The sequence below is a fragment of the Phenylobacterium sp. genome (assembly GCF_030680185.1).
In the GTDB taxonomy this organism is placed as follows: Bacteria; Pseudomonadota; Alphaproteobacteria; order Caulobacterales; family Caulobacteraceae; genus Phenylobacterium.
Map to the genome: position 1 here is coordinate 1 of NZ_JAUXVZ010000004.1, position 98936 is coordinate 98936.

The window sequence follows — 98936 nt, forward strand, 5'->3', positions numbered from 1 at the left end:
GTGCGCCATGCGGTGAAGGCCCAGGCCATCGGCTGCGACGCGGTCAGCGTCGACGGCTTTGAATGCGGCGGCCATCCGGGCGAGGACGACGTGCCGAACTTCATCCTCCTGCCCCGGGCGGCCGAGGAGCTGGAGATCCCGTTCCTGGCCTCGGGCGGCATGGCCGATGGGCGATCCCTGGCCGCGGCGCTGTGCCTCGGCGCCGACGGGATCAATATGGGCACCCGCTTTATCGCCACCCAGGAAGCGCCGGTGCATCCCAATGTGAAGCAGGCCCTGGTGGACGCCAGCGAGCTCGACACCCGGCTGATCATGCGGCCCCTGCGCAACACCGAGCGGGTGCTGGTGAACGCCGGTGTGGAGCGCCTGCTGGCCAAAGAAAAGGAGATGGGCGCCGCCATCACCTTCGCCGACATCGCCCCGGAAGTGGCCGGCGTCTATCCGGCCATCATGCGCGACGGGAATATGGACGCCGGCGGCTGGTCCTGTGGCATGGTCGCGGGCCTGATCCACGACATCCCGACGGTGAAGGACCTGGTCGACAAGATCATGGCCGACGCCGAGGCCATCCTGCGCAAGCGCGTCGGCCAGTTCGAGCTGGCCTAATAAGCGTCCGGCGGCGGCGCGGGCGTCCGGGCCTCCCTGGCCAGCGACCGCGCCGCCGCCCCCACCCCCACCATGCGCCTAGCCCTGATCCTCGGCCAGGGTGTGGGCGACGATGGCGATGGCGTGGCCATGGCCCATGCCGTGCTCGGTCTTTAGCAGGGCGACCAGCTCCATGTGTTTGGCGGGATAGTTCTGGCGCACCAGGGCCTGCCATTCGGCGATCGGGCGGCCATAGGTCTTCTCGATGGAGGGAAAGTAGGACGCGGGTCCCTTGATCGGCTTGTCGGTCATGGCAGGGTCCTTCCGATGATCTTGCGGGCCTTGGCTATGCCCAAGGACGACCGTGGCGGCCTGCGCCCGACAACCGAAGGACACCGTCATGAGCCTGGACGCCAACAAGCAGACGGCGTGCGACTTCTACGACCTGATGTTCAACCAATGTCGGCCCCGCGAGGCGGTCGAGCTCTATGTCGGCGATCGCTACATCCAGCACAATCCGGTGGTCGCCGACGGCAAGGCGGGCTTCATCGCCTATTTCGAGCAGATGGCGGCGGAGTATCCCGGAAAGCAGGTCCATATCATCCGGGTGCTGGCCGAAGGCGACTTCGTCGTGCTGCATACCCGCCAGGAATGGCCGGGCGACCGCGACTGGGCCGGGATGGACATCTTCCGCTTCGAAGACGGCAAGATCGTCGAGCACTGGGACGTGCTCCAGCGCACGCCCGCCGAGGCGGCGAACGGCAACTCGATGTTCTGATCTTCGGCCAAAGGAGGCATGATGCCCGGCAACCGGACATTCAGCCGCCCAGCGAGCGCCCCATGACCGAGCACCGCATCTACAAGACCAGCTTCGCCAGCGTCTATCCGCTCTATGTGACCAAGGCCGAGCGCAAGGGCCGCCGCAAGGCCGAGGTCGATCAGATCATCCTCTGGCTCACCGGCTACAGCCCCGAGGGGCTCGCGGCCCGGCTGGCGGATCAGTCGGACTTCCGAACCTTCTTCGCCGAGGCCCCGGCGCTCAACCCGGCCCGGGACGGCATCAAGGGGGTGATCTGCGGCGTGCGCGTCGAGGAGATCGAAGATCCGCTGATGCGGGAGATCCGCTATCTGGACAAGCTCATCGACGAACTGGCCCGGGGCAAGGCCATGGCCAAGATCCTGCGGGGCTGAACCTCATGCTGACCGGATCATGCCACTGCGGCCAGAGCCATTGGACCCTGGAAGGGGACCCGGGCTCGATCACCGCCTGCAACTGCTCGCTATGCCGCCGCTATGGGACCCTCTGGGCCTATGACTACGAGAATGAGCGCATCGCCGTTCAGGGGCCGACCTCGTCCTACCGCCGCGCCACCAAGGACGACCCGTCCCTGGAGGTGCTGTTCTGTCCGACCTGCGCCTGCGTGCTGGCCTGGCGGGGTCTGCGCCCGCGGCCGGATGGCCGGCGGCGGATGGCGGTCAATCTGAGGCTGGCGCCGCCTGACGGGGTGGCGGACCTGCCCATCGACCATTTCGACGGCCTCGACACGTTCAAGGACCTGCCCTCCACCGGCCGCTGCGTCCGCGACCTCTGGGCCTGACGGCGGCGAAATGTTCTCTATTTGTGCTTGATGCACAGCTCAGCTTCGGTAGCATCGCGCCTCAACGCGCCTTGGCGCTAAACAGGCGGAGACCGCGCCATGAGGGCGGCTTGGATCGGGGTGCAGGGCGCCTCGCAGGAAGAGGTTCTGGGGGCGCTTGGGCTGGAGCCCGTACCCGATGCGCCGAGCGACTACATGTTTTCTGGCGACTTCGCCTGTCGGACATTTCCCGGGGGCTGGTTCGTCGTGACGAGCATACAGGGACTGGACTTGGCCGATGACCTCGCCACGGCCGCCGCTGTCACCGATCAGATGGCGGTCGGATGCGAGATGTCCACCATCGTCATGTATTCCGAGGCCCACGGATACCAGGGCGGCCAGCTCCAGTGGTCAGTGACGCACGATCCCGACGACGAGGCCCGCCCCCTGGCGGTGGAGGGATCGCCGCCGGCCATCCTCGCGGATCTCGAGGCCAAGGCGCTTAAGGCGCAGGCGGGCGAGGACGACGTCGATTACGTCTTCGAGGTCCCCATGCAGCTCGTCCGCCACTATACGGGCTTCGTCTATGACGATGAGGAGGCGCCGCTCGACTGGGTGCTCCTGCGCGCCGCAGCCGTGCAGCCTGCGCGGCCTGCGCGGCGCGAACGGCCCGCGAAACGCGAACGGCCTAATTCTGCCCTGTGGCGTTATCTGCTGCTCGCGATCTTAGCCGTCACCCTGCTCAGTTGGCTCTTGCAGACGCTGACTTAGCGACCCGTCTCACTTGCCCTCGGCGTCGACGACGATGGTCACCGTCTTGCCCCGGGACAGGGGCTCCCATCCGGCCCCGATGGCCGAGGCGATGGCCCGGGCCACCAGCTCGGTCCCGATCTGCGAGGGCTGGAGCTGGGGGGCGCCGTACTTGGGCTGGCGCCCGGGGGGAAACTCCACCACAGCCTCGCGCTGGCCCTCCTGGTGGCGGACGGCGATGGCCATGCCGCGCCATCCGGCCGTATCGCTGGACCACTGGGGCTGGCGCTGAATGCGCCAGACATAGGCCTCCCCGTCGACCACGATCGCAAATTCGGGGTTCTGCTTGTTGCGCGCCATGGGAGGCCCTTAGCCCGGCGAGGGCGTCCAAGCCAAGCCGCCACGTCCGATCGCGGTCGGCCTGTGCGCGCCTAATCCTCCAGCACCTTGGGCGGCCGGCGGGGCTCGGTCTTGACCCGGCGGTTGATCCAGCGGTCGAAGGGCGTCGCCCGATGGCCCCTGGCGTGGCGCAGATAGAGACGCGCCTCCTCGGAGGTGGGCCTGTCGGGAAGCCGTGGAAACAAGCGCATGAGTCGCTTCAAGCCCGTCCCCATGACCGACCTCTATCCTGTCCCGACCCTACGCCGAGCCTTCGCCATTTGCGCCATCCCGCGCCATGGCCGTCAAGGCGCGGCGCACGCCTCGCCCAAGGCGTGGGCATCGTCGCTCAAGTCGAGTCGTCACCCCCACGCGCCACTTGCAGGTAACACATGTCACCTAGGCTTTATCCGCACCGGGACTGTGATTCGCGGCGCTGGTGGGGTGTGACGTGTCCAAATCCGACGGGGGCCTGGCCCCGGAACGCATCCTGGAGCTGTCGGCGCGACTGTCCAAGGTGGCCGGCTCCAGCATCGGCGAGATCGCCTCGATCAACCGCGAAGCCAAGATGCTGGCGATCAACGCCATGATCACCGCCGCCCGCGCCGGCGAGGCCGGCAAGGCGTTCGCCGTCGTGGCCGAGGAGTTCAAGCGGATCTCGGCCGAGATCGACGAGGTCACCCACGCCCTGCAGAGCGAGGTTCACGCCGATCTGAACGAACTGAGCGATATCGGCGCGGCGATCCTCTCGCATCTGCGCGGCCAGCGCCTGGCGGACCTGGCGCTCAACGCCATCGAGATCATCGACCGCAACCTCTATGAGCGCACCTGCGACGTTCGCTGGTGGGCGACGGATTCCGCCGTCGTCGAGTGCGTCGCCAACGCGTCCGACGCCGCGGCCCAGTACGCCTCCGAGCGGCTGAAGGTCATCCTCGACGCCTATACCGTCTATCTCGATCTCTGGATCTGCGACGACCAGGGCCGCGTGATCGCCACCGGCCGGCCCGACCGCTATCCTGGCGTGCGCGGCGCCTCGGTGGCGTCCGCCTCGTGGTTTTCCCAAGCCAAGCGCACCGCCTCGGGCAATGACTTCGTCGCCTGTGATGTGGCCAAGGCGCCCCTGCTGAATGACGCCCCCGTGGCCACCTACGCCGCGGCCATCCGCGCCAATGGCGACGCCAACGGCAGGGTGCTGGGTGTGCTCGGCATCCATTTCGACTGGCGGCCCCAGGCCCATGCGGTGGTCGATGGGGTGCGTCTGACCGAGGAGGAACGCGCCCGTTCCCGCGTCCTGCTGCTGGACCATGCCGGCCGCGTGCTGGCCGCCTCCGATCGCCGCGGGGAGCTGGAAGAGACCTTCGCGCTGCCAGGCGATGCGGCGGGGATGGGCAGCTACGCCGCCGCCCAGGCCACCGTCGGCTACGCGCTCACCCCTGGCTACGAGACCTATCGCGGTCTCGGATGGTACGGCTGCATCGTCCAGGCCGAGCCGCAGCCCGCCGCCTCGGGCGCGGCCAAGGCCGCCTGAGATCAGCTTCGCAATCCCGCCATCAGCACGCTGATCAGCCGCCGCGCGCTGGCCTCCCAGTCGGGCTGGTCGTAGCCGAAGCTCATGCCGATGACGGCGCGATAGAGGTCCTGAGACCCGATGTCGGCGCGCACGGCGCGAGCATCGATGGCGGCCTCCAGCAGGCGGTTCATGGCCTCGGTCACCACCGCCCCGCCGCTGGCATAGGCCTCGGCGCCCTCGCCGGCTGAGGCCTGAAGGGCCGGGGCGATCACCCGCTTGGTGGCCATATAGTCCACCAGCAGATGCAGCCAGGCCTCCAGGGCTTCGCCGGCCGGGCGCTGCGCCAGCAGGCTCTCGGCCGAGGCCGCCAGCTGCTCCACCTCCCGCCGGTAGACTGCCGCCAGCAGGGCCTCGCGGCTGGGAAAGTGGCGATAGAGGGTGCCGATGCCCACGCCGGCGGCGCGCGCAATGTCCTCCAGGGGCATCTCGGCGCCGCTGGCGGCGAAGGCGGCCTTGGCCGCCGCCAGCAGCTGCTCGCGGTTGCGCTGGCTGTCGGCGCGGAGCTTCCGCGGCTTTTCCGGCGGCTCGCTCAATGGGGTCCCCTTGAAAACGGAGGAAGCCTCCGCATATTACCGGAGGTCGCCTCCGCTTAATATGGGCAGGCGGCCCCTGAACACGATCCCTCTCTAGCGGAGAATACGTCCATGAGCGGACAATTTGGAGCTGCCTCCACCACCGACGAGGTCCTGGCCAGCCTCGACCTGTCGGGCCAGCGGGTGCTGGTCACCGGCGCCTCGGCGGGCCTGGGCGTGGAGACCGCCCGCGCCCTGGCCGCCCGCGGCGCCCATGTGGTCGGCGCGGTACGAGACCTGGCCAAGGCCGAGCGCGCCACCGCGGAGGTTCGCACCCAGACGGCGAACGGCGGGGGCCTGGAGCTGGTGGAACTCGACCTCGCCAGCCTGGCCAGCGTACGGGCCTGCGCCGAAGCCCTGCTGGCCAAGGGCGAGACCTTCGACGTCATCATCGCCAACGCCGGCGTCATGGCCGCCCCCTTTGGTCACACGACCGATGGGTTCGAAACCCAGTTCGGGACCAATCACCTCGGCCACTTCGTGCTGATCAACCGGCTGGCGCCCTTGCTGAAGGCGGGCTCCCGGGTGGTGGCGCTCTCCTCGGCCGGCCACCGGTTCGCCAATGTCGATCTGGACGATCCGAACTTCGAGACCACGGAATACACCCCGTTTGGCGCCTATGGCCGCTCGAAGACGGCCAACGCCCTGTTCGCGGTGGAGTTCGACCGCCGCCACCGTGAGCGCGGGGTCCGCGCCACCGCCGTGCATCCCGGCGGCATCCAGACCGAGCTCTCGCGCCATATGAGCCAGGCCGATCTCGACGCCCTGATCGCCCAGTTGGAAGCGGCGGGTCCGGCGGGCTTCCAGATGAAGACCATCCCGCAGGGGGCGGCCACCTCGGTCTGGGCGGGCTTCGTCGCCCCAGCCGACGCCGTCGGCGGCCGCTATTGCGAGGACTGCCATGTGGCGCCGGTGAAGGAGGGTGACGTCTCCGTCCGCGACGGGGTTCGTCCCTATGCCATCGATCCCGCCAACGCCGCGGCCCTCTGGGCCAAGAGCGAGGAGATGGTCGGCGAGACCTTCTGACTTCTGTCGGCGGCGGTCCCGGGGTCCGCCGCCGGCTTCAGATCAAGCGATGGGGCGATCCCGGCGGGCCCGCCGCCGGCTTCAGATCAAGGCGATCGGGATAGCGAGCGTGATATTGATCAGCCCGGCCAGTAACAGACCCCGGAGCGCCAGGTAGCCCGCCGCACCCCAGCTGATCGCCAGTTTCTCCCGATACCAGGCCGTCTGGGCGGCCAGAAACCAGGCCAGCGCCATGACCATGGCGGTGACCGCCACCGGATGGGCGCCATGCGCGCGCTGGAGGAAGACGCCGGCGAGCGAGATCACGCCCGCTAGGGGCGCGGTCAGGTAGCACTGGGCGTAGAACGGCGCGCGGACGCTCTCACGACTCAGACGCTCCCCCCGGCGTCGGACCAGACTGACCGCGGCGGTCATGGGGATGAGACTGAACATCAGCGAGCGGAAGAGCACCAGGTTCTGAGGCGAGGCGGTGATCGTGTGCAACAGGGTGCTTTCGCTCGCGGGGAGCTGCTGGTGAAGCGCGACCCCCACCATATTTGTCAGCACGAGGGTCGCCAGCAGCACCAGGGGCGGGCTGATGGCGTCGTCATACCGCGCCTCGCCGTCCTGGCTTTGCTCGGCGTCGGAATAGTTCATGGTGCGCACCGGATGGCGCATGATCCGCCAAAGGGTGAGCGGGTAGAAGATCAGCCAGCTGACCGCCTCGAAGACAAAGTCCTCGAAGCTGCGCAGGATCTTGAGGAAGTCCACGGCCCGCGCCCGCGCCGGCCGCGGCTCAGTTCCGCGCCACGGTCAGGCGATAAGGGGCGGTTTCCCCGCGCCGGGCGCTCGCCCGCGGCTGGAACGGCGTCAGCACATAGGTCATGTCGCGCGGGGCGGTGAGGCTGGCCGCCTCGCCCTCGACCTCGCCGCGGAACAGGGCCGCGCCACTGTGATCGGCGGCGTCGCTGACGTTGAAATAGATGTTGCTGCTCGACGACTCCAGCTTGGCCGTCAGGGTCTGACCGGCCGCCACCGGCACGGCGTAGATCGGCGCCACGGCGCCGTCGGCCACCCCCTCCACCGTCATCTCGCCCACGGTGTCGAAGGTCAGGGTCTCGAGCCGGTCGCCCTCGTCCGTGACGAACTGTTCGGCGTTGGCCACGTCGACGGCCGGCAGCGTCGGGACGGGGGGCGTGGTCTCCGGTGCGGCGGCGGGCGCGGGCGGCGCCTCGGCGGCCGGCGGCTCGGCCCTGTCACGCTCGCGGTCCGAGCACCCAGCCAGCAGAGCCAGCGCCCCTGCGCCAATCGCCAGCCGGCGGACAATCGCGGAACTCGTCATGCCCGATCTCCCATGTTCAGAGGCCACTCAAGTCAGCATATGGCCCAGGCCGCGCCTTGGGGACTCGAAATCTCGGCCTATGGCGCCAAGCTCAGCGTGGCCAGGTCTCCGGGTCCATGGCCAGGACCTCGCCGGCGAAGTGCAGGCCGCCGCAGACCAGGACGTGGGGCGGTGGGCCGTCCAGCGCCAGGGCCGCCGCCAGGGCGGCGGTGACGTCCGCAGCCGTCTGCGCCTCCAGACCCGCGGCGCGCGCAGCCGCGGCGATCTCCTCGGCCGGGGCGGCGTTGGGGGAATCGAAGCTGGTGGCGACGACGCGGGGGGCGAGGTCTGCGAAGGGGGCGAAGAAGCCCTGCGCGTCCTTGCGGGCGAACATGGCGCTGACCAGCACCACCGGCCGCGGATCCCGGGCGGTCAGGCGCGCCACGGCCTGGGCCAGCGCCGCGCCGGCGTGGGGATTGTGGCCGCCGTCCAGCCAGAGATCGGCCCCGCGTTCCTGCGCCATCCTGCCAAGCGTCCCCTCCCGCAGGCGCTGGAAACGGGCGGGCCAGACCGTGGCGGCCAGACCCCGGGCCATGGCGTCCTCTTCGATGCGGGGATCATTCAGGGCCAGCAGGGCGGCGACCGCCAGGCCGGCATTGGCGAACTGGTGGGGGCCAAACAGGGCCGGCGGCGGCAGATCCAGCAGCCGCTCGGGCGTCTGCACCAGCAGGCGGCCGCCCGCCTCCCAGGCGTCGAAGTCCCGCCCCATCAGGGTGAGCGGGGCCGAAAGACTCCGGGCCTCGGCCTCGATGGCGGCCAGGGCCTCGTCCATCTGGCGGGCGACCACCACCGGCCGCCCGGCCTTGATGATCCCGGCCTTCTCCCAGGCGATCTTGGACAGCTCCGGCCCCAGCATCTCCAGATGGTCGTAGTCCACCGGCGTGATGACGCTGAGCGCCGGGGCTTCAAAGACGTTGGTGGCGTCGAACCGACCGCCCAGGCCCACCTCGATCAGGCAGAGATCGGCCGGCGTCTGGGCGAAGGCCTGCAGGGCCAGCACCGTGGTGATCTCGAAAAAGCTGATCGGCTCGCCGGCGTTGGCCGTCTCGATCTCGACGATCAGGGCTTCCAGCCGGTCATCGCCGATCAGTTCGCCGGCCACCCGGATGCGCTCGGCGAAGCGGACCAGATGCGGCGAGGTGAGGGCGTGGACCGACAAGCCAGCGGCCTCGGCCATGGCGCGCATATAGGCCACCGTCGAGCCCTTGCCGTTGGTGCCGGCCACATGGATCACAGGCGGAAGGCGACGTTCGGGGTGATCCAGGGCCGCCAGCAGGCGCTCGACCCGGCCGGTGGTCAGGTCAATCAGGCTGGGATGATTGGCGCGCAGGCGGGCGATGACCGCATCGGACGCCCGGATCGGATCATACATGGGCGAGCGCTCGCGCGGCGGGGCCTTGGGGGAGGATAGCTTTGGCGGGAGTCAGGCGGCTGTTGAGCGGGCGCGTCCCATCATCAGGGTGGTGAGGATCGAAGACAGCATGGCCGGCAGATCCGGGCGGCTGACCACCCGGTCGACCATGCCCCGCTCGGCCAGGAATTCCGAGCGCTGGAAGCCCGGCGGCAGGATCTCGCGAATGGTCTGCTCGATCACGCGGCGCCCGGAAAAGGCGATCATCGCATTGGGCTCGGCCAGGTGCACATCGCCCAGCATGGCGTAGGAGGCCGTCACCCCGCCCGAAGTGGGGTCGGTCAGCACGACGATATAGGGCAGGCCCGCGGCGCGTAGCTCGTTCACCGCCAGAGTGGTGCGGGCCATCTGCATCAGGGACAGCGTCCCCTCCTGCATCCGCGCCCCGCCCGAGGCGGTGAAGATCACGAACGGGCATTGCCGGGCGATGGCCTCATGGGCGGCCTTGATGAAGGTCTCGCCGGCCGCCATGCCCAGGGACCCGCCCATGAAGGCGAAGTCCTGCACGACGACGACCGTCTCCAGGCCGCCGATCCTGCCGACGCCGATGGCCATGGCGTCCTGCTCGCCGGTGGCCTTGCGGGCCGCCTTCAGGCGCTCGCCATAGGGCCGGTCGTCGGGGAATTTCAGCGGGTCTTCGACCACCTGCGGGGTGGAGATCTTTTCGAACACGCCATCATCGAAGGTGATGGTCAGCCGGTCCTTGGCGCCGATGCGCATATGGTGGCCCGAGGGGGTCACCCACAGGGCGGCCTCCAGGTCCGGGCGATAGATCATCTCGCCGCTGTCGGGGCATTTGACCCACAGGTTCTCCGGCGTCTCGCGCTTGACGAAGGCGTTGCGGATGCCGGGCGCAATCCGCGACAGCCAGCCGCCCTGGGTCCCCTGGGGACGGGCCGGCGGGCGGGCGGGTTTTTCGGTCTTCGGGTCTGCCATGTTTTCGATCTAGGCGGGGAGGGAGGTTCTGGCCCGGCGCACAGCCTCGGCCAGGGCTCGGACTTTGGAAAGAACCCGCTCGGTCACGTCTTCGTTCATCGCCAACGCGTCGGCCACCTCGTCCACCAGGGCCGAGCCGACCACCGCAGCGTCGGCCACCTGGGCGATGGCGCCAGCGCGCTCCGGCGTGCGGATGCCGAATCCCACAGCCACCGGCAGGCCCGAGGCGGCGCGGATGCGGGCCACGGCGGGGCGCACGGCCTCGGCGTCGGCCTCCTTGGCGCCGGTCACCCCGGTCACCGAGACGTAATAGACAAAGCCCGAGGTCCGCCGCAGCACCACCGGCAGACGCTTATCGTCGGTGGTCGGCGTGGCCAGGCGGATCAGGGAGATATCGGCCGCGTCCAGGGCGTCGGCCAGGGGATCGGCCTCCTCCGGCGGGCAGTCGACGATGATCAGGCCGTCGATCCCGGCCTTGGCGGCGGCCTGGGCGAAGGCTTCGAAGCCCCAGGTCACCAGCGGGTTCAGATAGCCCATCATGATCAGCGGCGTGGTGTCGTCGCCCTGGCGGAACTCGGCGGCCAGATCGAGCACGCCCTTCAGGGTCATGCCATCCTTCAGGGCGCGCTGGGCGGCCTTCTGGATCGGCGGCCCCTCGGCCATGGGGTCGGAGAAGGGAAAGCCCAGCTCGATCAGATCGGCGCCGGCGGCGGGCAGGCCCTGCAGGATCTTCAGCGCCGTGGCGCGGTCGGGATCGCCGGCCATCACATAGGCGACGAAGGCGGCCCGATCCTGGGCCTTCAGGGCGGCGAACCGCGCCTCGATACGGGATTTCGTCAAATCGTGCGTCCCAGGTGGTCGGCCACTGTGGCCACGTCCTTGTCGCCGCGGCCCGACAGATTCATCACCACAATCCCGCCCTTGCCGACCTTGCGGGCGATGTCGGGCAGGCGGGCGATGGCATGCGAGGATTCCAGGGCCGGGATGATGCCCTCGAGCTCGGCGCAGAGCTTGAAGGCGTCCAGGGCCTCGATATCGGTGGCGGTCAGATACTGCGCCCGGCCCACATCGTGCAGCCAGGAATGCTCGGGCCCGATGCCGGGATAGTCGAGGCCGGCCGAGATGGAGTGGGCCTCGGTGATCTGGCCTTCGGCGTCCTGCAGCAGGTAGGTCTTGTTGCCATGCAGAACGCCGGGACGGCCGCCATTGATGGCCGCGGCGTGGCGATCTGTGCCCATGCCGTCGCCGGCCGCCTCGACCCCGATGATCCGCACCTGCTCGTCGTTCAGGAAGGGGTGGAAGGTGCCGATGGCGTTGGAGCCGCCGCCGACGCAGGCGACCACGGCGTCGGGCAGGCGGCCTTCGGCCTCCAGGATCTGCTCGCGGATCTCGCGGCCCATGATCGCCTGGAAGTCGCGGACCATCATCGGATAGGGGTGCGGACCGGCCGCCGAGCCGATCAGGTAATAGGTGTCCTCCACGTTCGTGACCCAGTCGCGCAGGGCCTCGTTCATGGCGTCCTTCAGCGTCGAGGCGCCGCTGGTCACCGGGGTGACCTCGGCGCCCAGCAGGTTCATGCGGAACACATTGGGCTTCTGCCGCTCCACATCGACGGCGCCCATATAGACCACGCACGGCAGGCCGAACCGGGCGCAGACGGTGGCCGTGGCCACCCCATGCTGGCCCGCGCCGGTCTCGGCGATGATCCGGGTCTTGCCCATCTTCCGGGCCAGCAGGATCTGGCCGATGCAGTTGTTGATCTTGTGCGCGCCGGTGTGGTTCAGGTCCTCGCGCTTGAAATAGATCTTCGCGCCGCCGAAATGCTCGGTCAGGCGCTCGGCGAAATAGAGCGGCGAGGGGCGGCCCACATAGTGGGTCAGCAGGTCGGCCATCTCGGCCTGGAATTCCGCGTCCTCGCGGGTCGCCAGATAGGCGGCCTCCAGGTCCAGGACCAGCGGCATCAGCGTCTCGGCCACATAGCGACCGCCGAACTGGCCGAAGCGCCCCTGGGCGTCCGGATAGGCGGCGAAGTCGTTGGGCGTGGCGGGCGGGGTGGGGGCGTTCACAGGTCGGCGCGTCCTTGCAAAATGCTCGTCATGCGCGGCGCACGGCGTCCAGGAACGCCGTGATCAAGGCCGGGTCCTTTAGTCCGGGACCGCGTTCCACGCCAGAAGAAACGTCCACCGCCGGCGCGCCGGAGAGCGCGATGGCCTCGGCCACATTCCACGGATCGAGGCCGCCGGCGAGGAACCAGGGCCGGGCGAAACGGCGGCCGATCATCAGGCTCCAGTCGAAACGCGCGCCGGTTCCACCGGGGAGCACGGCGTCCTGCGGCGGCTTGGCGTCGAACATCAGGTGGTCGGCCGCGCCCTCATAGCGGACGGCGACGTCCAGGTCGGACGAGGTGGAGATCGACATGGCCTTGATGGTCCTGGCGCCGGTGCGCACGCCTACGGCCCGCACCCGTTCGGCGGGCTCCTTGCCGTGCAGCTGGATGAGGTCGGGATTGAGCCCCGCCTCGATCCGGTCGAGCAGGGCGTCGGAGGGATCGACGGTCACCGCCACGATCTGGGCCCGGCCCCGCGCCGGCTCGGCCAGGCGGGCGGCGTCGTGCAGATCGATGTTGCGCGGGCTTTTGTCGAAGAAGACGAAGCCCAGATAGGCCGCCCCGCCGTCCAGGGCGGCGCTGATCGCCTGCGGCGTCGACAGGCCGCAGATCTTGGTCGCGATACGGGGAGGGCTCATGGTCCCGTGGATTAGGGGATGGCGGGGCCTTAGGGCAAGCGGCCTTGCGCCTCAGGCCTTGGGCGGGGCGCCGTCCTGGAGGCCGTTCTGGACCTTGAGCTGGTCGCGGATCTCCATCAGCAGCGTCTCGGTGGCGCTCGGGGCCGGCTTGGCCTCGGGGGGCTGTTCGGCATCCTTACGGCGCATGGCGTTGACCAGCTTGACCAGCATGAAGACGGCCCAGGCGACGATCACGAACTGGATGAGCGTATTGATGAAGGCGCCATACATGATGGCCACCTGCTCCACCGCCTCGGTGGTGGGGTCTTCCGGCCGCAGCACCCATTTGAGCCGCGAGAAGTCGATGCCGCCGGTCAGCAGGCCGATGGGCGGCATGATGATCTGATCGACCAGGCTTTTGACGATGGCGTTGAACGAGGCGCCGATGATCACGCCGACGGCCAGGTCGATGACGTTGCCGCGGGAAATGAACTCACGGAATTCGGAGACGATACTCAAGCCGGGACTCCTCCGGGCAGGCTAGGACAACAAGATGGGCCGCCGCGGGCGACCGCAGCCTCAATCAGCGTTCAACCGCTCGCGCAGTTCCTTGCCGCTCTTGAAGAAGGGCACATGCTTGGCGCGGACGTCCACCGGCTCGCCGGTGCGCGGATTACGGCCCGAGCGGGCGTCGCGGGCGCGCACCGAAAGGGCGCCGAAGCCGCGAAGCTCGACACGGCCGCCCTCTTCCAGGGCGACAATCATCCGCTCCAGGATCACGCCCACCACGCGCTCGATGTCGCGCTGCGTGAGATGGGGGTTTTCTTCGGCCAGACGGGCGATCAGTTCAGATTTGATCATAGGTCTTTCGCTCTTTCGGCGGCCGCGACCATGGGCGAGTCCCTGGGGATGATCAAGGCTCGATCCGGCCAAGCTCAACCGTCGGCGGAGGATCGACCAAGAAAAAGGCCCCGCCCGGAAAACCGGACGAGGCCTCATTCAGCTTACGAGAGGCTAAAGGACTCTTAGTCCTTGCCGCCCTTTTCGCGCAGGGCCGCACCCAGGATGTCGCCCAGGGAGGCGCCGGAGTCCGACGAGCCGAACTGCTCGATGGCTTCCTTTTCCTCGGCCATTTCCAAGGCCTTGATCGACAGGGACAGGCGACGGGCCGCCTTGTCGACATTGGCCACCTGAGCATCGACGCGGTCGCCCACGGCGAAGCGCTCGGGGCGCTGGTCGGCGCGGTCGCGCGACAGGTCCGACTTGCGGATGAAGGCCGTCATCGGGGCTTCTTCATCGCCCAGACGCACTTCGATGCCGCCGGTGGTGACCTCGGTGACCGTGACGGTCACGGTCTGGCCCTTGCGGTAGGAATCGCCAGCCATCGGGTCGCCGGCCAGTTGCTTGATGCCGAGCGAGATACGCTCCTTCTCGACGTCGACGTCCAGGACCTGAGCCTTGACCATCTCGCCCTTCTGGTAGCGCGTGATGACTTCCTCGCCGGGCGCGGTCCAGTCCAGATCGGACAGGTGGACCATGCCGTCGATGTCGTTTTCCAGGCCGATGAACAGACCAAACTCGGTGGCGTTCTTGACCTCGCCCTCGACGGTCGAACCGACCGGGTGGGTTTCCAGGAAGGCGTCCCAGGGATTGGCCATGGCCTGCTTGAGGCCCAGCGACACCCGACGCTTGGACGGATCGACGTCCAGGACGACGACTTCGACTTCCTGGCTGGTGGAGACGATCTTGCCCGGATGGACGTTCTTCTTGGTCCAGGACATTTCCGAAACGTGGACCAGACCCTCGACGCCGGCTTCCAGCTCCACGAAGGCGCCGTAGTCGGTGATGTTGGTGATCCGGCCGGTGAACTTGGCGCCGACGGGATACTTGGCTTCCACGCCGTCCCAGGGGTCGGACTGGAGCTGCTTCATGCCGAGCGAGATGCGCTGGGTGTCGGGGTTGATCTTGACGATCTGCACCTTGACCGTGTCGCCCACCGCCAGCACCTGGCTCGGATGGTTGACGCGCTTCCAGCTCATGTCGGTGACGTGCAACAGGCCGTCGATGCCGCCCAGGTCCACGAACGCGCCGTAGTCGGTGATGTTCTTGACCACGCCTTCGCGGACTTCGCCTTCCTGCAGCTGGGCCACCAGCTCGGTGCGCTGTTCGGCGCGGGCTTCTTCCAGGATGGCGCGACGCGAGACGACGATATTGCCGCGGGGACGGTCCATCTTGAGGATGGCGAAGGGCTGTTCCTTGCCCATCTGCGGGCCGACATCGCGCACGGGGCGGATATCGACCTGGCTGCCCGGCAGGAAGGCCGAGGCGCCGCCGAGATCGACGGTGAAGCCGCCCTTCACGCGGCCGACGATGGCGCCCATGACCGGCTCGTTCAGGGCGTAGACGCCCTCCAGACGGGTCCAGGCTTCTTCGCGGCGGGCCTTGTCGCGGCTGATGACCGCCTCGCCCATGGCGTTTTCGACGCGCTCGAGGAAGACCTCGACGGTGTCGCCGACCTTCAGGGTCAGGGTGCCGTCGTCCTGGGTGAACTCCTTCATCAGGACCCGGCCCTCGGTCTTGAGGCCCACATCGATGATGGCGAAGTCCTTTTCGACGCCCACCACCTGGCCCTTGACCACGGTGCCTTCCATGAAGTCACGGCCGCCGAGCGACTCGTCGAGGAGGGCGGCGAAGTCGTCGCGGGAGGGGGAGAGGCTCATATCGTCAGCCATAGTGTTCTTTCGTTCGAATTGACCTCAGGGCCCTGGCCGCGCACGGTCTCAGGGACGGAGTCCTGACGTCAGGTTAGGGGTTGCAACCGAAAACGTGAGGCTAGGCCCCACGAGATGAAATCGCCCGCAGCCGTACGAGGAAAAGGCGCGGTTGGATTTGCTCGGCCAGTCTTCCGGTTAGGAACCCTGGCGGGCGCGCGCCGCCTCGACGATGCGGCGGGCCGCATCGGCGGCCTGCTCTATACTCATTTCGGAGGTATCCAGCAAGACGGCGTCGGCCGCCGGCCGCATGGGGGCGGCCTCCCGCCCGGAATCCCGGGCGTCCCGGCGATGGATGTCGGCCAGCACCTCCTCCAGGCTGACGCTTTCGCCCTGACCGCTGAGCTGTCGCCAGCGGCGCTCGGCGCGCACCTCGGGCGCCGCGGTGACATAGAGCTTGGCGCCGGCGGCTGGGCAGATGACCGTGCCCATGTCGCGCCCATCCAGCACCGCCCCGCCGTCCTGGGCGGCGAAGGTCCGCTGCAGTTGCAGGAGCACTTCGCGCACCTGCGGATGGACCGCCACCCGGCTGGCGGCCTCCCCGGCCCCGCGGGTGCGGAAGGCCGGATCGGACAGGGCCTCGGCGGTCAGGCGCCGGGCCACAGCTGCGGCGGCGGAGGCGTCATCCAGATCGCCCCCGTCCCGCTCCAGCAGCACGCCGACGGCGCGGTAGAGCAGGCCCGAATCCAGCACCGGCAGGCCGAACTGGCGTCCCAGCCCAGCCGCGATGGTCCCCTTGCCCGAGGCCGCCGGTCCATCGACAGTGATGACCTGAGCGTGGCTCATGCGGGGTTGAGTTCTGCGGTCTCGATCTGACCGCCCAGGCCGCGCATCATCTCGACGAAGCCCGGGAAGCTGGTGGCGATCATGCCGGGCTCATCGACGCTGACCGGCGCCTCGGCGGCCAGCCCCAGGATCAGGTGGGACATGGCGATGCGGTGGTCGCCGTGGGTGGTCACCCGCGCCCCGCCGGCCACCGGATGATTGGCCCGCACGGTCCCGTTGACGATCAGGCCCTCCGGCTCTTCCTCCACGCCCACGCCGCAGGCGGCGAGACCCGCGGCGGTCAGGGCGATCCGGTCGCTTTCCTTGACCCGCATCTCGCCGATGCCGCGCATCACCGTCTGGCCCTCGGCGCAGGCGGCGGCGATGGCGAGGATAGGATATTCGTCGATCATGGCCGGCGCCCGCTCCGGGGGCACGACGACGCCGCGCAGGGCCGAGTGGCGGGCGGTGACGTCGCCCACCTGATCGCCGCCCTCTTCGCGGACATTTTCGATCACCAGGTCAGCGCCCATCTCCTGCAGGGTGACGAACAGGGCCGCGCGCAGGGGATTGAGCAGCACGCCCTCCACCGTCACCTCCGAGCCCGGGGTGATCAGGGCCGCCACCAGGGGGAAGGCCGCCGAGGACGGGTCGCCCGGCACCTTGACCGGGGCGCCGCTCAGGGTCTGGCCGCCGGGCACGACGATGCGCCGGGCGCCATCGGCCATCAGCTCGACCTCCACCTGGGCGCCGAAGGCCCGCAGCATCCGCTCGGTATGATCCCGGGTGGCTTCCGGCTCGATCACCTGGGCGCCGCCGGCCGCATGCAGGCCCGCCAGCAGTACGGCCGACTTCACCTGGGCCGAGGGCTCGGGCAGCCGGTAGGCGATGGTCTTCAGGTTTCCGCCCCGCAGGGTCAGCGGCAGCCGGCCGCCGGACCGGGCGATCCAGGTCGCCCCCATCTCGCCGAGCGGCTTGAGCACCCGGTTCATCGGCCGGCCCCGCAGGGAGGCGTCGCCGGTGAAGGTGGCGCAAAGATCGTATCCCGCCGCCGCCCCCATGATCAGCCGCACGCCCGTGCCGGCGTTGCCGCAGTCGATCACGTCGGCCGGCTCGACAAAGCCCCCCTGGCCGACCACCCGCCAGGCGCCGTCGCCCAGGCGCGTGACCTCGGCCCCGAAGGCGGTCATCGCCTGGGCGGTGCGTTTGACGTCCTCGCCCTCCAGCAGGCCCGAGATTTCGGTGGTCCCGGTCGCCATGGCGCCGAGGATCAGGGAACGATGGGAAATCGACTTGTCGCCCGGAGCGCGCACACGGCCCCGCAGCGGGCCGCCGCGCGTTGCGGTCAGTCCTGCCGCCGTCATGGAATAAGACGCCTCCTCGGGGCCTTGGGGTGTTCGGTGGGGCTTTGCTTTTGACAGCCGCTCTGGCGCGTGGCAAGGGAGCCGGCTTCCGACAAATCGCTCTGTAGGGGATCGCCCACGTGGCAAATCCAGAGTTGGGCGCCAAGCAGGTTTGCCCAAACTGCCAGGCCAAGTTTTACGATCTGAACAAGCGCCCGGCCTTGTGCCCAAAGTGTCAGACCGAATTCGACCCGGACGAGGCGGTCAAGAGCCGTCGTGTTCGCGGTCGTGCTCCGGCGCCTGAGCCGGAGGCCGAGGTCGAAGACAAGGTCAAGGCCCGCAGCGCCGACGACGACGAGGACGAGGACGAAGAGGCCGACGCCCCCGAAATCGACGAGGAACTCGACGACGCCGTCGTCGAGGACGATGAGGACGAGGACGCCGAGCCGGTCGAACGGGTCGCCAAGAAGAAGGGTCCTGACCCCGATCTGGCCGATCTGGATGACGACGACCTCGATGATGACGACGACGACGAAGCCGTGCCCTTCCTCGAAGAAGAGGAAGAGGATTTCGACGACTCCGACATCGATGGAATCCCCGAACCGGACGAAGATTGAGGTCGCGACGAAAAGCCCTGAAAATGGTGCTTGATCGCAGTCAGACCTTTGACTAGGTTCCGCGCCTCTTCGGACGGCCAGCCGGCCCGGAGAGCCCAGGACCTGGGGCTATAGCTCAGTTGGTAGAGCGCTTGAATGGCATTCAAGAGGTCAGCGGTTCGACTCCGCTTAGCTCCACCATGGAGGCCCGCAGTTAACGCTGCGGGCCTTCGCCTTTTCCGGTGACGACCCGCCGCTGATGCTGCGACGCAGCGGCCCGTGCGGTTGCAATTGTCATCCCCCCAAGGCATAGCCGCCCCCTCGACGGACCTGGCTTTGACCGGGTGGCTCGGCCGGGCGCCTATCCCCCGGACAACTGACGGCTCGTCTGAGGCGCAAAGTCCGCCCCGGGCCCGCGGAACGACTGATCCCGACATATGACCCTGCTCGCTAATCTGCGGCGCGATTGGCTATCCAATGTGCGCGGCGACGTCCTGGCCGGAATCGTGGTGGCCCTGGCCCTGATCCCGGAGGCCATCGGTTTTTCGGTGATCGCCGGCGTCGACCCCCGGGTCGGCCTCTACGCCTCCTTTTCCATCGCGGTGATCATTGCCTTCACCGGCGGACGACCCGGCATGATCTCGGCGGCCACGGCGGCCATCGCCCTGCTGGTGGGAGACCTGGTCCGCGACCACGGGGTGGAGTATCTGCTGGCCGCCACGGTGCTGATGGGCGTGCTGCAGATCGGCGCAGGCCTCGCCCGCCTGGGCGGGCTGATGCGCTATGTGTCGCGCTCGGTGATCACCGGCTTCGTCAATGCGCTGGCTATCCTGATCTTCATGGCCCAGCTGCCCGAGCTGATCGGCATGGGCTGGCAGACCTACGCCATGGTCGCCGCGGGCCTCGGCATCATCTACCTCTTCCCACGCCTGACCCGGGCCGTTCCCTCGCCGCTGGTGGCCATCGTGCTGCTGTCAGGTCTGGCCATCTATATGGGTCTCGACGTCCGCCGGGTCGGCGACCTGGGGGAGCTGCCCACGGGCATCCCCTTCTTCCATCTGCCGCAGGTCCCGCTGACCCTGGAAACCCTGCAGATCATCTTCCCCTATGCCGCCACCATGGCCGTGGTCGGCCTGCTGGAAAGCCTGCTGACCGCCACCATCATCGACGACCTGACCGACACCGGCTCGGACAAGAACCGCGAGTGCCGCGGCCAGGGCATCGCCAACTTCGCCACCGGCTTCCTGGGCGGCATGGGCGGCTGCGCCATGATCGGCCAGTCGGTGATCAATGTGAAATCCGGCGGCCGCGGGCGGCTCTCGGCCCTGGTGGCGGGGTCCTTTCTACTGTTCCTGATCGTCGTCCTTGGCCCCTGGGTCGCCCAGATTCCCATGGCCGCCCTGGTGGCGGTGATGATCATGGTCTCCATCGGCACCTTCAACTGGGGCTCGATCCGCAATCTGCGCAGCCATCCCTGGTCATCGTCGGTGGTGATGGTCGCCACGGTGGTCGTGGTGGTGGCCACCCATGACCTGGCCCGGGGCGTGCTGGTGGGCGTGCTGCTGAGCGGCATCTTCTTCGCCCGCAAGGTGGCCCGCATCCTGTCGGTGGAAAGCCTGCTGGCCGACGACGGCCGCACCCGGCGCTACAACATCCAGGGCCAGGTCTTCTTCGCCTCGGCGGAGACCTTCTCGGCCGCCTTCGACTTCAAGGAGGTGGTCGAACACGTCATCATCGACGTCTCCCAGGCGCACTTCTGGGACATCTCCGCCGTCGGCGCCCTGGACAGGGCGGTGCTGAAATTCCGCCGCGAAGGCACAAGCGTCGATATCGTCGGCCTCAACGCCGCGAGCGCGACCATGGTCGACCGCTTTGGCGTCCACGATAAGGACGGCGCCGAGGCCGGGCTCGGCGCGCATTAGGAGGACTGTCCATGAAGAAGATTCTCTGCGCCATCGACGCCTCGACCTATGGCCCCAGCCTCTGTGACCACGCCGCCTGGTTCGCCCTGCGCGCCGGCGCAGCCGTGGACGTCCTGCATGTGCTCGACCGGGCCGAGACCGGCTCAGGTCCCCACCTCGACCTGTCGGGCAGCGTCGGGCTTGGGGCCAGCGAGGCCCTGCTGGAGCAACTGACCAGGGCCGACGAGGCCCGCGGCCAGGCGGCCCAGGCCCATGGCCGCGCCATGCTGGAGGGCGCCCGCGCCCGCCTGAAGGCCGCCGGCGTGACGCAGGTGAACCTTGTCCACCGCCACGGCGAGGTGGCCGACACCCTGGTCGAGCTCGAAAAAGACGCCGATCTGGTGATCATGGGCAAGCGCGGCGAGAGCCAGAACTTCGCCGAGGGCCATCTGGGCGCCAAGGTCGAGCGGGTGGTGCGCGCCAGCATCCGCCCAGTCCTGGTGGCGCCGCGGGTCTTCATGCCGATCACCCGGGTGGTCGCAGCCTTCGACGGCGGCGCCAGCGCGACCAAAGCCCTCGATCACGTGCTGCAGAGCCCGGTCTTTGCCGGCATTGAGGTGGTGGTCGCCATTGTCGGCGATCCGGGCGCCCAGCGGGACGCCCGCGTCCAGGCCGCCGAAGGCCTGCTCGCCGGCCGGCCGGCGGCGGCGATCAAGGCGCTGGACGGCGATGTGGAGACCGCGCTGAAGGGCGAACTCCGCCAGGGCCAGGGGGACCTGCTGGTGATGGGCGCCTATGGTCACTCGCGAATTCGAGAGCTGATCGTCGGCAGCACGACCACCGCCATGATCCGCACCGGCAAGGTCCCGGTCCTGCTGTTCCGCTAGTCCAACCACGCAAACCCCGCCCAGATATTGAAACGGGGCCATAGGATCGCCAGATAATCATCAACCGGAGGACTCGCGCCAATCCTGGGCGAGGCTTTCGGGGAGTCGCTTGCTGCTTGAGGACTCGAAAGACAGAGATGAGCCGGACGATCCTATTCGACAGCCCCTACCTGCTCGGCTTCGAGCATACCCGGGCCCTGATTGAGCGCGCAGCCAAGGCCGCCGCCGAAGCCTATCCCCCCTACAATGTGGAAGATCGCGGCGAGGGGCGGCTGCGGATCACCCTGGCGGTGGCCGGGTTCAGCCCCGACCAGCTGCATGTCAGCGTCGAGGATCGCCAACTGGTGGTCGCCGGCCGCCGGGACGAGGCGCCCAAGGACGACGACGCCTATCTGCATCGGGGCATCGCCGGCCGCGGATTCCTCCGCAGCTTCGTCCTGGCCGACCGTGTCGTCGTGGAGGGGGCCAGTCTTGAGCATGGCCTGCTGCACATCGATCTGGCCCGGCCCGAGCCCGAAACCGCGATCAAGCGCATTCCCATCCGGACGACGGCCTGAGCCGAGCTCGGCCCCGTCCTCATCCTTCGTCGGCCCAGAAGGGCGACGAATCTCTGCGTCTGAGCCTCGGCTGAACCTGCGGGGTCCTAGGCGCGTTGCATATGTGTGGAGGTGGTCATCATGACGCCGATTTTAACGACTGAAGACTTCGCCGCCCTGGGCGCCCCGGACCTGGTCTATGTCCGGCCCGTCAAGGCTGCGGAAATCCTCGCCACCGCGACCGATAGCGACGCCATGCCGTTGCAACTCGATCCGGAGCGCACCTTCTATGCGGTCCACCGGGCCGACGGCGAGCGACTGGCTGTCCTGACCGACCGTAACGCCGCCATGGCCGCAGCCCTGGCCCACGAGCTGGCGCCGGTCTCGGTTCACTAGAGCCGGGCCGATCCCGCCCGGGGAGCCCTAGGCCGCCGAGGGCGCGGCCTCCTGCACCAGCAGGGCGTAGAGGGCGTCAGGCGTCCGCGCCTGACGCAGATGCTCGCGCAAATCCAGGCTTCGCATCATCCGCGACACCCGGGCCAGGGCGCGGAGATGCTCGGTGCCCGCGTCCGGCGGCGCAAACAGGGCGAAGATTAGGTCGGCCGGCTGGTCATCCACCGAATCGAACGCCACGGGATGATCCAGGCGGAGGAACACCCCGCGAATCCGGTCCAGCCCCTCGACCCGGGCATGGGGCACGGCGACGCCATAGCCGATGCCCGTCGAGCCGGCCTGCTCGCGCTCGGCCAGGGCGTCGAGCAGAGCGCCGGCGTCGAGGCCGAAATTCCGGCCCGCCAGTTCGGCCAGGTGGGCCAGAACCTGTCGCTTGTCGGTCGCGCCGACCCGCAGCGCGATTGCGCTGCGGTCAAGGATGTCGCCGATCTGCATGCTTGGTTCGGAAGGCCTGTTCTTACGGATCCGAACCTGAAGGGCGATCGACGGGGCCTGAAACGCCGGCGCCGCCTCAGGCTGCGCCGTTTGCTCCGGTCCCGTTCACGGACTTCGTGCGTTCGGGGTCAATCCAGCCGATATTCCCGTCGGGCCGGCGATATACCACGGACAATCCGCCGTGGGCGGCGTTCCTAAACACGATTGTTTGAGTTCCCGTCAAGTCCAGGTCCATCACCGCCATGGAAACGGTCATGGTGCGGATGGGCTTTTCGGTCTCGGCGATGACCATGCTGGCCGGAGCGGAATCAGAGCCGCCGCCGTCCTGGCCATCATCCCAGTCGGACTCGTCCTCGCCCTCAGGCGTGCGGAGCACGAAATAGGAGGCCGTCTCGGCCTGCTTGGCCAGGGCCTGCTGATGGTGATCCTTCAGGCGGCGCTTGTAGCGACGCACCCGGGTCTCGATCTTCTGCAGGGCGGAGTCGAACGCGGTGTGCGCGTCCGTGCCGGTGCCCTGGCTCTGGAGCTGTTGCCCCGTGGCCAGGGTCAGGGCGCAATCCACCTTGAAGGTGTAGCCCTCGCGACTGACGACAACATCGGCGCCGCCGCCTTCGCGGTCGATATATTTGCCAATGCTGCTGGTGAGTTCGTCGGTGACCCGCAACCGCAGGGCCTCTCCGACATCGACGTGTTTGCCGGTGACTTGGACTTGCATGTCCTATGAACGCGCCTGCCGCCCGATGGTGTCAAGTCCATCAGAATGCGGAGAGCGCGGCCGCCAGAAGCCTGTGGATAACCTCCGCCGCCAGGGCGAGAACCGTAAAGCTCACCGCCGCCATGACGTAGCCGGCCAGGGCCAGAATCCCGTCCCGTTGCACCAGGGCCAGGCCAAACAGGCTGATCGCCGTGGCCGGCAGCAGGTTGCCGAGCGGCAGGGGCAGCATGAGCACGAAGGCCAGGAGCGTGCAGACCGCGCCGATCACCCGGTCGCCCACAGGCCCAAAGAGAAAGGTCAGCCGCGCGGTGGACACCCGCTCGACCTGCGCCACCCTGGGGATCAGCCGCGCGAAGACCGCCCGCAGACGGCCCATATCGAGCACGCGGCGCTTCAGCCTGGCCGGCAGCCAGGGGGTCCTCACGCCAGCCGCCAGTTGCGGCGTGAACAGCGCCAGCGGCGCCCCGAGAAAGGTGGAAGATCCCGGCGGCAGGGGCAGCATGTTCGGCGCGGCGAAGAGGAACAGCAGCACGCCGAAGGACCGGCGGCCAAAGCGCTCCAGGGTCTCGCCCAAGGTCTCGGCCGCATGGGTCTCGTCGCAGAGATCGGTGAGGATCTCCGAGAGGCTCATCCGACGTTCGGGGGCGGGTTCGGCCAGGCTCATGACGCCCCCTATGAGGCGTCAGACGGCGGCGGGCAATGCGGCTGCGGCGCAGCGCCCGCTTTACAAGCCGCGCCTCAGGGCCTATCGGGCGATCCATGCGGCATCTGGCCACCATGACCATGATTATTAAAACCACTGCGCTCGCGGGCGCAGGGGTCTGGTCGTGGCTGGACGCAGCCGACTGACGATCCCTGCTTGACCCCGCCGGAAGGATGGGGTCGCGGAACGGAACGCCACCCCCCTCCGGCCAGACTCCGGAGGCTCCCATGCCGCAAACCCTGTCCCCCATCCTCGAACGCCCCGCGGTCGCCAAGGCCCGTGCGCCCCGCCCGCTGACCGTCGCCATCGTCGGCGCCACCGGCGCTGTCGGCGCCGAGCTGATCGCCTGCCTGGAGCGCCGCGCCTTTCCGGTGGGCGAGCTTCGCCTGCTGGCCTCGCCGCGCTCGGCGGGTCGCACCCTGACCTTCCAGGGCGCGCCGGTGACGGTCCAGGCCCTGGATGAGGCCAGCTTCGAGGGTGTGGATGTGGCCTTCTTCTCCGCCGGCGCCAGTCTGTCGCGGCGCTATGGCCCGGTGGCGGTGGCCGCGGGGGCCTGGGTGGTGGACAACTCTTCGGCCTTCCGGATGGACGCCGACACCCCCCTGGTGGTGCCCGAGGTCAACGCCTGGCGTCTGGGCGAGGCGCCGGGCCGGCTGGTGGCCAATCCCAACTGCGTGGCGGCTATCGCCGCCGTGGTGCTGGCGCCCCTGCACGCCCGCCGCCTGATCGTGCGGCTGGTGGGCTCCACCTATCAGGCCGCCTCCGGGGCCGGCGCCGCGGCCATGGCCGAACTGCGCGACTCCACCGCCGCGGCCCTGGCCGGCGAGGCCTATCGGCCCCAGGTCCTGGCCCATCCCTACGCCTTCAACCTGTTCAGCCACGACGCCGAGGTCGATCCCGAGACCGGCTATAATGGCGAGGAGCTCAAGGTGATGGCGGAGCTGCGCAAGCTGCTGGCCGCCCCGGACCTGCCGGCCAGCTTCACCTGCATCCGCGTGCCGGTGCTCCGCGCCCACGCCATGGCCCTGACCGTGCGCTTCGCCGAGCCGGTGAGCGTCGAAGAGGCCCGAGCCTGGCTGTCCGAAGCGGCCGGCGTGCGGGTGGTGGACGACCGCGAGGCCAACCACTTCCCCATGCCCGGCGAAGCCTCCGGCGCCGACGACGTGCTGGTGGGTCGGATCCGCACCGACCTGTCGGACCCCTCGGGCCGCAGCCTGTCTCTGTTCATCGCCGGCGACCAGCTGCTGAAAGGCGCGGCGCTGAACGCCGTGCAGATCGCCGAGGCCCTTGTGGCGGCGGGCGAAGTCTAGACGGCTTCCTTCATCGCCCGTCGGCGCTCCACCGAGGAGGGGATCCGCATGGCTTCCCGGTACTTGGCGACGGTGCGGCGGGCGATGTCGACGCCGCCGGTCTTCAGGATTTCGACGATCTGGTCGTCGGAATGCACGCCGGCGCCCTGGGCCTCGGCGTCGATCAACTGGCGGATCTTGTGGCGCACGCTCTCGGCCGAATGGGCCTCGCCGCCGGACGACGAGGCGATCGAGGAGGTGAAGAAGAACTTCAGCTCGAACAGGCCCCGCGGCGTGGCGATGTATTTGTTGGAGGTCACCCGGCTGACCGTGGATTCATGCATGCCGATAGCCTCGGCCACGGTCTTCAGGTTCAGCGGCCGCAGGTGCTCGACCCCATAGGCCAGGAAGCCGTCCTGCTGGCGGACGATCTCGCTGGAGACCTTGAGGATGGTCTTGGCCCGCTGGTCCAGGCTGCGGACCAGCCAGTTGGCGTTGGCCAGGCAGTCGGCGACGAAGGTCTTTTCCTGGTCCGACCGCGCGCCACCGGACACCCGGGCGTGATAGCGCTGGTCCACCAGCAGGCGGGGCAGGGTGTCGCTGTTCAGCTCCACCAGCCACAGGCCGCCGGGGCCTTCGCGGACGAAGACGTCGGGCGCCACCGGCTGGCTGGGCTCGCCGCCGAAGGCCGCGCCCGGCCGGGGCGTCAGGGCCCGCAGCTCGGCCAGCATGTCGCGCAGGTCCTCGTCATCCACCGCGCAGGCGCGCTTCAGCCCGGCCATGTCCCGGCGGGCCAGCAGGTCGAGATTGTCCAGCAGGGCCGACATGGCCGGGTCGCAGCGATCGCGCTCGATCAGCTGCAGCCTCAGGCATTCGGCCACATCGCGGGCGAACACGCCCGTAGGCTCCAGGCCCTGGAGTTGGCCAAGCACCGTCTCGACGAGCGCGGGCGCGCAGCCCAGGCGTTCGGCCGTCTCGGAAAGGTCCAGGCGCAGATAGCCGCCCTCGTCCACGCCATCGATCAGGACGGCGGCGACCGCGGCCTGGGCGGCGGTGAAGCCCAGCAGGGCGGCCTGGTCGTGCAGGTGTTCGGCCAGGGTCTTTTCGTGGGCGGCCAGACCATCGAGGCCGTCTCCATCGCCCTCGAAACTTCCGCCCTTGCCGGCCTTGGACCAGTCGATGGCGCCGCCGGCCTCGCCGGCCTCGGACCCGTCGCCGGTGGCGCGTTCGCCCGGGGAGACCTCGTCATGGGCGGCGTCCAGATCGCTCTGCGCCGAGCCCGCGGCCACCTCGTCCAGGGCCGCCTCGGCGCGGGCCTCGCCGGCGGCGTCGGGGGCCTCGGGGGCCGGCTCTGGCTCGCCCTCGTCCCGGGCCAGCAGGGGATTGCGCTCGAGCTCGCCCTCGACATAGGCCTCCAGCTCAAGGTTCGACAGCTGCAGCAGCTTGATGGCCTGCTGCAGCTGAGGGGTGATGACCAGCCCCTGCCCCTGACGGACTTCGAGTCGCGCGCTGAGCGCCAAGTTCCAGCCCTCCTGGCCTGCTTCTTGCTGGAGAGGCTAGGCCGCCATCCCCCACCGATTGGTTAACCGCACAAAGAAGAGCTGCGGCGAAGCGTCCTGCCTTGGGCGCGGGCGCCCCTTCGTGCTAGGCGCGGGGCCAACGAAAACACGTCAAAGAGGGAATACGCCCATGTCGGACAATGCAGGCCTGCGCCCCGAAACCCTGGTCATCCATGCTGGCGCGACGCCCGATCCCGTGACCAAGGCCCGGGTCACCCCGATCTATCAGACCACCTCCTACGTCTTCGACGACGCCGATCACGCCGCGGCCCTGTTCAACCTGGAGGCGGCCGGCAACATCTATTCGCGCCTGGGCAATCCCACCGCCGGCGTGCTGGAGGCGCGGCTGGCGACTCTGGAGGGCGGGGTCGCCGCCCTCGCCGTGGCCAGCGGCCATGCGGCCCAGCTACTGGTCTTCCACACCCTGATGGAGCCCGGCTGCAACATCGTGGCCTCGCGCAAGCTCTATGGCGGCTCGATCACCCAGCTCAGCCAGAGCTTCAAGCGCATGGGCTGGGGGGTGACCTTCGTCGAAGAGCTGGAGCCCGAGGCCTTCGCCCGCGCCATCGACGACAAGACCCGGGCGGTGTTCATCGAATCGATCGCCAATCCCGGCGGGGTGGTGATGGACATCGCCGGCATCGCCGACGTCGCCCATGCCGCCGGCGTGCCCCTGGTGGTCGATAATACGCTCGCCACCCCCTATCTCTGCCGGCCGCTGGACCACGGCGCCGACATCGTCGTCCATTCCCTGACCAAGTTCCTGGGCGGCCACGGCAACTCCATCGGCGGGGCCATCGTCGACGGCGGCAAGTTCGACTGGACCGGCGGACGCTGGCCGAATCTGAGCGCGCCCAACCCCAGCTATCACGGCAAGATCTTCACCGAGGCCTTCGGCCCGGCCGCCTTCGTGGTCGCCTGCCGGGCGCTGGGCCTGCGGGACCTGGGCCCCGCCATTTCGCCGTTCAACGCCTTCATGATTCTGACCGGCATCGAGACCCTGGCCCTGCGGATGGAGCGTCACTGCGCCAACGCCCAGAAGGTCGCCGAGTGGCTGCAGGCCCATCCCAAGGTCGCCTGGGTCTCCTATGCGGGACTGGCCGGCGATCCCAGCCACGCGCGGGCCAGGCGCTACGCCCCGAAGGGCGCCGGCGCGGTGTTCACCTTTGGCCTGAAGGGCGGCTACGCCGGGGGCGTCAAGCTGGTTGGCGCGGTGGAGCTCTTCTCCCACCTGGCCAACATCGGCGACACCCGCAGCCTGATCATCCACCCGGCCTCGACCACCCATCGCCAGCTGGAGGAAGCCGACCAGCTGGCGGCCGGCGCCGGCCCCGACGTGGTGCGGCTCTCGGTCGGCCTGGAACATGTGGACGACATCATCGCCGACCTGGACCAGGCCCTGGCCGGGCTCTGAGTAAGGTGGGGGCGGTCGGCCTTGCGACCGCCCTCGTCCTTCGAAGCCCTGCTGGCGCAGGGCGCCTCAGGATGAGGTCGGAATAGGACGCCCGCACCGCCGCCCTCATCCTGAGGTGCGAGCGAAAGCGAGCCTCGAAGGACGCAAGGCCTCTCAGGCTCGTCACCCTCGGGCTCGTCCCGAGGGTCCCTGTCGAGGGCGGGCGCAGGCGGGGAGAGGGATCCTGGGCACAGGGCCCAGGATGACGGTGTTGGGGTCTAGGGCGCAGGACGCGTCAGGATGAGGTCGGAATGAAACGCCGGCACCCGCCGCCCTCATCCTGAGGTGTGAGCGAAAGCGAGCCTCGAAGGACGCACGGCCCAGCCGCGGTCAGCCGCCGAAGCGGTCGCCCAGATAGACCCGGCGGACCTCGGGATTGTCGATGATCTCGGACGGCGAGCCTTCGAACAGCAGCTCGCCGGCATGGATGATCGCGGCCCGGTCGATGATGTCCAGGGTCTCGCGGACATTGTGGTCGGTGATCAGGATGCCGATGCCACGGGTCTTCAGATAGGTGATGACCTCGCGGATATCGGCGATGGCCAGGGGATCGATCCCGGCGAAGGGCTCGTCGAGCAGCATGAAGGACGGCTCGCTGGCCAGCGCCCGGGCGATCTCCACCCGGCGCCGCTCGCCGCCCGACAGGGAGATGGCCGGCGCGTCGCGCAGATGCTCGATATGCAGCTCTTCCAGCAGCTGATTGACCGTGGCGCGGGCCTTGGCGCCGTCCCGCTGGCGCAGCTCGACCACGGCCATGACGTTCTGGGCCACGGTCATGCCGCGGAAGATCGAGGTCTCCTGCGGCAGGTAGCCCAGTCCCATCCGGGCGCGCTGATACATGGGCTGGGCGGTGATGTTCTCGCCGTCCAGATAGATGGCGCCATAGTCGGCGGCGATCAGGCCGGTGATCATGTAGAAGCAGGTGGTCTTGCCCGCCCCGTTGGGGCCCAGCAGGCCGGCCACCTCGCCGCGCGCCAGGCGCAGGGAGACGCCCTTCACCACCGGGCGGCCGCGATAGGACTTGCCGATATTGTCGACCACCAGGCCTTCGCCCAGCGCCGCGCCAGGCAGGTCGGCCTGCATCGTCTTATCCAGCACGGCGGCTCCTTTTTAGCGCTTGGCGGCAGGCTGGCCCTGCGACGCATTGGGATAGAAGACGCCGCGCACCCGACCGGAGGATCCGGCGCCCCGGGCGCTGGTCTCCATCCGGGCCTGGCCGGTAGCCACCTGGATCACCAGGCGCTCGCCGCGCAGCACGTTCTGGCCCTGGGCGGCGACCACGTCGCCGGTCATGGTGATGGTGTCGCTGGCCGCGTCATAGACCGCCGCATTGGACCGCACCCGCTGCTGGGGCGTGACATAGAAGACCGACCCTTGCGCCTCCATGCCCTGGAGATCGCCGCAGCTGGTGTCCGACGCCCTGGCGCCCGGGCGGCCCGGCGCATAACGGATGCGCAGGACATCGGCCCGCAGGCGCGAGCCGTCCTGCAGGGCTTCGGCCGAGCCCCGCCAGATGGCTAGGCAATCGGCGTTGACCACTTCGAGCTCGTCGGCGGTGATATCGACGGGTGCGTTGGAGCCGCTGGCCAGTTGCGCCTGGGCCGGCGCTGCGGCCAGACCGAGGATCAGGCCCGCGGCCAGGATCGCCGGAACGCGTGTCCGGGCGCCGGTCGCATGCGGAGAATTCATCTTCAGACGCCTCATTTTCGCATCATCGCGGCGAGTTCGGAGTGATCCGACCGGTCACGCCGCCTTTGAAGACCATGCGCTCGCCCTTGTCGTACACGCCATAGGACCTAGCACGGATTTCGCCAAGCGGGCCGGCGCCGGTGATCAGTCCCTCACCCTCCAGCACCCCGGTGGCGGTGTTGAACACCGCGCTCGGCGTATCGAAGGCCGCCGCCTGATCGTTCAGGGTGACATCACCCTGAAGCCGCAGAATCCCATCGCCCTCATGAAAGACGCCTGAACGGGCCGAGAGCCGCATGGGGCTGAGGCCCTCGCCATCCACCACCATGGCCGGACGATCCAGCACCACCCGCTGATAGTCGTTCTCGTCGCGCACGGCGCTGGCCGCCGTGATCACGAAGGAGCGCCCCTGGATGTCGCGGCCCAGAAAGCGGGGATTAACCAGCCGGATCGGGGCCTCGGACTCCACCGGCTGCGCCGTCTGGCCGGCCAGGCTGCGATAGACCACGAGGCCGACCAGGCTGAGCACGATGGCCGCGATCAACAGGGGAAGCGCCACCCGCAGTTGGCGGATCAGCCGAGAGCGCCGCCGCCACCTGGCCATGGTCAGGGCCGAAGCCGGCCCGCGGGCCTCATATGCCAGGGCGCTCACCTTGGCCTCAACTATGGGCGAAGATGTCGGAGTCCTCCCAGCCGGCCACATCCAGGATGGCGCGATGGGGGAGGAATTCGAAACAGGCCCGCGCCAGGGCGTCGCGGCCCTCCCGGGCCAGCATGGCGTCCAGCCGGGCGCGCACGGCGTGCAGGTGCAGGACGTCGGAGGCGGCGTAGGCGACCTGGTCGTCCGACAGGCTGGCCTGCCCCCAGTCGGAGCTCTGCTGGGCCTTGGAGAGATCGACGCCGACCATCTCGCGGGTCACGTCCTTCAGCCCATGCCGGTCCGTATAGGTCCGGGCCAGCTTGGAGGCGATCTTGGTGCAGTAGACGGGCGCGGTCATCACCCCCAGATGGAGATGGAACATGGCGATGTCGAACCGCCCGAAGTGAAAAATCTTGGTGATCGCGGGATTGGTCAGCAGGGCCTTGAGATTCGGCGCGTCATAGGTGGCCCGATCCAGCTGCACGAGATGGGCGTCGCCGTCCCCGGCCGAGATCTGCACCACGCAGAGCGGGTCGCGCCCCAGGCGCAGGCCCATGGTTTCGGAATCCACAGCCACGGCGTCCACGCCCTGGAATAGACCGTCGGGCAGGTCGCCCTTGTGAAGGAAGTTGGCCAAGACCGCTTGCTCCGCATATGGCGCGGGCTTCGCCGCGGCTTTTCGGACGTCCTGCGGGGGAAAGAAGGGCGACCACCCCCGGATGGACCTTGAGAGAGGGGTGGTGCCCAGGAGAGGACTCGAACCTCCACGGCCGTTAAGCCACTGGCACCTGAAGCCAGCGCGTCTACCAATTCCGCCACCTGGGCCCGGTCCGTCGGATCGGGAGGCGGGACTACTAAGGAAAAGCCAGACGGGCGTCAACGGACCTTTTCGCACATCTTGCAAGTCGCATTGCAGCAGGGGTCCGCATCGTCTATCCGGGCGCTCAGGAACATTGGAAAACAACGGGCCGGGCCATGCAGGATCTCGTCACCGTCTTCGGCGGTTCGGGCTTTGTCGGAAGTCAGGTGGTGCGGGCTCTGGCCCGGGCCGGATATCGGGTGCGGGTCGCGGTGCGCCAGCCGGCGCGGGCCTATGACCTGCTGCTGCTGGGCGATGTGGGCCAGATCCAGGTGGTCCAGGCCAATATCCGCAACACCGCCTCGGTCGCCCGCGCCCTGGAAGGCGCCCAGGTCTGCGTCAACCTGGTGGGCGTGCTTTACGAGAGCGGCCGCCAGAAGTTCATGAGCCTGCACACCATGGGCGCGCGCAACGTGGCCCAGGCCGCCCGCGACGCCGGCGTGCGCCGCATGGTGCAGATCTCGGCCATCGGCGCCGATCCGAACGGCGCCTCGAAATATGCCCGCACCAAGGCCGAGGGCGAGGCCGCCGTGCGCGAAATCCTGCCCGACACCGTGATCCTGCGGCCGTCCATCGTCTTTGGTCCTGAGGACGACTTCTTCAACCGCTTCGCCGCCATGGCGGTCCTGTCGCCGGCCCTGCCCCTGATCGGCGGCGGCAAGACCCGTTTCCAGCCGGTCTTCGTGGGCGATGTGGCCCGGGCGGTCGCCGCCGCGGTGGCCGCGCCCGAGGCGGCCGGCAAGACCTATGAGCTGGGCGGCCCGGCGATCCTGACCTTCCGCCAGATCCTGGAGATGGTGCTGAGCCAGACCCAGCGCCGCCGCTTCCTCGTCCCCCTGCCCTTCCCGGTCGCCCGGATGATCGGCAAGGTCGGCGGTCTGCTGGCCATGACGCCCATCGCCCCGCCCCTGACCGTCGATCAAGTCGAGCAGCTGCGGGTCGATAATATCGCCGATCCCGCCCTGCCGGGGCTCGAGGCCCTGGGGGTTCGCCCCACGGCGGTGGAATCGGTGCTCGGCACCTATCTCTATCGCTACCGCAAGGGCGGTCAGTTCGCCGAGCCCCCGGAATCCCCGGCGATCGGCGTCACCCCGGCATAGCGCGCCCGCGGCCGGATCAGGCCGCCGGTCTGAACCTGCTCGATGGCGTGGGCGATCCAGCCGGCGCAGCGGGCCACTGCGAACAGGGCGAAGGGCGCATCCTTCGGCAGGTTCAGAGTCTCCGACAGGGCCACCAGGGCGAAGTCCACATTCGGCGCCTGGCCGGTGGCGCCCTCCACCGCCCTGCGCAGGGCCGCCAGGTCCGACGGCGGTTCGAACCGCGCCAGCAAGGCCAGCGCCCTGGGGTCGCCCTCAGGATAGAGCGCATGGCCAAAGCCCGGCAGGCTGCGATCCTCGGCCAGCCGCGCGGCGATGGCGCCGGATGGTCCCATCTTGGCCGCCTCGCCCAGCAACCCCCGCATGGCCGCAGCCGCCCCGCCGTGCCTGGGTCCCGACAGGGCCGAAAGTCCCGCAAGCGCCGAGGCGGCCAGGGAGGCGCCCGTGGACGCCGCCACCCGGGCGGCGAAGGTCGAGGCGTTGAGCTCGTGGTCGGCCAGCAGCACCAGGGCGCGGCGGATCAGGTCGGCGCCCCCGTCCCCCCGGGCGCGGCCCCAGGCCAGGGCCAGGCGCTCGTGGATCGCCCCGCTGCCGGGCGTCCCGGCCACAGCATCCGCCAGTACGTCCAGCAGGGTCGCGGCCTCCACCGCCAGGGCCAGGGGATGGCGGCCCAGGGCCGGCGGGTCCAGGCCCGCCCGCGTCGCCAGGACGGTGAAGGCCCGGGCGCGCATGTCGTCCCCGGCCGGCGGCGTCCCCCGCGCGCTTCGCTTCAGCGCCGCCCCGTCGCCGCCTCGCAACAGACGCGCGGTGGATTCGAGCGTCTGGGATTCCGCCAGGACGACGGCCTCTCGCCCCCGGTAATAGAGCCGCCCCTCGACCACCGTGGTGATGGCGGAGTCCAGCACCGGCTCGCCCCAGGCGATGGCGCCGGCCGCCACGGCCGCAGCCTTGCGCCCCCGGGACTTCCGCTCCGCCAGCCCCGCCACATCGGCCGCGCGGTAAAGGCTGCGGCGGGGGTCGGCGGGGTCGGGGCGGGCGCCGACGCGCCCGCGGCTCGCATAGGCGTAGAGGGTCTGGCTGCGCACCTTCAGCCGGGCGCAGGCCTCCTCGGCGCCGATCCAATCGGTCATGAGCCTTACATTGATTATATTGATCAAGATTGACGATGAAGCTTGGCGGCGGACATTCGACGGCGCAAGTCGAAACTGGAGCCTCCCCATGAACGCCCATGCTTCTGCGCCCCCTGAAGGCCTCGAAGGCGTCGTCGCCGCCCGCACCGTGCTGTCCGAAGTCGACGGTCAGGCCGGCCGCCTGATCATCCGCGGTCGCTCCCTGGACGACCTCGCCGGCCACGCCACCTTCGAAGACCTGATCGCCCTGTTGTTCGAAGGCTTCTTCGAGGACCTGCCGACCGATCTGGCCGCTGCGCTCGGCGCCGCCCGGGTCGAGGTGTTCGCCGAGGTGGCCCATCTGGACTCAGGTCTCCTGGCCCGCGAGCCGGTGGAGGCCGTGCGCGCCCTGATGGCCCGGCTGGCCGATGGCGACGATCTCGCCACCGCCCTGCGCCTGATCGCGGCGCCGGCGGTCTTCACCCCGGCCGTGGTCCGCAGCCAGGCCGGCCAGGCGCCGATCGCGCCTGATCCCGCCCTCCCCCACGCCGCCGACATCCTGCGCATGCTGACCGGCGCCGCGCCGACGGCGGCCCAGGTCGCGGGCCTGGACGCCTATCTGGTCACCGTCTCCGACCACGGCCTGAACGCCTCGACCTTCGCGGCCCGGGTGGTGGCCTCGACGCGGGCCGGCCTGACCTCGGCGGTGCTGGCCGGGATCAGCGCCCTGAAAGGTCCGCTGCACGGCGGCGCGCCGGGGCCGGTCATCGAAATGCTGGACGGCATCGGCCAGCCGGAGAACGCCCGGGCCTGGATCGAGGCGGCCCTGGCCCGCGGCGAGCGGCTGATGGGCTTTGGCCACCGCATCTACCGGGTGCGCGACCCCCGGGCCGACGCGCTGAAAGGGCCCGTGCGCGCCCTGGCGGCGAGCGGCGGCGGCGGGGCCGGCCGCGTGGCCTTCGCCGAGGCCGTGGAGGCCGCGGCCCTCGACATCCTCAAGACCCACAAGCCCGACCGGCCCCTGGACACCAATGTGGAGTTCTATACCGCCCTGCTGCTGGAGGCCCTGGACTTCCCGCCCTCGGCCTTCACCTGCGTCTTCGCCATGGGCCGCGTCGCCGGCTGGCTGGCCCACGCCCGCGAGCAACTGGCCGGCGGCCGGCTGGTGCGGCCCCAGTCGGTCTATGTGGGGCCAGAACCGCGGAAGGCGGCCTGACGCCTAAAGGGCGCCTGAGGCGGAAAATCCTCCTGGGGCGCCGCACCGCGAAAGTTTAGGGTCGGGGGATCATGACCGCCGCCGACCCGCCTTCCGCCCCGGCCCTGAGGCCAGACCAGACCGCCGCCCTGACCCGCAGGATCACCCTGCTGTCGGTGGCCGTAGCCCTGGTTCTGGTCGCCCTGAAGACCGCCGCCTGGCTGGCCAGCGGCTCGGTGGCGGTGCTGGCCTCCCTGGCCGATTCCGGCCTCGACCTGATCGCCTCGCTGATCACCTTTTTCGCCGTGCGCTACGCCGTGGTCCCACCGGACGCCGAGCACCGGTTCGGCCATGGCAAGGCCGAGGCCTTCGCCAGCCTGATGCAGGCGGGCCTGGTCTTCGCATCGGCCGCCCTGGTGGGGCGCGAGGCCATCGCCAGCCTGCTCGACCCCCAGCCGATCGCCCATGGGGGCTGGGCCATGGCGGTCATGGCTGGCTCCATCGTGCTGACAGGCCTGCTGGTGGCCGCCCAGACCCGGGTGTTGCGCCAGACCCAGTCGGTGGCCGTCTCCGGCGACCGGGCGCACTATTTCTCCGACCTCGCCTCAAACCTCGCCGCCCTGCTGGGCGTCGCCGGCGCGGCGCTGCTGGGCTTCACCAGCCTGGATGGCGCCGCGGGCCTGGTGGTCGCCGCCATCCTGGTGTGGGCCGCCATCGGCGTCTTCCGCGAGGCCGCCCACCAGCTGATGGACCATGAACTGCCCGAGGATCAGCGGGCGCTGATCGTGCGGCTGATGACCCAGGACCCTCGCCTGACCGACATCCATCAGCTACGCACCCGCGCCTCAGGGCCCTATGTCCATATCCAGATGCACGCCGACCTGGATCCCGACCTGACCCTGGACGCGGCCCACCAGGTGATCGTCGAGGCCGAGCATCGGCTGCTGAAGCATTTTCCCGCCGCCGACATCCTGATCCACGCCGATCCGCGGGGCCGGGCCGAACCGCACGGCGGCGCCTTCGCCGAGCCCCCCGCGACCTGACGCCGCACGGCCGAGCAGGCGCCCAGATGGGGCGCCCAAATCAGGATACGAGACCGCTTCGTAAACGCGCCCTTAAGGCCCGTGCGGGCTTATCGAGGCCTGATCAAACTGTCCGCATTCGCGGCGAAATGCCGGCATGAGCGTCCAACGCACCCTCTACCACTTCCCGCTCGACCCGGCCTCGCGGCAGGTCCGTCTGGCGCTGGGCGAAAAACGCCTGGCGTTCGAGGACGTCGTCGTCCGCTATTGGGAACAGCCCGACGATCTGTCGGCGCTCAATCCCTCGGGCCTGACGCCGGTGCTGGTCGAGGAAGGCCCCAATGGCCGCCTGGTCCTTTGCGAGGGCCGCGCCATCCTCGATCATCTGGAAGAGGCCTATCCCGAGCCCGCCCTGCTGGGCCGCGAGGCCGCCGACCGGGCCGAGGCGCGGCGCCTGCTGCAGTGGTTCGACCGCAAGTTCGACTATGAGGTCGGCTCCTTCCTGCTGCACGAAAAGATGGAAAAGCGCCTGCTGCGCATGGGGGCTCCGGACCTGGCAGCCCTGCGGCGGGGGCGCGAGGCTCTGCGCCACCACATGACCTATCTGACGAGCCTGCTGGCGGAGCGCGACTGGCTGGCGGGACGACGCCTCAGCCTGGCCGATTTCGCCGGCGCCTCGCACCTGTCGGTGATCGACTATTTCGGCGACGTGCCCTGGCGCGACTTCGGCGCCGTCAAGACGTGGTACATGACGGTGAAGTCCCGGCCCTGCTTCAGGCCGCTGCTCGCCGATCGCTGGCCGGGGCTCGCGCCCGCGGCCCATTATGACGACCTCGATTTCTGAATCACCTGAAGACCTGATCCGCGCCAAGGCCCTTGAGCTGGGCTTCGACGACTGCCGCCTGGCGCGCGCCGACCAGCCATGGAGCGCCGGAGCGCGCCTGGCCGAATTCGTCGCCGAGGGTCGCCACGGCGAGATGGCCTGGCTGGAGACCACCCTGGAACGCCGCTCCCACCCCCAGGCCATGTGGGACAGCGCCCGCTCTGCCGTCATGCTGGGGGTCAACTACGGTCCCGACCACGACCCCCGCGGCGTCCTGGAGCACCCCGATCGCGGGGCGATCTCGGTCTATGCGCAGGGCTCGGACTATCACGACCTGATCAAGAAGCGGCTGAAGCAGCTGGCGACCTGGATGGCCCAGACCTTCGGAAGCGAGGTGAAGGTCTTCGTCGACACTGCTCCCCTGCTGGAAAAGCCCCTGGCGCAGGCGTCAGGCCTGGGGTGGCAGGGCAAGCACACCAATCTGGTGTCGCGCCAGTTCGGCTCCTGGCTGTTCATCGGCTCGGTGCTCACCTCGCTGGAGCTTGAGCCCGATCCGCCCGGCGACGACGCCTGCGGGTCCTGCCGCGCCTGCCTGGAGGTCTGCCCGACCAACGCCTTCCCGGCCCCCTACCAGCTCGATGCGCGGCGCTGCATCTCCTACCTGACCATCGAGCTGTCCGGCCCGATCCCGGCTGAATTCCGCCCCGCGCTCGGCAACCGCATCTATGGCTGCGACGATTGCCTGGCCGTCTGCCCCTGGAACAAGTTCGCCCAGACCGCCCGCGAGCAGCAGCTTCAGGCCCGGGAAGTCCTGAAGGCCCCGCGCCTGGAAGACCTGGCCACCCTGGATGACCCGGCCTTCCGCGCCCTGTTCACCAAGAGCGCGGTCAAGCGCCTGGGTCGCGACCGCTTCGTCCGCAACGTCCTCTACGCCATCGGCAACAGCGGCGACCCTGGTTTGGTCGGGGTGGCGAGGGCGCGGCTGAACGATGAGGCCCCCGTGGTCCGCGGGGCTGCCGTCTGGGCGCTATCGCAACTGCTGTCCCCTGCAGCCTTCGCCGCCGAGCGGGCGCTGGCCCTGTCGGTCGAAGCCGATGAGGCGGTGCGGGCGGAGTGGGGGTCAGGCGTGGTCTGAGCGCCAGGGCGGCCAAGCCGTGCGTCCTTCGAGGCTCGCTTTCGCTCGCACCTCAGGATGAGGAAATCATGTGAAAGGCGATGCGCCTCAGTCCGCCCTCATCCTGAGGCGCCCGCAGGGCCTCGAAGGACGAGGGCGGTCGCAATGAGCGCGCCCTCAGTCCGCAAAGACCGGCGCGCGCTTCTCCATATTGGCCATCACGCTTTCCTTCTGGTTCGCCGACCCGATCAGGGCCCCCTGTTCGGCGCTCTCCACCCGCAGGATCTCGTGCTGATCGGCCGGGGTCTCGGACAGTTCGATCAGCCGCTTGGCGCCGCGGATCGCCGTCGGGCTTTTGCTGGCGATCTCACGGGCCAGGGCCAGGGCCTCGGCCAGCGGGTCGGCGCAGACCCGGGTGGCGAAGCCCAGGCGCTGGGCTTCTTCCCCGTCGAAGATGCGGCCGGAATAGGTGAGCTCGCGGATCACGTCGCCGCGGGCCAGGTGACGCATCAGCACCATGCCGCCCATGTCGGGCACCAGGCCCCACTTGATCTCCATCACCGCCATGCGCGAGTCGGCCGTCACGAAGCGCATGTCCGGCGCGAGCGCCAGCTGGAAGCCGCCACCGAAGGCCACCCCATGCACCGCCGCGATCACCGGGACCGGCTGTTCGCGCCAGACCATGACGGCGTGTTGGGCGCGGTTGGAGCCGCCGGCCGAGCGCTTGGGCGTCAGCAGGGTCTCGCCATCGGCCGCCCCGCGGTTGCGCTCGCCCGAGGCCATGGCGGCGAAGGAGCCCATGTCGAGGCCGGCGCAGAAGGCCCGCCCCTCCCCCGACAGCACCACGGCGCGGACGCCCTTCGTGGTCTTCAGCGCCTCGCCGGTCTCGATCAGGGCCGAGAACATGGCGTCGTCCAGGGCGTTCATCTTGTCGGTGCGGACCATGCGCACGTCGGCGACGCCGTCCGTGATCTCCACCTTCACCCGATCGTTCATGAGCATCCTCCCGCTGGTCTCCCGGCTGTCCCGCCGGCGCAGGGAAAGACTGTCACGGATCAGCCGGGCGGGCGATGGCGGATGAGCGCTTCCTGGGTCGCCGAGGCCACCAGTCGACCCTGGCGGTCGAAGATGGAGCCGCGGTTGAAGCCCCGCCCGCCCGAGGCCGAGGGGCTGTCCTGCACATAGAGGTGCCAGTCGGAGAAGTCGCTGGGACGGTGGAACCACAGGGCGTGGTCGAGGCTGGCCACCTGCAGCTCTCCGTCGGGAACGGGATGGGGCCGCAGGCTCGCATCCAGCAGGCTCATGTCCGAGCCATAGGCCAGGGCGCACTGGTTGACCGCCACGTCGGTCCCCACCGACTGGCGGGCCTTGAACCAGACATCGTAGAGCGGCTCCAGCGGCTCGGTGCGGCCGCGGCGCTGGGGATTGACGGGGCGAACCTCCACCGGCCAGTCCCGGTCCCGGGGCGGAACGCCGTCGGCTTCGCGCAGCTGTTCCTCGTTCAGCAGGTCCTCCGGCGGCGCCACGGCGGGCGCCTGATCCTGGTGCTCGAATCCCTCCTCGGGGACCTGAAAGGAGGCGGCCAGGTTGAAGATCTGCTTGCCGTTCTGGATCGCGGTCACCCGTCGCACCGAGAACGAGCCGCCGTCCCGGGCCCGGTCCACCTGGAACAGGATGGGGATGGAGGCGTCGCCCGGCCGGATGAAATAGGCGTGCATGGAGTGGCAGAGCCGGCCTTCGATGGTGCGATAGGCCGCAGTCAGGGCCTGGGCCACCACCTGGCCGCCATAGATGCGGCGCCCTTCCCGGGCCGGCGTCAGGCCCCGATAGAGATCGAGTTCGATCTGTTCGAGATTGAGGATTTCCAGCAGTTCGTTCTGCGGTTCGCTCATTCGAAGATGGCCTCCGGCATGTCCTTCAGGCGGGGCAGGATCTTGTCCTTGTCCGAGGTGATGGCGTCCGCGGGCTCCACCGGCCAGTCGATGGCCAGGTCCGGATCGTTCCAGAGAACGCCCCCCTCGCAATCGGGCGCATAGAGGCCGTCGACCTTGTAGAATAGCTCGCAATCGTCGGTCAGCGTGCAGTAGCCATGGGCGAAGCCCCGGGGGACCAGCAGCTGCTCGCCGCCCTCGGCGGTCAGTTCGGCCCCGACCCACTGGCCGAAGGTGGGTGAGCCTGGCCGCACATCGACGGCGACATCATAGATCGCCCCGCGCAACGCCCGGATCAGCTTGGCCTGAGGGTGGGGGGCGGTCTGGAAATGCAGGCCCCGCACGGTGCCCTTCCTGGCGTTATAGGCCTGGTTGTCCTGCACGAAATCACAGGTCACGCCCGCCTCGCCGAGCGTCCTGCGGCTCCAGGTCTCGGCGAACCAGCCACGCGCATCGCCATGGCGCTTGGGCGTGATAAGCAGAACCTCGGGCAGGGCGAGCGGGGTGATGGTCGTCATGAATCTCTACGAGTCGCGTTTGGAGCAAGCCTTCGCATGAACGAGCCTTCCGGCGAAGACAAGGCGCCCCCGGCGCTGAGCGTCGTCATCGTCGCCTATAATAGCGGGGCGACGCTGGCCCGCTGCGTCGCCGCCCTGGCCGCCCAGACCTTCGCCGATTTCGAGCTGATCATCGTCGATAACGACTCGCCCCAACAGGAGGCGAAGCCCGCCGCCGCCGGATTTCCCGGGACGCGCGTCATCGAGGCCGGCGGCAATCTCGGCTTCGCCGCCGGGGTCAATCTGGGGGCGCGCGAGGCCCTTGGCCGCTGGCTGGTGCTGCTCAACCCCGACGCCTATCCCGATCCCGACTGGCTGGCGCAGCTGGTCGAGGCCAGCCGGCGTCACCCGCGCGTGCTGTCCTTCACCTCCCGCCAGGTGATGGCCCAGGACCGCGCCGTGCTAGACGGCCTGGGCGATGTCATGTCGGGGCCGGCCATTCCCTATCGCGGCGGCTATCAGACCCCCGATCCCGGCGATACGCCCGAGGGCGAGGTCTTCTCGCCTTGCGGGGCGGCGATGATGGTCGACCGCGCCCTGTTCCTCCGCCTCGGGGGTCTGGACGAGAGCTTCTTCTGCTATTGCGAGGATGTGGACTTCGGCTATCGGCTGCAGCTCGCGGGCGAGCCGACCCTGCTGGTCCCCGGAGCCGTGATCGCCCATGAGGGCTCGGCCTCGTCGGGCGGGCCGAAGTCCGAATTCGCGGTCTTTCACGGCACGCGCAATCGCTTCTGGGTGCTGATCAAGGATACGCCGGGCCTGCTGCTGCCGCTGGTCCTGCCGCTTCACCTGCTGGCGGTGGCCGTCATCGCCACCCGGCGGGAGGGCAAGCTTCAGGCGGGCGTCACCTGGCGCGGACTGAAAGCCGCCTTCGCCGACCTGCCAAGGGTCTGGCGTTCGCGGCGCGCCGTCCAGTCGGGCCGGCGGGTCAGCGCCCTCGCCTTGGCCCGCGCCATGACCTGGAACCCCAACGATCTGCGCGGCCGCCGGCCGGTCATTCGCCCGCTGCGGCCCAGTCGACGAGGCGCGCCATGAAGGCCCCGCCCCGCTCCATCTGAGAGACCTCGACGAACTCGTCAGGCTGGTGGGCCTGATCGATGGAGCCCGGCCCGCAGATGACGGTGGAGAATCCCGCCTCCTGGAACTGGCCAGCCTCGGCGGCGAAGGCCACCACCCGGGCCGGACCATTGTCGCCGGCCAGCCGGCGGGCGAAGGCCTCGGCCACGCCATCGGTTTCCGGCGCTAAGGGCGGGGTGTGCGAGCGCTGGACCACCTCGACCCCGGTGTCGGGGAAGCGGGCCTTGAGCGCGGCGTCGGCGGCCTCGCAGGCGGCGAAGAAGGGCGCCAGCACCACCTTGGGGTCCAGACCCGGCGGGCTGCGCAGGTCGAAGAAGAAGACGCATTCCCGGGCCAGGATGTTCACCGCCGTGCCGCCGTTCACCTGACCGACGGTCAGGGTCGCGTGCCTGGGCGTGAACGGCGAGGCCGGATCGGCGTCACGCTCCAGCTGTTCGGCCAGGTCGCACAGCATCCCCATCAGCCGGATGGCCACCATGTTGGCCGAGGCGCCCAGCTGGGTCTGGCTTGAATGGGCCTCATGACCGCGGACCGTGACGCGGAAGGTGTTGATCCCCTTGTGGCCGCTGACGGCCTCCATATTGGTGGGCTCGCCGACCACCACCAGGGCGGGCCTTGGCAGCTCGCTGGCGATGATGCGGATCATGTCCGGCGCGCCGATGCAGCCCACCTCCTCGTCATAGGAAAAGGCCAGGTGGACCGGCTTCTTGGGCTGGGCGGCGAGGATGTCGGGAATGGCCGCCAGGGAAAGCGCCAGGAAGCCCTTCATGTCGCAGGTCCCCCGGCCATAGAGGCGACCGTCCCGCGGGGTGACCTTGAAGGGATCCGAGGTCCAGGGCTGGCCGTCCACCGGCACCACGTCGGTATGGCCCGACAGCACCACGCCGCCGGGAATGTCCGGACCAATGGTGGCGATCAGATTGGTCTTGGTCCCGTCGGCGTTGGGAACCCGGCGATGGCCCACCCCATGGCCGTCCAGATAGGCCTCGACCCATTCGATCAGGGCCAGGTTGGACAGGCGGGAGGTGGTGTCGAAGGCCACCAGGCGGTCGAGGATCTCGAGGGCCCTGGGGGTGAGCGTCTGGGGGAGGGTCTGGGAGGATGACATGGGGCGAGCCTAGACCTCTGTGTCGCCCGGCTCCAGCCATCGCCGCGCAACAGCGCCACGGGACCGCGCCTCATCGGAAAGCGCCCAGCTTTCGCCCAACCGCAGCCGGTCGGTCGCCGATGGGCGCCCACATCCTGGCCGTGTCTTTCACGGGGCGTTAAGTGGCGAGCACCATGATTAATACTCGTCTTGAGGGAGACCGCGCCCCAGGGGCCGCCGGTGCAGTATCCATGAGTGGCCAGTCCGGCGGCGCGTCGCGATGGGTGGATGTGGCGCGTTTCCGCAAGCGGGACGCCCGAATCATCCTTCCGCTCACCTTCGTCGCGGCCGCCGGCTGTCTCGTCTGGCTGGACCCGGCCTTCGTCGCCGCCTGGCTGGGCGTGAACGTCGCCCTGCAGCTTTTCAATCAGATCCTCTGCCGACGGGTCCTGGCCCATGACACGCCCAGTCCGGCGGACGAGTGGGTCTTGGCCGGCTTCACCTTCATCGAGACCCTGGGCTATGGCGCCATGCCCTTCGCCCTGCTGATGACGGGCCAACAGGGCGCCACGGTGGCGGCCATGGCCATGACCGGCGCCGTGGCCCTGAGCGGGGCGTCCGAGCTGCCGGCCTCGCGACGGATCGCTGCCGCCGCGCTGACGGCGATCGGCTTGATGACCGCCGCAGGCCTTCTGGTCAGCCCCCATCACGGCGGGGCGACGACCCTGCTGGTCGCCCTGGTCGCCGTGGCGGCTCTGTTCGCCTATGTGCTGGAGACCGCCCTGCACCGGGAAGCTATCGAGGGCCGGCTCGCCGAGGCCCTGGCTCAGGCCAAGGATCAGGAGCGGGCCGCGGCGGCCGCCAACCTGGCCAAGAGCACCTTCCTGGCGACCATGAGCCACGAAATTCGCACCCCCCTGAACGGGGTGCTGGGCATGGCCCAGGTGATGGCCCGGGACGACCTCGCCCTGGCCCAGCGCGAGCGCCTGGACGTGATCCGGCAGTCCGGGGAAGCCCTGACCGCCCTGCTGAACAATGTGCTCGACCTCTCCAAGATCGAGGCCGGCCAGATGGAGGTGGAGGCCATCGCCTTCGACCTCGCCGCCCTGGTCGGTTCGGCCCGCTCGGCCTTCGCCACCCTGGCGGCCGACAAGGGCCTGGAGCTGAACCTGGAGCTCGCCGAGTCCGCCTGCGGGATTTTCGAGGGCGACCCCACGCGGCTGCGCCAGGTGATCTACAACCTCGTCGCCAACGCCGTGAAATTCACCGACCAGGGCGGGGTCACCCTCGGCGCCGAGGCCGGTCCGGCGGGCGTGAAGATCTGGGTGGCCGATACGGGGCCGGGCCTGGACGGCGCCCAGCAGGCCCGCCTGTTCGCCCGCTTCGCCCAGCTGGACGCCTCCACCACCCGCCGACATGGGGGCACGGGCCTGGGCCTGGCCATCTCGCACGAGCTCTGCGCCCTGATGGGCGGAACCTTGGGCGTGGCCAGCACGCCGGGCTCGGGCTCGGTCTTCACCCTCACCCTGCCCCTGCCGCGGCTGGGGGACGCCGAACCGCCCCAGGCTCTGGGGTCGCCTGCGCCAGACAGTGAGCTTGGCCGACTTCGCGTCCTCGCCGCCGAGGACAACAGCGTCAACCAGGTGGTGCTGCGCGCCCTGCTGGCGCCCTTGGGGATCGAGCCCGTGATGGTCGCCGACGGCGCCGCGGCCCTGGCCGCCTGGGAGGCCGGCGACTGGGACCTGGTGCTGATGGATGTGCGGATGCCGGTGATGGACGGCCTGACCGCCACCCGCGAAATCCGCGCCCGCGAGCTGGCCCAGAGCCGGCGGCGCACGCCGATCATCGGCCTGTCGGCCGACGCCATGGCCCATCAGGTGGACGAGCTTCTGGCGGCCGGCATGGACAACCATGTCAGCAAGCCCATCGATGTCAGCCGCCTCTATGGCGCGCTTGAGGCTGCGCTTTAGAGCGGGGATTCAGCCGCGCTGGACGCGGCCGGGACCGGGCAGCACGTCGATCAGCTCGATACGGAAGATCAGCACGCTGTTGGGCGGGATCGGACCCTGGCCGGATTCGCCGTAGCCCATCTCCGGCGGCACGGTGATGATCCATTCGTCGCCGGGCCGCATCAGGGGCAGCACTTCGAGCCAGGCCGGGATCAGGCCCGCCAGGGGCATGGCCGCGGGCACGCCACGCTCATAGGAGGAGTCGAACACCTCGCCATCGGCCAGCTTGCCCTCATAGTGCACCTTGACCTCGTCGGCCTTGGTGGGCTTCAGGCCCGAGGCCGGCCCGGACCGGACGATCTCGTACTGGACGCCCGAGGGCAGGGTCTCGACCCCATCGCGCTCGGCGTTCTCCTCCATATAGGCCGCAGCCTCGGAGGCGGCCTCGCCCCCCTGGGGAGAGCAGGCGACCAGGGCGAGCGCCGCGGCCAGGGCGAACAGGGGGGCGAGCATCGAGGCTATCCTTGGCTTGAGAAGAGTCAGACGGCGCGGGGCGGATAGCCGCGCTCGCGCAGGGCTTCCATGATTTCCTGGGTGTGCTGGGCGTCGCGGGTCTCGATCATGATGTCGAACTCCGCCCCCTTGGCCGGCACGTCCAGGGCCAGACGGTTGTGGGCCACCTCGACGATATTGGCGCCCATCTGGCCGATGATGGCCGAGACGTTGCCCAGCAGGCCCGGCCGGTCGTCGCCGATGATCCGCAGGGAGACCAGGCGCTGCTCGCGCACCAGTTCCCGGGTCAGGACCGAGGCCAGGAGGCGGGTGTCGATATTGCCGCCGGTGATGATCAGGCCGGCCTTCTTGCCCCGGAACCGCTCGGGATAGGCCAGCAGACCGGCCAGGGCCGCGGCGCCGGCGCCCTCGGCCACGGTCTTTTCCACATTGCAGTACAGCGCCACGGCGCGCTCGAAGAAGGGCTCCTCGACCAGCAGCACCTCGTCGATCAGCGGACGGGCCACCCCATAGCTGACATCGCCCACCTGTTTGACGGCGATGCCCTCGGCGATGGTCGCCCCGCCCGTGCCGCTGGCCCCGTTCACGCCGCGCATGCGAGAGGTGAAGGACGGATACATGGCCGGCTCCAGCCCCACCACCTTGATTTCTGGCCGCAGATGCCTGGCCGCCGTGGCGCAGCCGGCGATCAGCCCGCCGCCGCCGATGGGGATTGGCAGGACGTCGAGGTCCGGCACGTCCTCCAGCATTTCCAGCGCCACCGTGCCCTGGCCGGCCATGACGTCCAGGTCGTTGAACGGATGGACGAAGACCAGGTCGCGATCCTCGCAGATCTGCTTGGCCCGGCCAGACGCCTCGTCATAGCCCTCGCCGTCCAGGACCACCTCGGCCCCGAAGGCGCGGGTCTGCTGCACCTTCACGAAGGGGGTGGACCGCGGCATGACGATGGTCACCGGGATGCCCAGGCGCGCCGCGTGATAGGCCAGGCCCTGGCTGTGATTGCCGGCCGAGGCGGCGATGACGCCGCGCTTCTTCTCGGCCTCGGTGAGCTGCAGCAGCTTGTTGAGCGCCCCGCGCTCCTTGTAGGCGGCGGTGAACTGCAGGTTCTCGAACTTCACCCAGACCTCGGCCCCGGTGATCTCCGACAGGGTCCGCGACAGGCGGCACGGCGTGCGCTCGATATGCCCCTTCAGCCGGTCGGCTGCGGCGCGGATGTCGTCGATGGAAAGCGTCATGAAAGGTCGGTGGTCCGGGGAGGCCGCCCAGATATGGTGCGGGCGGGAAGGCGGGCAACCTATCGGGCGCGGGCGCCCTCCGCAACGTCGGGGCAATGTCAGGTCAGCGTCAGGCCGAGCGCAGGCCCCGCAGGCGGTCGACCCGGCGCATGGCCTTGCCCGGAAGCTCCGACGCCGCGCCCAGCGGAAGGGCTTCGGCGGCCCGGCGCAGGCTGTAGGCGGCCTGGCGCAGCAGGGTGGCCGGCGACAGCACGCCGACGAAGCCATGGCCCACCCGGACCTCGGCGTTGGCCAGTTCGCGCTTGAAGCGGTAGTCGCCCGCCCCCAGGTCCAGGCGGCTGTAGGGCGTCGTGTCCATCCAGCGCAGGATGTCCTGGAACAGCAGCAGGCCCGGCGAGGCGCGCTCGAACTCCGGATTGTGGGCGATCAGCCAGCCGTGAATGGTGCGGCCGCTGCGCAGGTGCAGATGGGCCGCGGCCAATCGGCCCCCGATGTGCAGGGTGAACAGGGTGGCGCCGAAATCGGGATCGCGGCTTTCGAACAGATCGGCGAGCAGCCGCCGCGTCCAGCCGGGCTGGAGAATGTCGAACTGGCCGGTGGCGCGCAGCTGCGCCCGCTTCCAGGTGAGCAGCTGGTCATAGTCGCTGGACGACCGGCTGAACGGGGTGAATACCACCTCGCCCAGTTCCCGCTCGGCCTTGCGGCGCTTCTTGTCGCAATCCTTGAGCAGGCCGACGCCGGCGGCCCGCCGCTCGGTGGCGTAGGCCTCATAGCTTTCGCCGACCTCGATCACGTGGGAGACCGACTCCCCGTGGGAGAAGCCCTGGAAGGGGCCGCTCTCGTCGAGCATGTGGCAGAAATCCAGCCGCTGGACCCGCAGGGCCGAGACGATGGCCCGGGCGTCGATCTCAACCCCTGGCGCGGCCACCAGGCCCTGATAGTCGCAAAAGGGCGCGCCGGCCGGCAGGGCCGTGGCGCCGCCCACATGGGCGGCCATGAAGCCGAGATCCTGGGCGCCGTCGGTGATGACGGCCACCCGCACGCCGCGCGCCCCGCCGCCGGTGCGCGCCTGGGCCCGCTCCACCGCCCGCGCCCAATGGGGCGAGAGGAAGGGGCTGTCATAGGCCGGGTCCGCCTGCTGGCTCTGCAGTTCAGCCCAGCGCTGCAGGCGCGCAGGCGTCAGGTCCTGGGGTCGGACGACCTCGATATGCAGGGCGGACATGGACGGCGGTACTCGACAGGGTTGCGGTCAAGCCACCGTACGCCGCCAAGGGTTTCCGACGGGTTGCCGAAATAACCCGGTTCAGGCCGCGCCGCGGTTTTCCCAATCCACGTCGAATTCCGACACCAGATGCCCGGGCGCCACCTCGGTCAGGCGGGGCACATAGATGGGCGCGAGCGGATCGACGCTGACCCGCGAGGGCAGGAACCGCAGGGCCGCAGCCGGGTCCATCGGGCTGGGCGGCTCGCCGGTCAGCTTCAGCCGCTGGCGGTTGCGCTCGCGCTCGGGGTCGGGGATCGGGGCGGCCGAAAGCAGGGCGCGGGTATAGGGATGCTGCGGATCGGCATAGAGCCTGTCGCGGTCGGCCATCTCCATCACCCGGCCGAGGAACAGCACCATCACCCGATGGCTGATCTCGCGGACCACCGCCAGGTCGTGGCTGATGAAGATCATGGCCAGGCCCATCTCCTTCTGCAGGTCGATGAGCAGGTCGATGATCTGGGCGCGGATCGAGACGTCCAGGGCCGAGACCGCCTCGTCGCAGATCACCAGCTTGGGCTTCAGGATCATCGCCCGGGCGATGCCCACCCGCTGGTTCTGGCCGCCGGACAGTTCGTGCGGATAGCGGTTGATCAGTTCGGGCGACAGGCCGGCGCGGGCCATCATCCCGGCCACCTCGGCGTCCCGGGCGTCGCGGTCGAGCTGGGGGGCGAATATCTTCAGGGGCTCGGCGATGGAGTCGCCGATGGTCATGCGCGGGTCGAGGCTGGCCAGGGGGTCCTGGAAGACGATCTGCAGGTCCTTGCGGGCCGCCCGCATCTCCGCCTTCTGGGCGTGGGTGATGTCGCGGCCCATCAGGGTGACGACGCCGTCGGTGGGCTTGATCAGATTGAGCACGGCCCGCGACAGGGTGGACTTGCCACAGCCGCTCTCGCCGACCACGCCCAGGGTCTCGCCCTGGCGCACATCGAAGGACACACCGTCCACGGCGCGCAGCTGGCGCATCCCGCCCATCAGGCCCTGGCGGATCGGGAACCAGACCTTGACGTCCTTGGCCTCGACGATCACCGGGGCGTCGGCCGCCACCGGCGCGACTGTCGGCCGGCCGCCGCGGTCGGCGCGGTCCAGGCGCGGGATCGCATCCAGCAGGTCGCGGGTGTACTGGACCTTGGGCGCGGCGAAGAGCTCGCGCACCGGCCCCTCTTCCACATAGGCGCCGTCCTTCATCACGCAGACCCGGTCGGCGAGACGGGCGATGACCCCCATGTCGTGGGTGATCAGCATCATGGCCGTGCCGGTCTCACGGCCAAGCTCGGCCATCAGGTCGAGGATTTCGGCCTGGACGGTGACGTCGAGCGCCGTGGTCGGCTCGTCGGCGATCAGCAGTTCGGGACCGCCGGCCATGGCCGCGGCCACCATCACCCGCTGGCGCATGCCGCCCGACAGCTCGTGCGGATACTGCCGCAGTCGCCGCGCGGCGTCGGGAATGCGCACATGGTCCAACCACTGGCGCGCCCTCGCCATGGCGTCGTTAGCCGACAGGCCCAGATGCAGGCGCAGGGGCTCGGCTATCTGCTCGCCGATCCGCACATGGGGGGTGAGGGCCGTCAGCGGGTCCTGGAAGATCATGGTCATCTTCGAGCCACGCAGGCGGTTGAGCGCCCGCGGCTTCAGCCCCAGGATCTCCTGGCCCTGGAACCGCACTGAGCCGGTGGCCCGGCCGTTCTGGGCCAGCAGGCCCATGACCGTCATGAAGGTCTGGCTCTTGCCCGAGCCGCTTTCGCCCACCACGCCGAGGGTCTCGCCCCTGGCCACCTGCAGGCTCACCCCACGGACGGCCTCAACCGGGCCGTCATGGGTGTCGAAGGTGACCCGAAGGTCGTCGATAGCCAGGACGGGCGGGGCGGTTTCGGTCACGGACAAGGGGGAACTCCAGATCGTCTTGCGGCGACCATAGACCGGGCGGCGCCCCTTGTGAAACAACCGGGACGTCCATCCCTATTTCGCCGCCCTGAGGCCTGCACACCCATGTCTCCGCCCTCCGCCGCACAGCCAAGGCCCGCCCTCTTCCTGGACCGCGACGGCGTCCTAAACCTCGACCGGGGCTATGTGTCGCGGTGGGAGGACTTCACCTGGGTGGCGGGCGCGCGCGCCGTGGTGCGGGCCTTCAACCAGGCCGGCTGGTGGGTCTTCGTGGTCACCAACCAGTCGGGAATCGGGCGCGGCTACTATACCGAGGCCGACATGCACGCCCTGCACGACCGCATGGCCGAGGACCTGGCCCAGGACGGGGCGCGGATCGACGCCTTCTATTTCTGCCCCCACCACCCGGAAGCCGCCATCGAGGCCCTGCGCCATCCCGACCCGCCCGACCGCAAGCCCAATCCCGGCATGCTGCTGCGGGCCATGGCCGACTGGCCGGTGGACCGCGCCGCCTCCTTCATGGTCGGCGACAAGACAGGCGACATGGAGGCCGCCGCCCGCGCCGGCGTCGAGGGCCTGCTGTTCGAAGGCGGCGACCTGCGGGCCTTCCTCAAGGCCCAGGGCCGCCTGCCGTAGGAGGCACCAACCCACCCGCGCGTGCCGGCCCGTGGGCCTATGGGGTTGACGATCCTGGCCCGTCAATAGGTGATGGACCGCCATCACTTTCTGAGGTGCCTATGAAGCCGCAAAGGCCCGCCAAGCTGTCGCCTGCCACCCAGGCCATGGTCGACCGGATCGTGAGCCCGAGACGTCCTCACTGGGCTCTCCGCTTTGCCCTGACGGCGCTTGGCCTTCTGCTCTGGGTGGGGGGCGTGTTCATCGCCTATTGGATCCTTGGCGTTCCTGGAATGCGCTTCTGGGCTGCTGTCGTTATCGGTTTTGCGCCGGTCCTTTTGCTAGCGCGGCTTCGTTGGGCGAACCGAATGTTCGATGGCTAAGGTTCTGGCAGGCTCCGTAGGTCCTCCGTCCACTACAGCGGCCATGTCGGTTCAAGCCCGACCATAATGGAGGAACCCGTGCGACCGCCCTCGTCCTTCGAGGCCCTTCGGGCGCCTCAGGATGAGGACGCAATGATGCGCTTCAGCCAACACCGACCTCCCTCATCCTGAGGTGCGAGCGAAAGCGAGCCTCGAAGGACGCAAGGCGCCCGCCCCTACCGCTGCTCCATCTGGTCGAGCATCCGCTCCAGGGTGGAGAGCTCGTCGGCCTCGCCCGGCGGCTTGTCCCAGCGCAGGCGGCTGATGCGGGGAAACCGCATGGCCACGCCCGACTTGTGGCGGGTGGAGCGTTGCAGGCCTTCGAAGGCCACCTCGAACACCAGCCCCCTATGCGCCTCGGCGCGGACCGAGCGGACCGGGCCGAAGCGTTCGATGGTGTTGTCGCGGACGAACTTGTCGATCTCTTTCAGCTCGGCGTCGGTGAAGCCGAAATAGGCCTTGCCCACCGGCGTCAGCACCCGCTCGCCCTCGGACCCGGTCGTCCACACGCCGAAGGTGTAGTCGGAATAGAAGCTGGAGCGCTTGCCGTGGCCGCGCTGGGCGTACATCAGCACCGCATCGATCAGGAACGGGTCGCGCTTCCACTTGAACCACGGCCCCTTGGGGCGGCCCGCCTCATAGATCGAGGTCAGGTGCTTGAGCATCAGCCCCTCGGCGATCTGCGGATCGCCGGCCGGCGGCTCGGCCCGCAGGGCGGCGAGCTCGGCCCAGGTCTCGAAGGGCTGCAGGGGCGAGAGGTCGATGCGCGGATCATTGAGCCTACCCACCAGGGCCTCCAGCCGCGCCCGGCGTTCGGTGAAGGCGAGCGGGCGCAGATCCTCCCCCTCCAGCGCAAGGATGTCATAGGCGCGGATGGCGGCCGGATAGGCCCGCAGCATCTTGGCGTCGACGCTTTTGCGGTTCAGCCGCTGCTGCAGGTCGCCGAACGGCGCCACCACCCCCTCGCGCCGCACCAGCAGTTCGCCGTCCAGGGCGCCCTCGAAGTCCAGCGCCTCGACCACATCGGGAAAGACCGCCGAAATGTCGTCGCCGGTGCGGCTGTAGAGCCGGCGAATCCCCTGCTCGCTGACCGCCTGGATGCGGATGCCGTCCCACTTCCACTCCGCGCCATAGGTGGCCGGATCGAGCCGGCCGAAATCCACGGCCTCGTCGATGGCCTGGGCCAACATCACCGGCCGGAAGCGGCCCGGCGCATCGGGCGAGGGCCGCGCGCCATGACCCTCCAGCCAGGCGAACAGGTCCTCATAGGGCGCATGCAGGGCGTGCCAGACCTCTTCCACCTCGCCGATCGCCACCCCGCCCAGGTCGGCGCAGGCCTGCTTGGCCAGGCGCGAGGAGACGCCGACGCGAAGGCCCCCGGTCATCAGCTTGAGCAGCGCCCAGCGGGCGGTGGGGTCGGTGAGCGCATCGAGCCAGCCTTCGATCAGCCGCTGGACCTCGGCCCTGCTGGCGTCGGCCAGGGCGTCCACCACCTCCGACAGCTCCGGCTCGCGATTGGCGCCGGGCCGCGAGGGCCAGACCAGGGCCACGGTCTCGGCCAGGTCCCCCACATAATCGTAGGACCAGCGGAACAGGATGGCGTCCATCCGTTCTTCCACCGCCTTGCGGATGAAGGCCGGCTTGGCGGCGGAAAAGGTGAGGTCGCCGGTCAGCGCCGCCAGCGCCCAGCCCCGGTCGGGGTCCGGCGTCGTGGCCAGATAGTCCCGCACCAGCGTCAGCTTGGCGTTGCGCGAGGCGGTGAGCGACAGGCGGTCGAGAAGTTCGGCGAAGGCGCGCATCAGAGGCCTGCCCCCGGCTGGCGCGCCGCGTGAGTTCGGCTATAGCGGAGACGACAGCGCCCCTTGCCGGCGCCCAAGCCCGGGAGCCCCTGACCATGGCCGACGCCCGCGTGACCTGCATCACCAGGCAGCCCCGCAAGAGCCCGCACGAGGGGATCACCCACCTGGGCGGCCACGGCTGGAAGCGCACCAAGGCCGAGGTGATCGCCGCCATCGAGGGGGGCCGCGACACCTTCTATATCCAGGCGGGCGTCAACCGCGCCGAGATCGGCGTGCTGAACGGGCCGAACGGCAAGTATCTGCGGGCCTATGAGCACGGCCAGTGGAACGACAGCCTGCTGACCCTGCCCACCTGCATCTGAGCGCGGCCGCCTCACGCCTCGTCCTCTTCCTCATAGCCCACCAGGGCCAGCGCCCGGGCCGGAATGCCCTGCAGTTCGGCCCAGCGGGCCAGGGCCTCCTCCCGGCCATGGGTGATCCACAGTTCGCCGGGGCGGATCTCGTCCACCGTGGCGGTCAGTTCGTCCCAGTCGGCGTGGTCGGAGATGATCAGCGGCAACTCCACGCCGCGCTGACGGGCCCGGGCGCGGACCCGCATCCAGCCTGAGGCGAAGGCCAGGACCGGATCGTTGAACCGGCGACCCCAGCGGTCCACCAGGGCCGAGGGCGGGCCGACCACGATGGCGCCGGCGAAGTCCTGCTTCTTGTCGACGGTGGCGGGCGCCAGGGGGCCAAGATCCACCCCGTGGTCCTCATAGAGGCGGTTCAGGCGTTCCAGCGCGCCGTGGACGTAGATCGGCTTGTCCCAGCCGCCCTCGCGCAGCAGGCGGATGACCCGCTGGGCCTTGCCGAGCGCATAGGCGCCGACCATGTGGGTCCGCTCGGGAAACTGGGCCACCGAGCGCAGCAGGCGGGCGATCTCGCCGGCGTCGTCCGGGTGGCGGAAGACCGGCAGGCCGAAGGTGGCCTCGCTGATGAAGACATCGCAGGGCACCGGCTCGAAGGCCGCGCAGGTGGGATCGCGCCGGCGCTTGTAGTCCCCCGACACCACCATGGTCAGGCCCTTCCAGCGGACCACCGCCTGGGCCGAGCCCAGCACGTGACCGGCCGGGACCAGGGTCACCGCCACGTCGTCGCGGGCGACCGTCTCGCCATAGGGCGCCGCCTGCCGGGCGCCTGCGAAGTCCGCCCCATAGCGCTCACCCATGATGGCCAGGGTTTCCGGCGTCGCCAGCACGGCGCCGTGGCCCGACCGGGCGTGGTCGGAGTGGCCGTGGGTGACCACGGCGCGGGCCACCGGCCGGACGGGGTCGATATAGAAGTCGCCCGGCGCGCAATAGAGCCCCTCGGGGCGGGGACAGAGCAGGTCCTGCGGCTTGATCATCGCCTCTCCAGATGGTGAAGCCCGGGGCTTGCCGCCAGATTACGGAACGTCCACTTCATTACATAGTATTCATATTGTGAAATCGAGCTCATGACCAAGACTTAACGAGTATTTGGAGATCGGCAGAACTATACACGGGTCATCGGAACGCGGCCGACGCGCTCCACCCTCACAAGACCAGAGAGACCCGCCATGATCCGCACCAACCTCCTCGCCTTCGCCAACATCGCCCTGGCCGCCACCCCCATCCTGGCCATCGCCATCGCCGCCTACAGCAACACCCTGCCGCTGTTCTAAATCCTGACTTCCGATGCGGCCGGGCGGCGCCGTTTTCGTTGACCGCCCCGAGGGCAAGCCGCTAGGCCCTCAGGGATGGTCAAGCCGCCCGATTTCATCTCCGCCATGACCGGGCCCCTCGACGAAGAGGCGGCCCGGAACATGGTCACCCGGACGCCCCAGACGCAGGCCCTGGGATTCCAGTTCGTCTCCATCAGTGAAGCCCGCGGCGCCATCCGGGTTCCCTGGCGCGCCGATCTGGTGGGCGATCCCGAGACCGGGGTGATCGCCTCGGGCGTCGTCACCACCCTGCTGGACCATGTGTGCGGCCTATCGATCCGCGCGGCCGCCGCCGTGCCCCAGGGGACGCTGGATTTGCGCATCGACTATATGCGGCCGGCCAGGCCCAAGGCCGATCTCGTGGCCGACGGCCATTGCTACAAGCTGACCCGCACCATCGCCTTCGTCCGGGCTCTGGCCCATGACGGCGACCCCGACGATCCGGTGGCCACCGCCCAGGCGGCCTTCGCCCTGATCGGAGGCGGCGCATGAGCGGCGAGACCACGCCAGCCGAGCGGCTGGCCGCCTTCCTGGCGCGCACCCCGTACATCGCCTTCCTCGGCATGCGGGCCGAGCTGGCCGGCGACGAGATGACCGCCATCCTGCCGTTCTCGCCGCACCTGATCGGCAACACCCTGCTGCCGGCCCTGCATGGCGGCGTGCTCGGCGCCTTCATGGAGATGACGGCCCTGGCCCAGCTGGCGGTGATCACCGGCGGCCCGCGGCCCGCCAAGACCATCGACGTGACCATCGACTATCTGCGGCCGGGCCGGGCCATGGACACCTATGCGAGGGCGGAGATCAAGAAGGCCGGCCGGCGGATCTCATCGGTCCACGTCGAGGCCTGGCAGGAGGCCCGCGCCAAGCCCGTCGCCGCCATCCGCGGCCACTTCCAGACCCCCACCGAGGGCTGAGGACCGCTCTTGCGCGCCGCAGGCGCCGTTAAGGGGGTCACACGAAGAGCACAAAGGGTCGCAAAGGACACGAAGGGCGCCCCGCTCCCTCGCTTTGTGTCCTTCGCGACCCTTCGTGTACTTTGTGTCGCGTCTTTTTTCCCGCCGCGCGCATGCCAGGATCAGGAATGCCGCTTGAGGCAGGCGGCCATGCGCGCTACCGCCTCAACCCATGCTTCAGGGACTTTCACATTCGGCCCAAGGGGCCAAGAGCTGGCCGTTCGAACAGGCGCGCGCCTTGCTGGCGCGGATTCTGCGCCTGCGGCTGTCGGACGCCGAACGGGATCTCGCCGCCACCCTCATCGCCGCCGGCAAGGCCGACGAGGCCGTGGCTGCGCTGGAGCCCCTGCAGCGCTCGGTGATCTTCGAGACCGGCTATGGCCCGTCGGGCCTGCCCCATGTGGGCACCTTCGGCGAGGTGGCCCGGACCACCATGGTGCGCACCGCCTTCCGGGCGCTGACCGACGACGCCATCCCCACCCGGCTGATCGCCTTCTCCGACGACATGGACGGGATGCGCAAGGTGCCGCCGGGCCTGCCCAACCAGGAGATGCTGCACGAGGACCTGGAAAGGTCGCTCAGCGTGGTCCGCGACCCGTTCGGGACCCATGAGAGCTTCGCCGCCCACAACAACGCCCGGCTGCAGGCCTTCCTGGACGGGTTCGGCTTCGACTACGAGTTCATGTCGTCGACGGAGGCCTATCGCTCGGGCCGGTTCGACGCGACCCTGCTGATCGCGCTGGAGCGCTTCGACGCCATCCAGAAGATCTTGCTGCGGACGCTCGGCGAAGAACGCCGCGCCACCTATTCCCCCTTCCTGCCGGTCAGCCCGAAGACCGGCAAGGTGCTGCAGGTCCCGACGCTCGAGCGCCATGTGGACCGCGGGACCATCGTCTTCGCCGACGAGGACGGCGAGCGGATCGAGCTCCCGGTCACCGGCGGCCATGTGAAGATGCAGTGGAAGCCCGACTGGGCCCTGCGCTGGGTTGCGCTTGGCGTCGACTACGAGATGGCCGGCAAGGACCTGATCGACTCCGTCAAGGTCTCCAGCCAGGTCTGCAAGGTGCTGGGCGGAACCCCGCCGGAGGGCTTCAACTACGAGCTCTTCCTCGACGAGGGCGGCCAGAAGATCTCCAAGACCAAGGGCAACGGCTTCTCGATGGAAGAGTGGCTGCGCTACGCCACGCCCGAGAGCCTGGCCTATTACATGTTCCAGTCGCCCAAGTCGGCCAAGCGGCTGCACTTCGACGTGGCCCCCAAGGCCACCGACGAGTACCTGCAGCAGCTGGAATCCTTCAACCGCAAGAAGGCCGAGGGCGCCAACGAGCCGCAGATCGACAATCCGGTCTGGCACGTCCACCGGGGCGATCCCCCGGCCGAGGGCGCGGCGATCTCGTTTGCTTTGATGCTGAACCTGGTCTCGGCGGCCAACGCCTCGACCAAGGAGATCCTCTGGGGGTTCATCAGCCGCTACATCCCCGGCGCGACCCCGGCCGATCACCCGCTGCTGGACCGCCTGGCCGGCTATGCGATCAACTACTACGAGGACTTCGTGAAGCCCGCGAAGACCTTCCGCGCCCCCACCGATCAGGAACGCGCGGCGATCCTGGACCTGGCCGCGCGCCTGCGGGCCCTGCCGGAGGGCGCCGACGCCGAGGCGATCCAGAACGAGGTGTTCGAGGCGGGCAAGGCCGGCGGCTTTGAGCCCCTGCGGGCTTGGTTCACGGCGCTCTACGAAGTGTTGCTCGGCCAGAGCCAGGGCCCGCGCTTCGGCTCCTTCGTGGCCATCTTCGGGGTCGAGCGCACGCTTGAGCTGATCGACAAGGCCCTGGCCGGCGATCTGGTGGCGGGAGATGACGTCGCACCCGCCTAGCCACGCCTTGCGGCGGCTGGGGTCTAGGGGCTAATTGCCCAGGCCATGATCCCAGCGCCGGCCTTCCTGTCCAATCCCGAACGGTTCATGGCGTTCTCCCGCTGGGCCGCGCCGATGTTCGGCGTGATCGCCGGCGTCCTGGCCCTGGCCGGTCTCTATCTCGGCTTCGCCGCGCCCGAGGACTATCAGCAGGGCGATACGGTGCGGATCATGTTCATCCATGTGCCCGCGGCCTGGATGAGCCTGTTCGTCTATGCCTGCCTAGGCACAGCCAGCTTCCTGTCGCTCGTTTTCCGCCATGCCCTGGCCGACGCCGCGGCCCAGGCCGCAGCCCCCCTGGGCGCGGCCTTTACGGCGCTCGCCCTGATCACCGGCTCCCTGTGGGGCCGGCCCATGTGGGGAGCCTGGTGGGTGTGGGACGCGCGGATGACCTCGGTGCTGGTGCTGTTTTTGTTCTACGTCGCCTATATGGCGCTGCGCGCCGCCCTCGACGACGAGGCCAAGGCCGCCCGGGCGGGCGCGATCCTGGCCCTGGTGGGCGTGGTCAACCTGCCCATCGTCAAGTTCTCGGTGGACTGGTGGAACAGCCTGCACCAGGGCGCCTCGGTGTTCCGCGCCGACGGCCCCACCGTGGCCGACGTCTTCCTCTATCCGCTGCTGCTGATGGGCCTGGCCTATATGTCGGCCTTCGGGTCGCTCTGGCTGGTGCGCATCCGCGGCGAGGTCTGGCGCCGCCGGGCCGAGGCCCTGGCGCTGCGCGCGGCGAGGGCCTGACCATGATGCTCGACTTCGACGCCAGCCCCTACGGCGCCTATGTGTGGCCGGCCTTCGCCATCACGGCGCTGGTTTTCGCCGGCATGATCGCCGCCGCCCTGGCCCATGCCCGCCGCTGGCGCGCCCGCACCGAGGCCCTGCGCCGGACCGCAGAAGCCGCCGAGGCCGCGCACCGCGCGGCCCCCTCGAAAGCGCCCGCCCCATGAGCCGCTGGCTGGCCGTCCTGCCGCTGGTGGCCCTGGTGGCGCTGGGCCTGCTGTTTGGCCTCTATTCCCTGAACCGCGACCCCCAGGTGCAGCCCGACGCCATGGTCGGCAAGCCGGTTCCGGCGCTGGCCCTGCCGGCCCTGGCCGACGGCCGCCCCGTGGCGCTCGCCGAAGCGCTCGGCGGCCAGCCCGTGCTGGTCAACTTCTTCGCCTCCTGGTGCCCGCCGTGCGAGGTGGAGCATCCGGTGCTGATGGAGCTGGAGGCCCAGGGCGTTCCCATCATCGGCGTCGCCTACAAGGACGCGCCGCCCAATACGGAAGCCTTCCTGGCCCGCCTGGGCGACCCCTTCGCCACCCACCTGGTGGACCGCGACGGCCGCGCCGGCGTCGAGTTCGGCGTCACCGGCGTGCCGGAGACCTATCTGGTCGGGGCGGATGGGACGATCCTCGCCAAGCACGCCGGGCCGTTGAGCGCGGAGGATGCTGCGGCGCTGTGGGGGCGGCGGGAGTAGGGGCTCGCCGCGCCGCTTTGTGGGTCGCGGACGTCAAGATGGACACCATCACGCCGATCCTGCGTCCTGCAGCGCTACATGGCCGAACGTCGCTGGTCTGTGGAGCGTAGCGAACGAACCTAGAACACCCACTTGAAAGAACGCGGGAATCCGGGAATGAGTCGGGGCGCAGGTGATCAGACCTGCGCCCCTGAAACCGCTGTATGGAGCGGCCCCGTGTTGAGCCCTGATAGAATCAAGAAGCAGGATCGTGGTCAACCTCTATGCGGCATCCCGCAAGGCAAACCATGAACCGCTACGAAGTAACCTCCGCCACCGCAGACGGCTTCGATCCAGATCACCGCATCGACATGATCGGCGGCCCAGACTTTGGCGGATGGCGAATGCTCCAAGACGACGCCATCGCTTTCCTGAAGCGCCGCCAGGGGGCTTTTTACGTGCGCCCTCGACCCATGACTGGCTTCGGCTTCACGCTGGCCGGCTACGAAAACGCGCTCACCGGCTCATTGGACCGGGAAGTTGATGTTGTCGTGCGAGGGAACTCGCTGCTCGCACGCGAGCACCTAACGACAGTTGCCGATGGGACTCAGAAGAACAACCTTTGCTCTCTACCCCCTTGCCCACAAGCATATCAGCTAGTGAGCGAACTTCCCTAGGGAAGAGACACCACGCCAGCGCTTGGCGGGCAGCAAAGAACTGCGAATGCAGCGGGTGCGCCTCGCGCGGCACCTATCGGGTCAAGCGGCCATACTCCCGTTCGATTTGATCCACCGCACCACTGCGCGGGCTTCAGCCCGCGCCCCTTCTCAGGACTCCAACCGCGATCACTCGATGAATGAACACGATGATTTTCTGAGGTCGCTTGATGAAATGGGCGAGGAGCAAGCGAAGCGCATCCTCTCGCGCGGGGCATGGAACCCACGCCGGACCGCATGGGCTCAAGGCTGGCTAGAATCGCTAAACGACACCCGCAGCGAACGCTCTGGCAGGGAGAGCTTGGCGATTGCACGGAGCGCAAAGAATGCAGCGTGGGCCGCCGCGATAGCGGCGATAATCGCCATTCCCATCGCCATAGGCGCCATGGTCATTTCTTACCTTTCTTGGACTTCGCCTCATCCGTAGCGGGCGATTTGTGCGGCTTGTGCGGCGTGTTCACCAGGTTGCCGAGGACGCGCTGAAACTCCGCGTCTGCGTTTTCCCGCTTGTCGGCAGGGGGATCAGCGTCCAATTGCTTCGAGCACACAAAGTCAGGTTGACCTGACGCCCCCTCCGTGTCAGGCTGACCTGACATTCACGGAGGCCTGCGCCCATGTCCGCCACCCCTGCCGACCGGCGCTATATCCGGCGCACCGCCGCCTTCATGACCGGCTATGTGGCGGTCAATCTCGCCGCCATCACCGGGGCCTTCGACGATATCGGCAAGACGGCGGCCTGGGTGCTGGCCCTGGTGGTGGCCGCGCCGGTGGCCGGGCAGATCTGGGCGGTGCTGGTCTGGATGCGCGACAGCGACGAGTTCGTCCGCGCCCTGGCGGCCAAGCGGTTCGTCATCGCGGCGGGCGCGGCCATGGCCCTGTTCTCCGCCTGGGGGTTCCTGGAGACCTATGCGGGCGCGGCCCATGCGCCGGGGTGGCTGATCTATCCGCTGTTCTGGGCGGCGTTCGGCCTGGTCACCCCCCTGGTGCGGAACAGCCGGGCGTGAAGAACCGTCTGCGCGAGCTGCGCACCGCCCGCGGCTGGACCCAGGCCGAGCTTGGCCAGCGCCTGGGGGTGTCGCGTCAGGCGGTCATCGCCCTGGAGAGCGACCGCCACGACCCGTCCCTGGACCTGGCCTATCGCATCGCCGTCCTGTTCGAGACGGACGTCGAGGGCGTGTTCGAAAACCCCCACCGGGCGCCCTAGGTCTTGGTCTGCGTCCTCAGCCAGCGGCGGAGAAGGTGCAGGTGCAGGGCGTGGACCGCGAGATAGACCAGGCTGACAAAGGCCAGCACCAGGCGGAAGGTCAGCCGCTCGTCCGGCTCCACCCAGAGGCTGGCCAGGCTGAACGGCATGAGGGTGAAGGCCGCCAGCAGCGGCGTGAACGAGAGCGCGATCCCCCGCGGCGCCGACCAGGTCGGGACCCCCTTGAGGCTCCACTGCATGGGCAGCTTCATCCCGGCCGGCGCGCGCCGCGCAAAGGCCAGGGACATGGCCGCCAGCGCCAGGACGGTGATGCTCGAAACAAAGGGCGCGCTCAACATGCCGCCAGCTTGGCAGGTTTGGCCCAGGACTCAAACCGGCCGGACGCGCAGGTCGCCGCGCGCCAGACTGGATGGCGAGGTCCGCCAGCGGTGATAGCCTGCCGACATGGCCCCCCTCGCGCCCATACAGCATTCGGTCTCCACATGGGCTCAGCCCCTGCCGCCCGAGGCCTCGGACGAACGGGCGCGGTTGCTGGCTGCCTTGGCGCAGCAGGTGTGCGCCCTGGGGCCGGGGCGGCTCAAGGTGGCGGTGGACGGCCGCACGGCGTCGGGCAAGACCTCGTTCGGTCACGAGCTGGCGCAGGCGCTGGCTGCGCGGGGGCGGCCGGTCCTACGGGCCAGCCTCGATGATTTCAAGCGGCCCTGGCGCGACCGGGGCCTCTATGACCGCGAAAGCGGCGAGGGCTATTACCGCAACGCCTTCGACTATGAGGCGGTGCGCCGCCTGCTCCTGACGCCGATGGCGGGAGACGGGCTGTGCGCCCTCTGCTCGATCGATCCCCGCACCCAGATCGATCATTCCGAGACCTGCGTGCAGGCGCCGCCGGACGCGATCCTCGTGGTCGATGGCGTCTTCGCCTTCCGGCCGGAGCTCAACGACCACTGGGACCTGCGGGTCTGGCTCGAAATCGCCACGGCCGAGTCCATCGCCCGCGGCCTGGCCCGTGACGGGGGCGATGGGTCCGTGATGCGCGACCGCTATGTGGTGTCCGAAGACCTCTATGCCGCAGACGTCGATCCCGCCGCCCGGGCCGATGTGGTGATCGACAACAGCCGGTTCGACCAGCCCAGGCCGCTGAGGGGGCTGATCGCCTAGATCAGCCGCGAGCGGATCGCCTGGGACAGGATGTCGATCAGGGTCACGGCGACGACGATCACCAGGGCGATGGCGGCGACCCGGGAATAGTTGAAGCTGTTCAGGCTATCGAACAGGATCTGGCCGATGCCGCCGGCCCCGATGAGGCCAAGGATGGTGGCCGCCCGGCTGTTGGATTCGAACCGGTACAGCGCGTACGAGGTCCAGAGCGGGGCGACCTGCGGGACCACGCCCCAGGCGATCTCCTGCAGCTTGTGGGCGCCGGTGGCGCGCACGCCCTCGACCGGTCCCTTGTCGATGGACTCCACGGCTTCGGAGAACAGCTTGCCCAGCACGCCGCCGGTGTTCAGCGCCAGCGCCATGACGCCGGCGAACGGCCCCAGGCCCACGGCGACCACGAAGACCATGCCGATGACGAGATCGGGCACCGAGCGCAGGATGTCCATGACCCGGCGCACCGGCCACTGGATGGCCGGCGGCGCGATGTTGCGGGCGCCCAGAAGGCCCAGCGGCACGGCGATGAACACCGCCAGCGCCGTGCCCCACATGGCCATCTGGATAGTCAGCCACATCTGGCTGATGAAGAAGGGCAGCAGGTCGAAGTCCGGGTTGATGAAGGCCCGGCCGAACTCGCGCATATTGTCCGAGCCCGAGAACAGGCGCGGGAACTTCTCGATCTCGGCGGGGCCGAAACTGAGCGCCAGGACGATGGCGATGCCGCCCCACAGCAGGACGTCGAAGATCCATTGACCCAGCGGCCGCGCGGGCGGCTTCAGGGCGGCGCTGGTCGCGATGTCGGTCACAGGCGTCGGGCTCTTCGTCTGATCAGGGCGCAGGCGTCTGGGTCGGCGGAGCCGCCGCCTCGCCCGTGCGGGCCTCCAGGGCCTCGCGCTCGGCGCGGATGGCGTCCAGCGTGGTCTGGGCCTCGGCGATGCGGGCCTGGTCGCCGGAGTTCCTGGCGTTCAGCAGGGCCTCGGTCGCCTCCATCTCGCGCACCGGCAGCAGGTGCGTGGCGTCGGCGGGCAGGAATCCGCCGATGGAGATGGCCGACAACAGCTTGCGCTGGCGCTCGGCCTCAGGGCCCTCGCCCTTGCCATAGGTCAGGAAGAACTGGCGGACCTTTTCCTTCACCGCCGGATCCAGGTTCTTGCGCCAGACGATGGGGTCCTCGGGCAGCTTGGGCGATTCCCAGATCACATTGACCTTGTCGACCACGGTGGGCTGGCCGTTGGCGCGGTTTTCCACGTCGCGGATGCCCTGCAGGCGGATGGCCGTGGAATTGTTGGTGGCCACGTCCAGCACCCCGTTGGCCACGGCGAACAGGTTGGCCTGGTGGTTGGCGGCGCGGACCTGCTTGAAGCAGCGGTCGGGCTCGATGCCCTCAGGGGCGAACAGATAGGTCATGGGCGCCAGCGTGCCCGAGGTGGACTTGGCGTCGCCGATCCCGAAGTCGAGGGTCCGGTCGCACTTGAGCACGTCTTCCAGGGTCAGGCCGCTGGCGGCGGTGGCGATCAGCACCGAGCGATAGCCATCCTCGCCGGAGGGATCGAAGGTGCGGGCGAAGATCTCGGCGTCGGCCCGACGCACGGCCTCCAGCCCCGACAGGTTGGAGAACCAGCCCACATCGGTCTGGCCAAACCGCAGCGCCTCGATCAGGGCGGTGTAGTTGGAGCCGTAGAAGGGCTTCACCGGGATGCCGATCTCCTTCTCCATGTCGGCCAGGATCGGCCGCCAGAAGGTGTCGAGGCTGGTGGAGTTCTCCGTCGCCAGGACCGAGAAGTTCAGCACCTCCGGCGCGTCGCCGGCCGTGCTGGCGGGCTCCGAACAGGCGCTGAGGCCAAGGGCGACCATCAGGCCGGCGGCGAGCAGGCTGCGGCGGATCATTGGGGAGCTCCTTCCCAGAAGACGTCTTCGAATTCCGGACCGTAGATGTCGATAAGCTGTTTGCGGGTCAGCGCCTGGGCCGGGCCATCATAGACCACCTTGCCGGCCTTCAGCGCCACCACCCGGTCGCAATAGCGCATGGCGTAGTCCACCTGGTGCAGGGTGACGATCAGGGTCAGGCCGTCGGCCCGGTTCAGATCGCGCAGGATCTCCATCACCCGGCGGGCCGAGACGGGATCGAGGGAGGCCACCGGCTCGTCGGCCAGGATGATCTTGGCCTTCTGGACCAGGGCGCGCGCAATGGCCGCCCGTTGCTGCTGGCCGCCCGAGAGGGTGCCCGCCCGCTGGCCGGCATATTCGGCCACGCCCACCCGGGCGAGCGCGGCCATGGCCGCGCCCTTGGTTTCGTCCGGCCAGAAGCCGAGCAGGCCGCGCAGAAAACCGATCCGGCCGAGCGAGCCCATGGCCACATTGGTGAACAGGGTCAGCCGGCCCACCAGATTGAACTGCTGGAAGATCATGCCGATACGGATGCGGGTGCGGCGCACATTGCGATCCACCCGCCCCTCGGACTGCACCTGATCGCCAAAGGCCACGATGCGGCCGGCGCCCTTGTCGATCGGGGCCAGGCCGCTGATGGCGCGCAGCAACGTGGACTTGCCCGATCCCGACGGACCGATCAGGGCGATCATCTCGCCGCGGGCGACGTCGATCGAAACGGTGTCCAGCGCGCGGCGGGTCCCGAAACTCTTCGACACTTGGCGCACCGAAAGAACGGCTGCGTCAGACATGAATGGCGAATATCCCCTGGGCGTTGGCGGCCGGACTCATAACCCGCGTGTGATCGCCGAGCCCCACGACGGTTTCATGACATGGAAGACCAAAGAAGGCGAGGGCGCGGCTCGGGGTCTGGCCCGCGGCCCTCCGTCGCCCCAGGGTCGCGGCGGTCGCAGGCGGATTTAACCCGCGCCAACCCCTGGCCCCGCAAGGTTCTTTGGTCCGCGCCCTTTACATCCGATCCATATGCCCCTATTTCGCATGGCTCCGGCGGACCCCGTTGTCCTAAGCGTTGCTAACGCCGGATTGGGTTCAACAATCTGTTGGGGGTTGCGTGAGGTGCATACGTACCATACGCCCCTGGACCTGGTCCGTGAGCGGTCACCGGAACGTCCTGTCGCCTTTGCGCGACCGGACGCCGTGGCCCTAGCGGCGCGCTGGTTCCAGGATAATTTTAAAGGCGACGTCTTCTACGCTGTGAAGGCCAATCCTTCGCCATGGGTGCTTGAAACCCTGGTGGCGAATGGCGTGCGGTCGTTCGACGTGGCGTCGGTTCCGGAAATCGAGCTGGTGGCCAAGCACGCCCCTGGCGCGCGCATGGCCTTCATGCATCCGGTCAAGAGCCGCCGCTCCATCTCCACGGCCTATTTCGACCATGGGGTGCGGACCTTCGCGCTGGATACGCACGAAGAGCTGGCCAAGATTCTTGACGCCACAGGCGGCGCCAAGGACCTGAACCTGATGGTTCGCCTGGGCGTCGCCGCCGAGGGCGCGGCCTATTCCCTGTCCGGCAAGTTCGGCGTCGACATGTACGAGGCCCCCGACCTGCTGCTGGCCGCCCGCCGGGCGACCCAGGAGCTGATGGGCGTCTCCTTCCATGTGGGCAGCCAGTGCATGCGGCCGACCGCCTATCAGGCGGCCATGAGTCAGGCCTCCCGGGCCCTGGTCCGCGCCGGCGTGTTCGCCGACGTGGTCGATGTGGGCGGCGGTTTCCCGTCGGTCTATCCGGGCATGGTGCCGCCGGCGCTCGCCGACTACATGGACTCCATCGACCGCGGCTTCGCCGAAATGATGGTCCACGAGACCACCGAGCTGTGGTGCGAGCCTGGCCGGGCCCTGGTGGCGGAAGCCTCCTCGGTGCTGACCGCCGTCGAGCTGCGCAAGGGCGACGCCCTTTATCTGAACGACGGCTCCTATGGCAGCCTGTTCGACGCCACCCACACCAAATGGCCCTTCCCGGTGAAGCTGATCCGGTGCGAGGACGGCGTGGCCCGTGAGGTCGAAGGCCCGCTGAAGCCCTATCGCTTCTATGGTCCTACCTGCGACTCCCTCGACCACATGCCCGGCCCCTTCTGGCTGCCCGAGGATGTGCGCGAGGGCGACTATGTCGAGATCGGCATGCTCGGCGCCTATGGGGTGGCGATGAACACCCGCTTCAACGGCTTCGGCGACACCGAGACCGTGGTGGTGAACGATCCGCCGATGGCCTCGATGTATGGGCTGGCCCGCCGCTCCATCCCGGTGCCGCGGCCCGAGAGCCAGAATGTCGTGAAGCTGTCGCGGGCGCGGAGCAAGAAACGTCGTCGGCGCTAGGGCGTTCGACTCCCAGACGCATGAGACGCGACCGGTCGCTCCGTCCCGGTCGCGTCCTTTCTCCATGGACGGGCGCTCAAACTCTAGGACTCCAAGAGAATGAACGCTGAGGTTCAATCCAACCGCAAGGCCGAGCTGCTCTCGTCCACCGTCGAGCACGTGGCCATCGACCAGTACGACGCCCGCCCGATCATCGACGCCATGCGTCAGATGAGCTTCACCAGCCGCGACACCGCGCGCGCCGCCGACATCTTCTCCATGGCGCTGGAGGACCCCTCCTGCTCCACCTGGCTGACGCTCGCCGGCTCGACCAGCGCCGGCGGCTGCATGCACATCTATCGCGACATGGTGAAGTACGGCCTGATCGACGCCGTGGTCGCCACCGGCGCCTCCATCGTCGACATGGATTTCTTCGAGGCCCTGGGTTTCAAGCACTATCAGGCGAAAGAGCCGGTGGACGATCGCGACCTGCGCGCCCTCTATATCGACCGGATCTACGACACCTATATCGACGAGGAAGAGCTGCAGACCTGCGACGCGGTGATCAAGGAGATCACCGACCAGCTGGAGCCGCGCCCCTATTCCTCGCGGGAATTCATCTGGGAAATGGGCAAGTGGCTGGCGGCGGGCAACGCCAAGAAGCCGGGCTCCCTGATCCAGACGGCCTATGAGGAAGGCGTGCCGATCTTCTGCCCCGCCTTCACCGACTCTTCGGCGGGCTTTGGCCTGGTCAAGCACCAGGTGGAGCGGATGAAGGCGGGCAAGCCCTACCTCACCATCGACTCCATCGCCGACTTCCGCGAGCTGACCGACGTGAAGATCGCGGCCGGCACCACCGGCCTGTTCATGGTCGGCGGCGGCGTGCCCAAGAACTTCGCCCAGGACACGGTGGTTTGCGCCGAGATCCTCGGACAGGAAGTCGACATGCACAAATACGCCATCCAGCTGACGGTGGCCGATGTGCGCGACGGCGCCTGCTCGTCCTCGACGCTGCAGGAGGCCTGCTCCTGGGGCAAGGTCGACGTCACCTGGGAACAGATGGTCTTCGCCGAAGCCACCACCGTCGTCCCACTGATCGCCTCGGACGCCTGGCACCGCGGTTCGTGGAAGACCCGCGAACGCCGCCGCTGGAACAAGCTGTTCGAAAAGGCGGCCTGACAGCCCTAAGGCCCCGCCCCGGCGGGGCCTTTTATCGGCGAGGAACGCCAGACCCTGCCACGGTCGAGCTCAATATCGCTCCAGACCACACAAAAACGGTCGGCCGTGGAAAACAACCAGGCCATACCCTTATCCACGCTGGGATGCCTTCACGTCCACGGTAGAGACAATCCACTCTTCCGGCAAAGGCGCGTTTCTCGCTGCTTCAAGAGAAGAGAATGAATCTCCTACCTCTAGAGGCGCGCGATCAGCGGAGATAAAAACCCTCCTGTATCTACCGTCCCTGTCTTGGAATATCTGAAGCCGAGGGTGGGATACTTCCGCCCCTGCTCGGGAAATTGGCACTTCGAACAGCTCAGGTTCACCCCAATTAACCGCTATAATTCCAGCTTTAGAGAGCCAATCGTGGTTTTGAACAATTGAGCGTTCAATTGCTGCAGCCATGTTAAGATCTTTCAATGCCGCTTGAACAGCTGCCCTAGTTTCAGCGGTATGCATCTCAAATTCTTTTATCTGAGACTGGAGTGCTAAAAATTCCTCCGGGGCTTTGGATTTCTCGTACAACGCCGTCTCAGCCTCTCCCGGTCCGGCGGCCTCGGTGGCTGAGCTGGCTTTCATTTTGGGGATTTCTAGCTCAAGCTGACGAACGCGAATGACACCACGCCATGCCCAAGCCGACAGGATAAGCCCCGAAATGGCGACGGGGATTGCCAGTAAGTAGAAGACGGGCAACTCAGACATCTGATCCGCCTGCTAGCGGGGCAATATATATGGCGAATCCAAGGCACCACAGTCCCACAACGAAGAGGGCGTATGCCATTGGTGGCATTCCCACGTCTGACACCATTGATTGGACGATTGGTCCCGCGATCATCCCATAGCCCAAGTTGCTCAAGATCTTAACCGAAAGAGCCAGGCGGACTTTCCAGTCCCTTAGCTCACGCTCCGCCTCTCCCATGCGAGTTCCATTCCGGTGCAACTGGTTAATATAGGGCCCGACAGACTTCTTAGCGCAAGTGTTGAACGGAACATGGCCGATAGGCAGATCGTTGGCGACGTGCCGTCGCGGAATTCAATCCGCTTGCGCATTTGTGGTCACCAGTTGCCAGTTCGCGGGTGATGACAGCGTCAAGCTGTGGGACCTAGGATCGAACCAGAGGGAAACAGTAGAGAGGGCCACAAAGGACACGAAGGTGTCGGCCGCCTCGCCTTTGTGTCCTTCGCGCCCCTTTGTGTGCTTCGTGTCGCCCTTTAACGGCGCCGCGGCGCGCAGGACGTCAGTCGCCAGTCTTCAAACCTACTCCGTCACCCTGGGCCCTGGGCCCTGTGCCCAGGATCCCTGCCGACGCTTGCGCCCGCCCCGGGCAGGGACCCTCGGGACAAGCCCGAGGGTGACGACTGGAAAGACGCGCCGCTCCGACTGAAAACTCCACCCCTGAACGGTTGCCACAGGCCCCCCACTCCGCATACTCCGCGCCAAAGTCGATCAAGGGAGTAGCGCCGTGAGTGATGGCGAGATTTTTCCGGTTCCCGAGGCCTGGGCCAAGCGGACGCACATGGACGCGGCCGCCTATGAGGCCGCCTGCCGGCGCGCAGACCAGGACCCGGACGGCTACTGGCGCGACGTGGCCGCCCGCCTGGACTGGTCCAAGCCCTTCACCACCGTCAAGGACGTCTCGTTCAATGCGTCCGACTTCCGCATCAACTGGTTCGCCGATGGCGAGCTGAACGTCAGCGTCAACTGCCTCGACCGGCATCTGCCGGAGCGCGCCGACCAGGCGGCGATCATCTGGGAGAGCGACGACCCGGAGATCCACAACACCCTGACCTACGCCCAGCTGCACGAGCAGGTGTGCCGCATGGCCAATGTGCTGAAGGCCAAGGGGGTCAAGAAGGGCGACCGGGTCACCATCTATCTGCCGATGATCCCGGCCGCGGCCGTGGCCATGCTGGCCTGTTCGCGGATCGGGGCGGTGCATTCGGTGGTGTTCGGCGGCTTTTCCCCCGACAGCCTGGCCGGCCGCATCCAGGACTGCGACTCCCGCATCGTCATCACGGCCGACGAGGGACTGCGCGGCGGCAAGACCGTGCCCCTGAAGGCCAATGTGGATGCGGCGCTGAAGTCGTGCCCGGACGTCACCGACGTGATCGTCGTGCGGCGCACCAAGGCCGCGGTGAACATGGTCGAGGGTCGCGACGCCTTCTATTCGGATCTGAAGGGGCAGGTTTCGGCCGATTGCCCGCCCGAGCCGATGAACGCCGAGGACCCGCTGTTCATCCTCTATACGTCCGGGTCGACGGGGAAGCCCAAGGGGGTGCTGCACACCACCGGCGGCTATCTGACCTGGGCGGCCCACACCCATGAGCTGGTGTTCGACTATCGCCCCGGCGAGGTCTTCTGGTGCACCGCCGATGTGGGCTGGGTCACCGGCCACTCCTATGTGGTCTATGGCCCGCTGGCCAATGCGGCCACCACGGTGATGTTCGAGGGCGTGCCCACCTGGCCGGACAATTCCCGCTTCTGGCAGGTGGTCGACAAGCACAAGGTGGAGATCTTCTACACCGCGCCGACGGCCATCCGCGCCTTGATGCGCGACGGCGACGAGCCGGTGACGAAGACCAGCCGCAAGTCCCTGCGCCTGCTGGGCACGGTGGGCGAGCCGATCAATCCCGAGGCCTGGCTCTGGTACCATCGGGTGGTGGGCGAGGGCCGATGCCCCATCGTCGACACCTATTGGCAGACCGAGACCGGCGCCTGCCTGGCCACCCCCCTGCCCGGCGCCACGCCCGCCAAGCCTGGCTCCTGCGCCAAGCCCCTGCCCGGCGTGAAGTTCCAGCTGGTGGACGCCGACGGCAAGGTGCTGGACGGCGCGACCAGCGGCAATCTGTGTCTCACCGACTCCTGGCCCGGCCAGATGCGCACGGTCTATGGGGACCATGAGCGCTTCATCCAGACCTATTTCACCACCTATCCCGGCAAGTACTTCACCGGCGACGGCTGCCGCCGGGACGAGGACGGCTATTACTGGATCACCGGCCGGGTGGACGATGTGATCAACGTCTCAGGCCACCGCCTGGGCACGGCCGAGATCGAGAGCGCCCTGGTGGGCCACGAGGCGGTCGCCGAGGCCGCCGTGGTCGGCTATCCCCACGACATCAAGGGCCAGGGCATCTACGCCTTCGTCACCCTGAAGTCGGACGTGGAGATGACCGACATCCTGCAGGCCGACATCAAGGGCTGGGTCCGCCGGGAGATCGGCGCCTTCGCCGCCCTCGACGCCCTGCAGTTCGCGCCGGCCCTGCCCAAGACCCGCTCGGGCAAGATCATGCGCCGCATCCTGCGCAAGATCGCCGAGAACCAGACCGACCAGCTGGGCGACACCTCGACCCTGGCCGAACCTGGGGTGGTGGACGACCTCGTCGCCAACCGCGTCGCGGTTTGAGCCCCGACCTTCCCGGGCCCCTGCGCGGGGCCATCGAAGCGCGGCTCGAAGGCGTCTCGCGCCGGGACCTGGCCGAACGGGCGGCGAGGGTCTCGGCCGCCTATCGCGGCGGCGCAGGCTCGGCGGGCGTGGTGCTGACGCCGGACGATGCGCTCGCCTATGCCCTGGCCCGCCTGCCGGCCACCTACGCCGCCGACATGGCCGCCTTCTCGGCTGCGGCCGAGGCCTGCCCCGGCTTTGCGCCGGCCACCCTGCTGGACGCGGGCGCCGGGCCGGGCACCGCCAGCTGGGCGGCCCTGGAAGTCTGGCCCCAGATCGAGGCGGCCCTGCTGCTGGACGAAAGCGGCCCCTTCCTGGATCTTGCCCGGATCCTCGGCGAGGCGGGCCCCCCGGTGCTGGCGGGCGCCGAGCGGCGCCGCGCGAACCTGACGGCCGCCCAGGCCGAGGCCTGGCCGCGGGCCGAGCTGGTCGTGGCCTCCTATGTCCTGGCCGAAATCCCGGGGCCGGCCCAAGGGCCGCTGGTCGATCGCCTGTGGGACGCCTGCGAGGGCCTGCTGGTGCTGGTGGAGCCGGGCACGCCGGCCGGCTACCAGCGCATCCTGGCCGCCCGCACCCAGCTGATCGCGGCTGTGGGGCGGCTGGCCGGACCCTGCCCCCACGCCCAGGCCTGTCCGCTGATCCAGCCCGACTGGTGCCACTTCGTCCAGCGCCTGCCCCGCTCGCGCGACCACCGCCTGGCCAAGGGCGCCGAGGTCCCGTTCGAGGACGAGAAGTTTATCTGGATCGCCGCGGCGCGGCCGGGCGTCGCCATCGCCCCCTTCTCGGCCCGGGTGCTCAGCCCGCCGCGCCAGGCCAAGCCCGGGATCGACCTCAAGCTCTGTGTCGAGACCGGCATGCTCGAACAGCGTTTCGTCCCGCGCCGCGACAAGCCGGCGTTTGCGAAGGCCAGGCGCCTGGACTGGGGCGACGCGCTCTAAGGCGCCGCGGCGCCGCATTTGCTGGCGTTTGAGGCCTGCCTGGTCGGCTTTCGCCGAAAACGGGCCTATTCGAGCGAACCCGGTTCATTTTGGGACTCGCTTCAGGGTAGGTTTGCCCCTATGGGGTGACATCGACGGGGGCGGGCGCGTCAGGGAGCTGAACGTGCTGAAGTTGCGTCGCGTATTCGACATCGAGCATCACCATTATCTGGCGGGTTTCCAGGTCTTCCTGGTGGCCCTGCTGGCCGGCGGCCTCGCCATGGCTGCGCCCTATATCGGCCAGGAACGCCCCGAACTGCGGGTGGCCAAGGTGACCTCCGGCCAGATGGACGCCGTGGCCTTCGCCCGTCTGACGAGCGCCATGGACCCGGCCATGCTGAGCGTGGCCGACCGGTTCGCACCGGCCCCCATCTCCCTGGCCTTCGGCCACATCAATCGCGCCACCGGCGTCATGGAAGGCGTCGATGGCGCGCCCGAACCCGCCATCCTGCGCCTGCAGGACATGGATGAGGCCCAGGCGCGGCTGTGGAATGCGGCCAACCCCACATCGACCCTGCCCAATCCGGCCGCCCGGCCCTTCCGCATTTCCGGCGGCGCCTCGCATCAGGCCCGCGCCCTCGATTGCCTGGCCGCCGCCATCTATTACGAGGCCCGCTACGAGTCCGTGGACGGCCAGCGGGCCGTGGCCCAGGTGGTCCTGAACCGGGTGCGCCATCCGGCCTATCCGGCCTCGGTCTGCGGCGTGGTCTTCCAGGGCTCCGAACGCACCACCGGCTGCCAGTTCACCTTCACCTGCGACGGGGCGCTGGCCCGCGCGCCGGACCCCGACGGCTGGATGCGGTCGCGCCAGATCGCCGAGGCGGCCCTGTCGGGCTATGTGATGAAGGAGGTCGGCAACGCCACCCACTATCACGCCAGCTATGTGGCCCCGTACTGGAGCCCGAGCCTGATGAAGGTGGCCACGGTCGGCGCGCACATCTTCTCTCGCTGGATGGGCGGCTGGGGCCTGCCGGGCGCCTTTGGCGGCGCCTATAGCGGCGACGAGTCGGTCGGCTTCCGGGTCGCCGCCCTCAATCGCCTCTCGGGACCTGGCGAGGTTCAGATGGTGTCTCTGGCCGAGGCGGTCGCCGCCGTGGGCGCGACCCAGGTGGGCGGCGACGCCGCCGAGGGCGAAGGCGCGCATATCCAGGTCGTCGAGGTGGCCACCATCAACCACGACCTGGTGACCGAGCCCCAGGCCGTGGTGGCCCAGGCCGAGGGCCTGGTGCCCGCCGAAGAGCTGGACTGGGCCGGCAGGGTCAAGCCCCGTGCGCCGGCCCGCCTGGCCATGCCCACCAGCAGCTTCTAAAGCCTCAGCCGGCGAGCAGCGGATTCTGCTCGGCGGTGAAGGCGGCCACATCCTCCAGCAGGCCATCGGCGGCCATGCGCACCAGTTCGCCGCCCTTTTCCGGCGTCGCCTGGGCGGGGTCTGACCCCATGCGGCCGTCGGGATAGCGGGCGCGGAAATCCAGGGCCTCGCGGATCGGACCGGTGGGGGCGATCTTGGGCGAATACTCGGCCGTCTTGATCGAGTCCGGATAGGCCCACTGGGTCACCGCGATCTCGGACGGCGTCGCATGACCCCCATGGCCGACGGGAAACTGGCTGGTGGCCAGGCCCATGACGCCCTTCAGCTCCCACCAGTTCTTCAACTTGCAGGAAAAGCCCCGGGGCTTTCCGGCGAAGCTCGCCTCGGCATAGAGCTCGGAGAAGGCCGCCTCGATGGTGGCGACATTGCCCCCGTGGCCGTTCAGGAAATAGAGCCGCTCGAAGCCGTGGGCCGAGAGCGACCGGCACCAGTCGCCAATGGCGGCGATAAAGGTCGAAGGGCGCAGGGAGATCGTGCCCGGGAAGCCCAGATGGTGCTGGGCCATGCCGATATTGAAGGTCGGGGCCACCAGGATGTCGCCGCTCTTCTGCGCCTCATGGGCGATGATCTCCGGGCACAGCCAGTCGGTGCCCAACAGGCCGGTGGGGCCGTGCTGCTCGTTGGAGCCGATGGGGATGACCACGGTCCGCGACCGGTTCAGGAAGCCTTCGACCTCGGCCCAGGTGGACATGTGAAGCAGCATGGCAGGGGTCTCCGCGGTCAGTTGCCGTGTCGGTGTCAATTCGACATAGGCGTTTCACGCAGGAGAGGTAACCCCCGCCACGGCTTCAGATTCCGGCGTACCATTCATAGCCGCGGTCTTCCCAGAATCCGCCCTGGCCGCCGGCGATCTGGGCGAAGCTTTCAACCGCCTCGATCCGCATCACATATTTGGCGTGCTTGTAGCCCAGCTGGCGCTCCACCCGCAGGCGCAGGGGCGCCCCGTGCGCCACTGGCAGGACCTGACCGTTCATCTCGTAGGCCAGGATGGTCTGCTCGTGGAAGGCGTCGACCAGGTCGATGCTCTCATAATAGAGGCCGCGGTCGCCGGCGGCGTTGGGGTCCAGCCGGTCGGCGCAATGGAAGACGATGTAGCGCGCCTGGGGCTTGAGGCCCGCCTCGTCCAGCAGGGCCGAGAGCCGCGCCCCGGTCCACTGGCCGATGCTGCTCCAGCCCTCGACACAGTCGTGGCGGGTGATCTGGGTGCGGGCCGGCCGGGCGCGCAGGTCATCCAGGCTGAGCGCCAAGGGGCGCTCCACTAGGCCGTCGATCTGCAGGCGCCAGTTGGCGAAGCCGGCTTCGACCATCGCCCGATACGCCGGCTCGCCGGGATTACGTGTCCCGTTGGCGCGAAAATCCGGCGAGATGTCCTTGGGCTCGAACTCATGGGCGAGCGCCGTGCGGGACAGGATCAGCCGCTGAGCGGCCTGGGTCAGGCCCTCGGCGCGGGCCAACCCCGCCTTGACCGTGGCGTTGCGGTTGATCTGGTCGCACCCGGCCAGGGTAAGGCCCAGCAGGCTGGCGCCCAGACCCGAGAGCAAGCTGCGGCGGTGTGGCGTCGGCGAGGTCATGACGGGTCTCCATCCAGACGAGATGGGCCGGCGCGTCCGGTGATCATGGCCCGGATCTGGCCGAGGGGGCCTGAGGCCAGCACCATGGCCAGGTGGACGACCACGAAGGCGACGATCAGGCTGGCGGTGATGAAGTGGATGGTGCGGGCCGACTGACGGCCGCCAAAGATCTCGAAGGTCCAGGGCCAGGCGGCGTTGACGCCCGGCGACATGCCCAGGCCCGACAGGACCATCAGCGGCAACAGGACGAAGATCACCGCCAGATAGGCCAGCTTCTGCAGGCTGTTATAGCCGTGCGCCGCCGCGCCCTTCGGAAAGCGCAGCCGGGCGTGCGCCACGATCTCGTCCCACAGGTGGCGCGGCGAAAGCTCAGGCCGCCGGGGCGCCAGGTCGCGGCGGAAATGCCCCGAGACCAGGCCCCAGGCCAGATAGATCAGCCCATTGGCGACCAGCACCCAGGCGAAGAAGAAGTGCCAGCGCCGGCCGTCGGCCAGGGAGCGATAGCTGGGCAGGGTGGCCCAGGCGGGAAAGCCCCGCCGCTCCCCGTTCGACAGGCCAAGCAGGCCCGTGGTCTCGATCCTGATCGGCCCGACCTTGGTGAATCCCGCCCACCGATCGCCCTGACGCTCGGCGGTCATGGCCGCCCAGGGCTCGGCGAAGGTCGAGGTGTGGCCCCAATAGAGGGCCGGATGGGCGTTGAAGATCTGCAGCCCGCTGCCCAGCAGGACGAAGAGCGCAACCACATTGATCCAGTGGGTCAGTCGTACGGGCAGGCTGTGGCGGCGGCGATCAGAGGCGGCGGTGTGGGGTGTCGGCTCGTCCATGCGCATCGGTCCTGGTCCGCCCCCGACAGTCTAGCTCTGGGATCTGGTCGGGAACAGGCCCGCCGCCCCATGCGCTCTGCCTTCATACGCAAACCCAGGAGGCTCAGATGTCTGGACCCGATACGAAACATCGCACCCCGGTGGAAAACCCGCCGCCCGAAGCGCCCGTCCGCAGCCAGGATGAGCAGATCGAACGCACCGGCCGCGGCCCCGAAGTGACCGGTGGAACCGAACAGGCGCCCAAGACCCCGGGCGAAGGCGACAACAAGGCCTGAGGGCCGACCAAAGGGGGCGCCGAGCGTTGCCGTCGGCGCGCGGGCGCCCCTAAGGTCTCCGCCGCCCGCTGGGGCGCAGTGACGGGGGGATGCGACATGGCCTGGAACAGCGGAACCGAAATCTGGGTGGGGGGCGTCAACACCTGGGAATGCGATGAGATGGGCCATCTCAACGTGCGCCACTGGGTGGCCAAGTCCATGGAGGCCCTGGCCGGCCTGGCCGCGGCGCTCGGCATGCCCGACGCCTTCTCGCCGCTGGCCCAATCGACCCTGATCGTGCGCGAGCAGCACATTCGGTTTCTGCGGGAGGCCAAGCCCGGGGCGGCGCTCACCGCCCGCGGCGGGGTGGTGGCCATGGGCGAGGACGAGGCCCGGCTGCTCATCGTCATCCTGCATCCCGACGGGACCCCGGCGGCGACCTTCCAGACCGTGGTGCGCCACGTCACCGCCGACGGCGCCCGGGCCTTCCCCTGGCCCCGGCGGATCGTCGAGGCCGCCCAGGCCCTGCAGGTGGACATCCCCGACTTCGCAGCCCCCCGCTCGATCACCCTTGGCCCGATCGGCGAGAGCCAGGGCAGCCTGGAAAAGGCGCAGGCCATGGATTTGAAACGCATCGGCCTGGGCGTCATCGGCGCCCCCGATTGCGACGGCTTTGGCCGCATGCGCACCGAAATCCTGATGGGCAAGATTTCCGACGGAATCCTGCACCTGCTGGGCCCTGACCGGGGCCTGGCCGAGCCGGCGGTCGAGGGCGGGCCGGCGCCACGGATCGGCGGCGCGGCGCTGGAATACCGTCTGGTGCATTTCGCCTGGCCGCGGATCGGCGACCGCTTCGAGCTGCGCTCGGCCACCGCCCATGTGGAAGAGCGGTTCCGTCTGCTGCGCCACTGGATGATCGATCCCGTCAGCGGCCGCCCCTGGGCCAGCGCCGAGAATGTGGCGGTCGGCTTCGATCTCGACGCCCGTAAAGTGGTGCGCCTTGCGCCCGCCACGGTGGAGGCCCTGCGGGCCACGGCCCGCCCGGAGATGGCGCTTTAAGCAGCGACCTCGCCCACCGCCTGGGCCAGCGCCTCGCGGACCAGGTCCGGGCGCTCCATCGGCAGGAAGTGGCTGGTCCCGGGCACGGTCTCGATCCGGTACCGGCCCGTGGCGGTTAGGTTCTCGATGTGGTCGTCGATCCGGCAGGTGGAGCCCTGCTCGGCCCGGAAAATCCGCACCGGGCGAGGACAGGTCTGCGCCGCGGCCCAGGCCTGGCCGTCATAGACCGAGAAGTTCGAGGCCTCCCAGGCGGGCGCGCAGGCCAGCTCCACCCGGCCATCCTCCAGATCGCGGAAGCCTGCGGCCACATAGTCGGCCAGCTGTTCGCCCGACCAGGTCTTGAAGGCGCCCCGGCCCTGGTAGGCGGCCAAGGCGGCCTCGCGGCTGTCGAACACCGGCCGCCGCCGCAGGGCGCCCTGGACCAGGGGCCACTGGGCCAGGTCGACGGGCGCAAGCTCGGTCCGGTCGGGGCTGAGCACGGGGTCGAACAGCACCAGACGGGCGATCCGCGCCGGGTCCTCGGCTGCGGCCATCAGGCTGGTGGTCGCCCCCATGGAATGCCCCGCCACCACCACGGGTCTTGAGGCCACATGCGGCAGCAGGGCCAGCAGGTCGTCGCGATACTCCGCCCAGCCCGGCCGGTTCTCCAGCACGGTGGGCAGGGTCGTGGCGCCATGGCCCCGCAGGTCGATGGCCAGGATGCGCAAGGTCGTGGCCAGAGGCGCCAGGATGGTCCGGTAGGTCTGGGCGTTGAAGCCGTTGGCGTGACAGAAGATGAGATCCAGATCCCGCTCGGCCGGGCCGAACTCCAGCGCCGCCATTTCCCCGCCCCGGCTGGGCAGGGGAAACCGGCGGACCCGCGGCGTCGCATCGACCATTCCATCCATCGGCGGATCCTTAGTCCAAAGCCATCGTCGGCGCCGTGAAGCTGGGTCAGGGCGCGAAGGCTCCATATATCCTGTCTGACCCCTGACCCAAGGAGAGGTTCGCCATGGCCATCGCCACCATCGGCTATGAGGGCAAGACCCAGGCCCAGATGATCGCGGAGCTCAAGGCCGCCGGCGTCGAGCTGGTGGTCGATGTCCGCGCCGTGGCCGCCTCGCGCCGGCCGGGTTTCTCCAAGACCATATTGGGCGCCAGCCTCGAGGCCGAAGGCATCGGCTATGAGCACCTGCGGGGCCTGGGCACGCCGAAGGCCGGCCGCGACGCCGCCCGCGCGGGCCGCATCGCCGAGATGCGCGGCATCTTCGAAGCGCACCTGGCCGAACCCCAGGCCGTGACGCAGCTGGCCCGCGCCCAGGAACTGGCCAGTAACAAGAAGATCGCGCTCCTCTGTTTCGAGGCCCGCGCCTGCGACTGCCACCGGGCCATCGTCGCCGAACGCCTCTGCGAGGCCCTGGACCAGCCGGTGGAAGATCTCTGAAGGGCTTGGCCTTCCCCCGCGTCAGGGCTGATGATGGGGCAAACACCCCAACAAGCTCAGGGATACGCCATGACCGCCGCCCATCTGCACGACGCCGACGCCATTCCGGCCCTCGGTCCCTGGACCTGTTTCGATGTGGAGATCGAGGCGGGCGTGGCCCATATCCGGCTCAAGCGGCCCGAGGCCTATAACAGCATGATCCGGGATTTCTGGAACGAGCTGCCGGTGATCGTGCGCGACATCAACGACAATGTCCGGGCCCGCTGCATCGTCATTTCGTCGACGGGCAAGCACTTCTCCGCCGGCATGGACCTGGCGGTGTTCGGCGGCGGCGGGACCTCGGCGGCCGATGGCGGCGCCGCGCCCGACCGCTTTATCGCCGCCGAGGGCCAGCGCCACCATATCCGCTGGCTGCAGGACTGCTTCTCCTGCCTGGACGAGGCCCGCATGCCGGTGCTGGTGGCCATCCAGGGGGGCTGCATCGGCGGGGCCATGGATATGACCAGCGCCTGCGACATCCGCTACGCCACCGAGGACGCCTTCTTCTGCGTGCAGGAGATCAATATCGGCATGACCGCCGACGTCGGCACCTTCCCGCGGCTGTGCAAGCTGATCCCCGAGGGCTGGGTCCGCGAGTTGGCCTATACCGGCCGCCGCCTGCCCGCCCAGCGGGCCAAGGAGATCGGCCTGGTCAATGAGGTCTTCCCGACCCACGAGGCCCTGCTCGACCACGTGATGGCCACGGCCCGCGAGATCGCCGAGAAGTCGCCCCTGGCGGTGACCGGCTCGAAGGTGATGATCAACTACGCCCGGGACCACACCATCGCCGATGGCCTGGACTATATCGCCGTCTGGCAGACCGGCATGTTCGCGGGCTCCCACATGGGCGAGGCCTTCAAGGCCAAGGCCGAGAAGCGGCCGGCCGACTTCCCCGACCTGCGGCCCCTGCGGCACGAGATGTAGGGGACCTCAGAGGACCAGTTCGGCGCCGCGCAGGTCGGCGCCGGACAGCTTCGCCCCGGAGAGATCGGCCTCCAGGAAGCGGGCGCGCCGGGCGTTGGCGCCGGTGAGGTCGGCATAGCGCAGGATCGCCCGGTTCAGGTCGGTGCGCAGCAGCCGCCCCTCGGCAATCTCCAGCGGCCCCAGGCGGGCCTCGCGCAGATCGGCGCGGATCAGATTGGCCCCGGTCAGCCTGGCCCCCCGCAGATCGGCGCCCCGCAGATTGGCCTTGCGCAGGTCGCAGCCCGAGAGGTCGGCGCCCTGCAACTGGACGCCCTCCATATCCATGTCGAAGAAGATCGAGCCGGCGGCGGCCAGCCCGCTCAGCCGGCGGCGGCGCAGGGTGCGCAGGCCGCGGAAATCCACCTCCGCCGCCGCGGCGGCCTTGCCCCGCGCCCCCTGGCTGTCGCAGAAGGCCTCGTGGTCGGCGACGAGGTCGTAGAGCGGCACGTCGTCCACATAGAAGATCGCCGCCGGCGCCCGCAGCACCTCGCTGAGATCGACCTGGTTGAGACCGGCGGAGCCGAGATTGACGCCAGCCACCACCGCCCCGCGCAGGGAGGCGCCGGTGAGGTCGGCCCCGTCGATCTGAGCGCCGGAGAGGTCGGCTCCGTCCAGCCGGGCGCCGGCCATCCGCGCGCCCACCAGGATCGCCCCGGTCAGGCTGGCGTCGGTGCAGTCGACCGCCGTCACCACATCGCGCAGATTGGCGCCGGCCACGACGGCGTATTCCAGATTTCCGGCCCGCTCGCCCGGCGTGATGACCCGAAACCCGTCCTGACGGTCCTGCATGGCGATGCGCCCTTCGCGCAGGTCGCACTCGGCCATGTCGGCGCCGGAAAGGTTGGCGCCCCGCAGGCTGGACCCACGAAGATCGGCCCTGGCCAGCCTTGCGCCGCGCAGGTCGGCGTCCCGCAGGTCGGCGCCAAACAGGATGGAGCGGCTGAGTTCGGCCTGGGCCAGGATCGCGCCGCTGAGGCGCGCGCCGGTCAGATCCGCCTCGGTGAGCAGGGCGCCTTCCAGGTTCCAGTCGGAGAGATCGGCCCGGATCAGGCTGGCCCGGCGTCCGCCCTTCAGACCCCGCACATAGCGGGCGTGCGCCTCCAGGGCGGCGCGGATGTCGTCCGCCGTATGGCGGACCAGGTGGGAAGGCGCGGCTTGGGCGGACATGCTTGGCTTTCAGCTCAAGCCGTCAACTTGGCCGCGGCGCCTTTAAGGAAGGGTTTGCGGCGCGACCTTGGGCCGCACCCTATTCCTGGGCGCCGGAAGCCCCGCCGCCCTGGCCGGCGGCCTGGAGAAGGCTGGCGATTCGGTCGGTGGCGTCGGCGGCCTGACTCAGCATGTGCAGCGGGCCCGACCCGGGACGCACGGCGGCCACCATCTGATTGGCGGCCGACTGGGCCACGGTGACGGCGGTGTTCTGGGCCGTGGTGAAGCCCGTCTTGGTGAGGGTTGCGGCCGTGGCGTCCTGATAGATGAAGCCGTGGACCGGATAGGTGGTCGAGCCCAGATCGCCGATGGAATCGTACCAGACCTTGACCTGGCTCCAGTCGCCGGAGGGCGAGACATCGATCACGGTGACGTCGCGCTCGATCTGACCGCGGGTTCCGTTGATTCGCGACCAGTTGGCGTGGTTGATCTGGATGACCCGCTCGGTCAGCACCTGGCTGACCACGGCCACGTGGCCCAGGCGCATCTTGCCGGTGGGCTTGAAGCAGAGCACCGCGCCGGCCTGGGGGGTGTTGCCGGTGTCGTACTTGCCGGCCGCCTGCTTCCACCAGGTCCAGGCGTCGCCAAAGATCTGCACGCCCGAAATCATCCGGGCGAAGGGCACGCATTGCCAGTAGGTGTCGGCGAAGGCCGAGCTTGCGGGCGCCAGGGCCATGACCGCAGCCGCGGTGATGGAACCAAGGACGATGCGTGTCCGTTTGATCATGTTGGGCGTACTCCCATGACGCGAACTGCGGTCATGGATAGTTTCGCCTCACGAGAATGAAAAGAGGGTTTATGCGCCTGCAACCTTTGGCGCCCGCCCTTTCCACATCTCTGCCCACAGCTTCATGTGCGTTCGGGCCGGTTTCTCGATCAGGTGGTATGAGATGGCCGCCAGTGGAACCACGCCCACCAGGAAGACACACCACAGGGGCCAGGGCAGTTGCCCGCTTTCAAGCTTGAGCAGGCTGGTTGCCCCGTTCACGAATACAATCTTCCACGGCACGCAGACCATGTAGATCGAATAGCTGATCTCACCCAGATAGATCAGGGGACGCGCGCTGAGCACGCTGGAACCGGCCTGAGCCATGCGGGCCAGGTAGAAGATCAGGCCCCCGGTGGCCAGGACGATAATCGTGTCGGACATGGCCGTGGCCGCTGCAATCAGGGCGACGGCGCCTGAAATTATGGCGCCGGCCAGGGCGCCCTTGCGGCCGGGACCCGCCCGTTCACGCCACAGACTGTGAAGAGCGCACCCCAGGGCGAAGCAGGGCACGATGCGCAGAGCGCCCCAGCGGATGGTCGCCAGGGTCAGGGGATGACCGGCCCAGGCCTCGAAGCCCGCATAGAGCACCGCCATGAAGATCGCCGCCAGGGCCACAGCCACCAGCGGCCGGGCCTTCAGGGCCAGCGCGGCCCAGGCGAACAGGGGGAAGGTCAGATAGGCGAACCACTCGGCCGAGATCGACCAGGACGGATGGTTCCAGCCCGCCTGCGGCGCCAGGCCCCAGGCCTGCACCAGCAGCAGATTGGCCGGCAGCGACTCCCAGGACAGGATGTTGGGGTCGACCGCAAAGCCGGCCGCCGTGGCGCCCGCCGCCAGCACGCCCATGCCGATCAGGGTGGCCAGATGCAGCGGATAGACCCGCGCCAGCCGCGCCCAGAGGAAGCTCCCATAGGTGAAGCGGCCGGTCTCCACCTCGCTGCGATAGACGTGGCAGAGGATGAAGCCCGAGAGGATGAAGAACAGCTCCACCCCCAGATAGCCCTTGGCCACGAACAACGGGGTCCCCGCGGTCGCCAGGGCCGGCCAGTAGTGGAAGAGCACCACCCAGAAGGCGGCGAAGAACCGCAGGGAGGTGAGCGGGCGGATATGCTGGGCGTCCGTCATGGGTCGAAGGCTTTCTGGCGCGACGTTTCGCCCTAGTCTGGCGCAGGAAGCCTCACCATCGCGTTAGCGCTGGAGCGCGATCCACGTTCGGCTAGAAGGTCGTTACGGGAGCAACGGAGAATCACCCCCGATGGACAGTCTCATGGCCCTCATGGCCGATCCGGCCGCCTGGGCCGCCCTCATCGCCCTGGTGGTGATGGAGGTCGTGCTCGGCATCGACAACCTCGTCTTCATTTCCATCCTCTCCAACAAGCTGCCCGAGGAGCAGCGTAGCAAGGCGCGCAGGATCGGCATCGCGCTCGCCCTGATCATGCGTCTGGCCCTGCTCTCGACCATCGCCTTCCTGGTCGGCCTGACCCAGCCGGTCTTCAGCCTGCCCTTCCAGGGGCCGGTGGATCCCGTTCATGGCGTGCCGATGTTCGAGATGGACTTCTCCTGGCGCGATCTGATCCTGATCGCCGGCGGCCTGTTCCTCCTGTGGAAGGCGACCACCGAAATCCATGAAAAGGTGGACGTCGACAGCACCCACGGGGTTCTGGACGTCAAGGCCCGCGTGGCGGCCAACTTCGGCGCCGTGATCGTGCAGATCCTGTTGCTGGACCTGGTCTTCTCGGTGGACTCTATCCTGACCGCCGTGGGCATGACCGACCATCTGCCGATCATGATCATCGCCGTGGTCGTGGCCGTCGCCGTGATGCTGCTGGCGGCCGATCCCCTGGCCAACTTCATCAACAACAACCCGACCGTGGTCATGCTGGCCCTGGGCTTCCTGTTGATGATCGGCGTCACCCTGATCGCCGACGGCTTCGGCTTCCATGTGCCCAAGGGCTACATCTACGCCGCCATGGCCTTCTCGGGCCTGGTGGAGGGGCTGAACATGGCCTCGCGAAATGCGGCCAAGCGGAAAGAGGCGAAAGCCGCATCAGGGCATGCATCGCCCGCCGGTTCTGATAACGTCTGAGGATTAACCCCGCCTCGGGGCGCTTCGCGGCGCGCCGGGGCGGACTCAGACATTTAGAAAAACCGGAGTGGGCGGCGTTTTTTCGCGTCGCGCAGATCCGCATAATTTGGCGGCGCTCGAACGCCGCTTTGGAAACGCCGCGTTGCAAGAGCCCCAAGTTTTTAACGAGGCCGATCGCCGCCTCACGCTTATCTCGGTCCTGATCGTCTTCCTGCTGAGCGCCATGAGCCAGACCGTGGTGGCCACGGCCATGCCGCGGATCGTCTCGGACCTGTCAGGCCTCCACCTCTACGCCTGGGCGACCACGGCCTATCTGCTGGCCTCGACCGTCATGGTGCCCATCTGGGGCAAGCTCGGCGACATCTATGGCCGCAAGCCCATCCTGCTGACCGGCATTGGCATCTTCCTTGGGGGCTCGTGGCTGGCCGGCCTGGCCGGGGAGTTCGGCGACCTGCCCCTACTGGGCGGCGGCATGGTCCAGCTGATCACCGCCCGCGCCATCCAGGGGATCGGCGGCGGCGCCCTCTTCACCATCGCCTTCGCCATCATCGCCGACCTCTACGCCCCGCGGGAGCGGGCCCAGTTCTCCGGCCTGTTCGGGGCGGTGTTCGGGGTGGCCAGCATCTTCGGCCCCGTCATCGGCGGCTTCTTCACCGATCACGGAACGGTCGAGCTGGCCGGCCATGTGATCGAGGGCTGGCGCTGGGTCTTCTATGTCAACGTGCCCTTCGCGCTCGCCGCCGTGGCCATGATCCTGATCAAGATGCCGGCCCTGCCGCCCCGGGGCGAGGGACGGATCGACTTCGTCGGCGCGGCCCTCATCGTCGTCGGCTTCACCACCCTGCTCCTGGCCATCACCTGGGGCGGACGGGACTACGGCTGGGGCTCGCCCATGATCCTTGGCCTGCTGGCCACGGCCGGCGTCAGCCTGGTCGCCTTCTTCTTCGTCCAGAAGGCGGTGTGGGACCCGATCCTGCCGCTGGAGATGTTCCAGAACCGGACCTTCAACACCGCCAACGGCGCGGCCTTCGTCTATTCCATGGCCTTCATGGGGGTGACCTCCTTCCTGCCCCTCTACATGCAGGTGGGCCAGGGCGTGCCGGCCACCCGCAGCGGCCTGACCATGCTGGCCCTGATGGTCGGCCTGGTGGCGTCCTCCACCCTCAACGGCCGGCTGGTCACCAAGACGGGCGTCTACAAGCCCTTCATGATCGGCGGCGGCGCCGTCTTGATCCTCGGGGTCTTTTCCCTGTGCTTCATCGGTCCCGACACCGCCACCCTGGACCTCGCCTGGCGCCTGCTGATCGTCGGGATCGGCCTTGGCCCCGGCCAGAGCCTGTTCAGCCTGGCGGTGCAGAACGCCGTGCCCATGCACCAGCTCGGCGTGGCCACCAGTTCGGGCCAGTTCGTCCGCCAGATCGGCTCGACCATGGGGGTGGCCCTGTTCGGCGCCATCCTCACCTGGGGCCTGACCGCCGAGCTTGGGCGGCTGTCGGCCGCCAATCCGGCCGTCCAGATGGAGACCCTGGAGCTCTCGGACCTGCAGCAGATGGCCATGGAGCGGGACGCCGACCCCAGCCAGGCCGCCGCCCGGGCCGCCGATCCGGTCACCCGAGCCGCCGACCAGATCATCCGCCAGAGCCTGTCCACCGCCGTGGTCTACGGCATCATGTTCAGCCTGGGGATGCTGCTGATCGGGTTCGTGCTGATGCTGATGATCCCCGGCGTCCCCCTGAAGGACAGCCATACGCCGGCCCCGCCCAAGCCCGCCGAGGTGGAGGCCTGAGGCGCTGACGCCCTCAGTCCTCGGCCACCTCGGGCAGCAGCACGGCGAAGTGGTCCTCCACCGCGCGGTAGCATTCGCAGCAGGCGTCTTCGAGACCGTCGCGGTCGAGGATCTCCACATGGCCATGGTGCTGGCGGATCAGACCCCGGTGCTCGAGCGCCTTGGCGACGCCGGACACGGTGGTGCGCTGCACCCCCAGCATCTCGGCCAGGGACTGCTGGGTCAGGCGGATCACATTGGACTCCGCCCGGTCATGGGTCGACAGCAGCCAGCGGCAGGCGCGCTGCTCCACCGGATGCAGGGCGTTGCACAGCACCGACTGCATCACCTGGGCCAGCAGGCTGTCGGCATAGCGCGAGAACAGGTCCGAGATTTCCGAATGCCGCCGCTTGGTGGATTCCAGGACTTCGGTGGCGATGGCCATGGCCGGGCCGGCCACCTGCACCACGGCGCGGGAGAAGGCGGGCTTGTTTCCGGCGCTGACAATGCCGCCGGCGGCGCCTTCGCGGCCGATGCTGGCGGCCTCGACCTCGCGGCCGTCCCGGGTGACCAGGACCAGCGAGATGATCGCCGGGCCGGCCGGCAGGTGCGTGGTCTCCACGTCATCGCCCGGCTCGAACAGCACCCGCCCCCGCTCCAGGGTGATGGGCCGCAGGTGGGGCGCAAGCTCTCGCAGCACGGCCGGCGGCAGGGCGGCCAGCAGCCGATTGCCGCGAAGGGCGGAAAGGTCTGACGCCGCCGCCGGACGGCGGGGGTCGGGACTGGACTGGCCCATGGACATGGGAACGGGCGCCTCAGATCGGCAGGGAGGAGAGTAGGAACCCTATCAGGCCTAGCGCCTGGGACCCAGCCTGTCCGTCGGCTCCCCGACCTCCCGGCCAAGCTTGCCGCACGCGCGTTTCCCTTCAGAGGAAGCTGTAGGGATCGACGTCGATCGCCACCCGCACAGAGCCCGGCGGCCTCACCCGCGCCCGCCAGGCGGCCAGATAGGCCGAGATGTCCACATTGCGGTCGGCCCGCACCAGGAACCGCTTGCGGCGGCGTCCGCGGATCAGGGCCAGGGGCGCATCGGCCGGGCCATAGACCTCGACGCCCTCGGCGTTGGGGGCGCTGGCGGCCATGGCCTGGACGAAGGCCTCCAACGCCTGCGGGTTCTCGCTGGAGACGATGACCGCGCCCAGGCGGCCAAAGGGCGGCAGACCGGCCAGCTCCCGCTCGGCCATTTCGGCGGCCACGAAGGCGTCACGGTCCTGGGCGGCCAGGGCCTGCATCACCGCATGATCGGGCGCATAGGTCTGCAACAGGGCGCGGCCTGGCCGATCATGCCGGCCCGCGCGGCCCGTGGCCTGGGCCAGCAGCTGATAGGTCCGCTCGGCGGCCCGCAGGTCCCCGCCCCGCAGGCCGAGGTCGGCGTCCACCACGCCCACCAGGGTCAGATTGGGGAAGTTGTGACCTTTGGCCGCAGCCTGGGTGGCCACCAGAATGTCGATCTCGCCCGCGGCCATGGACTCCACCAGCCGGCGGGCGGCCTGGGCGTCGAACACGGTGTCGGAGGAAAACACCGCCACCCGGGCCTCGGGGAACAGGGCGCGGGCCTCCTCCTCCACCCGCTCCACCCCTGGTCCCACCGAGACCAGGCTGTCGATGGCCCCGCAATGGGGACAGGCCTTGGGCTTGGCCATGGAGAAGCCCGTCAGGTGGCAGACCAGCCGACCGGTATAGCGATGCTCCACCAGCCAGGAATCGGTGTCCGGCGCCGTCAGCCGCTCGCCGCAGGCCCGGCAGAGCACCAGGGGCGCATAGCCCCGGCGGTTGAGGAACAAGAGCGCCTGTTCGCCGCGGGCCAGGGTCTCGGTCACCGCCTCGACCAGGGGCGGCGACAGCCAGCGCCCATGCTCCAGCGGAACCTCGCGCAGGTCGATCAGGTCGATCTCCGGCAAGATCGCAGCCCCGTGACGGGCCGACAACCTCAGCCAGCGATAGCGGCCGGTCTCGGCGTTGCGCAGGGATTCCAGGGACGGCGTGGCCGAGGCCAGGATGACGGCGGCGGCCTCCATCTTGCCCCGCACCACGGCCAGGTCCCGGGCCTGATAGATGAAGCCCTCCTCCTGTTTGAACGAGGTGTCGTGCTCTTCGTCCACCACGATCAGCTTGAGGTTCGTAAACGGCAGGAACAGGGCCGAACGGGCGCCGACCACGATGGGGCAGGCGCCGGTGGCCACCGCCTCCCAGACCCTGCGCCGGGCGGGCGGGGCGACGCCGGAATGCCATTCGGCGGGCATGGCGCCGAACCGCTCGGCGAAACGGGCCAGCACCGCCTGGGTCAGCGCGATCTCCGGCAGCAGCACCAGCACCTGGGCTGAGGGATCGGCGGCCAGGGCCGCGGCCACGGCCTCGAGATAAACCTCGGTCTTCCCCGAGCCGGTCACCCCGTCCAGCAGAGCGACATTGAAGCCCCCCTCGCCCATCATGGCGGTCAGCGCCTGGGTCGCAGCGGCCTGGCTGGGATTGAGCGGGCTGCGTGGGCGCGAAAGATCGGGCGTCGGAAAGGCCACGGGCGCCGGCGCCAGACGCACGGCGAGCACGCCCTCGTCGATCAGCCCCTTCACCACCCCGGCGGACACCTCGGCCCGGCGGGCGAGGTCGGCCGGCGCGCCGGAAAATCCCTCCAGCGCGGCCAGCACCTTTTCCCGGGCGGGCGTCACGCGGACCGGCGCGGCGCCGGTGGCGACCACCTGCTTTTCCGGTCTCGCCTTGGGCGCGCGGGCGCCGCGCAGGGCGATGGCCAGCGGCTGGCCCGGTGCATCGACGGCGTAGCGGGCGGCCCACTGGATGAACTCCAGGGTCTTCGGCGGCAGGGGCGGATCGTCCAGCCGCTGCTCCAGGGGTTTCAGCGGCCGGTTGCCGCCGGCGGCTTCGCGCAGGCCGGTGACCACGCCGCGCAGGGTGCGGGGACCTAGCGGGGCCGCCACCTGGTCGCCGACCTCCAGCCCCATGCCGTCGGGCTCGGCATAGTCGAAGGCCTCGGGCAGAGGCATGGGCAGCAGGACCGAGGCGATGCGGCTCATGACCCGACAGGCCCCGAAACTGTCATGCGCTCAGGGTGGCGAGGACTCCGCACAGGCGCTACACACCGCCATCCACTGCGCAGGGAGGCCCAGGCCATGCAGATCTTTCTCGACACCACCGACACGGCCGTCCTGAAGGACCTGGCCTCCACCGGACTGGTGGACGGCGTCACCACCAATCCGTCGCTGATCGCCAAGTCGGGCCGTCCCATGCTGGAGGTCATCGCTGAGATTTGCGACCTCGTCGAGGGGCCGGTGAGCGCCGAGGTCGCCGCCGTCGAGCTTGAGGCCATGCTGGCCGAGGGCCGCAAGCTGGCCGGCGTCGCCCCCAATGTGGTGGTCAAGCTGCCCCTGACGCGGGCTGGCCTCACCGCCACGGGCGAGCTTTCCCGCGAGGGGATCCAGACCAATGTCACCCTGTGCTTCTCCGCGGCCCAGGCCCTGATGGCCGCCAAGGCCGGCGCCACCTACATCTCGCCCTTCATCGGCCGCCTGGACGACCATGGCGCCGACGGCATGGAGCTGATCACCGAGATCCGCGCCATCTATGACAACTATGATTTCGACACCGAGATCCTGGCCGCCTCGGTGCGCCACCCCGCCCACGTCACCGCCTCGGCCCTGGCCGGCGCCGACTGTGCGACCATTCCACCCTCGGTCTTCCTCGACCTGTTCAAGCACCCGTTAACCGAGAAGGGTCTTGATCAGTTCATGAGCGACTGGGCCAAGACCGGCCAGTCGATCCTCTAGAGGACAGGGACGGCGCGCATGGACGGGACCAGCATCGACGGGGCGATGAGCGCCCACGAGGCCAAGGACGAGGTCCGCCGCTTCCTCCTGGAGAACCCCGGCGTCCTGCTGGACGATCCCGACCTGCTGGCCCAGTTGGGCCTGCAGACCCTGCCGGACAATGTGGTGGCCTTCGGACCTGCGGCCCTGGCCCGGGTCCATGCCGCGCACCGTAAAGAGTCGGCCGTTCGGCGACGGCTGGAATCCACCGCCCGGGCCAATTTCGCCGCCCAGGCCCACACCCACGGGGCGGTCATCGACCTGCTGGAGGCCCGCAACCACGCCGATCTGGCGCGGCGGGTGGACGACCTGGCCCAGCTGCGCTTCGCGCTCGCCAGCGGCGTCGTGGCCCTTGAAGGACCCGAGCGGACCCCGGCCGGCTGGCGGCCCCTGGTCGAGGGCCAGGTGGACATGATCCTGGGAGGACACCAGAAACTGACGCGCATGGGCTTCTGGGCGCCGGCGCTCGGCCTGTTCGGGGACCGAGCCGAAGAGGTTAAGTCCATGGCCCTGGTGCGCCTGGCCATGTGGGAACCGGCCCGCGAAGGCATCGTCGCCTTCGGCTCGTCGGATCCCGACGGCTTCACCGAGGACATGGGCGCCGAGCTGGTGGCCTTCCTGGCCCGGGTGATCGAGCGCACGGCGGAGCGTTGGCCGGTCCTGTGAGCCCCATGCCGGGCCAGCACGCCGAGGCCGCCCAGGCGGTCCAGGCCTGGCTCGGCCACCTGGCCCAGGAGCGGCGCGCCTCGCCCCGGACCCTGGAGGCCTATGGGGCGGCGGGGCGACGCTATGTGGCCTTCCTGGAAAAGCACCGCGGCGGCCCCCTGACCATCGCCGCCCTGGCCGGGATCGAGACCGCCGAACTTCGCGCCTGGCTGGCCTATCTTCGCCAGGGCGACCATCCCCTGTCGCCGCGCTCCCTGTCCCAGGCCCTGTCGGCCGTGCGAGGTTTCCACAGGTTTCTCGATCGAAGGCTCGGCGTGGCCAACGCCGCCATCACCCTGGTGCGGGGACCCCGCGTCAAGCCCGGGGCGCCGCGGCCGATCAGCGAGGACCAGGCCTTCGGTCTGATCGCTGAGCCCGGCCTGAACGCCGACCTCGACCCCTGGGAGGCCAGCCGCGACGCGGCGGTCTTCACCCTGCTCTATGGCTGCGGCCTGCGGATTTCCGAGGCCCTGTCCCTGCGTCGCAGCGACGTCCCCTTGGGCGAAACCCTGCGGATCACCGGCAAGGGGGGCAAGGCCCGCCTGGTCCCGGTGCTGCCGGCGGTGAGCGCCGCCATCGCGGCCTATCTGGCCGACCTGCCCTTCGTGCTGGCCGACGACGAGCCCCTTTTCCGCGCCCGCCGGGGCGGGCCGCTCAGCCCGCGGCACGTGCAGGCCAGCATGCAGATTCTGCGGGGCCGGCTCGGCCTGCCCGACAGCGCCACCCCCCACGCCCTGCGTCATTCCTTCGCGACTCATCTCCTGGGCGCAGGCGCCGACTTGCGTTCTATTCAGGACCTGTTAGGCCACGCGTCGCTGTCCACCACCCAGCGTTACACCGAGGTGGACGCTCAGCGGCTGCTCGCCGCCTACGCCAAGGCTCACCCCCACGCATGACCTGCCCGATCCGACTGCGATCCGTCACATCCGCCGACCTGCCGATCTTCTTCGAGCAGCAGCGGGACCGGAGCGCCAACCACATGGCCGCCTTCGGCGCCGCCGACCCTGAGGACCGCGCCGCCTTCATGGCCCGCTGGGACCGGTTGCTGAAGACGCCCGGCGTCACGGCCCGCACCATCGTGGTGGCCGGCGATGTGGCGGGTCACATCATCAACGAGGCGCCCTATGGCGCGCCGTCGATCTCCTATTGGGTGGGCAAGCCCTGGTGGGGCCACGGGGTCGCCACCGGCGCCCTGACCGCCTTCCTGGAGCAGGTCGAGGTCCGCCCCGTCCAGGCCCGGGTGGCCAAGGACAATATCGCCTCGATCAAGGTGCTGCAGCACGCCGGCTTCGCCATCCGCGGACAGGCCAAGGCCTTCGCCCCTGGCCGGGGCGAGGAGGTCGAGGAATACGTCCTGGTGCTGGAACCCGAGACGCTCGCCCAGGCGAGCTGATCTGGCGACGACCGCCGATAGCTATTTCCGTCACCCTCGCGCCTGACGCGAGGGTCCATGGTCACCGGCCAATCAAGGTGTTCATGGATGGTCGGGTCAAGCCCGACCATGACGATGGGAGAGTGCGCGCCCCCGCCCTGCGACCGCCCTCGTCCTTCGAGGCCCTGCTGGCGCAGGGCGCCTCTGGATGAGCACGGACTTCAGAGGCCCGCGCCACCCGCCTCCCTCATCCTGAGGTGCGCGCGTCAGCGAGCCTCGAAGGACGCAACGCCTCGCCTCAGGCCTGCATGGTCCAGCCCTCGACGCCCATGGCGGCCTGGCGGCCGGCTTCCGAGCGGGTCGGGTGCGGATGGCAGATGCGCGCGATGTCCTCGCTGGCGGCCTTGAAGGCCATGGCCACGCAATATTCGCCGATCATCTCGCCGGCCTGCGGACCCACGATGTGGACGCCCAGGATCTCGTCGGTCTTGGCGTCGGCCAGGACCTTGGCGAAGCCGTCGGTTTCGTGGTTGATCTTGGCCCGGCTGTTGGCGGTGAAGGGGAACTTGCCGACCTTGTAGGCCACGCCCGCCTCCTTCAGCTGCTCCTCGGTCTTGCCGACCCAGGCCACTTCAGGGGCCGTATAGACGACGCTGGGGACCAGATTGTAGTCCACATGGCCCGCCTTGCCGGCGATCAGCTCGATGCAGGCCACGGCGTCTTCCTCGGCCTTGTGGGCCAACATCGGGCCATGGATGGCGTCGCCAATGGCCCAGACGCCCGCCGCCGAGGTCTTGAAGTGGTCGGTCTCGATGACGCCGCGCTTGTCCGGCGTGACGCCCACGCTCTCGAGCCCCAGGCCTCCGGTGTAAGGACGCCGGCCGATGGCCACCAGGACGTAGTCGGCCTCCAGGGTCTCGGCCTCGCCGCCGGCCACGGGCTCGACGCTCAGCTTGACGCCGGATTTCGAGGTCTCGGCGCCGGTCACCTTGGCGCCCAGCTTGAAGACGATGCCCTGCTTGGTCAGCGAGCGCTGGAAGGTCTTGGCCGTCTCGGTATCCATGCCCGGCGTGATGCGGTCGAGGAACTCCACCACGGTCACCTCGGCGCCCAGCCGGCGCCAGACCGAGCCCAGCTCCAGGCCGATGATGCCGGCGCCGACCACGATCAGCTTCTTGGGCACTTCAGGCAGCGACAGGGCGCCGGTGGAGTCGACGATGCGCTTCTGGTCGATGGTCACGCCGGGCAGCGGGGTCGGCTCCGAGCCGGTGGCGATGACGATGTTCTTGGCTTCGAGAGTCTGGACCGAACCGTCGGCGCCCGTGACCTCGACCTTGCCGGGGCCGGTGATCTTGCCGGCGCCCTTGATCCAGTCGGCCTTGTTCTTCTTGAACAGGAATTCGATGCCCTTGGTCAGCTGGGTCACCGACTCGGCCTTCTGGGCCATCATCTGCGACAGGTTCAGCTTGGGCTTCACCTCGATGCCGAGGGTGGCGAATTCCTTGCCCACGGCCGCGTCATACATTTCGGAGGCGTGCAGCAGCGCCTTGGACGGCATGCAGCCGACGTTGAGGCAGGTGCCCCCCAGGGTCTCGCGCTTCTCGACGCAGGCGACCTTCAGCCCCAACTGACCGGCCCGGATGGCCGCATTGTATCCGCCGGGGCCGCCCCCGATGATGACGACGTCGTATTGGGACATGGGACTAGGATCCGTTGGTCAGAGGGTCAATAACGAGGATATGGCGAAGCGTCAGGGCCGGGGTCGGCGTAGTGTAAGATCGCCGCCGACGAAGCGTACGGGTCCGGCAGGATCGGACCAGTCCTCCAGCGGGAGCCCCTTCACGCGAATGAATTCTCGGATGTTGGCGGTGACCACGGTCCAGCCTCGATTGAGAGCCTGACCCGCAATGAGGACGTCAAAGCCGCCAATGCTCAGGCCGGAGAGGCGAAGCTCCGCGCGGAGCCGGGCGGCCGCAAGGCCATCCTCTGGCGTCCAGCTCTCCAAGGTCAACTGAGACGCCAGGCGATCGACCTGCGCCATGTGATGGACGGGCCGGTCGCTCTTATGGGCGCCGTACATGAGTTCGTGGAAGACGATGGGGGAGAGATGCAGGCTTTGTCCCTCCCGGTCGACTTGCGCCAGGCAGTCTCTGAAATGCGGCAGCCGCCCGCGAATGATCTCGACCGCAGCGTTCGTATCGAGGCTGATGCTCATTCGTCGAAATCGATCTCGCGCGGGAGCAGTTGCTCTGCGCGATCGGGAAAGGGCGCATCGGTGATGTCGTCTATGTCGCGCCAGACGGCGGCCCAATCCGTCTGGATCGGCTCCAGGATCACCCGTTGACCCTCCTTGCGGATGCGAACCTCCGAGGCGTCGAAGCGAAAAGCCTTGGGAAGCCGCACGGCCTGGCTGCCGCCATGGGTGAAAATCTTCGCACGAAGGTCCGACATAGAACGTATATACGCCCCGTATCTACTCCAGACAAGCGCCTCTGGACTAGAGGTCCAGCAGCAGACGCTGGGGATCTTCGATGGCGTCCTTGACCTTCACCAGGAAGGTCACCGCGCCCTGGCCGTCCACCACGCGGTGGTCGTAGGACAGCGCCAGGTACATCATCGGGCGGATCACCACCTGGCCTTTCACGACCATCGGGCGCTCCTGGATCTTGTGCATGCCCAGGATGCCCGACTGCGGCGCGTTCAGGATCGGGGTCGACATCAGCGAGCCATAGACCCCGCCGTTGGAGATGGTGAAGGTGCCGCCCTGCAGGTCGTCCAGGGCCAGCTGGCCGTCGCGGGCCTTCTTGCCCATGGCGCCGATGGCCTTTTCGACCCCGGCCAGGCTCATATCGTCGGCGTCACGGATGACCGGGACCACGAGGCCCTTCTCGGTGCCGACCGCCACGCCGATGTCGTAGTGGTTCTTGTAGATGATGTCCTGGCCGTCGATCTCGGCGTTGACGTCGGGCACCTGCTTGAGGGCCGCGATGCAGGCCTTCACGAAGAAGCTCATGAAGCCCAGGCGGACCCCGTGGCGCTTCTCGAACACGTCCTTGTATTCGGTGCGCAGGGCCATGACCGCGCTCATGTCCACCTCGTTGAAGGTGGTCAGCATGGCGGCGTTGTTCTGCGCCTCCTTCAGGCGGCGCGCGATGGTCTGGCGCAGGCGGGTCATGCGGACCCGCTCCTCGCGCTCATGCAGCTCGCGGGGCGCGGCGGGCGCCGCGGCCGGCGCCGGGGCGCTGGCGCGAGCCTCCAGGGCGGCGATGGCGTCGCCCTTGGTCACCCGGCCGTCCTTGCCCGAGCCGCCGACCTTGGAGAGGTCGAGGCTGTTTTCCGTGGCGATCCGCTGGGCCGAAGGGGCCGCGGGCTTGCTGGTCATCACCTCGGGCTGGGCCGGCGCCTTGGGGGCTTCGGCCTTGGGCTCGGGCTTGGCTTCAGCCTTGGGCGCTTCGGCCTTGGGGGCCTCAGCCTTGGCCGGCGCAGCGGCCGCGCCGCCTTCGGACATCTTGCCCAGCACCGTGCCGGGCTCGACGGTGTCGCCCTCGCCGGCCAGGATCTCGCTCAGCACACCGTCGGCGGGGGCGGCGACTTCGAGGCTGACCTTGTCGGTCTCCAGCTCGACCAGGATTTCGTCCTTACGGACGGCATCGCCCGCCTTCTTGGCCCAGCGCGCCACCGTCGCCTCGGTGACGGACTCGCCCAGGGCGGGGGTCATGATGTCGGCCATAGCGGTAGATTCCTGTTCTTATTCAGTTCTTAGACGGACGAGGCCCTAGGCGAAGGCTTCGTTGAGGAAGGTTTCAAGCTCGGCCAGGTGGCGGCTCATCAGACCGGCGGCCGTCGAGGCCGAGGCCGGACGGCCCACATAGCGGGCGCGGCGGGGTTTGACGTCCAGACGCTCGAGGGTCAGCTCCAGCCACGGATCGACGAAGGTCCAGCCGCCCATGTTCTTGGGCTCTTCCTGGCACCAGACCAGCTCGGCGTCCTTGAAGCGCTTGAGCTCGTTGGACAGGGACTTCACCGGCCAGGGATAGAACTGCTCCAGGCGCAGGATATAGACGTCGTTGATCCCCTTGGCCTCCCGGGCCTCCAGCAGGTCGTAATAGACCTTGCCCGAGCACAGGATCACCCGGCGGATCTTGTCGTCGGGAACCAGGGCGACCGTGGTGTTCTCGCCCCGCTCGGCGTCGTCCAGCAGCACCCGGTGGAAGGACGAACCCTCCGACATGTCGGTGAGGCGCGAGGTCGCCTTCTTGTGACGCAGCAGGCTCTTGGGCGTCATCAGGATCAGCGGCTTGCGGAACTCCCGCAGCAGCTGGCGACGCAGGATGTGGAAATAGTTGGCCGGGGTGGTGCAGTTGGCCACCTGCATATTGTCCTCGGCGCAGGACTGCAGGAACCGCTCGAGCCTGGCCGACGAGTGCTCCGGCCCCTGGCCCTCATAGCCGTGGGGCAGCAGCATCACCAGGCCGCTCATCCGCAGCCACTTGCGTTCGCCTGACGAGATGAACTGGTCGATGACCACCTGGGCGCCGTTGGTGAAGTCCCCGAACTGGGCCTCCCACAGGGTCAGTGTCCGCGGCTCGGCCAGGGAGAAGCCGTATTCGAACCCGAGCACCGCCTCTTCCGACAGGGCGGAGTCCAGCACCTCGAAGTGCGCCTGGGTCGGCGAGAGGTTGCGCAGCGGGAAGTAGGTTTCCTCGGTCTTCTGGTCGATCAGAGCCGAGTGGCGCTGGGTGAAGGTGCCCCGCGCGCTGTCCTGGCCCGACAGGCGCACCGGATAGCCCTCGTCCAGCAGGGCGGCGAAGGCCAGGTGCTCGGCGGTGGCCCAATCCAGCCCCTCGCCGCTCTCGATGGCCTCGCGGCGGGTCTGCAGCACCCGGGCCACGGTCTTGTGGACGGTGATCCGTTCCGGCGTCGCGGTGATCTTGCGGCCGAGGTCCAGCAGCTTCTGAAGCGGCACGGCGGTGTCGCCGCGGCGGTCCTCGGTGGTGGGCAGGGTCAGGCCCGACCACTTGCCGTCCAGCCAGTCGGCCTTGTTGGCCTTGTAGTCCTTGCCGGCGTCGAATTCCTTGTCGAGGAAGTCGGCGAACTCGGCGATCCAGGCGTCCACCTCCTGCGCCGTGACGACCTTCTCGTCGATCAGGCGCTGGGTGTAGATTTCCCGCGTCGAGGGGTGGCCCTTGATCTTGGCGTACATCAGGGGCTGGGTCATCGTCGGGTCGTCGCCCTCGTTGTGACCGAACCGCCGATAGCAGAACATGTCGATGACCACGTCCTTGCCGAACTGCTGGCGGTACTCGGTGGCCACCTTGGCGGCGAACACCACGGCCTCGGGGTCGTCCCCGTTCACGTGGAAGATCGGCGCCTCGACCATCAGGGCGACGTCCGAGGGATAGGGCGAAGACCGGCTGTTCTTCGGGCTGGTGGTGAAGCCGATCTGGTTGTTGACGATGAAGTCGATCGAACCGCCGACCCCGTAGCCCTTGAGGACCGACAGCGCGAAGCACTCCGCCACCCCGCCCTGGCCGGCGAAGGCCGCATCCCCGTGCAGCAGCAGGGGCAGCACATGGCCGCGGCCGGCCTCGGGGTTTTCCCGCAGGGTGAAGGCCTGCTTGGCGCGGGCCTTGCCGATCACCACCGGATTGACGATCTCCAGATGGCTGGGATTGGCGGTCAGCGACAGGTGGACCGAATTGCCGTCGAACTCACGGTCCGACGAGGCGCCCAGGTGGTATTTGACGTCGCCCGAGCCCTCGATGTCGGTGGGCAGGGACGAACCGCCCTGGAACTCGTGGAAGATCACGCGATAGGGCTTGCCCATCACCGCGGCCAGCACGTTCAGGCGACCCCGGTGGGGCATACCCAGCACGATGTCGCGGACGCCCAGCGCCCCGCCGCGCTTGATGATCTGTTCGAGCGCCGGGACCATGGCCTCGCCGCCGTCCAGGCCAAAGCGCTTGGTGCCGGGGAAGCGGCGGTGCAGGAAGCGTTCGAAGCCCTCGGCCTCGATCAGCTTCTTGAGAATGGCCACCTTGCCCTTCTCGGTGAACTCGATCTCCTTGTTGCGGCCCTCGATCCGCTCCTGCATCCAGGCCTTCTGGTGCGGATCGGAGATGTGCATGTACTGCACGCCGATGTCGCCGCAGTAGGTGCGGCGCAGGATTTCGAGGATTTCCCGGATCGTGGAGGTCTCGAGGCCCAGCACATAGTCCAGGAAGACGGGCCGGTCGTAGTCGGCCTCGGTGAAGCCGTAGGAGGCGGGGTCCAGCTCGCTGGCGTCGCCAGGCACGATGGCGATGCCCAGGGGATCGAGATTGGCCCGCAGATGGCCGCGCATCCGGTAGGCCCGGATCATCATGATGGCGCGGAGCGAATCCAGGGTGGCGGCGCGCACCGCGTCGATCGAGGCGGCAGGCGCCCGCTCGGCCACCTTCTTTTCGAGCTTGGCCTCGACCGCCGGCCAGAGACCGTCCAGGGCTGAAAGCCAGTCGGGGCGCGCGGCGGGCGCGTCAGGGCGGACCCAGCCGGGCTTGGCGGCGGCCTGCTTGATCTCCTCGGCCCGCTCGTGGAGCGAGGCGAAGAAGGCGCGCCACGAAGGCTCCACCGACCCGGGGTTCTCCGCCCACTGGGCGTAGAGATCCTCTACGAAGGCCAGGTTGCCGCCATAAAGGAACGAAGTCTCGGCGAGAACCTCGTTAATCAGACCTGCGTCGTCCGCCATGCTTCCGCTTCCAGACGGCCCGCGAAGCTTCTTGGTGAGAGGAGCCGACGGCGGACCGCCATACGCTTGATTGTGTCAGGCGCCCTTGAGCACCTGGAGCAGGGTTTCGCCAAGTTTCGCCGGAGAGGGAGAAACGCGGATGCCCGCATCTTCCATCGCCGCGATCTTGTCCTCGGCGCCGCCCTTGCCACCCGAGATGATTGCGCCCGCGTGACCCATCCGCCGCCCGGGAGGGGCGGTGCGTCCCGCGATGAATCCGACCATAGGCTTCTTCTTCGGTGAATTCTTGATGAATTCCGCCGCCGCTTCCTCGGCTGCGCCGCCGATCTCGCCGATCATGATGATCGACTCGGTCTCGTCGTCGTCGAGGAACATCTGAAGCACGTCGATGAACTCGGTGCCCTTGACCGGGTCGCCGCCGATGCCGACGGCCGTGGTCTGGCCCAAGCCCACCTGCGTGGTCTGAAACACAGCTTCGTAGGTAAGCGTGCCGGAGCGGGAGACAACACCCACCGAGCCGCGCTTGAAGATATTTCCCGGCATGATGCCGATCTTGCACTCATCCGGCGTCAGCACGCCGGGGCAGTTGGGGCCGATCAGGCGGGACTTGGAGCCCGACAGGGCGCGCTTGACCTTGACCATGTCGGCCACCGGGATGCCCTCGGTGATGCAGATGATCAGCGGGATCTCGGCCTGGATCGCCTCGAGGATCGAGTCCGCGGCGAACGGCGGCGGCACATAGATCACGCTGGCCTCGGCGCCGGTCTGGTTGACCGCCTCGCTGACGGTGTCGAACACCGGCAGGCCGATATGGGTGGAGCCGCCCTTACCGGGCGTCACGCCGCCGACCATCTTGGTGCCGTAGGCGATGGCCTGTTCGGAGTGGAAGGTGCCCTGGCTGCCGGTGATGCCCTGGCAGATGACACGGGTTTCTTTACCGATGAGGATGGACATTAAGCGGCTTCCCGAACGGCCTTGACGATCTTTTCTGCGCCGTCCGACAGATCATTGGCGGACACGACGTTCAGGCCGCTCTCGGCGATGATCTGCTTGCCGAGCTCGACATTGGTGCCTTCCAGGCGAACCACCAGGGGCACCTGCAGGCCGACTTCCTTCACCGCCTCGACCACGCCCTCGGCGATGATGTCGCAGCGCATGATGCCGCCGAAGATGTTGACCAGGATCCCCTTCACGCTGGGATCGGCGGTGATGATCTTGAAGGCCGCGATGACCTTTTCCTTGGTCGCGCCGCCGCCCACGTCGAGGAAGTTGGCCGGCTCGGCGCCATAGAGCTTGATAATGTCCATGGTCGCCATGGCCAGGCCCGCGCCGTTGACCATGCAGCCGATCTCACCGTCGAGGGCGATGTAGGAGAGGTCGTACTTGGACGCCTCGATTTCCTTCTCGTCTTCCTCGGTGGTGTCGCGCAGCTCGACGATGTCGGGATGGCGATAGAGCGCATTGCCGTCGAAGCTGACCTTGGCGTCCAGCACCCGCAGGTGATCGTCCTCGGTGACGATCAGCGGGTTGATCTCGAGCATCTCCATGTCCTTGGCGAGGAACGCCGCATAGAGCTGGCCGAGCAGGGTGGCGGCTTCCTTGGCCAGACCGCCGGTCAGGCCGAGCGACTTGGCCAGGTTCCGCCCGTGATGCGGGAAGACGCCGGTGGCCGGGTCGATGGAGAAGCTGATGATCTTTTCGGGGGTCGAGGCGGCGACCTCTTCGATGTCCATGCCGCCTTCGGTGGAGGCGACCACCGAGACGCGGCTGGTGTCGCGGTCGACCAGCAG

At 68.8% G+C, this 98936-nt stretch carries 104 protein-coding genes, 2 tRNA genes and 1 other annotated feature; of the genes, 49 read left to right on the top strand and 57 right to left on the bottom strand.

Features of this window, described 5'->3' with window-relative positions:
* Positions 1–606: nitronate monooxygenase family protein (locus tag Q8L83_RS00025; RefSeq protein ID WP_305284055.1), on the top strand; the 606-nt coding region annotated here is incomplete at its 5' end.
* A 78-nt stretch (positions 607–684) separates the two neighbouring features.
* Here the strand turns inward: Q8L83_RS00025 and Q8L83_RS00030 are convergent.
* A complete protein-coding gene (locus Q8L83_RS00030; RefSeq protein WP_305284057.1) occupies positions 685–897 on the bottom strand; it encodes a DUF4287 domain-containing protein in 213 nt (70 codons plus the stop codon).
* 88 nt (positions 898–985) lie between these two features.
* Here Q8L83_RS00030 and Q8L83_RS00035 point away from each other — a divergent pair, with 88 nt between their 5' ends.
* From Q8L83_RS00035 to Q8L83_RS00050, 4 genes are all read left to right on the top strand, one after another.
* Positions 986–1363, top strand: coding sequence for a nuclear transport factor 2 family protein (locus Q8L83_RS00035; protein ID WP_305284058.1), 378 nt, complete (start codon positions 986–988; stop codon positions 1361–1363).
* Between the two features lie 62 nt (positions 1364–1425).
* On the top strand, positions 1426–1776 hold the full coding sequence (locus Q8L83_RS00040; RefSeq protein ID WP_305284059.1) for a DUF2200 domain-containing protein: 351 nt from the start codon (positions 1426–1428) through the stop codon (positions 1774–1776).
* A gap of 5 nt (positions 1777–1781) precedes the next feature.
* Positions 1782–2183 carry a GFA family protein gene (locus Q8L83_RS00045; protein WP_305284060.1) on the top strand — a complete coding sequence of 134 codons (402 nt, stop codon included), beginning with the start codon at positions 1782–1784 and terminating at the stop codon, positions 2181–2183.
* A 99-nt stretch (positions 2184–2282) separates the two neighbouring features.
* On the top strand, positions 2283–2933 hold the full coding sequence (locus Q8L83_RS00050; RefSeq protein ID WP_305284061.1) for a hypothetical protein: 651 nt from the start codon (positions 2283–2285) through the stop codon (positions 2931–2933).
* Between the two features lie 9 nt (positions 2934–2942).
* Here the strand turns inward: Q8L83_RS00050 and Q8L83_RS00055 are convergent, their stop codons facing one another.
* Both Q8L83_RS00055 and Q8L83_RS00060 read right to left on the bottom strand, forming a co-directional pair.
* Positions 2943–3272, bottom strand: a complete 330-nt coding sequence (locus tag Q8L83_RS00055; RefSeq protein WP_305284062.1) for a hypothetical protein — start codon at positions 3270–3272, stop codon at positions 2943–2945.
* 71 nt (positions 3273–3343) lie between these two features.
* Positions 3344–3502, bottom strand: coding sequence for a hypothetical protein (locus Q8L83_RS00060; protein WP_305284063.1), 159 nt, complete (start codon positions 3500–3502; stop codon positions 3344–3346).
* A gap of 239 nt (positions 3503–3741) precedes the next feature.
* Here Q8L83_RS00060 and Q8L83_RS00065 point away from each other — a divergent pair, with 239 nt between their 5' ends.
* A complete protein-coding gene (locus Q8L83_RS00065; RefSeq protein ID WP_305284064.1) occupies positions 3742–4818 on the top strand; it encodes a methyl-accepting chemotaxis protein in 1077 nt (358 codons plus the stop codon).
* A 2-nt stretch (positions 4819–4820) separates the two neighbouring features.
* Here Q8L83_RS00065 and Q8L83_RS00070 read toward each other — a convergent pair whose 3' ends face one another.
* The gene (locus Q8L83_RS00070; protein WP_305284065.1) at positions 4821–5393 is read right to left on the bottom strand and encodes a TetR/AcrR family transcriptional regulator; all 573 of its coding nucleotides are present in this window, start codon (positions 5391–5393) and stop codon (positions 4821–4823) included.
* A 111-nt stretch (positions 5394–5504) separates the two neighbouring features.
* Between Q8L83_RS00070 and Q8L83_RS00075 the strand changes: the two genes are divergently transcribed.
* Positions 5505–6458: an SDR family NAD(P)-dependent oxidoreductase gene (locus Q8L83_RS00075; protein WP_305284066.1), complete on the top strand. Its 954-nt coding sequence runs from the start codon at positions 5505–5507 to the stop codon at positions 6456–6458.
* A gap of 81 nt (positions 6459–6539) precedes the next feature.
* Here Q8L83_RS00075 and Q8L83_RS00080 read toward each other — a convergent pair whose 3' ends face one another.
* The 12 genes from Q8L83_RS00080 to aroA form a co-directional block, all read right to left on the bottom strand.
* Positions 6540–7208 (bottom strand): hypothetical protein, encoded by a 669-nt coding sequence (locus Q8L83_RS00080; protein ID WP_305284067.1) that lies wholly within the window; start codon positions 7206–7208, stop codon positions 6540–6542.
* Positions 7209–7233: 25 nt separating this feature from the next.
* Positions 7234–7779: a hypothetical protein gene (locus Q8L83_RS00085; RefSeq protein WP_305284068.1), complete on the bottom strand. Its 546-nt coding sequence runs from the start codon at positions 7777–7779 to the stop codon at positions 7234–7236.
* A 91-nt stretch (positions 7780–7870) separates the two neighbouring features.
* A complete protein-coding gene (locus Q8L83_RS00090; RefSeq protein WP_305284069.1) occupies positions 7871–9190 on the bottom strand; it encodes a folylpolyglutamate synthase/dihydrofolate synthase family protein in 1320 nt (439 codons plus the stop codon).
* A gap of 51 nt (positions 9191–9241) precedes the next feature.
* Complete coding sequence (accD, locus tag Q8L83_RS00095) at positions 9242–10165, bottom strand: acetyl-CoA carboxylase, carboxyltransferase subunit beta (protein ID WP_305284070.1); 924 nt, start codon at positions 10163–10165, stop codon at positions 9242–9244.
* A gap of 9 nt (positions 10166–10174) precedes the next feature.
* Positions 10175–11005, bottom strand: coding sequence for a tryptophan synthase subunit alpha (gene trpA, locus Q8L83_RS00100; protein WP_305284071.1), 831 nt, complete (start codon positions 11003–11005; stop codon positions 10175–10177).
* Positions 11002–12231, bottom strand: a complete 1230-nt coding sequence (gene trpB / locus Q8L83_RS00105) for a tryptophan synthase subunit beta (RefSeq protein ID WP_305284072.1) — start codon at positions 12229–12231, stop codon at positions 11002–11004. Before trpB ends, trpA begins: the two co-directional genes overlap by 4 nt.
* Positions 12232–12259: 28 nt before the next feature.
* Positions 12260–12910: a phosphoribosylanthranilate isomerase gene (locus tag Q8L83_RS00110; RefSeq protein ID WP_305284073.1), complete on the bottom strand. Its 651-nt coding sequence runs from the start codon at positions 12908–12910 to the stop codon at positions 12260–12262.
* Positions 12911–12961: 51 nt separating this feature from the next.
* Positions 12962–13408, bottom strand: a complete 447-nt coding sequence (gene mscL, locus Q8L83_RS00115; RefSeq protein WP_305284074.1) for a large-conductance mechanosensitive channel protein MscL — start codon at positions 13406–13408, stop codon at positions 12962–12964.
* A 60-nt stretch (positions 13409–13468) separates the two neighbouring features.
* The gene (locus Q8L83_RS00120) at positions 13469–13750 is read right to left on the bottom strand and encodes an integration host factor subunit beta (RefSeq protein WP_293411484.1); all 282 of its coding nucleotides are present in this window, start codon (positions 13748–13750) and stop codon (positions 13469–13471) included.
* A gap of 164 nt (positions 13751–13914) precedes the next feature.
* Positions 13915–15621, bottom strand: a complete 1707-nt coding sequence (gene rpsA, locus Q8L83_RS00125; RefSeq protein WP_305284075.1) for a 30S ribosomal protein S1 — start codon at positions 15619–15621, stop codon at positions 13915–13917.
* Positions 15622–15798: 177 nt separating this feature from the next.
* Positions 15799–16446: a (d)CMP kinase gene (gene cmk / locus Q8L83_RS00130; protein ID WP_305284076.1), complete on the bottom strand. Its 648-nt coding sequence runs from the start codon at positions 16444–16446 to the stop codon at positions 15799–15801.
* Positions 16443–17789, bottom strand: coding sequence for a 3-phosphoshikimate 1-carboxyvinyltransferase (gene aroA / locus Q8L83_RS00135; protein ID WP_305284077.1), 1347 nt, complete (start codon positions 17787–17789; stop codon positions 16443–16445). Before aroA ends, cmk begins: the two co-directional genes overlap by 4 nt.
* Before the next feature lie 119 nt (positions 17790–17908).
* Between aroA and Q8L83_RS00140 the strand changes: the two genes are divergently transcribed.
* The 6 genes from Q8L83_RS00140 to Q8L83_RS00165 all read left to right on the top strand — a co-directional run bounded on the left by Q8L83_RS00140 (position 17909) and on the right by Q8L83_RS00165 (position 22084).
* Positions 17909–18385 (top strand): TIGR02300 family protein, encoded by a 477-nt coding sequence (locus Q8L83_RS00140; RefSeq protein ID WP_305284078.1) that lies wholly within the window; start codon positions 17909–17911, stop codon positions 18383–18385.
* Between the two features lie 104 nt (positions 18386–18489).
* Positions 18490–18565, top strand: a tRNA-Ala gene (locus Q8L83_RS00145).
* A 122-nt stretch (positions 18566–18687) separates the two neighbouring features.
* Positions 18688–18742, top strand: a sequence feature (sul1 is cis-regulatory element that is thought to sense ions involved in sulfur or methionine metabolism; They are found in Alphaproteobacteria).
* Between the two features lie 65 nt (positions 18743–18807).
* Positions 18808–20286, top strand: a complete 1479-nt coding sequence (locus Q8L83_RS00150) for a SulP family inorganic anion transporter (RefSeq protein WP_305284158.1) — start codon at positions 18808–18810, stop codon at positions 20284–20286.
* A gap of 11 nt (positions 20287–20297) precedes the next feature.
* Positions 20298–21152: a universal stress protein gene (locus Q8L83_RS00155; protein ID WP_305284079.1), complete on the top strand. Its 855-nt coding sequence runs from the start codon at positions 20298–20300 to the stop codon at positions 21150–21152.
* Between the two features lie 137 nt (positions 21153–21289).
* A complete protein-coding gene (locus tag Q8L83_RS00160) occupies positions 21290–21709 on the top strand; it encodes an Hsp20 family protein (RefSeq protein WP_305284080.1) in 420 nt (139 codons plus the stop codon).
* A gap of 120 nt (positions 21710–21829) precedes the next feature.
* Positions 21830–22084, top strand: coding sequence for a DUF1150 family protein (locus Q8L83_RS00165; protein WP_305284081.1), 255 nt, complete (start codon positions 21830–21832; stop codon positions 22082–22084).
* A gap of 27 nt (positions 22085–22111) precedes the next feature.
* Here Q8L83_RS00165 and Q8L83_RS00170 read toward each other — a convergent pair whose 3' ends face one another.
* The 3 genes from Q8L83_RS00170 to Q8L83_RS00180 form a co-directional block, all read right to left on the bottom strand.
* Positions 22112–22576, bottom strand: a complete 465-nt coding sequence (locus Q8L83_RS00170; RefSeq protein ID WP_305284082.1) for a PTS sugar transporter subunit IIA — start codon at positions 22574–22576, stop codon at positions 22112–22114.
* Positions 22577–22652: 76 nt separating this feature from the next.
* Positions 22653–23291 (bottom strand): ribosome hibernation-promoting factor, HPF/YfiA family, encoded by a 639-nt coding sequence (gene hpf, locus Q8L83_RS00175; protein ID WP_305284083.1) that lies wholly within the window; start codon positions 23289–23291, stop codon positions 22653–22655.
* A 40-nt stretch (positions 23292–23331) separates the two neighbouring features.
* Entirely contained in the window at positions 23332–23955 is a 624-nt protein-coding gene (locus Q8L83_RS00180) for an exopolysaccharide biosynthesis protein (RefSeq protein ID WP_305284085.1), read from the bottom strand.
* Between the two features lie 266 nt (positions 23956–24221).
* Between Q8L83_RS00180 and Q8L83_RS00185 the strand changes: the two genes are divergently transcribed.
* Complete coding sequence (locus Q8L83_RS00185) at positions 24222–25304, top strand: aspartate-semialdehyde dehydrogenase (RefSeq protein WP_305284086.1); 1083 nt, start codon at positions 24222–24224, stop codon at positions 25302–25304.
* On the opposite strand, the gene rpoN is transcribed toward Q8L83_RS00185, so the two are convergent.
* Positions 25301–26803, bottom strand: a complete 1503-nt coding sequence (rpoN, locus tag Q8L83_RS00190; protein WP_305284088.1) for an RNA polymerase factor sigma-54 — start codon at positions 26801–26803, stop codon at positions 25301–25303. The genes Q8L83_RS00185 and rpoN overlap by 4 nt on opposite strands.
* Before the next feature lie 169 nt (positions 26804–26972).
* On the opposite strand from rpoN, the gene Q8L83_RS00195 reads away from it, so the two are divergent.
* Complete coding sequence (locus Q8L83_RS00195; protein ID WP_305284089.1) at positions 26973–28256, top strand: O-acetylhomoserine aminocarboxypropyltransferase; 1284 nt, start codon at positions 26973–26975, stop codon at positions 28254–28256.
* 369 nt (positions 28257–28625) lie between these two features.
* On the opposite strand, the gene lptB is transcribed toward Q8L83_RS00195, so the two are convergent.
* The 5 genes from lptB to Q8L83_RS00220 all read right to left on the bottom strand — a co-directional run bounded on the left by lptB (position 28626) and on the right by Q8L83_RS00220 (position 31449).
* The gene (lptB, locus tag Q8L83_RS00200; RefSeq protein ID WP_305284159.1) at positions 28626–29378 is read right to left on the bottom strand and encodes an LPS export ABC transporter ATP-binding protein; all 753 of its coding nucleotides are present in this window, start codon (positions 29376–29378) and stop codon (positions 28626–28628) included.
* Positions 29379–29405: 27 nt separating this feature from the next.
* A complete protein-coding gene (locus Q8L83_RS00205) occupies positions 29406–29984 on the bottom strand; it encodes an LptA/OstA family protein (RefSeq protein WP_305284090.1) in 579 nt (192 codons plus the stop codon).
* A 22-nt stretch (positions 29985–30006) separates the two neighbouring features.
* Positions 30007–30636 (bottom strand): LPS export ABC transporter periplasmic protein LptC, encoded by a 630-nt coding sequence (gene lptC / locus Q8L83_RS00210; protein WP_305284091.1) that lies wholly within the window; start codon positions 30634–30636, stop codon positions 30007–30009.
* 7 nt (positions 30637–30643) lie between these two features.
* A complete protein-coding gene (locus tag Q8L83_RS00215) occupies positions 30644–31261 on the bottom strand; it encodes a ribonuclease D (protein ID WP_305284092.1) in 618 nt (205 codons plus the stop codon).
* Positions 31262–31362: 101 nt separating this feature from the next.
* A tRNA-Leu gene (locus tag Q8L83_RS00220) sits at positions 31363–31449 on the bottom strand.
* 150 nt (positions 31450–31599) lie between these two features.
* On the opposite strand from Q8L83_RS00220, the gene Q8L83_RS00225 reads away from it, so the two are divergent.
* Positions 31600–32583, top strand: coding sequence for a complex I NDUFA9 subunit family protein (locus Q8L83_RS00225; RefSeq protein WP_305284094.1), 984 nt, complete (start codon positions 31600–31602; stop codon positions 32581–32583).
* Here the strand turns inward: Q8L83_RS00225 and Q8L83_RS00230 are convergent.
* A complete protein-coding gene (locus tag Q8L83_RS00230) occupies positions 32532–33710 on the bottom strand; it encodes a citrate synthase (RefSeq protein ID WP_305284095.1) in 1179 nt (392 codons plus the stop codon). The two genes, Q8L83_RS00225 and Q8L83_RS00230, sit on opposite strands and share 52 nt — an antisense overlap.
* 88 nt (positions 33711–33798) lie before the next feature.
* Here Q8L83_RS00230 and Q8L83_RS00235 point away from each other — a divergent pair, with 88 nt between their 5' ends.
* From Q8L83_RS00235 to queG, 4 genes are all read left to right on the top strand, one after another.
* A complete protein-coding gene (locus Q8L83_RS00235; RefSeq protein ID WP_305284097.1) occupies positions 33799–34905 on the top strand; it encodes a citrate synthase/methylcitrate synthase in 1107 nt (368 codons plus the stop codon).
* A gap of 71 nt (positions 34906–34976) precedes the next feature.
* A complete protein-coding gene (locus Q8L83_RS00240; RefSeq protein WP_305284098.1) occupies positions 34977–35927 on the top strand; it encodes a cation diffusion facilitator family transporter in 951 nt (316 codons plus the stop codon).
* A gap of 136 nt (positions 35928–36063) precedes the next feature.
* Complete coding sequence (locus Q8L83_RS00245) at positions 36064–36750, top strand: glutathione S-transferase family protein (RefSeq protein WP_305284099.1); 687 nt, start codon at positions 36064–36066, stop codon at positions 36748–36750.
* Positions 36731–37864 carry a tRNA epoxyqueuosine(34) reductase QueG gene (gene queG, locus Q8L83_RS00250; protein ID WP_305284100.1) on the top strand — a complete coding sequence of 378 codons (1134 nt, stop codon included), beginning with the start codon at positions 36731–36733 and terminating at the stop codon, positions 37862–37864. Before Q8L83_RS00245 ends, queG begins: the two co-directional genes overlap by 20 nt.
* Before the next feature lie 156 nt (positions 37865–38020).
* On the opposite strand, the gene Q8L83_RS00255 is transcribed toward queG, so the two are convergent.
* From Q8L83_RS00255 to rfbC, 3 genes are read right to left on the bottom strand one after another with little or no spacing between them, the layout of a single operon-like run.
* Complete coding sequence (locus Q8L83_RS00255) at positions 38021–38839, bottom strand: crotonase/enoyl-CoA hydratase family protein (RefSeq protein ID WP_305284101.1); 819 nt, start codon at positions 38837–38839, stop codon at positions 38021–38023.
* 59 nt (positions 38840–38898) lie between these two features.
* Positions 38899–39735 carry an acyl-CoA thioesterase II gene (locus Q8L83_RS00260; protein WP_305284102.1) on the bottom strand — a complete coding sequence of 279 codons (837 nt, stop codon included), beginning with the start codon at positions 39733–39735 and terminating at the stop codon, positions 38899–38901.
* Positions 39732–40292, bottom strand: coding sequence for a dTDP-4-dehydrorhamnose 3,5-epimerase (gene rfbC / locus Q8L83_RS00265; RefSeq protein WP_305284103.1), 561 nt, complete (start codon positions 40290–40292; stop codon positions 39732–39734). Before rfbC ends, Q8L83_RS00260 begins: the two co-directional genes overlap by 4 nt.
* Before the next feature lie 36 nt (positions 40293–40328).
* Here rfbC and Q8L83_RS00270 point away from each other — a divergent pair, with 36 nt between their 5' ends.
* A complete protein-coding gene (locus Q8L83_RS00270) occupies positions 40329–41366 on the top strand; it encodes a glycosyltransferase family 2 protein (RefSeq protein ID WP_305284104.1) in 1038 nt (345 codons plus the stop codon).
* Here the strand turns inward: Q8L83_RS00270 and argE are convergent.
* The gene (gene argE, locus Q8L83_RS00275) at positions 41326–42516 is read right to left on the bottom strand and encodes an acetylornithine deacetylase (protein ID WP_305284105.1); all 1191 of its coding nucleotides are present in this window, start codon (positions 42514–42516) and stop codon (positions 41326–41328) included. The two genes, Q8L83_RS00270 and argE, sit on opposite strands and share 41 nt — an antisense overlap.
* A 230-nt stretch (positions 42517–42746) precedes the next feature.
* On the opposite strand from argE, the gene Q8L83_RS00280 reads away from it, so the two are divergent.
* On the top strand, positions 42747–44465 hold the full coding sequence (locus Q8L83_RS00280) for an ATP-binding protein (RefSeq protein WP_305284106.1): 1719 nt from the start codon (positions 42747–42749) through the stop codon (positions 44463–44465).
* Positions 44466–44474: 9 nt separating this feature from the next.
* Here Q8L83_RS00280 and Q8L83_RS00285 read toward each other — a convergent pair whose 3' ends face one another.
* The 4 genes from Q8L83_RS00285 to Q8L83_RS00300 form a co-directional block, all read right to left on the bottom strand.
* Positions 44475–44957: an FKBP-type peptidyl-prolyl cis-trans isomerase gene (locus tag Q8L83_RS00285; RefSeq protein ID WP_305284107.1), complete on the bottom strand. Its 483-nt coding sequence runs from the start codon at positions 44955–44957 to the stop codon at positions 44475–44477.
* 26 nt (positions 44958–44983) lie between these two features.
* Positions 44984–46192, bottom strand: coding sequence for a threonine ammonia-lyase (locus Q8L83_RS00290; RefSeq protein ID WP_305284108.1), 1209 nt, complete (start codon positions 46190–46192; stop codon positions 44984–44986).
* A 109-nt stretch (positions 46193–46301) separates the two neighbouring features.
* Entirely contained in the window at positions 46302–47414 is a 1113-nt protein-coding gene (locus tag Q8L83_RS00295; protein WP_305284109.1) for a GNAT family N-acetyltransferase, read from the bottom strand.
* Between the two features lie 81 nt (positions 47415–47495).
* Positions 47496–49331 carry a dipeptide ABC transporter ATP-binding protein gene (locus tag Q8L83_RS00300; RefSeq protein ID WP_305284160.1) on the bottom strand — a complete coding sequence of 612 codons (1836 nt, stop codon included), beginning with the start codon at positions 49329–49331 and terminating at the stop codon, positions 47496–47498.
* A gap of 111 nt (positions 49332–49442) precedes the next feature.
* On the opposite strand from Q8L83_RS00300, the gene Q8L83_RS00305 reads away from it, so the two are divergent.
* Positions 49443–49973 carry an HAD family hydrolase gene (locus tag Q8L83_RS00305; RefSeq protein WP_305284110.1) on the top strand — a complete coding sequence of 177 codons (531 nt, stop codon included), beginning with the start codon at positions 49443–49445 and terminating at the stop codon, positions 49971–49973.
* Positions 49974–50550: 577 nt separating this feature from the next.
* On the opposite strand, the gene Q8L83_RS00310 is transcribed toward Q8L83_RS00305, so the two are convergent.
* Positions 50551–52173 (bottom strand): cisplatin damage response ATP-dependent DNA ligase, encoded by a 1623-nt coding sequence (locus Q8L83_RS00310; protein ID WP_305284111.1) that lies wholly within the window; start codon positions 52171–52173, stop codon positions 50551–50553.
* Between the two features lie 95 nt (positions 52174–52268).
* Here Q8L83_RS00310 and Q8L83_RS00315 point away from each other — a divergent pair, with 95 nt between their 5' ends.
* On the top strand, positions 52269–52535 hold the full coding sequence (locus Q8L83_RS00315) for a DUF3892 domain-containing protein (RefSeq protein WP_305284112.1): 267 nt from the start codon (positions 52269–52271) through the stop codon (positions 52533–52535).
* Between the two features lie 11 nt (positions 52536–52546).
* On the opposite strand, the gene Q8L83_RS00320 is transcribed toward Q8L83_RS00315, so the two are convergent.
* A complete protein-coding gene (locus tag Q8L83_RS00320; RefSeq protein WP_305284113.1) occupies positions 52547–53557 on the bottom strand; it encodes a ligase-associated DNA damage response exonuclease in 1011 nt (336 codons plus the stop codon).
* 372 nt (positions 53558–53929) lie between these two features.
* On the opposite strand from Q8L83_RS00320, the gene Q8L83_RS00325 reads away from it, so the two are divergent.
* From Q8L83_RS00325 to Q8L83_RS00365, 9 genes are all read left to right on the top strand, one after another.
* A complete protein-coding gene (locus Q8L83_RS00325) occupies positions 53930–54385 on the top strand; it encodes a PaaI family thioesterase (protein WP_305284114.1) in 456 nt (151 codons plus the stop codon).
* On the top strand, positions 54382–54807 hold the full coding sequence (locus Q8L83_RS00330; protein ID WP_305284115.1) for a PaaI family thioesterase: 426 nt from the start codon (positions 54382–54384) through the stop codon (positions 54805–54807). Before Q8L83_RS00325 ends, Q8L83_RS00330 begins: the two co-directional genes overlap by 4 nt.
* Before the next feature lie 211 nt (positions 54808–55018).
* A complete protein-coding gene (locus Q8L83_RS00335; protein ID WP_305284116.1) occupies positions 55019–56719 on the top strand; it encodes a lysine--tRNA ligase in 1701 nt (566 codons plus the stop codon).
* Positions 56720–56764: 45 nt separating this feature from the next.
* Positions 56765–57493, top strand: coding sequence for a heme ABC transporter permease CcmC (gene ccmC / locus Q8L83_RS00340; RefSeq protein WP_305284117.1), 729 nt, complete (start codon positions 56765–56767; stop codon positions 57491–57493).
* 2 nt (positions 57494–57495) lie between these two features.
* Complete coding sequence (ccmD, locus tag Q8L83_RS00345; RefSeq protein ID WP_305284118.1) at positions 57496–57699, top strand: heme exporter protein CcmD; 204 nt, start codon at positions 57496–57498, stop codon at positions 57697–57699.
* Complete coding sequence (locus tag Q8L83_RS00350; RefSeq protein ID WP_305284119.1) at positions 57696–58211, top strand: DsbE family thiol:disulfide interchange protein; 516 nt, start codon at positions 57696–57698, stop codon at positions 58209–58211. The genes ccmD and Q8L83_RS00350 overlap by 4 nt, the downstream gene beginning before the upstream one ends.
* 287 nt (positions 58212–58498) lie before the next feature.
* Positions 58499–58867: a DUF3892 domain-containing protein gene (locus Q8L83_RS00355; protein ID WP_305284121.1), complete on the top strand. Its 369-nt coding sequence runs from the start codon at positions 58499–58501 to the stop codon at positions 58865–58867.
* 653 nt (positions 58868–59520) lie between these two features.
* Positions 59521–59910, top strand: coding sequence for a hypothetical protein (locus Q8L83_RS00360; RefSeq protein ID WP_305284122.1), 390 nt, complete (start codon positions 59521–59523; stop codon positions 59908–59910).
* Entirely contained in the window at positions 59907–60110 is a 204-nt protein-coding gene (locus tag Q8L83_RS00365; protein ID WP_305284123.1) for a helix-turn-helix transcriptional regulator, read from the top strand. The genes Q8L83_RS00360 and Q8L83_RS00365 overlap by 4 nt, the downstream gene beginning before the upstream one ends.
* Here the strand turns inward: Q8L83_RS00365 and Q8L83_RS00370 are convergent.
* Positions 60107–60448: a hypothetical protein gene (locus tag Q8L83_RS00370; protein WP_305284124.1), complete on the bottom strand. Its 342-nt coding sequence runs from the start codon at positions 60446–60448 to the stop codon at positions 60107–60109. The genes Q8L83_RS00365 and Q8L83_RS00370 overlap by 4 nt on opposite strands.
* A 106-nt stretch (positions 60449–60554) precedes the next feature.
* Between Q8L83_RS00370 and Q8L83_RS00375 the strand changes: the two genes are divergently transcribed.
* Positions 60555–61265, top strand: coding sequence for a hypothetical protein (locus Q8L83_RS00375; RefSeq protein WP_305284125.1), 711 nt, complete (start codon positions 60555–60557; stop codon positions 61263–61265).
* On the opposite strand, the gene phnE is transcribed toward Q8L83_RS00375, so the two are convergent.
* Genes phnE through phnC form a run of 3 tightly spaced genes read right to left on the bottom strand, consistent with a single transcriptional unit; the run spans position 61262 to position 63940 of the window.
* On the bottom strand, positions 61262–62068 hold the full coding sequence (gene phnE / locus Q8L83_RS00380; RefSeq protein WP_370868327.1) for a phosphonate ABC transporter, permease protein PhnE: 807 nt from the start codon (positions 62066–62068) through the stop codon (positions 61262–61264). The genes Q8L83_RS00375 and phnE overlap by 4 nt on opposite strands.
* Before the next feature lie 22 nt (positions 62069–62090).
* Positions 62091–63149, bottom strand: coding sequence for a phosphate/phosphite/phosphonate ABC transporter substrate-binding protein (phnD, locus tag Q8L83_RS00385; RefSeq protein WP_305284126.1), 1059 nt, complete (start codon positions 63147–63149; stop codon positions 62091–62093).
* A complete protein-coding gene (phnC, locus tag Q8L83_RS00390) occupies positions 63146–63940 on the bottom strand; it encodes a phosphonate ABC transporter ATP-binding protein (RefSeq protein WP_305284127.1) in 795 nt (264 codons plus the stop codon). The genes phnD and phnC overlap by 4 nt, the downstream gene beginning before the upstream one ends.
* Before the next feature lie 325 nt (positions 63941–64265).
* Between phnC and Q8L83_RS00395 the strand changes: the two genes are divergently transcribed.
* Together Q8L83_RS00395 and Q8L83_RS00400 are read left to right on the top strand one after the other, a co-directional pair.
* Entirely contained in the window at positions 64266–65519 is a 1254-nt protein-coding gene (locus Q8L83_RS00395) for a type III PLP-dependent enzyme (RefSeq protein ID WP_305284128.1), read from the top strand.
* Positions 65520–65618: 99 nt separating this feature from the next.
* Positions 65619–66677: a deoxyhypusine synthase gene (locus Q8L83_RS00400; protein ID WP_304756497.1), complete on the top strand. Its 1059-nt coding sequence runs from the start codon at positions 65619–65621 to the stop codon at positions 66675–66677.
* A gap of 129 nt (positions 66678–66806) precedes the next feature.
* Here Q8L83_RS00400 and Q8L83_RS00405 read toward each other — a convergent pair whose 3' ends face one another.
* The gene (locus tag Q8L83_RS00405) at positions 66807–67418 is read right to left on the bottom strand and encodes a hypothetical protein (RefSeq protein ID WP_305284129.1); all 612 of its coding nucleotides are present in this window, start codon (positions 67416–67418) and stop codon (positions 66807–66809) included.
* A gap of 761 nt (positions 67419–68179) precedes the next feature.
* Here Q8L83_RS00405 and acs point away from each other — a divergent pair.
* The 3 genes from acs to Q8L83_RS00420 all read left to right on the top strand — a co-directional run bounded on the left by acs (position 68180) and on the right by Q8L83_RS00420 (position 72445).
* Positions 68180–70120 carry an acetate--CoA ligase gene (acs, locus tag Q8L83_RS00410; RefSeq protein ID WP_305284130.1) on the top strand — a complete coding sequence of 647 codons (1941 nt, stop codon included), beginning with the start codon at positions 68180–68182 and terminating at the stop codon, positions 70118–70120.
* A complete protein-coding gene (locus tag Q8L83_RS00415) occupies positions 70117–71097 on the top strand; it encodes a small ribosomal subunit Rsm22 family protein (protein WP_305284131.1) in 981 nt (326 codons plus the stop codon). Before acs ends, Q8L83_RS00415 begins: the two co-directional genes overlap by 4 nt.
* A 163-nt stretch (positions 71098–71260) precedes the next feature.
* Positions 71261–72445: a cell wall hydrolase gene (locus Q8L83_RS00420; protein WP_305284132.1), complete on the top strand. Its 1185-nt coding sequence runs from the start codon at positions 71261–71263 to the stop codon at positions 72443–72445.
* A 4-nt stretch (positions 72446–72449) separates the two neighbouring features.
* Here the strand turns inward: Q8L83_RS00420 and Q8L83_RS00425 are convergent, their stop codons facing one another.
* The 3 genes from Q8L83_RS00425 to Q8L83_RS00435 form a co-directional block, all read right to left on the bottom strand.
* Positions 72450–73208, bottom strand: a complete 759-nt coding sequence (locus Q8L83_RS00425; protein WP_305284133.1) for a creatininase family protein — start codon at positions 73206–73208, stop codon at positions 72450–72452.
* 85 nt (positions 73209–73293) lie between these two features.
* The gene (locus Q8L83_RS00430; protein WP_305284134.1) at positions 73294–74076 is read right to left on the bottom strand and encodes a molybdopterin-binding protein; all 783 of its coding nucleotides are present in this window, start codon (positions 74074–74076) and stop codon (positions 73294–73296) included.
* The gene (locus Q8L83_RS00435; protein ID WP_305284135.1) at positions 74073–74900 is read right to left on the bottom strand and encodes a cytochrome b/b6 domain-containing protein; all 828 of its coding nucleotides are present in this window, start codon (positions 74898–74900) and stop codon (positions 74073–74075) included. The genes Q8L83_RS00430 and Q8L83_RS00435 overlap by 4 nt, the downstream gene beginning before the upstream one ends.
* Positions 74901–75007: 107 nt before the next feature.
* On the opposite strand from Q8L83_RS00435, the gene Q8L83_RS00440 reads away from it, so the two are divergent.
* Positions 75008–75175, top strand: coding sequence for a hypothetical protein (locus Q8L83_RS00440; RefSeq protein ID WP_305284136.1), 168 nt, complete (start codon positions 75008–75010; stop codon positions 75173–75175).
* A 96-nt stretch (positions 75176–75271) separates the two neighbouring features.
* Positions 75272–76213, top strand: coding sequence for a thioesterase family protein (locus Q8L83_RS00445; protein ID WP_305284137.1), 942 nt, complete (start codon positions 75272–75274; stop codon positions 76211–76213).
* Here Q8L83_RS00445 and Q8L83_RS00450 read toward each other — a convergent pair.
* Entirely contained in the window at positions 76210–77100 is an 891-nt protein-coding gene (locus tag Q8L83_RS00450; protein WP_305284138.1) for an alpha/beta fold hydrolase, read from the bottom strand. The genes Q8L83_RS00445 and Q8L83_RS00450 overlap by 4 nt on opposite strands.
* Before the next feature lie 104 nt (positions 77101–77204).
* Here Q8L83_RS00450 and Q8L83_RS00455 point away from each other — a divergent pair, with 104 nt between their 5' ends.
* On the top strand, positions 77205–77636 hold the full coding sequence (locus Q8L83_RS00455; protein ID WP_305284139.1) for a DUF488 family protein: 432 nt from the start codon (positions 77205–77207) through the stop codon (positions 77634–77636).
* A 69-nt stretch (positions 77637–77705) separates the two neighbouring features.
* Positions 77706–78599 carry a crotonase/enoyl-CoA hydratase family protein gene (locus Q8L83_RS00460; RefSeq protein WP_305284140.1) on the top strand — a complete coding sequence of 298 codons (894 nt, stop codon included), beginning with the start codon at positions 77706–77708 and terminating at the stop codon, positions 78597–78599.
* A gap of 6 nt (positions 78600–78605) precedes the next feature.
* On the opposite strand, the gene Q8L83_RS00465 is transcribed toward Q8L83_RS00460, so the two are convergent.
* The 3 genes from Q8L83_RS00465 to Q8L83_RS00475 all read right to left on the bottom strand — a co-directional run bounded on the left by Q8L83_RS00465 (position 78606) and on the right by Q8L83_RS00475 (position 81738).
* Positions 78606–79805, bottom strand: a complete 1200-nt coding sequence (locus Q8L83_RS00465) for a pentapeptide repeat-containing protein (protein ID WP_305284142.1) — start codon at positions 79803–79805, stop codon at positions 78606–78608.
* Positions 79806–79884: 79 nt separating this feature from the next.
* Complete coding sequence (locus tag Q8L83_RS00470) at positions 79885–80571, bottom strand: CHAP domain-containing protein (RefSeq protein WP_305284143.1); 687 nt, start codon at positions 80569–80571, stop codon at positions 79885–79887.
* 69 nt (positions 80572–80640) lie between these two features.
* Positions 80641–81738, bottom strand: coding sequence for an acyltransferase (locus Q8L83_RS00475; protein ID WP_305284144.1), 1098 nt, complete (start codon positions 81736–81738; stop codon positions 80641–80643).
* Between the two features lie 130 nt (positions 81739–81868).
* Here Q8L83_RS00475 and Q8L83_RS00480 point away from each other — a divergent pair, with 130 nt between their 5' ends.
* Positions 81869–82699 (top strand): TerC family protein, encoded by an 831-nt coding sequence (locus Q8L83_RS00480; RefSeq protein ID WP_305284145.1) that lies wholly within the window; start codon positions 81869–81871, stop codon positions 82697–82699.
* Positions 82700–82841: 142 nt separating this feature from the next.
* Positions 82842–84485, top strand: a complete 1644-nt coding sequence (locus Q8L83_RS00485; RefSeq protein WP_305284146.1) for an MDR family MFS transporter — start codon at positions 82842–82844, stop codon at positions 84483–84485.
* Between the two features lie 13 nt (positions 84486–84498).
* Here the strand turns inward: Q8L83_RS00485 and Q8L83_RS00490 are convergent, their stop codons facing one another.
* Together Q8L83_RS00490 and Q8L83_RS00495 are read right to left on the bottom strand one after the other, a co-directional pair.
* Complete coding sequence (locus Q8L83_RS00490; RefSeq protein WP_305284147.1) at positions 84499–85266, bottom strand: Crp/Fnr family transcriptional regulator; 768 nt, start codon at positions 85264–85266, stop codon at positions 84499–84501.
* Between the two features lie 124 nt (positions 85267–85390).
* Positions 85391–87553 (bottom strand): primosomal protein N', encoded by a 2163-nt coding sequence (locus Q8L83_RS00495; protein WP_305284148.1) that lies wholly within the window; start codon positions 87551–87553, stop codon positions 85391–85393.
* A gap of 96 nt (positions 87554–87649) precedes the next feature.
* On the opposite strand from Q8L83_RS00495, the gene fsa reads away from it, so the two are divergent.
* The 4 genes from fsa to Q8L83_RS00515 are packed head-to-tail and all read left to right on the top strand — an operon-like array spanning position 87650 to position 90440.
* On the top strand, positions 87650–88303 hold the full coding sequence (fsa, locus tag Q8L83_RS00500; RefSeq protein WP_305284149.1) for a fructose-6-phosphate aldolase: 654 nt from the start codon (positions 87650–87652) through the stop codon (positions 88301–88303).
* Between the two features lie 18 nt (positions 88304–88321).
* A complete protein-coding gene (locus tag Q8L83_RS00505) occupies positions 88322–89008 on the top strand; it encodes a DUF484 family protein (RefSeq protein WP_305284150.1) in 687 nt (228 codons plus the stop codon).
* Positions 89009–89013: 5 nt separating this feature from the next.
* On the top strand, positions 89014–89943 hold the full coding sequence (locus tag Q8L83_RS00510; RefSeq protein ID WP_305284162.1) for a tyrosine recombinase XerC: 930 nt from the start codon (positions 89014–89016) through the stop codon (positions 89941–89943).
* Positions 89940–90440: a GNAT family N-acetyltransferase gene (locus Q8L83_RS00515; protein WP_305284151.1), complete on the top strand. Its 501-nt coding sequence runs from the start codon at positions 89940–89942 to the stop codon at positions 90438–90440. Before Q8L83_RS00510 ends, Q8L83_RS00515 begins: the two co-directional genes overlap by 4 nt.
* Before the next feature lie 277 nt (positions 90441–90717).
* Here Q8L83_RS00515 and lpdA read toward each other — a convergent pair whose 3' ends face one another.
* From lpdA to sucC, 7 genes are all read right to left on the bottom strand, one after another.
* Entirely contained in the window at positions 90718–92118 is a 1401-nt protein-coding gene (gene lpdA / locus Q8L83_RS00520) for a dihydrolipoyl dehydrogenase (protein WP_305284152.1), read from the bottom strand.
* Positions 92119–92169: 51 nt separating this feature from the next.
* Positions 92170–92634 carry a type II toxin-antitoxin system VapC family toxin gene (locus Q8L83_RS00525; protein WP_305284153.1) on the bottom strand — a complete coding sequence of 155 codons (465 nt, stop codon included), beginning with the start codon at positions 92632–92634 and terminating at the stop codon, positions 92170–92172.
* Positions 92631–92870 (bottom strand): antitoxin, encoded by a 240-nt coding sequence (locus Q8L83_RS00530; RefSeq protein ID WP_300573939.1) that lies wholly within the window; start codon positions 92868–92870, stop codon positions 92631–92633. Before Q8L83_RS00530 ends, Q8L83_RS00525 begins: the two co-directional genes overlap by 4 nt.
* A 46-nt stretch (positions 92871–92916) precedes the next feature.
* Positions 92917–94149, bottom strand: a complete 1233-nt coding sequence (gene odhB / locus Q8L83_RS00535) for a 2-oxoglutarate dehydrogenase complex dihydrolipoyllysine-residue succinyltransferase (RefSeq protein ID WP_305284154.1) — start codon at positions 94147–94149, stop codon at positions 92917–92919.
* Between the two features lie 45 nt (positions 94150–94194).
* Positions 94195–97146: a 2-oxoglutarate dehydrogenase E1 component gene (locus Q8L83_RS00540; RefSeq protein ID WP_305284155.1), complete on the bottom strand. Its 2952-nt coding sequence runs from the start codon at positions 97144–97146 to the stop codon at positions 94195–94197.
* A gap of 75 nt (positions 97147–97221) precedes the next feature.
* Positions 97222–98100 carry a succinate--CoA ligase subunit alpha gene (gene sucD, locus Q8L83_RS00545; protein WP_305284156.1) on the bottom strand — a complete coding sequence of 293 codons (879 nt, stop codon included), beginning with the start codon at positions 98098–98100 and terminating at the stop codon, positions 97222–97224.
* The coding region (sucC, locus tag Q8L83_RS00550; protein ID WP_305284157.1) for an ADP-forming succinate--CoA ligase subunit beta at positions 98100–98936 on the bottom strand (837 nt) is incomplete at its 5' end. The genes sucC and sucD, both read right to left, overlap by 1 nt.

Coding starts and splice junctions, on each gene's coding strand:
- Q8L83_RS00030 (WP_305284057.1), bottom strand. CDS start 897: ATGACCGACAAGCCGATCAAGGGACCCGCGTCCTACTTTCCCTCCATC.
- Q8L83_RS00035 (WP_305284058.1), top strand. CDS start 986: ATGAGCCTGGACGCCAACAAGCAGACGGCGTGCGACTTCTACGACCTG.
- Q8L83_RS00040 (WP_305284059.1), top strand. CDS start 1,426: ATGACCGAGCACCGCATCTACAAGACCAGCTTCGCCAGCGTCTATCCG.
- Q8L83_RS00045 (WP_305284060.1), top strand. CDS start 1,782: ATGCTGACCGGATCATGCCACTGCGGCCAGAGCCATTGGACCCTGGAA.
- Q8L83_RS00050 (WP_305284061.1), top strand. CDS start 2,283: ATGAGGGCGGCTTGGATCGGGGTGCAGGGCGCCTCGCAGGAAGAGGTT.
- Q8L83_RS00055 (WP_305284062.1), bottom strand. CDS start 3,272: ATGGCGCGCAACAAGCAGAACCCCGAATTTGCGATCGTGGTCGACGGG.
- Q8L83_RS00060 (WP_305284063.1), bottom strand. CDS start 3,502: ATGCGCTTGTTTCCACGGCTTCCCGACAGGCCCACCTCCGAGGAGGCG.
- Q8L83_RS00075 (WP_305284066.1), top strand. CDS start 5,505: ATGAGCGGACAATTTGGAGCTGCCTCCACCACCGACGAGGTCCTGGCC.
- Q8L83_RS00085 (WP_305284068.1), bottom strand. CDS start 7,779: ATGACGAGTTCCGCGATTGTCCGCCGGCTGGCGATTGGCGCAGGGGCG.
- Q8L83_RS00090 (WP_305284069.1), bottom strand. CDS start 9,190: ATGTATGATCCGATCCGGGCGTCCGATGCGGTCATCGCCCGCCTGCGC.
- accD (WP_305284070.1), bottom strand. CDS start 10,165: ATGGCAGACCCGAAGACCGAAAAACCCGCCCGCCCGCCGGCCCGTCCC.
- Q8L83_RS00110 (WP_305284073.1), bottom strand. CDS start 12,910: ATGAGCCCTCCCCGTATCGCGACCAAGATCTGCGGCCTGTCGACGCCG.
- Q8L83_RS00120 (WP_293411484.1), bottom strand. CDS start 13,750: ATGATCAAATCTGAACTGATCGCCCGTCTGGCCGAAGAAAACCCCCAT.
- rpsA (WP_305284075.1), bottom strand. CDS start 15,621: ATGGCTGACGATATGAGCCTCTCCCCCTCCCGCGACGACTTCGCCGCC.
- cmk (WP_305284076.1), bottom strand. CDS start 16,446: ATGAGCCACGCTCAGGTCATCACTGTCGATGGACCGGCGGCCTCGGGC.
- aroA (WP_305284077.1), bottom strand. CDS start 17,789: ATGACGGCGGCAGGACTGACCGCAACGCGCGGCGGCCCGCTGCGGGGC.
- Q8L83_RS00155 (WP_305284079.1), top strand. CDS start 20,298: ATGAAGAAGATTCTCTGCGCCATCGACGCCTCGACCTATGGCCCCAGC.
- Q8L83_RS00160 (WP_305284080.1), top strand. CDS start 21,290: ATGAGCCGGACGATCCTATTCGACAGCCCCTACCTGCTCGGCTTCGAG.
- Q8L83_RS00165 (WP_305284081.1), top strand. CDS start 21,830: ATGACGCCGATTTTAACGACTGAAGACTTCGCCGCCCTGGGCGCCCCG.
- Q8L83_RS00170 (WP_305284082.1), bottom strand. CDS start 22,576: ATGCAGATCGGCGACATCCTTGACCGCAGCGCAATCGCGCTGCGGGTC.
- hpf (WP_305284083.1), bottom strand. CDS start 23,291: ATGCAAGTCCAAGTCACCGGCAAACACGTCGATGTCGGAGAGGCCCTG.
- Q8L83_RS00180 (WP_305284085.1), bottom strand. CDS start 23,955: ATGAGCCTGGCCGAACCCGCCCCCGAACGTCGGATGAGCCTCTCGGAG.
- Q8L83_RS00185 (WP_305284086.1), top strand. CDS start 24,222: ATGCCGCAAACCCTGTCCCCCATCCTCGAACGCCCCGCGGTCGCCAAG.
- Q8L83_RS00195 (WP_305284089.1), top strand. CDS start 26,973: ATGTCGGACAATGCAGGCCTGCGCCCCGAAACCCTGGTCATCCATGCT.
- lptB (WP_305284159.1), bottom strand. CDS start 29,378: ATGCAGGCCGACCTGCCTGGCGCGGCGCTGGGCGAAGGCCTGGTGGTC.
- Q8L83_RS00205 (WP_305284090.1), bottom strand. CDS start 29,984: ATGAATTCTCCGCATGCGACCGGCGCCCGGACACGCGTTCCGGCGATC.
- Q8L83_RS00225 (WP_305284094.1), top strand. CDS start 31,600: ATGCAGGATCTCGTCACCGTCTTCGGCGGTTCGGGCTTTGTCGGAAGT.
- Q8L83_RS00230 (WP_305284095.1), bottom strand. CDS start 33,710: ATGACCGATTGGATCGGCGCCGAGGAGGCCTGCGCCCGGCTGAAGGTG.
- Q8L83_RS00235 (WP_305284097.1), top strand. CDS start 33,799: ATGAACGCCCATGCTTCTGCGCCCCCTGAAGGCCTCGAAGGCGTCGTC.
- Q8L83_RS00240 (WP_305284098.1), top strand. CDS start 34,977: ATGACCGCCGCCGACCCGCCTTCCGCCCCGGCCCTGAGGCCAGACCAG.
- Q8L83_RS00245 (WP_305284099.1), top strand. CDS start 36,064: ATGAGCGTCCAACGCACCCTCTACCACTTCCCGCTCGACCCGGCCTCG.
- queG (WP_305284100.1), top strand. CDS start 36,731: ATGACGACCTCGATTTCTGAATCACCTGAAGACCTGATCCGCGCCAAG.
- Q8L83_RS00255 (WP_305284101.1), bottom strand. CDS start 38,839: ATGAACGATCGGGTGAAGGTGGAGATCACGGACGGCGTCGCCGACGTG.
- Q8L83_RS00260 (WP_305284102.1), bottom strand. CDS start 39,735: ATGAGCGAACCGCAGAACGAACTGCTGGAAATCCTCAATCTCGAACAG.
- rfbC (WP_305284103.1), bottom strand. CDS start 40,292: ATGACGACCATCACCCCGCTCGCCCTGCCCGAGGTTCTGCTTATCACG.
- Q8L83_RS00270 (WP_305284104.1), top strand. CDS start 40,329: ATGAACGAGCCTTCCGGCGAAGACAAGGCGCCCCCGGCGCTGAGCGTC.
- argE (WP_305284105.1), bottom strand. CDS start 42,516: ATGTCATCCTCCCAGACCCTCCCCCAGACGCTCACCCCCAGGGCCCTC.
- Q8L83_RS00280 (WP_305284106.1), top strand. CDS start 42,747: ATGAGTGGCCAGTCCGGCGGCGCGTCGCGATGGGTGGATGTGGCGCGT.
- Q8L83_RS00285 (WP_305284107.1), bottom strand. CDS start 44,957: ATGCTCGCCCCCCTGTTCGCCCTGGCCGCGGCGCTCGCCCTGGTCGCC.
- Q8L83_RS00290 (WP_305284108.1), bottom strand. CDS start 46,192: ATGACGCTTTCCATCGACGACATCCGCGCCGCAGCCGACCGGCTGAAG.
- Q8L83_RS00295 (WP_305284109.1), bottom strand. CDS start 47,414: ATGTCCGCCCTGCATATCGAGGTCGTCCGACCCCAGGACCTGACGCCT.
- Q8L83_RS00305 (WP_305284110.1), top strand. CDS start 49,443: ATGTCTCCGCCCTCCGCCGCACAGCCAAGGCCCGCCCTCTTCCTGGAC.
- Q8L83_RS00310 (WP_305284111.1), bottom strand. CDS start 52,173: ATGCGCGCCTTCGCCGAACTTCTCGACCGCCTGTCGCTCACCGCCTCG.
- Q8L83_RS00315 (WP_305284112.1), top strand. CDS start 52,269: ATGGCCGACGCCCGCGTGACCTGCATCACCAGGCAGCCCCGCAAGAGC.
- Q8L83_RS00320 (WP_305284113.1), bottom strand. CDS start 53,557: ATGATCAAGCCGCAGGACCTGCTCTGTCCCCGCCCCGAGGGGCTCTAT.
- Q8L83_RS00325 (WP_305284114.1), top strand. CDS start 53,930: ATGGTCAAGCCGCCCGATTTCATCTCCGCCATGACCGGGCCCCTCGAC.
- Q8L83_RS00330 (WP_305284115.1), top strand. CDS start 54,382: ATGAGCGGCGAGACCACGCCAGCCGAGCGGCTGGCCGCCTTCCTGGCG.
- Q8L83_RS00335 (WP_305284116.1), top strand. CDS start 55,019: ATGCTTCAGGGACTTTCACATTCGGCCCAAGGGGCCAAGAGCTGGCCG.
- ccmC (WP_305284117.1), top strand. CDS start 56,765: ATGATCCCAGCGCCGGCCTTCCTGTCCAATCCCGAACGGTTCATGGCG.
- ccmD (WP_305284118.1), top strand. CDS start 57,496: ATGATGCTCGACTTCGACGCCAGCCCCTACGGCGCCTATGTGTGGCCG.
- Q8L83_RS00350 (WP_305284119.1), top strand. CDS start 57,696: ATGAGCCGCTGGCTGGCCGTCCTGCCGCTGGTGGCCCTGGTGGCGCTG.
- Q8L83_RS00355 (WP_305284121.1), top strand. CDS start 58,499: ATGAACCGCTACGAAGTAACCTCCGCCACCGCAGACGGCTTCGATCCA.
- Q8L83_RS00360 (WP_305284122.1), top strand. CDS start 59,521: ATGTCCGCCACCCCTGCCGACCGGCGCTATATCCGGCGCACCGCCGCC.
- Q8L83_RS00370 (WP_305284124.1), bottom strand. CDS start 60,448: ATGTTGAGCGCGCCCTTTGTTTCGAGCATCACCGTCCTGGCGCTGGCG.
- Q8L83_RS00375 (WP_305284125.1), top strand. CDS start 60,555: ATGGCCCCCCTCGCGCCCATACAGCATTCGGTCTCCACATGGGCTCAG.
- phnD (WP_305284126.1), bottom strand. CDS start 63,149: ATGATCCGCCGCAGCCTGCTCGCCGCCGGCCTGATGGTCGCCCTTGGC.
- phnC (WP_305284127.1), bottom strand. CDS start 63,940: ATGTCTGACGCAGCCGTTCTTTCGGTGCGCCAAGTGTCGAAGAGTTTC.
- Q8L83_RS00400 (WP_304756497.1), top strand. CDS start 65,619: ATGAACGCTGAGGTTCAATCCAACCGCAAGGCCGAGCTGCTCTCGTCC.
- Q8L83_RS00405 (WP_305284129.1), bottom strand. CDS start 67,418: ATGTCTGAGTTGCCCGTCTTCTACTTACTGGCAATCCCCGTCGCCATT.
- Q8L83_RS00425 (WP_305284133.1), bottom strand. CDS start 73,208: ATGCTGCTTCACATGTCCACCTGGGCCGAGGTCGAAGGCTTCCTGAAC.
- Q8L83_RS00430 (WP_305284134.1), bottom strand. CDS start 74,076: ATGACCTCGCCGACGCCACACCGCCGCAGCTTGCTCTCGGGTCTGGGC.
- Q8L83_RS00435 (WP_305284135.1), bottom strand. CDS start 74,900: ATGGACGAGCCGACACCCCACACCGCCGCCTCTGATCGCCGCCGCCAC.
- Q8L83_RS00440 (WP_305284136.1), top strand. CDS start 75,008: ATGTCTGGACCCGATACGAAACATCGCACCCCGGTGGAAAACCCGCCG.
- Q8L83_RS00445 (WP_305284137.1), top strand. CDS start 75,272: ATGGCCTGGAACAGCGGAACCGAAATCTGGGTGGGGGGCGTCAACACC.
- Q8L83_RS00450 (WP_305284138.1), bottom strand. CDS start 77,100: ATGGATGGAATGGTCGATGCGACGCCGCGGGTCCGCCGGTTTCCCCTG.
- Q8L83_RS00455 (WP_305284139.1), top strand. CDS start 77,205: ATGGCCATCGCCACCATCGGCTATGAGGGCAAGACCCAGGCCCAGATG.
- Q8L83_RS00460 (WP_305284140.1), top strand. CDS start 77,706: ATGACCGCCGCCCATCTGCACGACGCCGACGCCATTCCGGCCCTCGGT.
- Q8L83_RS00465 (WP_305284142.1), bottom strand. CDS start 79,805: ATGTCCGCCCAAGCCGCGCCTTCCCACCTGGTCCGCCATACGGCGGAC.
- Q8L83_RS00470 (WP_305284143.1), bottom strand. CDS start 80,571: ATGATCAAACGGACACGCATCGTCCTTGGTTCCATCACCGCGGCTGCG.
- Q8L83_RS00475 (WP_305284144.1), bottom strand. CDS start 81,738: ATGACGGACGCCCAGCATATCCGCCCGCTCACCTCCCTGCGGTTCTTC.
- Q8L83_RS00480 (WP_305284145.1), top strand. CDS start 81,869: ATGGACAGTCTCATGGCCCTCATGGCCGATCCGGCCGCCTGGGCCGCC.
- Q8L83_RS00490 (WP_305284147.1), bottom strand. CDS start 85,266: ATGTCCATGGGCCAGTCCAGTCCCGACCCCCGCCGTCCGGCGGCGGCG.
- Q8L83_RS00495 (WP_305284148.1), bottom strand. CDS start 87,553: ATGAGCCGCATCGCCTCGGTCCTGCTGCCCATGCCTCTGCCCGAGGCC.
- fsa (WP_305284149.1), top strand. CDS start 87,650: ATGCAGATCTTTCTCGACACCACCGACACGGCCGTCCTGAAGGACCTG.
- Q8L83_RS00505 (WP_305284150.1), top strand. CDS start 88,322: ATGGACGGGACCAGCATCGACGGGGCGATGAGCGCCCACGAGGCCAAG.
- Q8L83_RS00510 (WP_305284162.1), top strand. CDS start 89,014: ATGCCGGGCCAGCACGCCGAGGCCGCCCAGGCGGTCCAGGCCTGGCTC.
- Q8L83_RS00515 (WP_305284151.1), top strand. CDS start 89,940: ATGACCTGCCCGATCCGACTGCGATCCGTCACATCCGCCGACCTGCCG.
- lpdA (WP_305284152.1), bottom strand. CDS start 92,118: ATGTCCCAATACGACGTCGTCATCATCGGGGGCGGCCCCGGCGGATAC.
- Q8L83_RS00525 (WP_305284153.1), bottom strand. CDS start 92,634: ATGAGCATCAGCCTCGATACGAACGCTGCGGTCGAGATCATTCGCGGG.
- Q8L83_RS00530 (WP_300573939.1), bottom strand. CDS start 92,870: ATGTCGGACCTTCGTGCGAAGATTTTCACCCATGGCGGCAGCCAGGCC.
- odhB (WP_305284154.1), bottom strand. CDS start 94,149: ATGGCCGACATCATGACCCCCGCCCTGGGCGAGTCCGTCACCGAGGCG.
- Q8L83_RS00540 (WP_305284155.1), bottom strand. CDS start 97,146: ATGGCGGACGACGCAGGTCTGATTAACGAGGTTCTCGCCGAGACTTCG.
- sucD (WP_305284156.1), bottom strand. CDS start 98,100: ATGTCCATCCTCATCGGTAAAGAAACCCGTGTCATCTGCCAGGGCATC.